At 35.3% G+C, this 115,343-nt stretch carries 104 protein-coding genes and 1 pseudogene (2 of these 105 running past the window's edge); 63 read left to right on the forward strand and 42 right to left on the reverse strand.

The features are described 5' to 3' along the window. The 6 genes from MTQ00_RS13550 to MTQ00_RS13575 all read right to left on the reverse strand — a co-directional run. Nucleotides 1-798, reverse strand: the 5' portion of a protein-coding gene (locus tag MTQ00_RS13550; RefSeq protein WP_172280794.1) for an energy transducer TonB. 45 nt of this gene lie to the left of the window's left edge; 798 of the gene's 843 nt are visible here — the first part of the coding sequence; the start codon lies at nt 796-798; the stop codon falls past the left edge of the window. A gap of 23 nt (nt 799-821) precedes the next feature. Further along, nucleotides 822-1,394 carry an ExbD/TolR family protein gene (locus MTQ00_RS13555; RefSeq protein ID WP_172280796.1) on the reverse strand — a complete coding sequence of 191 codons (573 nt, stop codon included), beginning with the start codon at nt 1,392-1,394 and terminating at the stop codon, nt 822-824. A gap of 12 nt (nt 1,395-1,406) precedes the next feature. Next, nucleotides 1,407-2,015, reverse strand: coding sequence for an ExbD/TolR family protein (locus MTQ00_RS13560; protein ID WP_172280798.1), 609 nt, complete (start codon nt 2,013-2,015; stop codon nt 1,407-1,409). 62 nt (nt 2,016-2,077) lie between these two features. Next, on the reverse strand, nt 2,078-2,941 hold the full coding sequence (locus MTQ00_RS13565; protein WP_172280800.1) for a MotA/TolQ/ExbB proton channel family protein: 864 nt from the start codon (nt 2,939-2,941) through the stop codon (nt 2,078-2,080). Nucleotides 2,942-3,182: 241 nt separating this feature from the next. After that, nucleotides 3,183-6,164, reverse strand: a complete 2,982-nt coding sequence (locus MTQ00_RS13570; protein ID WP_273649690.1) for a leucine--tRNA ligase — start codon at nt 6,162-6,164, stop codon at nt 3,183-3,185. A 174-nt stretch (nt 6,165-6,338) separates the two neighbouring features. After that, nucleotides 6,339-6,806, reverse strand: coding sequence for a lipocalin family protein (locus MTQ00_RS13575; RefSeq protein ID WP_273649692.1), 468 nt, complete (start codon nt 6,804-6,806; stop codon nt 6,339-6,341). Between the two features lie 146 nt (nt 6,807-6,952). Between MTQ00_RS13575 and MTQ00_RS13580 the strand changes: the two genes are divergently transcribed. Both MTQ00_RS13580 and MTQ00_RS13585 read left to right on the forward strand, forming a co-directional pair. After that, nucleotides 6,953-7,705, forward strand: a complete 753-nt coding sequence (locus tag MTQ00_RS13580) for a glycosyltransferase family 2 protein (RefSeq protein ID WP_172280806.1) — start codon at nt 6,953-6,955, stop codon at nt 7,703-7,705. Then, nucleotides 7,705-8,331, forward strand: a complete 627-nt coding sequence (locus MTQ00_RS13585; protein ID WP_273649695.1) for a deoxyuridine 5'-triphosphate nucleotidohydrolase — start codon at nt 7,705-7,707, stop codon at nt 8,329-8,331. Before MTQ00_RS13580 ends, MTQ00_RS13585 begins: the two co-directional genes overlap by 1 nt. Here the strand turns inward: MTQ00_RS13585 and MTQ00_RS13590 are convergent. From MTQ00_RS13590 to MTQ00_RS13610, 5 genes are all read right to left on the reverse strand, one after another. Next, nucleotides 8,323-9,558, reverse strand: a complete 1,236-nt coding sequence (locus MTQ00_RS13590) for a 3-deoxy-D-manno-octulosonic acid transferase (protein ID WP_273651064.1) — start codon at nt 9,556-9,558, stop codon at nt 8,323-8,325. The two genes, MTQ00_RS13585 and MTQ00_RS13590, sit on opposite strands and share 9 nt — an antisense overlap. Before the next feature lie 3 nt (nt 9,559-9,561). Further along, nucleotides 9,562-9,906: a cupin domain-containing protein gene (locus tag MTQ00_RS13595; RefSeq protein ID WP_273649696.1), complete on the reverse strand. Its 345-nt coding sequence runs from the start codon at nt 9,904-9,906 to the stop codon at nt 9,562-9,564. Then, complete coding sequence (locus MTQ00_RS13600; protein WP_273649698.1) at nt 9,887-10,354, reverse strand: DUF1648 domain-containing protein; 468 nt, start codon at nt 10,352-10,354, stop codon at nt 9,887-9,889. The genes MTQ00_RS13595 and MTQ00_RS13600 overlap by 20 nt, the downstream gene beginning before the upstream one ends. Nucleotides 10,355-10,364: 10 nt before the next feature. Then, nucleotides 10,365-11,081: a C40 family peptidase gene (locus MTQ00_RS13605; protein ID WP_273649700.1), complete on the reverse strand. Its 717-nt coding sequence runs from the start codon at nt 11,079-11,081 to the stop codon at nt 10,365-10,367. A gap of 61 nt (nt 11,082-11,142) precedes the next feature. Beyond that, nucleotides 11,143-11,790, reverse strand: a complete 648-nt coding sequence (locus MTQ00_RS13610) for an O-methyltransferase (RefSeq protein ID WP_172280817.1) — start codon at nt 11,788-11,790, stop codon at nt 11,143-11,145. A 181-nt stretch (nt 11,791-11,971) separates the two neighbouring features. On the opposite strand from MTQ00_RS13610, the gene MTQ00_RS13615 reads away from it, so the two are divergent. Then, nucleotides 11,972-12,118, forward strand: coding sequence for a hypothetical protein (locus MTQ00_RS13615; protein ID WP_172280819.1), 147 nt, complete (start codon nt 11,972-11,974; stop codon nt 12,116-12,118). A 58-nt stretch (nt 12,119-12,176) separates the two neighbouring features. Here the strand turns inward: MTQ00_RS13615 and MTQ00_RS13620 are convergent, their stop codons facing one another. Further along, nucleotides 12,177-13,010, reverse strand: coding sequence for an OmpA family protein (locus MTQ00_RS13620; RefSeq protein ID WP_172280821.1), 834 nt, complete (start codon nt 13,008-13,010; stop codon nt 12,177-12,179). Between the two features lie 86 nt (nt 13,011-13,096). Here MTQ00_RS13620 and tilS point away from each other — a divergent pair, with 86 nt between their 5' ends. The 7 genes and pseudogenes from tilS to MTQ00_RS13655 all read left to right on the forward strand — a co-directional run bounded on the left by tilS (nt 13,097) and on the right by MTQ00_RS13655 (nt 21,162). Next, on the forward strand, nt 13,097-14,410 hold the full coding sequence (tilS, locus tag MTQ00_RS13625) for a tRNA lysidine(34) synthetase TilS (RefSeq protein WP_273649703.1): 1,314 nt from the start codon (nt 13,097-13,099) through the stop codon (nt 14,408-14,410). Nucleotides 14,411-14,413: 3 nt separating this feature from the next. After that, nucleotides 14,414-16,487: pseudogene (locus MTQ00_RS13630) on the forward strand (cytochrome c biogenesis protein CcdA). A 135-nt stretch (nt 16,488-16,622) separates the two neighbouring features. Further along, nucleotides 16,623-18,149, forward strand: a complete 1,527-nt coding sequence (locus tag MTQ00_RS13635; RefSeq protein ID WP_273649705.1) for a T9SS type A sorting domain-containing protein — start codon at nt 16,623-16,625, stop codon at nt 18,147-18,149. A gap of 197 nt (nt 18,150-18,346) precedes the next feature. After that, entirely contained in the window at nt 18,347-18,862 is a 516-nt protein-coding gene (locus MTQ00_RS13640) for a biopolymer transporter ExbD (RefSeq protein WP_273649708.1), read from the forward strand. 66 nt (nt 18,863-18,928) lie between these two features. After that, nucleotides 18,929-19,438, forward strand: a complete 510-nt coding sequence (locus MTQ00_RS13645; protein ID WP_273649710.1) for a hypothetical protein — start codon at nt 18,929-18,931, stop codon at nt 19,436-19,438. A 10-nt stretch (nt 19,439-19,448) separates the two neighbouring features. Further along, on the forward strand, nt 19,449-20,231 hold the full coding sequence (locus MTQ00_RS13650) for an alpha/beta fold hydrolase (protein ID WP_273649712.1): 783 nt from the start codon (nt 19,449-19,451) through the stop codon (nt 20,229-20,231). A gap of 127 nt (nt 20,232-20,358) precedes the next feature. Continuing rightward, nucleotides 20,359-21,162, forward strand: a complete 804-nt coding sequence (locus MTQ00_RS13655) for a patatin-like phospholipase family protein (protein ID WP_273649714.1) — start codon at nt 20,359-20,361, stop codon at nt 21,160-21,162. A 49-nt stretch (nt 21,163-21,211) separates the two neighbouring features. Here the strand turns inward: MTQ00_RS13655 and MTQ00_RS13660 are convergent, their stop codons facing one another. Continuing rightward, a complete protein-coding gene (locus MTQ00_RS13660; protein WP_273651065.1) occupies nt 21,212-22,216 on the reverse strand; it encodes a DHH family phosphoesterase in 1,005 nt (334 codons plus the stop codon). Between the two features lie 231 nt (nt 22,217-22,447). Between MTQ00_RS13660 and rpmH the strand changes: the two genes are divergently transcribed. Together rpmH and MTQ00_RS13670 are read left to right on the forward strand one after the other, a co-directional pair. Beyond that, nucleotides 22,448-22,606, forward strand: coding sequence for a 50S ribosomal protein L34 (gene rpmH, locus MTQ00_RS13665; RefSeq protein ID WP_172280837.1), 159 nt, complete (start codon nt 22,448-22,450; stop codon nt 22,604-22,606). Between the two features lie 157 nt (nt 22,607-22,763). Next, nucleotides 22,764-23,474 carry a cell division ATP-binding protein FtsE gene (locus tag MTQ00_RS13670; protein ID WP_172280839.1) on the forward strand — a complete coding sequence of 237 codons (711 nt, stop codon included), beginning with the start codon at nt 22,764-22,766 and terminating at the stop codon, nt 23,472-23,474. A 3-nt stretch (nt 23,475-23,477) separates the two neighbouring features. Here MTQ00_RS13670 and MTQ00_RS13675 read toward each other — a convergent pair whose 3' ends face one another. From MTQ00_RS13675 to MTQ00_RS13685, 3 genes are read right to left on the reverse strand one after another with little or no spacing between them, the layout of a single operon-like run. After that, a complete protein-coding gene (locus MTQ00_RS13675) occupies nt 23,478-24,173 on the reverse strand; it encodes a tRNA1(Val) (adenine(37)-N6)-methyltransferase (protein ID WP_273649717.1) in 696 nt (231 codons plus the stop codon). Continuing rightward, the gene (locus MTQ00_RS13680; protein ID WP_172280843.1) at nt 24,173-25,627 is read right to left on the reverse strand and encodes a sensor histidine kinase; all 1,455 of its coding nucleotides are present in this window, start codon (nt 25,625-25,627) and stop codon (nt 24,173-24,175) included. The genes MTQ00_RS13675 and MTQ00_RS13680 overlap by 1 nt, the downstream gene beginning before the upstream one ends. Further along, nucleotides 25,617-26,213: a riboflavin synthase gene (locus MTQ00_RS13685; protein WP_273649719.1), complete on the reverse strand. Its 597-nt coding sequence runs from the start codon at nt 26,211-26,213 to the stop codon at nt 25,617-25,619. The genes MTQ00_RS13680 and MTQ00_RS13685 overlap by 11 nt, the downstream gene beginning before the upstream one ends. A gap of 49 nt (nt 26,214-26,262) precedes the next feature. Here MTQ00_RS13685 and pdxA point away from each other — a divergent pair, with 49 nt between their 5' ends. The 14 genes from pdxA to MTQ00_RS13755 all read left to right on the forward strand — a co-directional run bounded on the left by pdxA (nt 26,263) and on the right by MTQ00_RS13755 (nt 39,405). Next, the gene (gene pdxA, locus MTQ00_RS13690) at nt 26,263-27,354 is read left to right on the forward strand and encodes a 4-hydroxythreonine-4-phosphate dehydrogenase PdxA (RefSeq protein WP_273649721.1); all 1,092 of its coding nucleotides are present in this window, start codon (nt 26,263-26,265) and stop codon (nt 27,352-27,354) included. An 84-nt stretch (nt 27,355-27,438) separates the two neighbouring features. After that, nucleotides 27,439-27,969: a YceD family protein gene (locus tag MTQ00_RS13695; RefSeq protein ID WP_273649722.1), complete on the forward strand. Its 531-nt coding sequence runs from the start codon at nt 27,439-27,441 to the stop codon at nt 27,967-27,969. 69 nt (nt 27,970-28,038) lie between these two features. Next, a complete protein-coding gene (gene rpmF, locus MTQ00_RS13700) occupies nt 28,039-28,242 on the forward strand; it encodes a 50S ribosomal protein L32 (protein WP_172280851.1) in 204 nt (67 codons plus the stop codon). Nucleotides 28,243-28,365: 123 nt separating this feature from the next. Next, nucleotides 28,366-28,845: an acetyl-CoA carboxylase biotin carboxyl carrier protein gene (accB, locus tag MTQ00_RS13705; protein WP_172280853.1), complete on the forward strand. Its 480-nt coding sequence runs from the start codon at nt 28,366-28,368 to the stop codon at nt 28,843-28,845. Nucleotides 28,846-28,943: 98 nt separating this feature from the next. Further along, entirely contained in the window at nt 28,944-30,299 is a 1,356-nt protein-coding gene (accC, locus tag MTQ00_RS13710; RefSeq protein ID WP_172280855.1) for an acetyl-CoA carboxylase biotin carboxylase subunit, read from the forward strand. 161 nt (nt 30,300-30,460) lie between these two features. Further along, nucleotides 30,461-31,483 carry an MAC/perforin domain-containing protein gene (locus MTQ00_RS13715; protein ID WP_273649724.1) on the forward strand — a complete coding sequence of 341 codons (1,023 nt, stop codon included), beginning with the start codon at nt 30,461-30,463 and terminating at the stop codon, nt 31,481-31,483. A 172-nt stretch (nt 31,484-31,655) separates the two neighbouring features. Beyond that, complete coding sequence (gene rocD, locus MTQ00_RS13720; protein WP_273649726.1) at nt 31,656-32,903, forward strand: ornithine--oxo-acid transaminase; 1,248 nt, start codon at nt 31,656-31,658, stop codon at nt 32,901-32,903. Then, nucleotides 32,903-33,694 (forward strand): glycosyltransferase family 2 protein, encoded by a 792-nt coding sequence (locus MTQ00_RS13725; RefSeq protein ID WP_273649728.1) that lies wholly within the window; start codon nt 32,903-32,905, stop codon nt 33,692-33,694. Before rocD ends, MTQ00_RS13725 begins: the two co-directional genes overlap by 1 nt. A gap of 98 nt (nt 33,695-33,792) precedes the next feature. Continuing rightward, entirely contained in the window at nt 33,793-34,455 is a 663-nt protein-coding gene (locus MTQ00_RS13730) for a polysaccharide deacetylase family protein (RefSeq protein ID WP_273649730.1), read from the forward strand. A 39-nt stretch (nt 34,456-34,494) separates the two neighbouring features. Beyond that, nucleotides 34,495-35,244, forward strand: coding sequence for a glycosyltransferase family 2 protein (locus MTQ00_RS13735; protein WP_273649732.1), 750 nt, complete (start codon nt 34,495-34,497; stop codon nt 35,242-35,244). Nucleotides 35,245-35,248: 4 nt separating this feature from the next. Then, entirely contained in the window at nt 35,249-36,229 is a 981-nt protein-coding gene (locus MTQ00_RS13740; RefSeq protein ID WP_273649734.1) for a glycosyltransferase family protein, read from the forward strand. Between the two features lie 23 nt (nt 36,230-36,252). Further along, a complete protein-coding gene (locus MTQ00_RS13745; RefSeq protein WP_273649736.1) occupies nt 36,253-37,242 on the forward strand; it encodes a hypothetical protein in 990 nt (329 codons plus the stop codon). Next, a complete protein-coding gene (locus MTQ00_RS13750) occupies nt 37,239-38,189 on the forward strand; it encodes a hypothetical protein (RefSeq protein WP_273649738.1) in 951 nt (316 codons plus the stop codon). Before MTQ00_RS13745 ends, MTQ00_RS13750 begins: the two co-directional genes overlap by 4 nt. A gap of 4 nt (nt 38,190-38,193) precedes the next feature. Continuing rightward, nucleotides 38,194-39,405 carry a glycosyltransferase gene (locus MTQ00_RS13755; RefSeq protein WP_273649740.1) on the forward strand — a complete coding sequence of 404 codons (1,212 nt, stop codon included), beginning with the start codon at nt 38,194-38,196 and terminating at the stop codon, nt 39,403-39,405. An 88-nt stretch (nt 39,406-39,493) separates the two neighbouring features. Here MTQ00_RS13755 and MTQ00_RS13760 read toward each other — a convergent pair whose 3' ends face one another. The 3 genes from MTQ00_RS13760 to MTQ00_RS13770 are packed head-to-tail and all read right to left on the reverse strand — an operon-like array spanning nt 39,494 to nt 42,184. Continuing rightward, nucleotides 39,494-40,717 (reverse strand): glycosyltransferase family 4 protein, encoded by a 1,224-nt coding sequence (locus MTQ00_RS13760; protein ID WP_273649742.1) that lies wholly within the window; start codon nt 40,715-40,717, stop codon nt 39,494-39,496. A gap of 8 nt (nt 40,718-40,725) precedes the next feature. After that, nucleotides 40,726-41,382 (reverse strand): glycosyltransferase, encoded by a 657-nt coding sequence (locus tag MTQ00_RS13765; RefSeq protein ID WP_273649744.1) that lies wholly within the window; start codon nt 41,380-41,382, stop codon nt 40,726-40,728. Between the two features lie 4 nt (nt 41,383-41,386). Continuing rightward, nucleotides 41,387-42,184 carry a hypothetical protein gene (locus MTQ00_RS13770; protein WP_273649746.1) on the reverse strand — a complete coding sequence of 266 codons (798 nt, stop codon included), beginning with the start codon at nt 42,182-42,184 and terminating at the stop codon, nt 41,387-41,389. A gap of 318 nt (nt 42,185-42,502) precedes the next feature. On the opposite strand from MTQ00_RS13770, the gene MTQ00_RS13775 reads away from it, so the two are divergent. The 3 genes from MTQ00_RS13775 (at nt 42,503) to MTQ00_RS13785 (ending at nt 46,048) form a co-directional block, all read left to right on the forward strand. Beyond that, nucleotides 42,503-43,393, forward strand: coding sequence for a hypothetical protein (locus MTQ00_RS13775; protein ID WP_273649748.1), 891 nt, complete (start codon nt 42,503-42,505; stop codon nt 43,391-43,393). Nucleotides 43,394-43,532: 139 nt separating this feature from the next. Beyond that, nucleotides 43,533-45,044: a glutamate--tRNA ligase gene (gene gltX / locus MTQ00_RS13780; RefSeq protein ID WP_273649750.1), complete on the forward strand. Its 1,512-nt coding sequence runs from the start codon at nt 43,533-43,535 to the stop codon at nt 45,042-45,044. Between the two features lie 47 nt (nt 45,045-45,091). Next, a complete protein-coding gene (locus MTQ00_RS13785) occupies nt 45,092-46,048 on the forward strand; it encodes an acetyl-CoA carboxylase carboxyltransferase subunit alpha (RefSeq protein WP_172280876.1) in 957 nt (318 codons plus the stop codon). A gap of 61 nt (nt 46,049-46,109) precedes the next feature. Here MTQ00_RS13785 and MTQ00_RS13790 read toward each other — a convergent pair whose 3' ends face one another. Next, nucleotides 46,110-46,805, reverse strand: coding sequence for a DUF6759 domain-containing protein (locus tag MTQ00_RS13790; RefSeq protein ID WP_172280878.1), 696 nt, complete (start codon nt 46,803-46,805; stop codon nt 46,110-46,112). A 143-nt stretch (nt 46,806-46,948) separates the two neighbouring features. Here MTQ00_RS13790 and tsf point away from each other — a divergent pair, with 143 nt between their 5' ends. From tsf to MTQ00_RS13845, 11 genes are all read left to right on the forward strand, one after another. Continuing rightward, nucleotides 46,949-47,776 (forward strand): translation elongation factor Ts, encoded by an 828-nt coding sequence (tsf, locus tag MTQ00_RS13795; protein WP_172280880.1) that lies wholly within the window; start codon nt 46,949-46,951, stop codon nt 47,774-47,776. A gap of 241 nt (nt 47,777-48,017) precedes the next feature. Next, nucleotides 48,018-50,825 (forward strand): gliding motility-associated C-terminal domain-containing protein, encoded by a 2,808-nt coding sequence (locus MTQ00_RS13800; protein WP_273649756.1) that lies wholly within the window; start codon nt 48,018-48,020, stop codon nt 50,823-50,825. Nucleotides 50,826-50,952: 127 nt separating this feature from the next. Further along, nucleotides 50,953-52,344, forward strand: coding sequence for an IgGFc-binding protein (locus tag MTQ00_RS13805; protein ID WP_273649758.1), 1,392 nt, complete (start codon nt 50,953-50,955; stop codon nt 52,342-52,344). Nucleotides 52,345-52,363: 19 nt separating this feature from the next. Next, a complete protein-coding gene (locus MTQ00_RS13810) occupies nt 52,364-52,930 on the forward strand; it encodes an Ig-like domain-containing protein (protein WP_273649759.1) in 567 nt (188 codons plus the stop codon). Nucleotides 52,931-52,991: 61 nt separating this feature from the next. After that, on the forward strand, nt 52,992-53,756 hold the full coding sequence (locus MTQ00_RS13815) for a T9SS type B sorting domain-containing protein (protein WP_273649761.1): 765 nt from the start codon (nt 52,992-52,994) through the stop codon (nt 53,754-53,756). Between the two features lie 133 nt (nt 53,757-53,889). After that, nucleotides 53,890-56,715 (forward strand): T9SS type B sorting domain-containing protein, encoded by a 2,826-nt coding sequence (locus MTQ00_RS13820; RefSeq protein ID WP_273649763.1) that lies wholly within the window; start codon nt 53,890-53,892, stop codon nt 56,713-56,715. A 111-nt stretch (nt 56,716-56,826) separates the two neighbouring features. Further along, on the forward strand, nt 56,827-60,225 hold the full coding sequence (locus MTQ00_RS13825; RefSeq protein WP_273649765.1) for a T9SS type B sorting domain-containing protein: 3,399 nt from the start codon (nt 56,827-56,829) through the stop codon (nt 60,223-60,225). 149 nt (nt 60,226-60,374) lie between these two features. After that, the gene (locus MTQ00_RS13830; RefSeq protein ID WP_273649767.1) at nt 60,375-61,163 is read left to right on the forward strand and encodes a hypothetical protein; all 789 of its coding nucleotides are present in this window, start codon (nt 60,375-60,377) and stop codon (nt 61,161-61,163) included. Between the two features lie 172 nt (nt 61,164-61,335). Further along, nucleotides 61,336-62,115, forward strand: a complete 780-nt coding sequence (locus MTQ00_RS13835) for a DUF6759 domain-containing protein (protein ID WP_273649769.1) — start codon at nt 61,336-61,338, stop codon at nt 62,113-62,115. 75 nt (nt 62,116-62,190) lie between these two features. Then, the gene (gene trmB, locus MTQ00_RS13840; protein ID WP_172280894.1) at nt 62,191-62,868 is read left to right on the forward strand and encodes a tRNA (guanosine(46)-N7)-methyltransferase TrmB; all 678 of its coding nucleotides are present in this window, start codon (nt 62,191-62,193) and stop codon (nt 62,866-62,868) included. A gap of 123 nt (nt 62,869-62,991) precedes the next feature. Then, the gene (locus MTQ00_RS13845) at nt 62,992-63,435 is read left to right on the forward strand and encodes a DUF6759 domain-containing protein (protein WP_172280896.1); all 444 of its coding nucleotides are present in this window, start codon (nt 62,992-62,994) and stop codon (nt 63,433-63,435) included. Nucleotides 63,436-63,505: 70 nt separating this feature from the next. On the opposite strand, the gene rpsB is transcribed toward MTQ00_RS13845, so the two are convergent. The 3 genes from rpsB to rplM all read right to left on the reverse strand — a co-directional run bounded on the left by rpsB (nt 63,506) and on the right by rplM (nt 65,300). Then, the gene (rpsB, locus tag MTQ00_RS13850) at nt 63,506-64,267 is read right to left on the reverse strand and encodes a 30S ribosomal protein S2 (protein ID WP_172280898.1); all 762 of its coding nucleotides are present in this window, start codon (nt 64,265-64,267) and stop codon (nt 63,506-63,508) included. A gap of 185 nt (nt 64,268-64,452) precedes the next feature. Beyond that, complete coding sequence (rpsI, locus tag MTQ00_RS13855) at nt 64,453-64,839, reverse strand: 30S ribosomal protein S9 (RefSeq protein ID WP_172280899.1); 387 nt, start codon at nt 64,837-64,839, stop codon at nt 64,453-64,455. A gap of 5 nt (nt 64,840-64,844) precedes the next feature. Then, nucleotides 64,845-65,300 (reverse strand): 50S ribosomal protein L13, encoded by a 456-nt coding sequence (gene rplM / locus MTQ00_RS13860; RefSeq protein WP_089027987.1) that lies wholly within the window; start codon nt 65,298-65,300, stop codon nt 64,845-64,847. Nucleotides 65,301-65,689: 389 nt separating this feature from the next. Here rplM and MTQ00_RS13865 point away from each other — a divergent pair, with 389 nt between their 5' ends. Next, nucleotides 65,690-66,787, forward strand: coding sequence for a DUF3667 domain-containing protein (locus MTQ00_RS13865; RefSeq protein ID WP_273649774.1), 1,098 nt, complete (start codon nt 65,690-65,692; stop codon nt 66,785-66,787). Here MTQ00_RS13865 and MTQ00_RS13870 read toward each other — a convergent pair. Further along, entirely contained in the window at nt 66,784-67,116 is a 333-nt protein-coding gene (locus MTQ00_RS13870; RefSeq protein ID WP_172280903.1) for a hypothetical protein, read from the reverse strand. The genes MTQ00_RS13865 and MTQ00_RS13870 overlap by 4 nt on opposite strands. A gap of 182 nt (nt 67,117-67,298) precedes the next feature. Here MTQ00_RS13870 and MTQ00_RS13875 point away from each other — a divergent pair, with 182 nt between their 5' ends. Next, complete coding sequence (locus tag MTQ00_RS13875; protein WP_273649775.1) at nt 67,299-70,646, forward strand: methylmalonyl-CoA mutase family protein; 3,348 nt, start codon at nt 67,299-67,301, stop codon at nt 70,644-70,646. A gap of 73 nt (nt 70,647-70,719) precedes the next feature. On the opposite strand, the gene MTQ00_RS13880 is transcribed toward MTQ00_RS13875, so the two are convergent. Next, nucleotides 70,720-73,452 (reverse strand): M16 family metallopeptidase, encoded by a 2,733-nt coding sequence (locus tag MTQ00_RS13880; protein ID WP_273649777.1) that lies wholly within the window; start codon nt 73,450-73,452, stop codon nt 70,720-70,722. Nucleotides 73,453-73,592: 140 nt separating this feature from the next. On the opposite strand from MTQ00_RS13880, the gene MTQ00_RS13885 reads away from it, so the two are divergent. Then, entirely contained in the window at nt 73,593-74,630 is a 1,038-nt protein-coding gene (locus tag MTQ00_RS13885; protein WP_273649779.1) for a hypothetical protein, read from the forward strand. Between the two features lie 19 nt (nt 74,631-74,649). Then, entirely contained in the window at nt 74,650-75,369 is a 720-nt protein-coding gene (locus MTQ00_RS13890) for a diphthine--ammonia ligase (protein ID WP_273649781.1), read from the forward strand. Nucleotides 75,370-75,395: 26 nt separating this feature from the next. Here MTQ00_RS13890 and MTQ00_RS13895 read toward each other — a convergent pair whose 3' ends face one another. Further along, complete coding sequence (locus MTQ00_RS13895; protein ID WP_273649783.1) at nt 75,396-76,805, reverse strand: pyridoxal phosphate-dependent decarboxylase family protein; 1,410 nt, start codon at nt 76,803-76,805, stop codon at nt 75,396-75,398. Between the two features lie 275 nt (nt 76,806-77,080). On the opposite strand from MTQ00_RS13895, the gene MTQ00_RS13900 reads away from it, so the two are divergent. Together MTQ00_RS13900 and MTQ00_RS13905 are read left to right on the forward strand one after the other, a co-directional pair. Then, nucleotides 77,081-78,160 (forward strand): serine hydrolase domain-containing protein, encoded by a 1,080-nt coding sequence (locus MTQ00_RS13900; protein ID WP_273649784.1) that lies wholly within the window; start codon nt 77,081-77,083, stop codon nt 78,158-78,160. Then, nucleotides 78,160-78,681 (forward strand): 2'-5' RNA ligase family protein, encoded by a 522-nt coding sequence (locus tag MTQ00_RS13905; protein ID WP_273649786.1) that lies wholly within the window; start codon nt 78,160-78,162, stop codon nt 78,679-78,681. The genes MTQ00_RS13900 and MTQ00_RS13905 overlap by 1 nt, the downstream gene beginning before the upstream one ends. 51 nt (nt 78,682-78,732) lie before the next feature. Here MTQ00_RS13905 and MTQ00_RS13910 read toward each other — a convergent pair whose 3' ends face one another. Further along, entirely contained in the window at nt 78,733-80,097 is a 1,365-nt protein-coding gene (locus tag MTQ00_RS13910; RefSeq protein WP_273649788.1) for a T9SS type A sorting domain-containing protein, read from the reverse strand. Between the two features lie 2 nt (nt 80,098-80,099). Beyond that, the gene (locus MTQ00_RS13915) at nt 80,100-80,591 is read right to left on the reverse strand and encodes a hypothetical protein (protein ID WP_273649789.1); all 492 of its coding nucleotides are present in this window, start codon (nt 80,589-80,591) and stop codon (nt 80,100-80,102) included. Between the two features lie 102 nt (nt 80,592-80,693). Here MTQ00_RS13915 and ruvC point away from each other — a divergent pair, with 102 nt between their 5' ends. Beyond that, nucleotides 80,694-81,248, forward strand: a complete 555-nt coding sequence (ruvC, locus tag MTQ00_RS13920) for a crossover junction endodeoxyribonuclease RuvC (RefSeq protein WP_172280920.1) — start codon at nt 80,694-80,696, stop codon at nt 81,246-81,248. A 3-nt stretch (nt 81,249-81,251) separates the two neighbouring features. Here ruvC and MTQ00_RS13925 read toward each other — a convergent pair whose 3' ends face one another. Further along, complete coding sequence (locus MTQ00_RS13925) at nt 81,252-81,698, reverse strand: lipocalin family protein (RefSeq protein WP_273649790.1); 447 nt, start codon at nt 81,696-81,698, stop codon at nt 81,252-81,254. A 54-nt stretch (nt 81,699-81,752) separates the two neighbouring features. Beyond that, a complete protein-coding gene (locus MTQ00_RS13930; RefSeq protein WP_273649792.1) occupies nt 81,753-83,642 on the reverse strand; it encodes a zinc-dependent metalloprotease in 1,890 nt (629 codons plus the stop codon). Nucleotides 83,643-83,869: 227 nt separating this feature from the next. Here MTQ00_RS13930 and MTQ00_RS13935 point away from each other — a divergent pair, with 227 nt between their 5' ends. The 6 genes from MTQ00_RS13935 to MTQ00_RS13960 all read left to right on the forward strand — a co-directional run bounded on the left by MTQ00_RS13935 (nt 83,870) and on the right by MTQ00_RS13960 (nt 87,907). Further along, on the forward strand, nt 83,870-84,940 hold the full coding sequence (locus tag MTQ00_RS13935; protein WP_273649793.1) for a DUF4407 domain-containing protein: 1,071 nt from the start codon (nt 83,870-83,872) through the stop codon (nt 84,938-84,940). A 362-nt stretch (nt 84,941-85,302) separates the two neighbouring features. Beyond that, entirely contained in the window at nt 85,303-85,587 is a 285-nt protein-coding gene (locus MTQ00_RS13940; RefSeq protein WP_273649794.1) for a hypothetical protein, read from the forward strand. Nucleotides 85,588-86,223: 636 nt separating this feature from the next. Then, entirely contained in the window at nt 86,224-86,421 is a 198-nt protein-coding gene (locus tag MTQ00_RS13945; RefSeq protein WP_172280929.1) for a KTSC domain-containing protein, read from the forward strand. A 110-nt stretch (nt 86,422-86,531) separates the two neighbouring features. Further along, nucleotides 86,532-86,996, forward strand: coding sequence for a redoxin domain-containing protein (locus MTQ00_RS13950; RefSeq protein ID WP_273649797.1), 465 nt, complete (start codon nt 86,532-86,534; stop codon nt 86,994-86,996). 5 nt (nt 86,997-87,001) lie between these two features. Then, the gene (locus tag MTQ00_RS13955) at nt 87,002-87,520 is read left to right on the forward strand and encodes a DsbA family protein (RefSeq protein ID WP_273649799.1); all 519 of its coding nucleotides are present in this window, start codon (nt 87,002-87,004) and stop codon (nt 87,518-87,520) included. Between the two features lie 210 nt (nt 87,521-87,730). Further along, on the forward strand, nt 87,731-87,907 hold the full coding sequence (locus MTQ00_RS13960; protein WP_172280934.1) for a bacteriocin-like protein: 177 nt from the start codon (nt 87,731-87,733) through the stop codon (nt 87,905-87,907). Nucleotides 87,908-88,013: 106 nt separating this feature from the next. Here MTQ00_RS13960 and guaB read toward each other — a convergent pair whose 3' ends face one another. The 8 genes from guaB to MTQ00_RS14000 form a co-directional block, all read right to left on the reverse strand. After that, nucleotides 88,014-89,474 carry an IMP dehydrogenase gene (guaB, locus tag MTQ00_RS13965; protein WP_172280936.1) on the reverse strand — a complete coding sequence of 487 codons (1,461 nt, stop codon included), beginning with the start codon at nt 89,472-89,474 and terminating at the stop codon, nt 88,014-88,016. Between the two features lie 167 nt (nt 89,475-89,641). Beyond that, nucleotides 89,642-90,349: a hypothetical protein gene (locus tag MTQ00_RS13970; protein WP_273649802.1), complete on the reverse strand. Its 708-nt coding sequence runs from the start codon at nt 90,347-90,349 to the stop codon at nt 89,642-89,644. A 26-nt stretch (nt 90,350-90,375) separates the two neighbouring features. Next, nucleotides 90,376-90,876, reverse strand: a complete 501-nt coding sequence (locus MTQ00_RS13975; protein ID WP_273649804.1) for a DUF4252 domain-containing protein — start codon at nt 90,874-90,876, stop codon at nt 90,376-90,378. A gap of 11 nt (nt 90,877-90,887) precedes the next feature. After that, on the reverse strand, nt 90,888-92,171 hold the full coding sequence (locus tag MTQ00_RS13980; protein ID WP_172280940.1) for a DUF4252 domain-containing protein: 1,284 nt from the start codon (nt 92,169-92,171) through the stop codon (nt 90,888-90,890). A 62-nt stretch (nt 92,172-92,233) separates the two neighbouring features. Continuing rightward, entirely contained in the window at nt 92,234-92,902 is a 669-nt protein-coding gene (locus MTQ00_RS13985; protein ID WP_273649806.1) for a hypothetical protein, read from the reverse strand. Next, on the reverse strand, nt 92,877-93,386 hold the full coding sequence (locus tag MTQ00_RS13990; RefSeq protein ID WP_172280942.1) for an RNA polymerase sigma factor: 510 nt from the start codon (nt 93,384-93,386) through the stop codon (nt 92,877-92,879). Before MTQ00_RS13990 ends, MTQ00_RS13985 begins: the two co-directional genes overlap by 26 nt. Before the next feature lie 98 nt (nt 93,387-93,484). After that, nucleotides 93,485-94,645 (reverse strand): GlmU family protein, encoded by a 1,161-nt coding sequence (locus tag MTQ00_RS13995; protein WP_273649809.1) that lies wholly within the window; start codon nt 94,643-94,645, stop codon nt 93,485-93,487. A gap of 589 nt (nt 94,646-95,234) precedes the next feature. Continuing rightward, the gene (locus tag MTQ00_RS14000; protein ID WP_002976190.1) at nt 95,235-95,486 is read right to left on the reverse strand and encodes a type B 50S ribosomal protein L31; all 252 of its coding nucleotides are present in this window, start codon (nt 95,484-95,486) and stop codon (nt 95,235-95,237) included. 185 nt (nt 95,487-95,671) lie between these two features. Between MTQ00_RS14000 and MTQ00_RS14005 the strand changes: the two genes are divergently transcribed. The 4 genes from MTQ00_RS14005 (at nt 95,672) to MTQ00_RS14020 (ending at nt 100,043) form a co-directional block, all read left to right on the forward strand. Next, nucleotides 95,672-97,078 carry a hypothetical protein gene (locus MTQ00_RS14005; RefSeq protein ID WP_273649817.1) on the forward strand — a complete coding sequence of 469 codons (1,407 nt, stop codon included), beginning with the start codon at nt 95,672-95,674 and terminating at the stop codon, nt 97,076-97,078. Beyond that, nucleotides 97,078-97,404: a nucleotide pyrophosphohydrolase gene (locus tag MTQ00_RS14010; RefSeq protein WP_034678907.1), complete on the forward strand. Its 327-nt coding sequence runs from the start codon at nt 97,078-97,080 to the stop codon at nt 97,402-97,404. Before MTQ00_RS14005 ends, MTQ00_RS14010 begins: the two co-directional genes overlap by 1 nt. Nucleotides 97,405-97,562: 158 nt before the next feature. Continuing rightward, nucleotides 97,563-98,780: a 3-phosphoshikimate 1-carboxyvinyltransferase gene (locus MTQ00_RS14015; RefSeq protein ID WP_273649820.1), complete on the forward strand. Its 1,218-nt coding sequence runs from the start codon at nt 97,563-97,565 to the stop codon at nt 98,778-98,780. Nucleotides 98,781-99,041: 261 nt separating this feature from the next. After that, nucleotides 99,042-100,043 (forward strand): phosphatidylinositol-specific phospholipase C, encoded by a 1,002-nt coding sequence (locus MTQ00_RS14020; RefSeq protein ID WP_273649822.1) that lies wholly within the window; start codon nt 99,042-99,044, stop codon nt 100,041-100,043. A 94-nt stretch (nt 100,044-100,137) separates the two neighbouring features. Here MTQ00_RS14020 and MTQ00_RS14025 read toward each other — a convergent pair whose 3' ends face one another. The 4 genes from MTQ00_RS14025 to MTQ00_RS14040 form a co-directional block, all read right to left on the reverse strand. Then, on the reverse strand, nt 100,138-101,409 hold the full coding sequence (locus MTQ00_RS14025) for an alkaline phosphatase (protein ID WP_273649824.1): 1,272 nt from the start codon (nt 101,407-101,409) through the stop codon (nt 100,138-100,140). Then, nucleotides 101,394-101,963, reverse strand: coding sequence for a hypothetical protein (locus MTQ00_RS14030; RefSeq protein WP_273649826.1), 570 nt, complete (start codon nt 101,961-101,963; stop codon nt 101,394-101,396). The genes MTQ00_RS14025 and MTQ00_RS14030 overlap by 16 nt, the downstream gene beginning before the upstream one ends. 223 nt (nt 101,964-102,186) lie before the next feature. Further along, the gene (locus MTQ00_RS14035; RefSeq protein WP_273649828.1) at nt 102,187-103,695 is read right to left on the reverse strand and encodes a RagB/SusD family nutrient uptake outer membrane protein; all 1,509 of its coding nucleotides are present in this window, start codon (nt 103,693-103,695) and stop codon (nt 102,187-102,189) included. A gap of 25 nt (nt 103,696-103,720) precedes the next feature. Beyond that, entirely contained in the window at nt 103,721-106,609 is a 2,889-nt protein-coding gene (locus tag MTQ00_RS14040; RefSeq protein ID WP_273649830.1) for a SusC/RagA family TonB-linked outer membrane protein, read from the reverse strand. 418 nt (nt 106,610-107,027) lie between these two features. Between MTQ00_RS14040 and MTQ00_RS14045 the strand changes: the two genes are divergently transcribed. The 6 genes from MTQ00_RS14045 to MTQ00_RS14070 all read left to right on the forward strand — a co-directional run. After that, a complete protein-coding gene (locus tag MTQ00_RS14045) occupies nt 107,028-107,816 on the forward strand; it encodes an SDR family oxidoreductase (protein WP_273649832.1) in 789 nt (262 codons plus the stop codon). 125 nt (nt 107,817-107,941) lie between these two features. After that, nucleotides 107,942-109,546, forward strand: coding sequence for a hypothetical protein (locus MTQ00_RS14050; protein WP_273649834.1), 1,605 nt, complete (start codon nt 107,942-107,944; stop codon nt 109,544-109,546). A gap of 184 nt (nt 109,547-109,730) precedes the next feature. After that, the gene (locus tag MTQ00_RS14055) at nt 109,731-110,540 is read left to right on the forward strand and encodes a TonB-dependent receptor plug domain-containing protein (RefSeq protein WP_273649836.1); all 810 of its coding nucleotides are present in this window, start codon (nt 109,731-109,733) and stop codon (nt 110,538-110,540) included. An 11-nt stretch (nt 110,541-110,551) separates the two neighbouring features. After that, nucleotides 110,552-112,906: a TonB-dependent receptor gene (locus MTQ00_RS14060; protein ID WP_273649838.1), complete on the forward strand. Its 2,355-nt coding sequence runs from the start codon at nt 110,552-110,554 to the stop codon at nt 112,904-112,906. A 20-nt stretch (nt 112,907-112,926) separates the two neighbouring features. Continuing rightward, nucleotides 112,927-114,402: a SusD/RagB family nutrient-binding outer membrane lipoprotein gene (locus MTQ00_RS14065; protein ID WP_273649840.1), complete on the forward strand. Its 1,476-nt coding sequence runs from the start codon at nt 112,927-112,929 to the stop codon at nt 114,400-114,402. Nucleotides 114,403-114,483: 81 nt separating this feature from the next. Continuing rightward, on the forward strand, nt 114,484-115,343 hold the start of the coding sequence (locus MTQ00_RS14070) for a phosphocholine-specific phospholipase C (RefSeq protein WP_273649842.1). Its footprint extends 1,489 nt past the window's final position; 860 of the gene's 2,349 nt are visible here — the first part of the coding sequence; it begins with the start codon at nt 114,484-114,486; the stop codon falls past the right edge of the window.

Genomic DNA, 115,343 nt, shown 5'->3' on the forward strand with positions numbered 1-115,343 from the left:
TACAGATTGTCCATTAATCTTAGCAGGAGCCCATTTAGTCTTAATAGACTTAATAGTTCTTACTGCTTCAGCATTAAAGTCTGAGCTTTTTCCACTCGCTTTAACGTCTGTAATACTACCGTCTCTTTCAACAACGAAAGTTACTTCAGCTTTTACAGTTCCTTCATCACCATTCATTGCAGATCCGTCAAAGTTACTAGACACTTTATTTCTAAAGGCATTAATACCTCCTGGGAATTCTGCAGTTTGCTCTACCTCTGTATACACCTGAGTGTCACTTACCTGAGGCTTAACTTCAGCAGTTGAAGTTTTAGTCCCCGTTGATGGTGGAGGTGGTGGAGGTGTGTAAGCCGGAGCTTTAACCCCCTCCTGATTTTGCAAACCAGTTGTTGTTTCTAATTGCTTAGAAATCGGTGGTGGTGGAGTTTCAATTTTCGGAGCTTTTACAGGCTCTGGAACCACGTTCTGAATTACCTCGATTTTCTCTTCTTTTGGAGGTGGAGGTGGTGGAGGTGGTTCTTCTTCTTTTGGCTGCTCAATAATTTTATCTTCCTGAAGAATTTCCACCAAATCAGCTTTTACTTCTTTCTTCTCTGGTGCAGTAAGTCTTTTAATCGTAAGATAAATAAAAGGAGACAAAGCCAAAATCAGGAATAGTGCCGTTCCGATAAGAAAAGATCTTGTCAGAAGCTTTGGATACTGATGTCTCAGATCATAGGCACCATATTCTTTGTTTCTATTTTCAAATACAATCTCGTCTAAAGTAAGATTCTGACTGTATACATTTTCATCTGCCATAGATTTACAATTTTATGGTTAAATTACTTTGTAGCTGGTGCAGCCGCAGCTCCATTATTCCCAACTTTCTTGTTATAAATAGCTACCTCCCAAGGTTTCAAATCGGTAACCCCGTATTGTTCACTTTTGGTAATTGCCATTTCATCAAGAATATCAACAAAGTTTTTATATACAGCATCATCTGTCGGCTTGATAATTACAGTAAATTTACTTTTATCTGCCGCATTTGCTTTTGCTTGCTCAATTACCTTTCTAACACCTTCTCTATCAAAAGTAGTTTCATTCAGATTCTGATCAGTTAAAGATGTATTATCTTGCTGATGCCAGAAAATTTTATTGTCTTTACCCAATAACAAAGAAATTGAGTTAGAAAGTTTAATTTCAGTTGGAGGTGGCTTTTTATCTTTTTCTTTCGGTTTTGCCGGAAGACCCAAATCCATTACGTTTGGTTTACTAAACGTGGTTGTGAACATAAAGAAGGTGATCAATAGAAAACCCAAGTCCACCATCGGAGTCATGTCAACTCTGGTACTCTGCTTCTTGGAACGTACCTTGCCGCCCTTGGCGCCCTTTTCCTGTACTTGTACTTCTGCCATTTCTGCTCGATATTATTCGTTAGGTTTACCTTCTTGTGATGTAATCAACCAAAATTTAAGAAAATCAATATCTCTTAAACCTTCAAATAAGCTTTTCACTTTAGGGTATTGAGTAGTAACGTCTCCTTTAATCGCTAATTTGTATTCAGGATTTACGCTCAAACTTTGTTGTACCCAGTCTACTAACTGCTTATTTGTACTATCCATAGGAATCCCTGTAGGACTCTTAAAATTCTTCTGCTCGTCATCTGGCAAATCAAGATAGCTTTTAAGTTGGTTCATTGGAACCCCAATCGCTTGTACTTTTTGAAATGCAGCTTTTTCGTTGTTGTCAAAAGTAATACCATATTTTTGACCCATTTTATCTAAAAGCTGTAATCTCTCTGATGCATTCTCTACCGGTTGGAAATAGAATTTCCCGTCCGGAGTAGCGTTGATAGTCATTAAACTAGCATCAGGAAGTAACTTCTCTGATATTGAAGATGGCGGTTTAATCTGCTCCACGTCAGGTTTTTTAAACTGAGTGGTCAATATAAAGAATGTAAGTAGTAGGAACGCAACGTCACACATCGCGGTCATATCCGTCACTACTCCATGTCTTTTTGGTTTGACTCTCGCCATTATTTTTATTATTTTTAATTAAACTTCTTTTATTGCTAATGCAAATTCCTTGCTGGAAATTCTTAGTTGAATTCCGCGAAAGATTGTTGGATACTCATTGCGATCTCATCGATCTTATAAGTTAATCCATCAATTTTAGATGTAAAGAAGTTATAAAGGATAATAGCGATAGCTGAAGTACCAATACCTAAAGCCGTGTTGATCAATGCTTCAGAGATACCTGTAGAAAGTGCAGCAGCATCTGGAGTACCACCACCTGAACCTAATGCGAAGAATGCTTTGATCATCCCGATTACGGTTCCTAAAAGTGCTACTAACGTTGCAACTGTACCTAAAGTAGAAAGAATCATCATATTCTTTTCCAACATTGGCATTTCAAGAGTTGTAGCCTCTTCGATAGCTTTGTTAAGAGCCACCATTTTTTGCTCTTTGTTTAAAGTCGTATCATGAGATAAAGCTTTGTAAGTCGTAAGACCTTCTTTTACTACATTACCTACAGAACCTTGTTGTCTGTCGCACTCTTCTAAAGCCTCATCAATTTTGTTTTGGTTTAATAAGCTTCTTACCTGAACAACGAAGCTATCCAAGTTTCCTTTTCCAGCTGCTTTACCAAGTACGAAATATCTTTCAAAAGAGAAAACGATTACAGTGATCATGAAAGTAATCAAGATTGGTACGATAACCCCTCCTTTGTAGATAATACCTAAAAACGACTCTGGGTGAATGTCTTTTCCTTCAACACTTGAAAAAGCTACAGATCCACTACCTAGTTTATCTGCATCTTTGAAGTTACCAGGACTCCCTAGCACGAATAAATAAATACAAACTCCTATAACGAATAAAATAGGAATAATAATAGCCGGGTTTAAACCTCCTGCCTTTCTAGCAATTACTTGCTCATCATTTTTTGAAACATTCATTTCCATATTTAACTAAATTATATTGTTTTAAAATTTTATCAAGTTGTAAATTAAAGGCAAAATTAATTAAAATACAATAGTCTCAAATAAACATTTTGCATTTTTTTGATAACGAAATATTATTACGATTTCGATAAATCAATTATTCTCTTTTTTTTTAATGATATTTCTCAGTATTTTTAAATACTTTAAAAATTTCAAAAAATTAAGCCTTCATTTTTTTTAATTTGCCAATGTTAATTTTTTTTTAAATTACAATATTCACAATTCTGTGAGGGACTACAATGATTTTTTTCGGGGTTTTTCCTTCCAAAATCTGTTGCATTTTGGGGTCATTAATCACCAAATCTTCTACTTGCGCGGGTGATAATTGAGCAGATAGGGATAATTTGAACCTCATTTTACCATTTACACTCACCGGATATTCGATTTCATCTTCTACTAAATATGATTCTATTAATTCAGGGAATTTTTCAAATTCAATAGAATCGGTATGTCCTAACAAACTCCAAAGCTCTTCACAAATATGTGGTGCATAAGGAGAAATGATAACGGCTAATGGCTCAAGAATATTGCGTTTGTTGCATTTTATTTTTTGTAATTCATTTACAGCGATCATAAATGAAGATACAGAGGTATTGAAAGAGAAGTTTTCGATATCGTAAACCACCTTCTTTATTAAAGTATGCAGAACTTTATATTCTGCTTTTGTCGGTTCTTCATCAGAAACTTCAAATACATCTCCGTTAAAATAAAGGTTCCAGAATTTTTTAAGGAATCCGTACACTCCACTTAGTCCCTGGGTATTCCATGGTTTCGATTGTTCCAATGGTCCTAAGAACATTTCATATAATCTTAATCCGTCCGCTCCATATTCTGCACAGATATCATCCGGATTTACTACATTATATTTAGACTTGGACATCTTCTCTACCTCGCGATCTGTAATATACTTTCCGTCTTCCAAAATAAATTCAGCATCAGCATAGTCGGGTCTCCATTGTTTGAATGCTTCAGTATCCAATTCATCAGATGTTCCTTTTAATAAGGATACATCTACGTGGATTGGTGTAAACTCTAATCGAGAAAATTTCAAAGTAAACCCTGAGCTTTTATATAAATCATTATACTTAATCTCTTGCTCATGAACATATTCTTTTAAATCTTCATTAAGAACATTTGATTCTTGATACTTTTTAAATACGTTATACGACGCATAAGTATTAGGAATTTCAAAGCAGATATCATTTTGTAAACTATTACTAGTATAATTTCTTTCAAAGAAAATTTCGATTCTATACACAAATGCACTCATTCCCAAAATCATCCCCTGATTGATCAATTTCTGGAAAGGCTCATCCTGACTGATGTATCCTCTGTCCTTTAGGAACATATTCCAAAAACGGGAATACAGCAAGTGACCTGTTGCATGTTCACTTCCTCCTATATATAGGTCTACCTGTCCCCAATAATCAGTGATATCTTTTTTAGCAAAAACTTCTTCATTATGAGGATCCATATATCTTAAGAAGTACCATGAGCTTCCAGCCCAACCAGGCATTGTGGACAACTCTAATGGAAATACATTAACCTCATCGATTAATTCTGTAGCTACAACTTTTTGATTAGTCTCATCCCACGCAAAAAACTTAGCGTTTCCTAATGGAGGATCCCCGTCTTCTGTTGGTAAATATTTTTCAACTTCGGGAAGCTCCAAAGGCAAAGAAGACATTGGTAAAGTATATGGCATTCCATCCTTATAATATATAGGAACCGGTTCACCCCAATAACGCTGTCTTGAGAAAATAGCATCACGCTGTCTGTAATTTGTAGTTCCATGACCGATATTACGCTTCTCAACTTCGGCAATCATTTTTGCTTTAGCCTCATCGTAAGATAATCCATTCAGGAAATCTGAATTAACACAAACGCTGGTCTTAGAGTCAAAAGATTTTTCCTGAACATCTTCATCGGTCTCAACAACCTTTTTAATTTCAAGATTAAACTTTTTTGCAAATCTGTGATCACGTTCATCGTGAGCAGGTACTGCCATAACAGCTCCTGTTCCATATCCCATCAATACATAATCTGAGATATAAATCGGCATCTTCTCATTGCTGAAAGGATTGATTGCATAACTTCCGGTAAATGCACCACTCACGTTTTTTACATCAGACATTCTATCCCTCTCGGTTTTCTTAGAAGTCTCTTCTATATAAGCATCAACTTCAGCCTTCTGAACAGCCGTAGTAATGGTATCAACTAATGGGTTTTCCGGCGCAAGCACCATGAAAGTCGCTCCGAAAATAGTATCAGGTCTTGTGGTGAAAACCTCGATCTTTTCGTCGTGATTCTCAACATTGAATTGAACCTGCGCTCCCTGGGATTTTCCAATCCAGTATTCCTGCGAATCTTTTAAAGGTTGTGGCCAGTCTATTGTATTTAATCCTTGAAGTAATCTCTCAGAGTATGCGGAAATCCTCATACTCCATTGCATCATCTTTTTCTGAAATACTGGAAAACCTCCCCTTTCAGACTTCCCATCTTTTACTTCATCATTGGCTAATACTGTTCCAAGAGCAGGGCACCAGTTAACTGTCGTTTCAGCTCTGTAAGCCAGACGATAATTTAATAAGATATCTTCCTTATCAATATCTGAAGCATTCTTCCACTCTTCTGCCGTGAAATCAAGTTCGTCATTTTGATTTGCATTTAAACCTTGTGTCCCTTTTTCTTCAAAATGCTGAATCAGCGTTTCTATAGGCTCTGCTTTATCGGTATCTTTATTGTACCACGAATGGAACAACTGGATAAATATCCATTGTGTCCACTTATAATAGGAAGCATCTGAAGTTCTCACTTCCCTGCTCCAATCAAATGAAAAACCAATTTTTCTTAATTGTTCTTCATACCTGTTAATGTTTTGTTCAGTAGTAATAGCAGGATGCTGTCCTGTTTGAATAGCATACTGTTCCGCAGGAAGTCCAAAGCTGTCATAACCAACCGGGTGAAGCACATTAAATCCCTGATGTCTTTTATACCTTGCATAAATATCAGATGCAATATATCCAAGAGGATGTCCTACGTGTAATCCTGCTCCTGATGGATAAGGAAACATATCGAGAACATAAAATTTGGGTTTATCTGTTGTATCGGAAGTTTTGTATGTCTGCTTTTCTTCCCAGTATTTCTGCCACTTTTTTTCTATCTGCTGATGATCGTAAAACACTTTATGTATAGATTTTATTTAAAATTAATCTTCAAAAAATTTGAAGAGGTACAAAAATAAAGATTTTAAAAGAAATAGAACTTTAATTTTTAATTAATTAGCATACTTTGATTTAAACAAAAAAATCTCATCCGAAGATGAGATCTGTATTCTTTATTTTCAACCTTATATATATTACTGAGGAATTCTCTTTAGTGTATATGTGGTAGACTTGTATAGATTAGGATCTGTAGTATCTTCAATGGTAAGATTCAGCGTCGTATCAGTGAGTGTAGTTACTTTTCCTTTGTCCGGAACTACTGTACCCTGATACTTGATTTCAATCCTCTTATCACTTGTACTATAGGTATAGGTAAAATTTCGGTCTGAAACAGTACTACATATTGCAGGGGTTCCTATTTCATCCTTATCGGTTCTTTTTCCGGTATTTCCTTCATTGAACAACCATCTTGATTCTTTCTGGCAAGTGGTAAAAGTAATTTCATCTGAAACCCCAGATCCGTTTGCCGGAATAGTGGTAATCACTTCTTTAACAGGTTGCCAAAGTCCGTTAATTGGAAATACCTGTTGAGTATCGTCGTCCTTACATCCGGTTGCTACTAATAATGATAAACCTGCAAATAGTAATGCTAATTTCTTCATGTATCAAATTTTTCAAGGCCTAAAATTATGATTTTTTTTAAATACTCTGTCATTTTTTTTAGGTTTTGCAATTATAATTTTCATTTTCTTAAAATTCCTTCAATAAAACAGATATTTTAAAACCTTATATTTGCATAAAAACACGTATGCCCGAGGTTTCCATAATCACTCCATGCTATAATTCTTCCAGATTTCTGGAAGAGACCATTCATTCTGTAATGAGCCAAACTTTTACAGACTGGGAGTGGCTAATCACTGATGACAAGTCTTTGGATAATTCTGTGGATATAATCCGTAAGGTAAATGATCCAAGAATAAAGTTATCTGTTGCGGAAAAAAATGGAGGTGCAGGACATGCTCGAAATTTATCCCTTGAAAAAGCAACCGGAAGATTTATTACTTTTCTGGATGCCGATGACTACTGGGAGCCTGATTTTTTAGAAGAGATGATCAGCTTCATGAAGCGCGAAAATGCTGAAATTGCCTATTCCAATTATGCGAGATGCAATGAACAGCTTATTCCTCAGATTGAAGATTTCAAAGCAGACAAGGAAGTAACTTTTGACAATTTACTGAAAACATGCCGATTATCCCTCCTATCATCGATGTATGATTCCCAGAGGGTAGGCAAAGAATACTTTCCGGAAGGCAGCAAACGGGAAGATCATGTTATGTGGCTCAATTTACTAAAGAAAATTCCTGTGGGAAAACCCCTTCCAAAAACTATGGCAAAATACAGGATGCATTCAACGAGTGTTTCCAGAAAAAAACAGCATATCGTAAAAGATCAGTACCTTGTGTACAAAGATTTCATGAAGTTTTCTACGTTAAAGTCTCTATATTATACTGCCAACTGGGCGTTGAACGGGTTTATGAAATATTCTAAAATTTTTAATTAATGGAGTATTCAAAAGAATTCAAAGCAGCACTGAGTAATTTCTCTTCTATAGAAAAAGACCGTTTGATCTTCAGACTTCTTAAAAAAGACAAGCTCCTTTCTAAAAAACTATATTTTGAGTTAATTGATACAGAAACAACGGATCAGAAAAGATCCCAAATGGAAGATATCATTGAAGAAAAAGTTCTTTTCGCATCTAAATATATAACTAATCCAAAATATTTCCTGGTTCTTATTAGAAAAATAAGCGCTGAAATAACTGAACACATAAAAGTGACTACCGATAAATTCGGTGAAGTATCACTTCACCTGTTTCTCATCAACAGAATTTTAGAACAAAATTCTCAGCTCAATCATCAAAGGTTCGATGCTGTATATAAGCTTTACATTTATCTAATCAATAAAGCAATAAAGGCGCTTCTTACTATACAAAAGCTTGATGAAGATTACTGGATTGAGTTCGATGAGCAATTGAATGAACTGGAAGATAAAATTCAAAATAACCGCTACCTACAGAAACTTTGTATCAATAATAGTTTTGATATGAGATGGCTTAAATCTGACCGTATTCCTGAAAATCTGGATTTAATCATTAAAGAGATCAAAAGCCAGGGATTCTTAAAATGATATCATCTTTTCAATAATAAGCTCCGAAGAATCGGGTTTATCATCTACAAATTTTCTGGCACTTTGAGACATATCTTCAATTACCTCTTCATTATGGGTTAAAAAAAGAATAAAATCCGCAGCCAAATATTCGGTTTCAAAAGATTTGCCTCCATCTGCTGAAATCAGTTCATCTGCTTCAGGATTTTTTCTGTAGTGGTTTCCGAAAACAACAGGAACACCAAAAGCCGCCGCTTCAAGAATATTATGAAGACCTGCATCATGAAACCCACCTCCCACTACGGCAATATCAGCATAGGAATATAATTTTGATAGTAGCCCGATGCTATCAATAATCAACAGCTGAGGATTGAAAGCCGAAAATCCGGAATCAGAAATTTCACTATACAATAAGGCATTGGGAAACATCTGCTTTAAGTTCTGGACTCTTTTTAAATCATGAGGAGCAATAATAATTTTCACATCCTGATTCATTACAGAAACCAGCTCTGCAATTTTTTCTTCAGCATGCCACGAACTTCCGAAAACAATGGTTTTTTGATCTCCTGTAAAGTCTTTGATAAATTTCACATGATGATCCCTGCTCCTAAGTTGCTTAACCCTGTCAAATCTTGTATCTCCTGTTATAGAAGATTTTACCAATCCTATACTTTTAGCCAGAGCGTAGGAAAATTCAGTCTGATGAAAAAACCAATCAACGTTTGACTGAAGCTGTTTAACAAACCATTTCCCGTAAGATGTAAAAAATGATTGCCTTTCATAGAACAGTGCAGAAATCACATAAATTCTGGCATTCCTTTTTTTTAGTTCAGCTAAAAGATTATACCAATAATCATATTTAACCGTAAAGAATAGTTCAGGAGTGAACTGTGCAACAAACTCGCTTACAGATTTTTTTGTATCAAAAGGAAGATAGCAAATAACATCAGCGATATGTTTTTTCCTGATAACATTTTCATATCCTGAAGGTGAAAAAAATGTAATCAGAATTTTATGTTGTGGAAAAATTTCTTTCAACCTTTCAAGAACAGGAAGCCCCTGCTCATATTCCCCCAGACTTGCTGCATGCATCCAGATTACCTTATCCGTTTTTGAAAATGAAGATTTTACAAGCGATAAAGAATGTTTTCGTCCCTCAATTCCTTTTTTAGTTTTCTCATTGAACAACGAAAATACTTTCATTCCGAAAATGAGGATATTAATCAGTATGTTATAAATAAAAGACATCATCTATTTTTCAATTTCAACCCGGTCATTATTTGTTGAAGGACAAGAGATCACTAAAAACTCAAGTTCTTCTTCTGTATCATTAAAAATATAATGTTGCGCTTTTGGCTCAATAGAAATACTTTCACCCGCTTTTATAAAAAACTTTTCCTGCTCAATTTCAAATGAAGCCTCTCCCTTAAGAATATAAAAGAATTGGCTAGCTCTATTATGAAAATGAAGTTTTTCAGAGGTTCCCGAAGGCATTTTTTCCTGCTTTACAGAAAGCTCCTGGGTATCCTTCAGTACCCAGCTATCACAATGCTCTCCCCATATATAGTGATCAGAATTATTTTTGGATTTTATCATATTTTCCTTTTTTAAACATTACAAATATGTTTGTCCCTATTACAAGGATCATCAAGCCTAAAAAAACGAAAAACATATTACCCAAAGTATTTGTTCTGTTTTCAGCTATCCAAACGGTTTCTAAAAGAGTATACCCAAACAACAATAGCAGAGGTAGCAGAATACTGTATGCAAAAAGCTCTAAAGATTTTTTATTTCGGAAGTGATCCGGAATAGTAAGCATGGGAGAGTTGGAATCTCTGGTAACCGCAAAAAGAATAAAAGATAAGAAGGTAGCAATAGAAGGTAAAATCCAAATTGTCCTTTTATGATCATAACCGTCAATTCTTCCGTTAACCATAAAATGAGTAGGAATAATTTCCGGTAATTCTGCATATTTCCATCCGGTAAAAATCCAAATTGAAATAAGCAAGAGAATATTTACAATAAGTAATAGTTTACCAGACATGCTTCGGTTATTACAAAACTTTTTTAATCACTCTTAATTTATGGGTATGACTGTTCAATTCCTTATTGAAAATCCCGGAGGAATCAAGGGTGTCAATTCTTACCTTACCAGAGGCATGAATGATCTTCTGATTTTCTAGCATAATTCCAACGTGAATAATTTTCCCTTCGGTATTTTCAAAGAATGCCAAGTCTCCGGGCTGACTTTCCTCAACAAAGGTTAAAGGCTCCCCCATCTCTGCCTGCTGATAGGTATCTCTCGGAAGCTTGATGTCGTGAACTTTATACACCAATTGTGTAAAGCCTGAACAATCTACCGCAAAAAAGCTTTTTCCTCCCCATAAATAAGGAACATTAAGAAATTCTTTTGCCGTTAAAGCAATGCTTTCCCGAATATCATGACTTCTCCTTGAAGCCACAGCCGGAAATTCAACTTCTGATCCCATAGAAAGCAATGTTTTACCATCATTCATCAATACAGAGGAGAAATCTTCCGTAATCAGAGTAACTTTTCTCTTTTCAAGTTCTTCGTCTGATACCGGTTTTATCTGTTTAGTATCCACCCATCCTTCATAGCCATCATAATGCATTTTTATTTTGGTCCAGTTTTTATTCACTTCCAAAATATCAGCACTTTCACCAAACAATATTTCTGTTACAATCTCTGCTTTGTCCGAGTTTTCTGCACGGACAGGAGCTACAGTAACAATACAGATTCCTTTATTCATCAACTTTCTTTATATATTAAATGACTAAGGATTTGAAAATTTAAATTTCAAACCTCTCTATTTACTTCCTTCGAAGGAAATTAACCCCGTCACGCAAAGGTAAAATAAGATTTTCAAAATCTTCATCTTTTGCAATCAAATCATTTAATTCTTTAATGACCTGGGTAGATCTTTGTTTTGGGTTTTCTTCCAATACTTTACCGTACCATAGAACATTATCAAACAATACCACTGATCCGGATTGGGTATGGGGTTTTATTAATCTGAAATATTCTGCATAATTATCCTTATCTGCATCGATAAAAACAAGATCAAAAATCTCATTTGTTTCTTTTAAGAAGTCTTTTGCATCCTGAAGTTTAAAATAGATCTGCTCCGAAAATTCACTTTCAGAAAAATACTTTCTTGGAAGGTAAGCCAGGTCTTCATTAACATCCAATGTTGTAATTTTTCCTTCTTTGGATAAGCCCGTAGCTAAACAAAGGGTGGCATATCCCGTAAAAGTTCCTATTTCAAGAATATTTACTGGCCGCAGCATCTGGGAAATAATCGTTAAAAGCCTTCCCTGCTGATAACCGGATATCATATGCGGCTGTGTTGTTTTCTGGAAAGTTTCTTTTCTTAATCTCTTCAGAATTTCAGGTTCGGAAGAAGCGTGGGTCTCCAGATACCTATCCATTTCCGGGTTCTTTTCTTCAAAAAAACTCATGTTATCGATTTTTGTTATTCAAATTTAATTAAATAAAAGAAAAAATGGTGGTATTGTGGATAAAAGATACAATTTAACCATGGGAAAATCACCCTGCTAAAATACCGTAAAAACACGGGTGTTTTAGCAGACAGGACATTAGTACCTTTGCTAAGCAGCAAACGCAAAAACATCATATAACATGGAAACAGAAGAAAGCCTAACTAAGAAAAAGAGAAAAGCTACAGGATCATTAGAGAATGTATCTTCTGAAAAAACTAAACGCAAATTATCCGATTCATTTATTAAGCGAATTATTTCATTATTGAAACAAGAAGAATTAGTTTGATTAAAATAATAAATCCCGAATTTCTCCGGGATTTATTTATGTTTATGTATTTCAAGTATTATTTCTTAGGAGCAATATCCATCAGTTTCATGAACTCATCAAGCTTAGGCATAATGATAATTTCAGTTCTTCTGTTTTCTGCTCTTCCTGAAACACTCATGTTTGTTGCTTTAGGATTGTATTCTGAACGACCTCCAGCTGTAATTCTTGAAGGATCTACTCCAAACTGAGTTTGCAGCACCTTCGCAACCGCAGTTCCTCTCAATGCAGAAAGATCCCAGTTGTCTCTTGGTAAATTAGCAGAGCTCAAAGGAGCATTATCAGTATTCCCTTCAATAAGTACGGAATATTTATCGTAATCGTTGATCACTTTAGCTACTTTTCCTAGTACTTCCTGAGCTGCCGGCAGAATGTTATAATCTCCTGTTTTGTACAACATTTTATCTGAAAGGGAAATCATTACAACTCCTTTCAATACTTTTACCTGAACATCCTCATCGGTTACATTATCCAAAGATCTTTTCAGTTTATTTGACAATGCTAAATTCAGACTGTCATTTTTAGCATTATTAGAAATCAATTGTTTGATGTATGAGTTTGAAGCATTAATCTCACCTACCAGTTTATCAATATTTGCAGAGCTTTTTCCTGTATTGGATAAGCATGCATCTAAAGATGACTTCAGAGCATCATGCTGGCTTTTTAGTAAACTATTTTCACCGGATAATGCGGAGTTTTGAGATTTCAGATCCTGAATCTCTCTTTGTCTTTCGCCAATATTTTCAATGCACTGTTTGTAGTTCGAACTTAGTGCATCATACTGTTTTTTGCTGACACAAGATGTCATTCCCAACGCCATCGCAGAAACTGCTAAAATTTTTAATATCTTCATAAATAATCTTTTTTAGACGGATCAAAGTTAGAAAATTCAATTGAATTATATGAATTATCTTTGCACAAATGAAATTCTCAACAGTTATGTTGAAAAAATTAAGTATTAAAGAACAGCTTCAAAATCTGGTTAACTCACCCGAAAAACACAATTATCTTTTAGCGGTAAGCGGAGGTGCAGATTCCATCGTTTTAGCTTTTTTATTCAGTAATCTGGGTCTTAATTTTCAGATTGCACATATCAATTACAAACTTCGGGGTAAGGACTCTGATTCGGATCAGAAAATTGTTCAGGATTTTTGTCAGGCCAATGACATCAAATTTCATTTATATGAGGTTTCGGAAGAAGATCAACAACCTGAAAATTCCATTCAGCTTTGGGCCAGGGAACTCCGGTATCAATTTTTTAAAAAGGTACAAGAGGCAGAAAAACTGGAATATCTGGTAACCGCACATCACCTGAATGATCAACTAGAAACATTCATCATTAATCTGTCAAAAGCAGCAGGCATTAACGGATTGAGCGGCATTCCTGCTAATGAGAACAAAATCCTGCGCCCTCTTTTAGATTATTCCAAAGAAGAGATTTATAGTTTTGCAAAAGAAAACAATATCGAATACAGAGAAGATGCATCTAATAAAAAAAACGATTACTTAAGAAACAAAATCAGAAATGAAATTGTCCCGAAACTTCTTGAAACTAATGATCATTTTTTAGAAAATTTTAAAAAAAGCTCTTCTTACCTGAATCAGGCAAAAGATTTTATACAAAAACAAATAGAAGAAGTAGAAAATAGTATTTCTACATTTAACCTGGAAAAGAGAATCCTATCAAAGCAAAAGCTGGCTAAAGAAAGTGATTTTATAAAGTTCGAGATTTTAAAAAAATACGGATTCAACAAAGAAGAAGAAATCAGGAAAATTTTCACTGCCTCTACAGGAAGTTCTTTTTTTTCTAATGATTATCAACTGATGGTTAATCGGGATGAACTTATCATAATCAATAAGGTTGATAAAAAAGAGGAAGAACAGATAATTTTAATTGAGAAGTTTGATTTCAATAAAGTTTCAGTTGATATCAATCTTGCCACATTCATTACAGACAGTAGTGAGCACAGCAAGAGTTTCAAATGGTCTTTTGATGCAGAACAGCTTCAATTCCCATTAATTTTAAGGAAAAAAGAGGAAGGTGATTTATTTTATCCATTACTCTTTTCGGGAAAAAAGAAAGTTTCCAAGTTTTTTAAGGATGAAAAATTATCTATTTTAGCGAAGCAAAAAATTTGGGTATTGGCGGACGGCAATAAAAACGTCTTAGGCATTATTCCTTACAGACAAGACAGAAGATTTGTGTGTACAGAAAAAACAAAGCATACCCTAAACCTTTTTAATGAAAAGTAAAAAATGAAAAGTAAATTTAAAGCATGGCTGTTATTAGCTTTGGTATTCTTATTTTCAGGACTCAATGCACAGATCAAAAATCCTGTAAAATTCAAGTTCACGATCAATGATCTGGGAAATAATCAATACGAGGCAGTTCTTAATGCAACGATGGAAAGTGGTTGGCATATTTACTCGAGAGATATTCCTGAAGATACAGGGATTCCCACAGAATATAAAGTTTCGGGAAAAAACATTGAACTGATTGGAAAATTTCAGGAGGTTGGAAAGAAGCATGAAGAATTCTCTGAGGCTTTTGGCGGAACGATTGTTTTCTATTCAAACTCGGCAGGCTTTAAACAAAAATTCAAACTTAAAGATCCTACAAAACCCGCAGATGTCACCTCGGAGATCACTTATCAAACGTGTGATGACAGGGTATGTCTGGCTCCCAATACATTAGAATTCAATCAAAAGGTCACTCCAAAAGGAGCAACTGAAGAAGCAACCCCTGAAGCTGTTTCAGAAACAGTTAAAGATTCTGCAAAAACGACTATAACCGCTGTAGAAAATCCGTCTAAAGACGAAATTGTCGTATCACAGGTTTCGCATCTGGATCCTAAAAAATTGAAAATAGAAACAATAGATTTTAAAAAGCCTTTAACGGATTGTGGTACTAAGTCTTCAAAAGTTGATGAAAACTACTGGACCTATTTATTTTTAGGATTTATCGGTGGATTAATAGCCTTATTAACTCCTTGTGTTTTTCCAATGATCCCTCTAACGGTATCATTCTTTACAAAAGGAAATAAAAATAAAGCCAAAGGAAAAAGAGATGCTCTTATCTATGGTTTTTTCATCCTGCTTATATTTGTATTATTAAGTGTTCCTTTTCATTTAATTAATGGAATTGCAGGAAATATCTTTAATGAAATTTCAACAAGTGTTTGGCTTAATATAGCGTTCTTTATCATATTTATTTTCTTTGCCGGAAGCTTCTTCGGATACTATGATATTACACTACCAAGCGCTATTGCCAATAAATCATCCAAGGCTGAAGAAGCAGGAGGTATCATTGGAATCTTCTTTATGGCTCTTACACTGGTGATTGTTTCATTCTCATGTACCGGACCAATATTAGGAAGTTTATTAGGGAGTGCTGTTACCGGATCTACCAATGTACCGATGTTGCTAACTTTTGCATTGGCTGGTTTTGGTTTGGCCTGGGCAATTATTTTTGGACTTTTAGCCTTATTCCCTCAAGCTTTGCAGAGCCTTCCTAAATCAGGAGGATGGATGAATACAGTAAAAGTAGTGCTAGGTTTCGTGGAACTCGCATTGGCTTTAAAATTCCTGTCAAAAGCAGATCTTGTTTCTAAAACATTTTTATTAAAAAGAGAATTATTTATTGTTATCTGGATCATCATTACAATTGGTCTTGCTTTATATTTATTTGGACTGATCAGATTCCCTCATGATGATAAAAAACCCAAAATATCTATCACCAGAAAAATATTGGGAGTATTAGGAATTGGATTTGTAATCTATCTGATCCAGGGATTGATCCCTTCTGAGCGTCCAAAACTTCAGTTACTGAGTGGTATCCTTCCTCCGCTTAACGTTAGCTATTTCCACAATGAAAAGACGGAATTCTGGGAATGCATCCGGAACATGACTTTTTCAGCGCTATAGAATTAGCCAAAAAGAAAACAAACCCATTTTGATTGACTTCACCGGATATGGTTGTGAAAACTGTAGAAAAATGGAAGAGTTTGTCTGGAGCGAACCCGACATTTTACCCATCCTTCAAAACGATGTCATTCTTGCTTCTCTGTATGTTGACGACAAAGAAGAACTTCCGGAAGATCAGAAAACCAAAATTGATCTGGGAGACGGTCAAATTAAAAAAGTAAAAACAATCGGAGACAGATGGAGTTTATTTCAGCAGGTTAATTTCAATAACAATTCGCAACCCCATTACGTTTTGGTAACTCCGGACGGAAAGGTAATCAACACTCCTGTATCAGGTTATATGCCGAAAGAGGAGTTTAAAAAATTCCTGGAATGCGGAGTAAATTACTACAAACAGAATAAATAGTTTACCAATTAAAATATTACAGCCCTGTCAATTAAATTGACAGGGCTTTTTACACTTATTAGAAAAATGTCTACACTTACTTATTGAAATAAATAAACCCAATAATTTTTATTTATTTTTAGAATAAAAGTATACATGAAAAATCTATTTTATCTTTTATTTTTCACTTTAAATTTTCTTTCTTTAAGCGCCCAGGCACCTTCCATAGTATGGCAGAAGACTTTTGGAGGTACAGGTACAGAAGAGTTTTTTGATATCCAGGCAACCAATGACGGCGGATACATCACTATTGGGGATACTACCTCTTCAAATGGCGACGTAACTACAAACCATGGAAGCACAGACCTTTGGATTGTAAAAGTAAACAGTTCCGGTACCATCCAATGGCAAAAAACGTATGGCGGAAGCAATATAGACAGAGGATTTAAGATTCAGCAGACCACTGACGGCGGATATATCGCCATTGGATCCACAAGTTCCACGGATGGGGATATTATGGGAAATCATGGAGGATATGATTTATGGATACTTAAACTTGATGACTCCGGCAATATTGTATGGCAAAAAACACTGGGTGGTAGTGCTGATGAAGATGGAGTTGATATCCAGCAGACAAATGAAGGAGGATATATTGCTATAGGATCTACCTACTCTACAGATGGTGATATTACAAGTAATCACGGACAAAGGGATATGTGGATCATCAAATTAGACAGTTCCGGAAATATACAATGGCAAAATACGTATGGTTTTCTTTATCAAGACGATGGAAATCAGATCAGGCAAACTCCGGATGGAAGTTATGTCGTTATCGGAAGTTACAACTTTTCTTCAACCGACACTTCGGATTTCTGGATTCTGAAATTAGACCCATCAGGAGTTGTTATCTGGGAGAAAACATATGGCGGAACATCAAGGGAAAACCCGTACGATATACAAAACACCAGTGATAACGGATATATACTTGTAGGCTACACTCAATCCAGTGATGGAGATATAACAGGAAATCATGGTCAGGGTGAAGTATGGATGCTGAAACTCAACTCGTCAGGTGACCTGCAATGGCAGAAAACATTTGGAGGAACGTCTTCTGATTATGGAGAAGCCATCCAACGGACCTTGGATGGTGGATATATCATTGCCGGAAACGCCCAATCAACCAATGGAGATGTGACGGGTAATCATGGAAGCAGTGACTTCTGGATTATTAAGACTGACTCTTCCGGAAATATCATGTGGCAAAAATCGTTGGGAGGCACCGGTAATGAAATGGGCAGAAGTATTATAGAGATTGCTGACGGAACCTATATTGTAGTGGGCGGAACCTATTCTACCGACGGGGATATTACCATTAATAAAGGGCTTAATGATGGCTGGATGGTAAAAGTCCAAACTGAACAGCTAAGTACCACAGAAAATAATATTAAAAACAATATTTCCTTGTATCCTAATCCTGCAAAAGATCTTATTTATCTGGATAACCTGCCTGCCGGAACTACCGTACAGATAACAGATATGTCGGGAAGAAAATTGCAAAGTCAAAAATATAATAATAAAAAAAGCTCTATTAATACCTCTCAATTAACCAATGGCATTTATATTATCCACGGTGAGCATCAGGGAAAAAATATTTTATCTGAGAAATTGATCATAGAGAAATAATACACAACCTCTTAATTAATCATAAAATATTAATAAAATCAAAAACGCTAAGGTTTCTTTATGCTAAACATTTAATAAATTTTAAAAAATTGTAAGATTTTGAAAAATTAGGTACAAGCTTTGTATGGATTCCTTCAGATAAAGAACAATAATTCAATCTTTATCAAATAACCGTTTAACATTTAAAAATTGTACTTATGGCTGAAGTTATCGCACAAGAAAAATCAGGAGGAAAACAACGGAAAAAATTAATCCGCGTGGACATGACTCCAATGGTAGACTTAGGTTTTTTATTAATAACCTTTTTCATGTTTACAACCAATTTTACAAAACCCAATGTAATGGATCTGGGATTGCCGGCAAAAAGCCCAACTCCACCAACAAATGTAGTTGACAACAAAAACCAGGTTACATTTATTATCGGAAAGGATAATAGGATATTTTATCATCAGGAGGCAAAAGGAGATTTAAACACCAGCAATCTCAAAGAAACCGATTATAATGGGGTTAATATTTCAAAAATCATTTCGAAGGCTTACAATGACGCACCTATAAAAGATAATTTCACAATTATCATTGAACCTACAGATGATTCTAATTATAAAAATTTTGTAGATATGCTGGACAACATTGCCATCTCTAAAAAGGAACGTTATGGAATCACCGACATGAAACCTTGGGAAAAGAAAGTTTATGAAGAATTAATAAAATAAAACAGAAAGAGCATTATAATAATGCTCTTTTTTATTTACTTTTGAGAATACAATTTTTATCCTTCGATGAAAAATATACTAATGATCGCGGCAATTACAGCCCTACTTTTTTCTTGTTCAAAAAAAGAAACACAATCAACCCCAAACCAAACAGACAGCGTCAAAATTATCGATTCTATTAATGCTGCCCGTACAAAAATAAATGACAGCATTAGAAGTAAAAACCATTTCAAAGACTTTAGCGGAGATCATAAATTCACGCATAATCTCATCAAAAAAGCAGGCTCTGTCAATTTCAAAAAAACAGAGGGTGAAAAGGATCATTATAAAGTTCTTGGAGATATAAAATCAGGGAAAGATCATGTACATATTGAAGGCTATATGAAAGTTGTTTCCGACAAGCATATGAATTTCACAGGAAGTATTTCGCAAAGCATCTCTGAAAACGAAAACGGGAAAATAGATATAAGAAAGGGTACAAAAACTTTCTTATCTAAAGACGGCGGAAAAACCTGGAGGCTTCAGGATATGGTAAACGGCTCAGGATTTGTAGACTATATCGATATTCACTTTTAATTCTGAACACATGCTGAATTTTGAAAAAACAGGAAACGGAAAGGAAATTTTAGTACTACTCCATGGCTTCATGGAAAATCTTTCTATCTGGAGTGATATGGAGCCGCACTTATCTAAAAATTTCACCCTTTTAAAAATAGATCTCCCTGGTCACGGAAAATCAGAAATTTTGGCTGACGTTCATACGATGGAGCTTATGGCTGATGAAGTAAAAAAGGTTCTAAACGATCAAAAGCTTGAAAAAGTTCACCTGTTAGGACATTCTATGGGAGGTTATACTTCATTGGCATTTGCTGAAAAATATCCCGAATCAATAAAAAGTCTTACCTTATTTTTTTCCACCTACTTTCCGGATGATGATGAAAAGAAAAAACAACGCATAAAAAGCTACAGAATTATTCAGGAAGCATTCCCTAATTATGCAAAGGCCGGAGTTCCTAATTTATTCAACCCTAACGAAAGAGATATTCTTGAAGGCAAAATAGAAACAGCTCTGGAAGTTGCATTGTCTACCAATAATATGGGAGCATTAGCCTGCGTAAAAGGAATGGTAGAACGAACGGATAAAAAACATGTTCTGGAAAATCTTGAGGCTAAAATATTAGTCCTCTCAGGAAAGCATGATAATGCAGTAAAAACAGAAACAACCATCAATAACCTTCCGGACAGGACGAATATAAAATCATACATTCTGGATTGCGGACATAACGGACATTGGGAAAAACCAGGAATTTGTGCAGAGATCATTAATACTGAACTTCTTCATAATATGCCGAAAAACTTAGTTTTATAAACATTTAGGCTTTTTGTTTTCCAACACGAGCCATATTATTACTAAATACAGTCAAGCTATTTTATCCTCAATAAGCCCAATTAAGGTTCTGAAATTTCTTGTATATTAGTGAAGATTAATTTTCTCAATGAGCTTATTCTCCTTCAACAAAAAGAAACCCGTAATCGGCTTGACACTTTCCGGTGGAGGCATGCGTGGAATTGCCCATATTGCTGTTTTAAAAGCGTTGGAAGAATTCAATCTTAAACCCGATATTATTTCAGGTACCAGCGCCGGTTCTATTGTTGGCGCTTTTTATTCTTTCGGAAAAACTCCCGATGAGATGATGGACATTGTAAAAAGCACCACTTTTTTTTCCAGGTCTTATTTAAAACTTTCCAAAAATGGCATTTTCAGCTCAAATTTTATTTTAAAACTATTTACAGATCACTTTCCTGAGGATGATTTTAAAATCCTGAAAATCCCCGTTTATGTGGCTGCAACAGAAATGACCCACGGCATTGTAAGCTTCTTTTCAGAAGGACCACTTTTTCAACCCCTTTTAGCATCTTCAAGCGTTCCTTTTATACTTCCACCCGTAAGGATTGGAGAAAAAATATATGTAGATGGTGGCGTTTTAGACAACTTACCCATAGAACCAATCATTGATAAATGCGATTTCCTGATTGCATCACATGTGAATTCGATCAGTTATGATGAACTTAAAAAAATGAGTCTGCTAAAGGAATTTGATAGAATTCTCCATTTAGCCATTGCAAAATCGGTTTATTCTAAAGTGAATTCATGTAAGATCTTTCTTGATCCTCCTAAAATGACAAAGTTCAGCTTATTTAACAAAAAATATATGGATGAAATGTTTCAGCAGGTGTATGAATATACATGTGCAGAACTGGAAGACAAGGGATACAGAAAATTAAAAATTGACAATTGAAGCCAGGTTTAATGCTATTTGATTCGTATCTTCCTTCTTCTGTTTCATTTTACAAATTCTCTTCAGCCACTCTGTTTTTAAATATTTCAAGAGTATCCGGTAAAGAATCATTTGATTTACCTCCTGCTGCGTTGATATGCCCTCCTCCATTGAAATACTTCCTTGAAAACTTATTAACATCAACATCATCTTTACTTCTGAAAGAAATTTTGATAAAATCTTCATACAGGTCTTCCATGAAAAATGCAGACATCTTCACTCCGATAATACTCAATCCATAATTAACAAAACCTTCAGTATCTCCTTTTTGGAAGCCATATTCCTGAAGTTCTTTTCTTGTTAAGTATAAAACAGCTACTGTACCGTCATTTACCACTTCTATTCTTCCTAATATCAGAGCTAAAAGATGCAGACGGGAAACGGTATTGGTATCCCACGTATTAGATGTAATAACGGAAGGATCAGCTCCTTTTTCAATGAGGTTAGCAATAATACGGTGTGTTGTAGCACTTGTTGAGCGGAAACGAAACCCTCCTGTATCAGTCATGATCCCGGTATAAAGACACTCTGCAATATCTTTATTAACCAAATCCTCATCCTCCATTGCTTCAATAAAATGATAGATCATCTGGGAAGTTGCAGGGATAATGGTATCTGAATATACATAGTCAAACTCTTCAGGCTGCTGATGGTGATCAATGAGAATTTTTTTTGCGGTAGCTTTTACCAGCCAGTCTCCAAGAATGCCAATTCGTGAAGGTGAATTGAAGTCTAAGCAAAAAATAACATCTGCATCACTAATAAGATCAAATGCAACCTTTCTTTTATATTCAGCAACGATATTCTTTCTGGCTTCAGGCATCCATTTCAAAAATTTAGGAAAATCATTAGGCACAACCACTTCTGCCATTATGCCTTTTGCGTGCAAATAATGTTTTAATCCTAAACTGGAACCAATAGCATCTCCATCCGGATTATAATGGGTAAGGATAACTATTTTATTTTCAGGCGTAAGAAGATTCTTTATTTCTAAAAGTTCAGTAGGTGTAAACATCATTATGTTCTTTAAATTTGAGTCTCCAAAGATAGAGCTTTTAAATAAATGAGACATACATTAATTTAAATAAGCTGAGGGACTCTATTTATAGTGAACTTTTCTAATATCACCTTCAGAAACGCTTAAATTAATTTCAAAAAAAAACAATATAAATTTGTAACTTCTAAAAAAATATTTATCTTTGCAACCTGAAAAATAAATAGATAATTACGATTTAAATATATAGTAATGAGTAAAAGAACATTCCAGCCATCAGAAAGAAAAAGAAGAAACAAACACGGTTTCAGAGAAAGAATGTCAACGCCAAACGGTAGAAGAGTTTTGGCTGCAAGAAGAGCTAAAGGCAGAAAGAGTTTAACGATAAGTGCATCTCGCGCTAAGAGATAATCTCGAAATTATCATATACAAATCATGCTTGAAAAGAAGTTTTTCAGGCATTTTTTGTTGTTAAAATTTACTAAAATTTAGGTTCTTTAAGTTTCTTTTTTCTATTTTTAAAATCTGAAAAGATTTTTTTTAGAAATCGCCCTCTTAAAATTAAATTATGCCACATACAAATATCTCAGGAGATAGCATTATAAGTTTACAACATGCAAAGATTGCTCAAAAAAACTTTACTGTTCTTTCTGACGTTAATCTCAATATTAAAAAAGGAAGATTTTGCTATCTTATCGGAAAAACAGGATCAGGAAAAAGCTCACTTTTAAAGACATTGTACGGGCATATTCCATTGGCTTCAGGACACGGTGATGTAGTAGGTTTTGATCTTGCTAAAATGAGAACGTCTGACATCCCTAACCTGAGAAGAAAATTAGGAATTGTTTTCCAGGACTTTCAGTTACTTTCAGACAGAACAGTGGAAAAGAATTTAAAATTTGTCCTTGAGGCTACAGGATGGAGTGATAAAATCAAAATGGAAGACCGTATCAACGAAGTTCTTGGAAGCGTGAACATGAAGAGCAAAAAGCATAAAATGCCACACGAACTTTCAGGAGGAGAGCAACAGCGTATAGCTATTGCAAGAGCTTTATTAAATCATCCGGATCTTATTCTTGCAGATGAGCCTACCGGAAATCTTGATCCGGAAACTTCTAATGAAATCATGACTTTACTTAAGCAGGTTGCTTTGGAAAACGGAGCTGCTGTAGTGATGGCTACTCACGATTATCATATGATCCAAAACTTCCCTGGTGAAGCGATCAGATGTGAAGATGGAAAGGTATCCGTACTTGATACCACGGAATTATTCGAATAATTTTCATTTACTAAAAACATGAAACTCTTTAGTGAGTTCTAAATATTGGTCCGAGTATTTTCTCGGACTTTTTTCTATCACCAATTCAGAGTCTTCGGCCTCACCTTCCCTTATTGAAAATTCCAATATCAGTCTTTTAACTTTTGAATGTTCAATTCCTTTGATCTGAATTCTTCTGAACAAAAACAAATGATATTCTTTTGCAAGACCAATGAAATCCACTCCCACCTCAACAGGAATGATCACCGAAAAAACACCCTTTTCAGACAACAACGACGGAATTCTGGAGATTAGTTCTCTGAAATTCAACTCAATTGTCTGCCTGGCAATTTTATCCTTACCGGAATCAGACTCTTCAAAATACGGAGGATTGGAAATAATAAGATCAAATGTATCTTTTGATTCAAAAGTTTTAAAATCCTGATGAATATTTTTCAATCTTTCACTGAAAACCGAATTCCGGAAATTCTTCCGGGTTAATTCAACAGCACCAATCTGAATATCCAACCCTAAAAACACAGCATTAAGATTCCTTTGAGCAAGCATTAAAGATATCAAGCCTGTACCGGTTCCTACCTCAAGAACTTTGGCTGCCCGATCGACACTAGCTAAAGCACCTAACAAAACACCATCAGTCCCTACACGAAAAACATCCGGGGATTGCTGAATATCAAACTGCTTAAACTTAAAAGGTTTCACTATAGATTGGTCGGTAGTGTTATAGTAAATGTAGAACCTTTATCAACTTCTGATTTTACAGAAATTTCACCTTTATAATCTTCCACCATTTTTCTTACCATGGAGAGGCCTAATCCCATCCCACTGTTTTTTGACGTAAAATTAGGTTCAAAAATCCTTTCATACATATTATCCGGAATACCTACTCCGTTATCCTGCACAGAGATCATTACTCTTCTTTGGTGCTGCTCTATATCAACATTGATAATTAATTTTCTATCTTCGCTCTGAGCCTGCTTTGCATTGGTAACAAGGTTGGTAATAATCCTGGAAAGATAGATCCTGTCCATATTGATCATGATATTTGCCTTGTTGGTATGGACGAAAACACTGTCATCACTGAAAACACGTAGAATATCAGCAACCTCTGCATTCAGGTTGATGGTCTCATTATTTTTTTCGGGAAGCTTCGCAAATTCGGAAAAAGCAGAGGCTACGGTAGCAATCAAATCGATCTGATCAACCATCGTTTTACTCATCATTTTTACCCTTTCCGTCACATTAGGATCCTGAGGATCAAACTTCCTTTCAAAATTCTGGATGGTAAGCTTCATCGGAGTCAAAGGATTCTTTACTTCATGGGCTACTTGTTTCGCCATTTCTCTCCACGCTTCCTCTGATGCTTTGAACCTAAGCCTTTCTTTTTGATCCTGAATCTGAAGTATCATTCTGTTATAAGCTCTTGCCAAAGCATTTAGCTCATCATTTTTATAATATCTGATAGGACGCATTTCATTCTCAAAAAGAGTAATACGCGTAATCATATCAGAGAATTTCGTAATATTTTTAGCCAAACTGTTTGAGGTTACCCAACTAATCCAGATACTGAATATAATAAGAAAGAAATCAACCAAAAGGATATATTTAACATATTGGTGAAGCACTTCCAGATAAGCGGATTCATTATGATACAAAGGAATATATACAATTCCTATAGGCTCCAGAACATTATTTTTTAGGATCATATAAGAGGATGTGAATACCGCATCCTTTGCCTGATCATATCCTTTAATATCCACTCTGGCATCAGTCGCCAGGATTCGATTAACAATATCTACGGGAATTGATTTTTGAGATACTAACCCCTGATCTCTGTTGGAAAGAAGATAATGTCCTTTCAAATCATAAATCACAATATCATGCTGATTGATATCTGCAATTTCAAAAATTTTATTTCCTAAAACCTGAGGGAGATCTTTAGTTTCGAGTACCGTACTGCTTACTTCATAATCCAGAAAGCGCATTACAGCACTGGTTTTCTCCTGCATGTCAATTTTGCTTTGTTGCAAAGAATGGTTTCTCAAAACAAAGTAAGGAACGAGGGATGAAGCAACAACACTTAAAAGACATACCAGCAAGAAACCGAAAAACACTCGATTCCTCAAGCTATATCCTTTGTACTTATTAATTGCCATTCTGTTTTTTAATTAACCTAGCAATATACTTACCAATTATGTCAAATTCAAGATTAACTTTATCACCTATTTTTAAATATTGCATATTCGTAAACTCCCAGGTATATGGAATAATCGCGACAGAAAATTGGAAATCCTCACTTTTAGCAACGGTAAGACTTATTCCATTCATAGTAATTGATCCCTGAGGTACTGTTACAAAATCACCGTCATTATCATATTTTACTGTAATGAAATAGCTCCCGTCTTTATTTTCGATTCCTACAACCTCACCTGTCTTATCCACATGTCCCTGTACAATATGCCCATCCAGTCTGCCATCCATCTTCATACAACGTTCAAGATTTACTACTGTTCCCACTTCCCATTTTCCAAGATTAGTCTTTTCCAGAGTCTCATTAATTGCTGTTACAACATATTGGTCATTCTTAATCTCCACAACCGTCAAACAACATCCGTTATGTGCAAGACTTTGATCTATTTTTAACTCATTGGTAAAAGGGCAGGTTAATGTAAAGTCGATATTACTTCCTTTTTCTTCAATTTTCTCAATAACTCCAACTGCTTCAATAATTCCTGTGAACATATTATTTTTTGCTAAATTTGTAAAATTATAATCTTCAAAGATAATCAAAATGAGTCCAAAAAACTATAGAGTACGAGTAGGAATTTCAATAGGTGATTTCAATGGCATCGGCCCTGAGATCATTATGAAGTCTTTGAAAGACAAAACGATCACAGATTTTTTCACTCCTGTAATCTTCGGATCCGGGAAATTATTTACCTATCAGAAGAATATTTTCAAACTGAATCTTAATTTCAATTATATCAATGAAGCCTCTCAGGCTCAGACGGGAAAACTGAATATGGTCAATCTTGCCAAGGAAAATTCTAATGTAGAGTTGGGAACTCCTACCGAAGAATCCACCCAAATGGCAATATCCTCTCTGGAGGCTGCTACAGAAGCTTTAATCAAAGGAGACATTGACGTACTTGTTACCGCGCCTATCAATAAGGATGAAATGATGAAACTAGGCTTTAAACATGCTGGACATACTGGATATTTTGAAGAAAAATTCAATAAAAAAGGCTTAATGTTTTTAGTAACGGATGATTTAAAAGTAGCCGTTTCTACGCATCATATTCCTTTAGCTAAGGTAGCCGAAAGTATTTCGAAAGAAAAAATCAAAAAACAGATCAAAGCCTTAAACCAAACTTTAATTGAAGATTTCTGTATTCAAAAACCAAAAATTGCCGTATTAGGACTGAATCCCCATTCCGGAGACGGAGGAGTAATTGGCAGCGAGGAAATAGAGATCATCGGACCAGCCATCAAAGAACTTTCAGACAATGGAGTTTTAGCTTTCGGACCATTTCCTGCGGACAGTTTTTTCCAACCCAATAAATATAAAAACTTCGATGCTGTTTTAGCAATGTACCATGATCAGGGCCTTGCTCCTTTCAAAACACTGGCTTATGAAGAAGGTGTAAATTATACTGCAGGACTACCTTTTATCAGAACTTCTCCCGACCATGGAGTCGCTTATGATATTGCAGGAAAAAATATCGCCGATGAACAGAGTTTTACAGAAGCTATTTTTACAGCTATTAAAATTTTTAAGAACAGAAGCGAATATAACGATCTCATGAGCAATAGGATGCAGCCAAGAAAAATGGCTGTAGATAATGGAATAGATGAAGATCTTCCTGATGAAAATGAAGCATAACTCTTCCAAACACATTTAAAATTAATTTGTTTGATATTTTATTTGTAATTATAAAAAAAATGCATATTTTTGCACACTCATTTTATGGACAAGTTAAGAAACTATGACGTAAGCTTTTCCGGATTAAAAAACGGCAAGCATCAGTTCAAATTTGAGATAGACCAATCGTTCTTTCAATTATTTGACACTGAACAGGAATTTACAAATCCTAGAATAACAGTAGATGTTCTTTTGGAAAAGCATACTACTTTTTTAGAGTTTGAAATAAAAATTGATGGAACCGTAGAATTGGTTTGCGATATTACAAGCGCCGATTTTGACCATCAGATTGAAAATGAAATTAAAGTCCTGGTCAAGTTTGGAGAAGAATATGATGATAGTGACGAAAACGTTATTACTATTCCAAGCTCGGACCACGCTTTCAATGTAGCACAGTTGATTTACGAAAATGTAGTACTTTCCATACCTATGAAAAAAGTATCTCCTGACGTAAGTGATGAAGATTTAAGAATTTTGGACCAGTTCAGTCCTAAAGATATTGAAGAAAAGGAAGAGGAAGAACATGAGAGTGACCCAAGATGGGAAGCTTTAAAAAAATTAAAAGATAAAAATTAAAATAATTTAAATATGATGAGATGATGAAAAAAATCTCATCGCTCATCAAATTAAAAAAGTTATTACACAATGGCACATCCAAAGAGAAGACAATCGTCCACAAGAAGAGATAAGAGAAGAACTCACTACAAAGCAGTAGTTCCTCAATTAGCGAAAGATGCAACTACAGGTGAACACCACCTTTACCACAGAGCTCACTGGCATGAAGGAAAACTTTACTATAGAGGTAAAGTAGTACTAGAGAAAACAGTGGAAACTACTGAAGAAAACTAAAAGGTAAATTTAAAAAAACCTCATTTTAATACAAAAATCGCCCAATTTCATCAAAATTGGGCGATTTTTTGTTGTTTTTTATGTTTTTTTGGTATCTTTGGCTCAAAATCAAATATCAAATTTATGGACATTAAAGACATACAAAATCTTATCAAGTTTGTATCTAAAGCCGAAGTTTCAGAGGTTAAATACAAGACTAAAGATTTCGAAATCACTATTAAAACTCCATTAGCAGGAAGCGAAGTAAACTATGCACAACCAGCAGTTTACCACACTGCTCCTCAGCAAGTAGCAGCTCCTGTACAAACTCCAGCTGCCACTACTCCAACTGAAAAAGTAGAAGCAGCTTCTGATGACAGCAAGTATTTAACTATTAAGTCTCCAATGATTGGTACCTTCTACAGAAAGCCATCTCCAGATAAAGACGTTTTTGTAAATGTAGGTGATGAAGTTTCCAACGGAAAAATCGTTTGTGTAATTGAAGCAATGAAATTATTCAATCAGATAGAATCTGAGATCAGCGGTAAAATCGTTAAGATATTGGTAGACGATGCTACTCCTGTAGAGTACGACCAACCTTTATTCCTAGTAGATCCATCTTAATTTAGAAGTTAGATGTTAGACATTGGATGTTAGATTAAATTCTACATTAAAATAACATTATCTAATTTTCAAATTATCTAATTTTCAAATTGAAGAAGATGTTCAAAAAAATATTAATAGCCAACCGTGGCGAGATTGCAATGCGTATTCTTCGTACTTGCAAAGAAATGGGGATCAAAACCGTTGCAGTTTACTCTACTGCAGATAAAGACAGTCTTCACGTAAGATTTGCCGATGAAGCAGTTTGTATTGGTCCTGCAATGAGCAAAGACTCATACCTTAAAATTCCAAATATCATTGCTGCTGCAGAAATTACTAATGCAGATGCTATTCACCCTGGTTATGGATTCCTATCTGAAAATGCGAATTTTTCAAGAATCTGTCAGAAAAATGGGATAAAGTTTATTGGTGCTTCCCCAGAACAAATTGAGAAAATGGGTGACAAAGCGAACGCCAAAGCAACCATGAAGGCTGCAGGTGTGCCATGTGTTCCAGGTTCTGACGGTCTTATTGAATCATACGAGCATGCAGTGAAAGTTGCTGAAGAGACAGGATATCCTGTAATGATCAAAGCAACTGCCGGTGGAGGTGGAAAAGGAATGAGAGCTGTCTGGAAAGCAGAAGATCTTAAGGAGCATTGGGATTCTGCCATTCAGGAGGCTGTAGCCGCTTTTGGAAACGGAGGTATGTACATGGAAAAATTAATTGAAGAGCCTAGACATATCGAAATTCAGGTTGCCGGAGATCAATATGGTAAAGCCTGTCACCTTTCTGAAAGAGACTGTTCCGTACAAAGAAGAAATCAAAAACTGACAGAAGAAACTCCTTCTCCGTTTATGACCGATGAACTTCGTGAGAAAATGGGGGCAGCAGCAGTAAAAGCAGCTGAATTCATTGGTTACGAAGGTGTGGGAACAATCGAATTCCTGGTAGACAAACACAGAAATTTCTATTTCATGGAAATGAACACAAGGATTCAGGTAGAACACCCTATTACCGAGCAGGTAATTGATTATGATTTGATCAGGGAGCAAATCCTGTTAGCTGCAGGAACTCCAATATCAGGAATCAATTATTACCCGAAATTACATTCAATTGAATGTAGAATTAATGCTGAAGATCCATATGCTGACTTCAGACCTTCTCCAGGAAAAATAACAGGATTAAATATCCCTGGGGGACATGGAATCAGAGTAGACACTCATGTTTACTCAGGATATACGATCCCTTCTAATTACGACTCTATGATTGCAAAGCTAATTACTACGGCTCAAACCCGTGAAGAAGCAATTGCTAAAATGAGACGTGCATTGGAAGAGTTTTATATTGAAGGAGTAAAAACAACGATTCCTTTCCACAGACAATTAATGGATGACGAAAATTATCTTGCAGGAAACTACACTACAAAGTTCATGGAAGACTTTGTAATGGATAGAAAATATGATAATCATTAAGATTATTTAATATAAAAAACAGAAACTGCCTCAAATCGGGGCAGTTTTTTGTTTGAATTACTTTCGTTTTTACATTACAAAATGATCTGTCATGACTTTTATCAGACCCCATTATTTCCCATTTTTTTGATTTAATGCTATTTTTGTCGCGATAAAAAATTATGATGAAACAAATCTTATTCTGCATAAGCACCTCGCTTATTCTTTTTATGTCATCCTGCTCCAGTGATGAAGTTATTGAAACAACCCCCGAAACATCAAATGAAAATCCGATATCACTTGAAGATAGTAAGGAATTTGGTTACTACAACGCTTTAGGATATGGTTATAACGTTACCGGCGAATATGCAAATTCTAACTCTACGGGTTTTAAAGTTCTTGATATTGATAAATTTAAAACAGAGCAAAGCGCAAGATTAGTTGATGAAAATACATTGACGCAGGAATATTCTGATGAATATGGTGAAGATGCTGCAGCTTTTTCAAAAGTGATTTCAAGAAAAGTGAGCGCAACTGATCAAATGCTATTATATGGAAAGACGATATCAAGTCCTTTCAAATCTGCTTTAATTAATAATCACAGTTATTTCGATCCGAAATTTATTTATGGAAGCTATAATATTTTAATTAAGCAAAAAAGATTCAGAATCAACGCAACAACAGATTTACTTACGAATTATGTAACCCAAAATTTCCTGAAGGATCTACAAATAAAAACACCGGAACAAATAGTACACGATTACGGCACACACGTTACAGTGGATATTTATACAGGAGCTAAATTAGATATCTTTTTCCAGGCGCAAACAACAAATCTTGATCGTAGCAAAGCGGCCAGAGCAGGTATAGCAATTGCGGTAAATGGCTTAAAATCAATCACATCCAATGATATTGACGTACAGGAAGCCTCTAAAAATTATTCTAAAAAACTATACTATAAAACAAGGGGAGGTGAACTTTCAAAACGTTTTGCTAATATCTTAAACATAGATCAAAGCATCCCAAAAATCAATATATCAGATTGGCAAAGTACTTCTACGAAAGATAATTCTGTACTAGTTGATTTTGGACCTCATGGTTTGGTAATACTATACGATTTAATAAAAGATCCAATAAAGAAATCTCAAATGAAATCATACATTGATCAATATCTTGCTAACAATCAAGTGCTTTTAGTCAAGTAATATACCATCACTTACATTTTATAATATTCCGCTTTACAAAAGGCGGATTTTTATTTATGAATATGGGAAGAGTTAAGAAACTACGACCTTCCCCAAATTCAAAATTAAAAATAAACATATCACTGATCAATCCAACATTATAATTATTAACTTTGTACAAAACCAAAAGAATATGTCAACAGTAGAAACAGAAAAAAATTCACAGTATTTTATTGACCTTGAAGACAAACATGGAGCACACAATTACCATCCTCTTCCCGTAGTTTTAGACCGAGGAGAAGGTGTCTTTGTATGGGATGTAGAAGGCAGGAAATATTATGATTTTCTTTCAGCTTATTCTGCCGTAAACCAGGGCCACTCCCATCCAAAAATCGTAGATGCCTTAGTAAATCAGGCTAAAAAGCTTGCTCTTACTTCAAGAGCTTTTTACAATTCAAAATTAGGAGAGTACGAAAAGAAGATTACTACTTTATTTGGTTTTGATAAAGTGTTACCCATGAATTCTGGTGCTGAAGCAGTAGAAACAGCAGTGAAACTTGCCAGAAAATGGAGTTATGAAGTTAAAGGTATTTCAGAAAATGCAGCGAAAATAATTGTTTGCGAAAATAATTTCCATGGTAGAACAACTACTATTGTTTCATTTTCTAACGATCCGGATGCGAATCAAAATTATGGGCCTTTTACTCCGGGTTTTATTAAAATCGCATATAATGATCTTTCAGCTCTGGAAGAAGTATTAAACAATGAAGCAGAAAATATTGCCGCATTTTTAGTTGAACCCATTCAGGGTGAAGCCGGAGTGTATGTTCCGGATGAGGGCTTTCTTAAAGGAGCTTCTGAGCTATGTAAAAAACATAATGTTCTTTTTATTGCGGACGAAGTACAGACGGGTATTGCAAGAACCGGGAAACTGATTGCCTGTTACCATGAAAATGTGCAGCCAGATATCCTGATTTTAGGGAAAGCACTTTCCGGAGGAATGTATCCTGTATCTGCTGTTCTTGCTAACAATGAAATCATGAACGTTATTAAACCCGGACAGCACGGTTCAACATTTGGTGGAAATCCAATAGCCTGTGCAGTAGCCGTAGCAGCTTTAGATGTTGTAGCAGATGAGCACCTATCTGAAAGAGCCGAACAATTAGGACAGCTTTTCAGAAATGAGATTCAAAAATTAATTGAAAAATCTGACCTTATTACTAAAGTACGAGGTAAAGGATTGCTAAATGCTATTCTAATCAATGATACTCCTGACAGCTCTACAGCGTGGAACCTGTGTCTGAAATTAAAAGAAAACGGACTGCTTGCCAAGCCTACTCACGGAAATATCATCAGATTAGCACCACCTTTGGTCATTACAGAGGAGCAGTTACTTGATTGTATAGAAATCATTAAAAAAACGATTCTCGAGTTTAAATAATGTCTCTTACTCTGGCTGTCATTACTTATAATGAAGAGCATAACATTGCAAGGCTTTTAGATTCCCTTTATAATATCGTCGATGAAATTATAATTGTCGATAGCTATTCAACTGATCGCACAAAAGAAATTGTTCTTCAACAATATCCCGAGGTCAAGTTTTTTGAAAAGAAATTTAACGGGTATGGTGAACAGAAAAACCATGCCCTTTCATTATGTTCTGGTGAATGGATTTTATTTCTGGACGCTGATGAAGTCCCTGATAAGGAACTAAGAAATTCTATCAGGCATGTAACGTCGTTAAATAATCCTGAATATCATATTTATAAGACGAAATTTAATAACCACCTAGGGACTCATTTGATAAGGTATGGAGGCTGGGGAACTGTATCCCGAGAAAGATTGTTCAGGAAGGATTCGGCAAAATATTCAGATGATAAAGTACATGAATATCTGATCTCTGATAAAAAAGCAGGAAATCTCGATGGCAAGCTAGATCACTATACCTACAGAAGTATACATTGCCATGTATCAAAAATCAATAAATATTCTGATATGATGGCCGAGAAAATGTTTGAAAAAGGAAAAAGAATCAAGCGTTTTAAGGTTATCGTAAGCCCTGTTTTCGAATTTATAAAAGTTTTTATCTTTAAATTGGGCTTCCTGGATGGGTTTGCCGGATATTATATCGCTAAAACTATGTCTTATTATACATTTCTCAAGTACATTAAACTTCGTGAAAAAATAAAATTAGAGGAACTTGAAAAAAAATACCACAAGAAAGCCGTATGATGTTATCCCTAATTATTATATCTGTTATATTGGTATTCTTAGTGATACATTTCAGACTCTATCTCATTTTCTTCACTGAAAACAGATTGATTATCCTCATGTACCACCAGATAGGAGAAAAAAGTACAGATGACCTCATGGTAAGCCTTGATAATCTTGAGCGTCAGTTTAAATATCTGAAAGACAAAAATTACACTTCTAAATTCTTTTCGGAAATCAACATTCCGACTAAGAATAGCATTATATTAACCTTCGATGATGGTTATAAAAATAATTTCGACTATCTCCCTTCCCTATTGGAAAAATACAACTTAAAAGCTGTTATATTTATTCCTACAAAATTTATTCAGGAGGGATACAAAGATTATCCCATGATGACTTTTGAAGATATCAGAAATCTTGATCCGAATTATTTTGAGATTGCCTTGCATACTCATGCTCATGAAAATCTGAGAACATTAACGCCAGAAGAAACCGAAAAGGATCTTGAAACAAACATGCAAATTCTCAATGACCATCATATTAGGTATAAAAAAGTCCTTGCTTATCCTTATGGGAAATACCCCAAGAAAGGTGAGGATAAGAAAAAGCTTTTTTTTACCTTAAAAAAGTTGGGAATTGATTTTGCCGTAAGAATTGGAAACAGAGTAAATTACTATCCATCTAAGAAATATGAGCTATGTAGAATAGATATAAAAGGGGATGACTCCATAGAAAAATTCAAATTAAAACTTATCTTTGGAAAATTAAAACTGTTTTAGAAGACCTAACTTTAATGGTTTTCAAACATCTAAATGGTTATGATAAATATAAGCGGCTTAATCATAACATATAACGAGGAAAAAAATATACAGGAAGTCCTTGAATGTTTTGATTTTTGTGATGAAATTATAATTGTAGATTCTTTTAGCACCGATAAAACCTTAGATATTGCTAAAGTTAATCCTAATGTAAAAATCATCCAAAACAAATTTGAAGATTTTACTAAACAAAGAAACATAGCTCTGGATCAGGCTAAAAATGATTGGGTCCTATTTCTGGATGGTGATGAAAGAATTACCCCGGATCTTAAAGCTGAAATAATTAATGAACTCGAAAAACCGGACAAAAAAGATGCTTATTATTTTTACAGAAAATTCTTCTTTGCAGGGAAACCTATTCATTATTCAGGAACCCAGACTGACAAGAACTTCAGATTGTTCAGAAAGTCAAAGGCAAGATATATTTCAGAAAAAAAAGTACATGAAACATTAGAAGTTTCCGGAACAATTGGAGAATTGAAGAATAAACTACTTCATTTTTCCGTTTCAGATTATGAGTCTTATAAAAATAAAATGATTCATTATGGAATTCTGAAAGGACAGGAACTATCAAATAAAGGAAAAAAATTTAATCTAATAACACAATATTCCAAAACAGCGTTCAAATTTTTCAAGGCATACATTTTGCGGTTAGGAATATTAGATGGAAAAGAAGGTTATCAGCTTTCATATTTGCAGGCGTTAAGCACGTATGAAACGTATGAATCATTAAAAAAGGAACAAAAATAGTTGAATGAAGATTTGTGTAATTAGTTATGATTTTTGGGGCTACGACAAACATATTGTAGATACACTATGTAAAAAGGGTATTGATGCACATCATATTAAAATCGGAAACGTTACGCATTCAAACTTTCAGGAGAGAGCAACTAATGCCATCAGTAAGGTTTTTTTAAATAAAAACCTGAAAACGGAGAAAAGACAACAATTTGTTATCGATTCGCTTGCAGCATTAGGTCCGCAGGATCAAATTTTGGTTCTAAATCCTGACACATTTGACATATCTACTCTTCAGGAAATTAAGGCATACAGCAAAAGACTTATTACTTATCTATACGATAGCCTTGAAAGGCTCCCCGTTGAAATTGAAAAACTTAAGCTTTTTGATAAAATTTTTTCATTTGATATTATTGATGTTAAAAAACATGCTTTTGAAAAGCTGACCAATTATATTTATCTGGATCACCATTCTTCAGAGGAGCAGAATCCGGATATGGATCTTTTCTATATTACTTCCTATGACAATAAAAGAGTCTCTTTTATTAAGTTACTTACGAAGAAGTTAATCGCTTTGAATTTAAAATTTCAAATTATGATTATCGGTAAGAAAAGCTGGAAAAATCAACTAAAGAATTTATTTATTACAGTGCCGGAAAGCTTATCCATTATCTTTAGTATCAAGAAAATTTCCCATCAGGACCTTCCTGGATATTATAAAAACTCGAAAGCCCTACTCGATCTTACACGGGAAAACCAACACGGATTAAGTTTCAGGGTTTTTGAAGCAATGGCACTCGAAAAGAAAATCATTACCGACAACATAGCTATTAAAGACTACGATTTTTATAATCCCAACAACATCCTAGTTCTAGATGAAACCTGCAGTAATCTGAATACCCAATTTTTTGAACAGCCGTACGAGAAGATTCCAGACAATATTTATTACTTTTACACAATTGATAGCTGGGTTGATCGTGTTTTTAAACTGGCTTAAAAAATTATTTCAACTATAAACCAATGATTACACTTACTGATCAGTCTAAAATCATCATATTTTGTCCACCCAACAGTGTTACAGGAGGTCCTGAGGCATTACATCAGCTTGCAGATAAACTCTATCAACTACAGGTTAAAAATGTTTTTATGCATTATATTCCAAAAAGGAAAAATGCAAAACCTTCTAATTACTCTATTTATCAGACTACTGAGATAGAACAGATTGAAGATCATCCGGAAAATATTCTTATCGTTCCAGAATCGATGACCTTTTTGATAAAAGAATATCCGCTAAGTCAGAAGATAATCTGGTGGTTGAGCGTAGATTTTTATAAAATATTAATGGACTATAGAATAAGAAAGCAAAGTATATTTACAAGGCTTTTCTATAGACAAGCTGACAAAGAATATCATTTTGAGAAGCTACCTAATGTTTTCCAGTGGGCTCAATCTTACCGTTCATCGGTTTATATTAAAGAACATGGAATTCCCGATAATGAGATTGATTTTGTATGTGACTATATCAATCCCAGCTTCTTAAAAAACAAGAAGCCTATTATAAAAGATCTCAACAATAAAAAAATACTATACAACCCACGTAAAGGAAAAAAAGAAATCGCACAATTAATTAAAAGTTCACCAGATCTGAGTTGGGTTCCAGTTCAAAATATGAATGCAAGCCAGATTAAAGATCTTATGGAAAAATTTTTACTGTATGTTGATTTTGGGGAAAATCCGGGAAGAGACAAGATGTTAAGAGAATCTGTTTCGCAGGATTGCTGTATTATTTCAGGAAAGAATGGTTCATCTGCTTATTATGAAGATCTTATGATTCCGGATGAATATAAATTCACTTTCAATGAAAACAAAATTCCAGATATTATTGCAAAAATAAAAGATGTTCTGGAAAACTATCCTAAACATATTCCTCATTTCGAATCCTACAAAAAAATGGTTCTTAATGAAGAAATTTCGTTTGAAGAGAAGCTAAAAGAAATATTTACGAAATGACTTCAAAGAAAAAAATTACTTTAATCTATCCCTTTGCATATGGTTATATTGATTTTGTTGTTGAAGAGCTTCAGTCGGATGCATCCATAATAGTTACAGATATTAAAACCGATACGATAAAGTATTCTTATCCTAATTTTTTTGTGAAAATATGGAATGGTATTACAAAATTGTTTGGGACTAATATCAAAAAAAAATACTTTAACCGACAAGTAATAAATCAAATCACCGAAGTTCAGGATATTATTTTTGTGATCCGACCTGACATGCTGGAAGATTCTCTATTAAAAGAATTAAAAAAGAAGACAAAAAGCTTCATTGCTTATTATTATGATAGTTGTAAAAAATACCCCCGACAATTACAAATATCACACTTTTTCGACGAGATTTATTCCTATGACAGAGAAGACATTGATCGACACCAATTTATAGAAACCTCAAATTTCATTTACGACGAAGCAATTGAAAATCAACCAACTAAATACGATATTTTTAATATATCGTCTTATGATTCAAGAATAGAAGAAATTGACAAAGTATCAAAAACATTATTTGATGCAGGGTTTTCTATTAATTTTGTTTTATTTTGGTATGAAAAATTAACGTATCCGCATTTAAACTCTATAACAGAATACTTGACACTTAGTGAAACTAAGAAACTTATCTCCCAATCCAAGGCAATGATAGATATACAAAGACATGACCAGAAGGGACTTTCTTTCAGAACCTTTGAAAGTTTAGGATACCGTAAAAAACTGATTACGACAAATTCAGAAGTAAAAAAATACGATTTTTATCATCCTAATAATATGTTAATAATCGATAATAGTAATTTAGATACAGAAGTAATCAAGGATTTTCTAAAGCTTGATTATGTGGAAATTTCACAGGATATTCTCAATAAATATACCGTTAAGAGTTTTACACAAAAGATATTCAAATTATAAAGCAATGGGCATTAAAAGAAAAATAAAAAATTATATCTATCTCAAGAACCATTATCCTTTATCCGAAAAGAACATTATTCCTGATGAGAATAAAAAAAATGTCCTTATTGTAGATAGTCAGATTCCTACTTTTGATAAAGATTCCGCTTCGAATCGAATCACCGAGATTGCCAAATTTTTAGCCAAACATTATAATGTCTATTTAATGGATTGGAGAAAAGCAATTCCAAAGGTAGAATCAAAAAAATACATTAAAAACCTGAATGATCATAATGTAATTGTCTATACTCCGTTTATAGGAAAATACGGAATCATGAAAGGAAAAAAGCATTTCATCAACAATCTTCTTCCTAAGCTTGATTTTGTGTGGTGTCATAGACCTGAACTTTTTGAATATTATCTGGAATTTTTCAGAAAGGAAGCGCCAAAAGCCAAAATAATTTATGATATGGTAGACATTCATTATCTAAGAATGGAAAGAGGCCTTGAAATTAAATATGATAAAAACAGAGCTAAGGAACTTGTTCACTATAAATATATTGAAACTGAACTGTGTAAAAAAGCAGACAAGATTGCGGTAATAAGTGATAAGGAAAAGGAGTTTATGACTGCTTTTGTAGATGAATTCAAATTATTTACTGTAAGTAATGTTCATAATCTCAAAGTTAAACCGGAAGATATGCCACCTTTTGAAAAACGAAATGGTATATTCTTCATCGGTACATTTTTACACGATCCAAATGTAGATGCCGTAGAGATTCTCTATCACAAGATCATGCCATTGGTTTGGAAAGCTTTACCTGATCTGAAAATTACGATAATCGGATCTGAGGCACCACAATCCATTATAGATATGAATTCTGATAAATTTGAAGTAGCCGGTTTTGTAGAAAACATCATCCCATACTATGAAAATTGTTTTGCATCGGTATCTCCTTTAAGATTCGGAGCTGGTGTAAAAGGAAAAATAGGACAGGCCCTCGAATATACTTTACCTGTACTCACGACAGAAATAGGTGCTGAGGGAATGTTTTTGAAAGATGGAGTAACGGCAATGATTGCAGGAAATGAGGATTATCAGAAGTTTGCGGATAATATCATTAAAATATGCAGTGATAAAAACACCTGGGATACTTTACATAATAATTCAGAAAAAGCAATCTATCCATTTTCGATCGAGGCTCAGAAAGATGAAATTTTTGAGCTTCTTAAATAAACCACTTGACAAATGTTTCCTCAAAAAGGAAACATTTGTTTTGATTTCCTTTTCAGATTAAAGCTGGTATTCTACCATGAAGTCACAATCAAAGGTTAATGATCTGTTGATAAATAGCAACAAGTTCATCTGAACTTTTTTTCCATGAAAACAATTTAGAACGCTCCAGTCCCTTTTTAGCATATTCTTTTCTTACATTTTCATTTACATATAAATCCAGCATAGTTTGATATAGTAATTCATCATCGTCTGGGCTCAGCATAATTCCAGCATCTCCCACAACCTCCGGTAAAGATGAAGTATTAGAAGTCACCGTTGCTACACCACATTGCATAGCTTCTAAAGGAGGCAAACCAAAACCTTCATAAAAAGACATATAATAAAAAGAATGTGCATGGCTGTATAAGCTGGCCAGATCTTCGTCAGGAACTCTTCCTGTTATTATAATTTTATCTTTTAGTTCCTTTGCATTATTGTACTCATCGAAAATTTTATCATAATCCCATCCTTTTGCACCTACCAGTACTAATCCTAAATCGTCAATATCATTTTCTTTAATAACCCTGATAAAATTACGGATTACAAAATCAACATTTTTACGAGGTTCCAATGTTCCTACACTTAAAAAATATTTTTCAGGAAGATTATACTTTTCCTTTATTGAATTAAATTTATCAACATCTTTACACACATAAAAAAGAGATTCAGAGGCTGCTAATAAATTAACAAAGACATGGTCAGGATTGATATGAGGAGCATAGTTGAGTAAATCTTTTTTCGTATTTTCCGAGACACAAATAGCATATCCATCTTCTCCTATACTTTCTATAATTTTTTCTATAAGAGTTGCATTAAAGTGCAGTTCCGGAAATAAAACAGGTATTAAATCATGAACGGTAACAATCTTTTTTAAATTTCCATACTTCCTTATTTCATTATTGATCGGGTAATAGAAAGAGTGAAAAATTTCAGCTTTTCTAAAAATCTCTTCAAGATGCACATTCTTATAATTGTAAATACCTCTCCTATTATAAAAATGACGGAAAAGCTTTTCTTTCCTGAATGGTAAAAATACCCTCCTATATCTTTGATTGGCTTCTTTTATTGATATGGAATGGTCAGAAAAAAAATCATTTATTTCTTTTGTACTTGTTTCATTGTTCAACACACTTAGATGAGAGTAAAACGTTTCTATTGTACTATTCTTACTTAATTCCCGAAAAAAGGCCAAAGTGACCCTAAAGATTCCGGTCCTGTTATCTTTATAAAAATCTGCTATAACATCAGCATCTAAAATTACTTTTATACTCATAAGAATATCTATACAATGGTATCGTAAAAAGAGTTTTGCTGCTCCTGTCGTTTAATCTCTTTAATATGCAGCAAACACATTGAATAATCGGAAGCTGGAAGACCTGCTAGTTTTTTATAATTGCATAGTTTTTCGTGCACCTTATTTTCCCATTTGATTCCTCTGTTAAGTTTAAAAATACGATGCTGATAATCCGGAAAATTAATATACCCCTTGTCATTGACCAGCCAATTCCAGCGTTCTATGTGCTCATCGGTAATTCCATGAACAATATTTATTCTAGGGACCATGAAAACGTCTTTTTTCCTCTTTTTAAAAAGATATGGCTTTATTTTTATCATAAGAGAAGGTTCAGGAATCTCATCCGCATCTATTTGAAATAAATAGTCTTTCCTGGCAACTTTTATCAGATTATTTTTAAAGGTTGCAAAATCACCGTCAAGACGTGCTTCGATCCGGATAATTTTATTCCCATACGTATCAAGAATGTCACTAACTTTTTGATTTTTATTGGTTATATCCTGCAATACAATAACTTCATCATTTTTATTTATTGCTGGGAGTAAAGCATTTAAAAGTCTGACAATTTCATCAGCTTCATTGTTCACTGTTATCCCGTAAGAAATACTTACGATTTTTTTTAGAATTTGGTTAATAACTCTCATATCATTAATTATAAATTATCGGATAATTACCCGCAAAGTGAACAAAATAATTTTCAGCAATAACTTTTCTTACAAATTTTTTATATTTTTTTGTAGGGAAGACACAGTATCCATTTTTTTTACAAAAGTACTTTTTTATGAACTTTGGAACATTTTTTTCAAAGGCTTCAATTTGATTTCCTTCACTAGTTCCTTTTATCTTGTATAAGACCTGAACATTAAATTCAGCTGGTAATGCTTCAAACCACCCATTGACCTGGGATATATATGCGAAGGGAGTTTCCTCAAAACTATTTAATTCTCCCTGATTATGCTCTGAAAAGTAATAGTCTTTAAATATATCTGCCACTTTTTTTGGACGGAAAATAAATACTCCTCCGTTAATACTTCCCTTTAATAAAGGATGAGTATCAAAATGCCTATCTGTAAAATACATTTCAGTGGTTTCCTCCAATATTCTTGGAATATGTCCCCAGGTTTTATTAAATTCCTCTGTTCCGCGTGGATCAAGTACTGCTCCAAAATATTTATTCTCAGGAAGATATTCAAATACAGATGGAGCTTTTTCTGATATCGCAATATCAAGATCCAGAAACAAAACGATATCATAATGCATTGTTTTGGAAGGTATAAGTAATTTTTGTGATAATAATGGGCGATAAAAGTCTTCATCCAGAGGTTTGTCAAGAATAATTAAATCTGCACCGCATTTTTGTGCGTACTTCTCAAACTGAGTTTTACTTTTATTAAATATTTTCTGATATTTTTCTCCTACTATAAAAAGACAGATCGCTTTTTTCATTGTATAACTTTCAATGTTTTTGGACTACAAAAATACATTTAAAAAAATAACACATAGAGAACTTGTAATTATCATCAGGATCTAAATTTCTTTATTTTTTAGCGTTATTATCTATTTCTAGCTTAATTATTATTTGCAGCACCTTAAATTACTTTAAAATATTAAATCACTACCTCTTCTTACATTAAACATAATTTTAAATTTATTTGATTTAAATAAATATTTACATTCAAGAATGGCTATTTATTTATTTTATCCCAAATTAGTGATATGTAGATTATTCTATTATCTTTGCGCCTTTAAAATTAAATTAAGCATATGAAAAAGAAATTACTGAAACTGAGCACTCTTGCTTTTACATTTTCTATACTCTTAAGTATCTCCTCATGTAGAGATGCTTCTGAAAACATAGATTCGGTAACCACATCCGAGGTAAATGGAAATTTAGCAAACAAAATTCAATCATTCAGAAATGTTGAAGAAAAAAAAGTCTTAGTAGAATTTAAAAACTTTATCAATAGCCAGGCATCTCAGAACATTGAGAAAAATGCTATTTTTTTTCATGAACAAAAATTAAAGTCCATCTATAAAGAACGACAAGAATTTCATTTTACAAGTATCCAAAACCTGGCTGATGAGATCAACTCGTTAGTATTAATTGACAAAGAAAAATCAGAAAAATTATTTACTTCTTACTCAAAATTTCTAAGAAAGTCGATATACACAGTTGAACCAACTGTTAATTACGAAGACGCAATTACCTTAGACATAAGTAAGCTAACAAAAACCAATGATCCTACAGGAAAATATATTGGAGTTGTGTCAGTAAAAGAGGGTATACTTCTTACTAATGGAGCATATTCTATCACATGGCACGTTGGAATTGAAAAGCATAAAGATGATTTAGGAACTACTTTTTATCGTAATTTTACACAAATTGGATCTAATGTACAAATCAATGGACAATGGACAACATATCCAAGCTCTATGAGACCCAGTCTAGATTCAAGAGCCGATTTTTTTGGAGCATCAATTTATCATCATGAAATGTTAGGTTTCTTATCTGATTATGGAAGTGTAATACGAAATACAGGTCAAAAAACAGATTATGGATGGGCTCCAAAAAGTGCACGTATAGGAGGAACATTTACAACTACAGTAAATGGTGCTGAATATAGTCTGGAAGGAGCAAGTAATTTTACCTGGTAAATTAAAAAGAGCAAATCATTTTCTGATTTGCTCTTTTTAATTATAGAACAAGACAAAATTAGTTATTATAAATAAACCATCATTGTTAGCTTCTAAAAAATATATTTTTAAGTAAATTTGCACAAAATTAAAATTGATAATGGAGAAAGTAAGAGTACGTTTTGCTCCAAGTCCTACAGGACCTTTGCATTTGGGAGGTGTAAGAACCGCATTATATGATTATCTTTTCGCTAAAAATCAAGGTGGCGAGTTTGTATTGAGAATTGAAGATACAGATACAGCAAGATATGTAGAAGGTGCTGAAGAATATATTGAAGAAGCTTTAGAATGGTGTGGAATCATTCCAGATGAAAGTCCTAAAAAAGGAGGAAAATACGCTCCTTATCGTCAATCTGAAAGAAGAGAAATTTACGACAGGTATACCGAGCAGATCTTAAAAACGGATTATGCATATATGGCTTTTGACACTCCTGAAGAACTGGATGCTATCCGTGCAGAATACGAAACTAAAGGAGATGTTTTTTCTTATGATAACAAAACAAGAAATCGCCTGAGAAACAGCCTTGCATTATCCGAAGAAGAAGTACAAAAACTTTTGGATGAAAAAACACCTTACGTGGTGAGATTTAAAATGCCTGTCGACAGAATTTTAAATCTTGAGGATATTATCCGTGGTAAATCATCTGTAAATACCAATACTTTAGATGATAAAGTTTTGGTTAAAAATGATGGAATGCCCACTTATCACTTTGCCAATGTAATCGACGACCATGAGATGAAAATAACTCATGTTATTCGTGGAGAAGAATGGTTACCTTCTTTGGGCTTACATACTTTATTATATGAAGCAATGCAATGGGAAGCTCCACAATTTGCTCATCTTTCACTTATTTTAAAACCAGAAGGAAAAGGCAAACTTAGCAAAAGAGATGGTGATAAATTCGGATTTCCTGTATTTCCGTTAGATTTCAAAGATCCCGAAACCGGAAATATCTCCAAAGGTTACAGAGAAAACGGATATCTTCCGGATGCATTTATTAATATCGTCGCTCTCTTAGGATGGTCCCCTGCTGCTGATAAGGAAATTCTTTCATTGAAAGAAATGATAAAAGAATTTGATCTTCATAAAGTTCATAAAGCAGGTGCGAGATTCAGTAAAGAGAAAGCGGAGTGGTTCAACCATCAATATATTCAGTTAAAGTCTGATAAAGAACTTCTTGACATTTTAAAAAGTACAGATCTTGATTTATCCCACATTTCTGATGATAAACTAATCAGAATTATCCATCTTATGAAGGAAAGGGCAACATTTCCAAAAGACATTTATGAAAATGGAAAATTCTTCTTTGAAGCTCCTACTTCCTATGATGAAAAAGCATCAAAGAAAGCGTGGAATGAAGACACTACAACCATTTTAAGTGAACTCTCTTTTGTTTTAGAAAAAACAGAAACATTCAATGCAGAAACATTGAAGCAGGTGGTACATGATTTTGCAGATAACAAGGGACTTGGAATGGGCAAAGTAATGATGCCTTTACGTCTCGCTCTTGTAGGAGAATTGAAAGGGCCGGATGTCCCGGATATCATGGAACTACTTGGAAAAGAAGAAACTATAGTAAGAATAGACAATGCTATTAATAATTTTAAATAGAGTTTCATAATTTTTCATAAATTTGAACGATATAATTTACTTCAAGAATGGAATATTTAAGTTTCGAACTTCCTATAAAAGAATTAATGGACCAATACCAAACATGTTCTTTAGTAGGAGAAGAAAGTGGTGTTGATGTAAAATTAGCATGTAGTCAAATTGAGGATAAGATCATAGAGAAGAAAAAAGAGATCTATGGAAACCTTACTCCTTGGCAAAGAGTACAACTATCCCGTCACCCTGATCGTCCTTATGCATTGGATCATATCAATGGTATTGCAGACAAGGGTAGTTTTCTGGAGCTTCACGGAGACAGAAATTTTGCAGATGATCCGGCATTGGTTGGAGGCTTAGCTACTCTGGATGGTCACAAAGTAATGATCATCGGAACCCAAAAAGGGAGAACAACCAAAGAAAGACAGCACAGAAGATTTGGGATGCCAAATCCTGAAGGTTATAGAAAAGCTCTTAGACTAATGAAATTAGCTGAAAAATTCCGTATCCCGGTTGTAACTTTAGTGGACACACCTGGAGCATATCCTGGATTAGAAGCAGAAGAACGTGGACAAGGTGAAGCTATTGCCCGAAACATTTTTGAAATGGTTCAGCTTAAAACTCCGATATTCACTTACATTATTGGTGAAGGAGCTAGCGGTGGAGCATTAGGAATAGGTGTTGGAAATAAAGTATATATGCTGGAAAACACATGGTATACTGTAATTGCACCCGAAAGTTGTTCTTCTATATTGTGGAGAAACTGGGATCACAAGGAAGATGCAGCGAATGCATTAAATCTTACCCCGCAAGATGCATTAAGAGAAAAATTCATTGATGGGATTATCGAAGAACCTCTGGGAGGAGCACACTACGATCCTGAAACAGCATATTTGAATTTGAAAAGTTCAATTTTGCAAAACATAAAAGCTTTCTCTAAGTTTACAGGACAGGAACTTGAAACTCAACGTCAAGAAAAATTCATTGCCATGGGGCAATTTAAAGGATAAAAATAAAAACGGTTAAGAAATTCTTAACCGTTTTTTTATTCTATATTGATCATTCAATTTTTTATTCAGAAACATTCAGCTCAATCTCAATATCTTTGCTGATCTTTTTTATGGAAGAATATTTTGCATCACAAACCATTGTTGTCAAAACATATTCTCCCTTATCTATTAAAATAAAATTCTGCCCTTTTGCAGGAACACTTAGATTGTAATATTTTTTCCCACTGATCTTTACAATCAAATTACAGTTCGATCTATTTTTAATATTGATGTATGCCTCTTTTAAATTAGTATCATTGCTAAAAAGATGAGTAAGCATAGCAGCTGTCCTTTTATTCTCTTCACTTGGTTCTGATTTTTTGCTTCCGCTTACGCTGGCATAATTTACTTTTGTTTCAGAAGGTGCAGATGCTGAATTTACGGCTAGTGTTTTGCCACTGTTCAATTCATTATTTTTAACAATTTTTTCTATTTTTTCTTTACTAATAGGCTTAATAGTTGGTTTTGCCTCCGGAGAATTATCAGCCATAATTATTTCTATCAGCTTCCTTTTAAAGTAATCTGTTTTTGCATGATTCGGGTTTTGTTTTAAAAATCCGGCTATTACTCTTGCCTCCTTTGAACTTTCAGCATCCTGTTCAGTATATATTATCAAAGTCTCTTTTTCCACAACAGCTTTAGATTTGGCCCTTTTCTTCTTCTGAGAAAAGCCAAGTGTAAAAATGCATAAAAATATAAGGAGAAATATTTTTTTCATTAACTAAGCATTTTAAAATTATTAACAAATAAATAACGTGAAAAGTCAATTTTTAGTTTGTCATTAAAATCATTATCTTTGCACTGCTCAAAAATAAACTAAAAAATCAAAACTAATTCTTAATAAAAAAAATAATAGATATTATGTCTTATACACCAGCTGCTGCAGACGTAGCAAAATTGAGAAACCAAACAGGTGCAGGTATGATGGACTGCAAAAAAGCTTTAGTTGAAGCTGAAGGAGATTTCGAAAAAGCAGTAGATATCCTTAGAAAAAAAGGACAAAAAGTTGCGGCTAACAGAGCTGACAGAGAATCTACTGAAGGAGTTGTTATTGCAAGAGTAAATGAAGATAACACTTTAGGTGCTGTTATTTCTTTAAATTGTGAGACTGACTTTGTTGCTAAAAACGAAGCGTTCATCGAGTTAGCTTATGAGTTAGCTGAAATGGCAATTTTTGCTGCAACTAAAGAAGAACTTCTAGCTACAGACTTCCACGGAATTACTGTTGCTGAAAAACTTATCGAGCAAACAGGAGTTATTGGTGAAAAAATTGAGATCGGTGCTTTTGAAAGACTAGAAGGTCCTTTCTTAGGAGCTTATATCCACGCTGGAAACAAAATCGCTGCAATTACATCTCTTTCTTCTAAAGTAGAAGGAGCTGATGAAGCTGCTAAAGCTGTTTCTATGCAGGTTGCTGCAATGAACCCTATCGCTCTTGACGAAACAAGAGTTTCTCAAGAAACTATTGACAAGGAATTAGAAATCGAAAGAGAACTTCTTACTAAAGAAGGTAAGCCTGAAAACATTATCGACAATATCCTTAAAGGTAAAATGCAGAAATTCTACAAAGAAAACACTTTGGTTCACCAAGCATTTATTAAAGATGGAAGCCAATCTGTTGCAGACTATGTAAAATCTGTTAATGGAGATTTAAAAGTTACAGGATTTGTAAGAGTAAGTCTTAACTAATCTTGTCTTCTTAAGATAAATAAAATCCCGATGAAAATTCATCGGGATTTTTTTATGCTCTTACTATTATTTTTGAACTTAAAATCGCCATGGTAAAAATTATTCTTTTTACGATTATAATTTTCATACACTCAAAAGATTTTGACATATAATTATGAATTATTTTTTATTTTAGCCCGTAATTTATTAATGATATATCAAATATTATTTTAAATTTGTAGAAATCCTAATTCCCAAGTTTATGAAAAGATTTCTACTCAGTTTATTACTGTTCTTTTTTACAATTAACCTATTTTTCGCACAAAGAGATACTGAGCACTGGATAGCCCCTTATTATGATACCGTTGGAGGATATACCAATGCATTATATTTATCTACGGATTCGGTCACTCCCTTTGATGTACAAATTTATAATAATAATGCCGTGGTTACCACTGTTACAATCAGCAAAGGGAGCCCACAGGTCTATACCATCACGGACAATGCCCTCATAATGGCCAACACTACGGCAAATGCTTTTACTGCAACAAGTAAAGGACTATACCTTAAAGGGGACAAGCCTTTTTATTGTAGTTTAAGATTAGCACAAAGCGTACATGGTGAAATCATCACCAGTAAAGGAAAAGCGGGTATTGGTAAAGAATTTTTCGTAGCATCCAGCCCTAACACTTCAACAAGTTCACTATACAATTTTACCGCAGGAATTCTTGCTACAGAAGATAACACAACCGTAACTGTCTCATGGAATGGCACAGGCGTTACTTTTTATGGAGGAACACCTACAGGAAATTCACATACTTTCACATTAAACAAAGGACAATCATTTATATTTGCAGGTTCCGGGAATTCCAACCCAAATCTTACCGGATTTATCGGTGCTAAAGTTGTCTCCGACAAACCCGTTACATTAACCAATGGTAGCTGCAATGGAAATTTCGGGATATTAGGATCCGGAGGTTCTGACCCTGTTCTCGACCAGTCTGTCCCAGTAGAAAGGCTGGGTAATACTTTTGCCATGGTCAAAACTAGGTCCACAGCCCCTTCTCAAAATATGGAAGGCGGAATCATCATAGCCACAGAAGATAATACAGATATATTTTTAAATGGCTCTCCTACTGCTGTAGCAACAATCAATGCAGGACAATGGTATAGAATCAACGAAACAAGTTATGTAACACAAACCGGAGCGGGAACACATTCCAATATGTTTATTTCCACATCCAAAAAAGTATATTTATATCAATTTGTAGCTGTAGGAGATAGTAATGCTACCTGTGGATTTAATTACATCCCACCTCTAAACTGTTTCCTGCCCAGAAAGATTGATGAAATTGGAAACATCAATCAGATGCCGGGTATTTCAAGTGGGATTACATTAAAGCTAAACATTTTAACAGAGACAGGAGCAGCTGTTTTAGTGAACGGAGTCGCTCCAACGGCCGCACAAGGACCTTATCCATTGACAGGAAATACCCAATGGCAAACCTATGCCATTGAAGGGATTACAGGAAATGTATCCATCACATCTACAAAAGCTGTAACTGCAGGAATTAATGGCGGATATAGCTCCGCAGGATATGGAGGTTACTTTGCAGGATTTTCATCAGTCCCAGTAATCAGTAAAAAGACAGGGGAGTGTGTCCCTGGTATTGTTTTGGAAGTTGACGATGGATATGAAACCTATCAATGGTATTTAAATGGGGTTGCCATTCCTGGCGCTACTACCAATACTTACACGCCTACCCAGGCAGGAAATTATACCGTGAAAGTTGGTATGGGAACATGCCCTCCTGTAACAACGCCTATTTATAAGGTTTTCAATTGTATGAAAAATACAACAACCAGTATAAATGCTTGTGCTACTAAAATTATAACCCCAACCTTTTCAAGCTCTACACAGACACCTGTACCGAGTACTGTATCCATTTTAACAGCACCTACTCACGGAACAGCAGTCCTAAACCCTTCGACAGGAATAATAACTTATAATCCTGCACCGGGATATTTAGGACCAGATGTAATCGTTTATACTTTCTGTGGAAATGCTCCGGAATTCATCGACTGCGAAACAGTAACTGTAAATCTGACAGTTGTCCCTTTTATCGTAAAGGATGCCACCCTGGAAGCATGTCAATATGAAGACAAAGCTTATTTTGATTTAACAACAGCCAATGTTATTGACTTCAATTTAGTAACAAAAAAATACTACCCCACTTTAGCTGACCTGAACGCTAATACCAATCAGATCACAGAGCCTCAACACTATGGTTCTGCGGGAGGAGTTGTTTATGTTAAAATTACAAGTAATGAAGGATGTACAGGAATTGCAAAAATTACACTAATTGCAAAACCTATTAAGAAATCTCCTACTCTGCTTGATAAATATATTTGTATTGATTCTAGAACCAATCTTGATGCAGGCCCTGGTTACGATTCATATCAATGGAGCACGGGTGCCACTACACAATCCATAGAGGGAGTAGGAGTTGGTGAATACACCGTTATTCTTGGAAAAGACGGATGCTTTGTTACACAGATTGTAAAGGTTATCAAAACTCAGGATCCTGTAATTACTCAGATTGAAATCTCTAACAATACGGCAACTGTTATTGTAACTGGTGGTACACCACCTTACAAATATTCCGTAGACGGAACATCAAACTGGCAGGATTCAAATGTATTTACTAACCTTTCCAGAGGGCAACATACATTCTATGTAAAAGATGCCAATAATTGCACCCCTATTTCTGTTGAAATTACGGTTCCTAACTTAATCAACGCAATAACTCCAAACGGCGACAATATCAACGATTATATTGATTACAGTGAACTGGGTTATAAAGAGAATCTTAGCTTTGTCATCTATGACAGGTACGGAAATAAAATATTCACCGGCGACAAATTCAACAATTACAAATGGGATGGAAGACATTTCGATAAAAAGATAGTGACAGGAACTTACTGGTATCACATTAACTGGAATGAATCCAACAAAGAAAAAACACCTATAAAATATACGGGTTGGATTTTAGTAAAAAATAGAAATTAACATTAAATAATTATTAAATAATTAGACCACGATTAATTAATCGTGGTTTTTTATTGTTGTAATAGATTATTATTAAAACATATCAAATAATCTACTATTTTTGTATAAAATTATAATTCCCAATACCATGAAAAAATATTTCTTTAGTCTAGTTCTGGTTCTTTTTATAATTAATACACTCTTTGCCCAGAGGGATACAGACCACTGGATAGCGCCTTATTACAGTACTATTGAAGGATATACTAATGCCTTATACCTATCAACAGATTCAGTAATCCCATTTGAAGTTAAAATCTATAACAACAATTCTATAATTGGAACAGCTATAATCAGCAAAGGAAATCCACAAATATTCACTCTAAATAACAATGTAATACTTGCAACTAATATAGCTGATGGATTTAAAGTAATTAATAAAGGATTATATCTTAAAGGTGATAAACGCTTTTACTGCAGCTTAAGAATGGCACAAAGCGCACATGGTGAAATTATCACCAGTAAAGGGAAAGCAGGTATTGGCAAAGAATTTTTCATAGCATCCAGTCCAAATAGCGCAATAAGTGCAATTTATAATTTTACAGCAGGAATTCTTGCTACAGAAGATAACACAACCGTAACTGTCTCATGGAATAGCACAGGCGTTACTTTTTATGGAGGAACACCTACAGGAAATTCACATACTTTCACATTAAACAAAGGACAATCATTTATATTTGCAGGTTCCGGGAATTCCAGCGCCAACCTTACAGGTTTTATAGGTGCTAAGGTTGTAGCTGATAAGCCTGTAGCTCTTACTAACGGAAGCTGTAATGGTAATTTCGGAATACTCAGCTCGGGGGGCTCTGATCCTGTTCTTGATCAATCTGTTCCTATTGAAAGACTTGGCAATACTTTTGCCATGGTCAAAACTAGGTCCACAGCCCCATCTCAAAATATGGAAGGCGGGATTATTATTGCAACAGAAGATAATACTGATATATTTTTAAATGGTTCTCCAAATCCAATATCTACCATAAATGCGGGACAGTGGTATAGAATTAATGAATCCAATTATGTCACACAAACCGGAGCAGGAACACATTCCAATATGTTTATCTCCACATCTAAAAAAGTATATTTATATCAATTTGTAGCTGTAGGAGACAGCAACGCGACCTGTGGATTTAATTACATTCCACCACTCAACTGTTTCCTGCCCAGGAAGATAGATGAAATTGGAAATATTAACCAAATGCCTAATATAAACAGTCCAATAACACTGAAATTGAATATTCTCACTGAGACAGGTGCAGCCGTCCTTGTCAATGGAGTCGCCCCAACTCCTTCACAAGGACCTTACCCTTTGACGGGCAATACCCAATGGCAAACCTATGCCATTGAAGGGATTACAGGAAATGTGTCCATCACATCTACAAAAGCGGTAACTGCAGGAATTAATGGAGGATATAGCACTGCAGGTTATGGAGGATACTTCGCAGGATTTTCATCTGTCCCGGTAATTACGAAAAAAAAGCGGTGAGTGTGTCCCTGGTATTGTTTTGGAAGTTGACGATGGATATGAAACTTATCAATGGTATTTAAATGGAGTCGCCATTCCCGGAGCTGTAAATAGCACCTATACTCCAGTACAATCAGGAAACTACACTGTAAAAGTAACAATGGGAAGCTGTCCGGTAACAACTCCAATTTATAAGGTTTTTACCTGTATGAAAAATACAACAACCAGTATAAATATATGTGCCACTAAAATTATAACCCCAACCTTTTCAAGCTCTACACAGACACCTGTTCCGAGTACTGTATCAATTTTAACAGCACCTATTCACGGAACAGCAATCCTAAATCCTTCTACAGGAATAATTACTTACAATCCTGCGCCGGGATATTTTGGACCAGATGTAATCGTTTATACTTTCTGTGGAAATGCTCCGGAATTCATCGACTGCGAAACAGTAACTATAAATCTGACAGTTGTCCCTTTTATCGTAAAAGATGCCACCCTTGAAGCTTGTCAATATGAAGACAAAGCTTATTTTGATTTAACAACAGCAAACGTTATTGACTTCAATTTAGTAACAAAAAAAATACTACCCCACTTTAGCTGACCTGAACGCTAATACCAATCAGATCACAAATCCACAAAATTACGAATCCACAGGAGGAGTTGTGTATGTTAAAATTACAAGTAATGAAGGATGTACAGGAATTGCAAAAATTACACTAATTGCAAAACCTATTAAGAAATCTTCTACTCTGCTTGATAAATATATTTGTATTGATTCTAGAACCAATCTTGATGCAGGCCCTGGTTACGATTCATATCAATGGAGCACGGGTGCCACTACACAATCCATAGAGGGAGTAGGAGTTGGTGAATATACCGTTATTCTTGGAAAAGACGGATGCTTTGTTACACAGATTGTAAAGGTTATCAAAACTCAGGATCCTGTAATTACTCAGATTGAAATCTCTAACAATACGGCAACTGTTATTGTAACTGGTGGTACACCACCTTACAAATATTCCGTAGATGGAACATCAAACTGGCAGGATTCAAATGTATTTACCAACCTTTCCAGAGGTCAACATACATTCTATGTAAAAGATGCCAATAATTGTAAACCGATTTCTGTAGAGATTACAGTTGTCAATCTTATTAATGCCATAACTCCTAATGATGATGGACATAATGATTATATTGACTATAGTGCCTTGTCATATAAAGAGAATCTTATTCTAGTTATCTATGACAGGTACGGAAATAAAATATTCACCGGCGATAAATTCAATAATTACAAATGGGATGGAAAACATTTAGGCAAAAAAATTTCCACAGGAACTTACTGGTATCACATTAACTGGAATGAATCCAACAAAGAAAAAACACCTGTAAAATATACGGGTTGGATTTTGGTAAAAAACAGAAATTAAATTTGACAATATTTCCAAACCACGATCTTAGAATTGTGGTTTCTTTTTATTATTTTATTGCATTTTTTTTAAATTACTTGATGATATATCAAATAATCTCCTATTTTTGCAACAATCCTAAATTCCCATATCTATGAAAAGATTTTTACTTAGTTTATTCCTATGTTTATTATCCTATAATTGCCTTTTTGCACAAAGAGATACAGACCACTGGTTTGCTCCTTATTTTGATAGCTCATCTTCGTCAGCTACAAACTACGCACACGGGCTTTACTTTTCTACTGACTCTGTCACTCCTTTTGATGTCAAAATTTATAGTAATAATGCATTAATCGGGACCGTTACTATCAGTAAAAACAGCCCACAATCCTTTACTTTGGGTGCTCAATACATCAGAACAACAAGCTCTTCAAGTGCTGCCGTTCCCACAAATCTTGGAGTTCATACCAAAGGAGACAAGCCTTATTTCGCTTCTTTAAGAATATATAATATTTCTCACGGAGAAATTGTTACTTCTAAGGGGAAAGCTGGAATTGGAACTCAATTTTATGCCGCAGCGACTCCTATGACTGTTAGTTCCACATCTAATAACTTCACAACGGGAATAATGGCAACAGAAGATAATACTACCGTTACCATTTCAGGATATGATCCCAATATACAATTCATTAATAATACCACTCCTCCACTATCACTTACGACGACATTAAACAAGGGACAATCCTATATTCTTGCCGGACTTGGAAATACCGTTGCTAACCAGACGGGATTTATTGGAGCAAAAATTGTTGCTGATAAGCCTATATCCGTTACCAATGGTAATTCAAATGGGTTTTATGCAACAACAACATCTGCTGATGGTTCGGATTTAATTATGGACCAGTCCGTACCAACGAACAGACTTGGGAATGAGTTTGCCATGGTAAAAAGTATTTCCACAAGCCAGAACAATATGGAAGGAGGAATTATAATTGCCACAGAAAACAATACTGAAATTTATCTTAATGCGGGAACAACTCCAGTTGCTACCATCAACGAGGGAGACTATTACAGAATTATGGCCAATGACTATGCTACTCAAGCGGGCGGTCACTCTAATATCTATATCCGTACTACAAAAAATGTTTATTTGTACCAATTAATTGGTGCCGGCTCTGCCAATAATACGGGAGGTTACAATTACATCCCCCCTTTAAATTGTTTCCTTCCCCGAAAAATAGATGAAATCGGGAAAATTCAGGAAATGCCAACCTATACAGGTACCGTTAACTTAAAACTTAATATTTTAACTGAAGCCGGTGCAGCAGTTACTGTAAATGGTGCTACTCCAACCGCAGCACAGGGACCATTTCCTCTTACAGGAAATACACAATGGGTAACATATGGTATACAAGGAATTACAGGAAATGTTACCATTACATCAACAAAAGCCGTAACTGCCGGAATCAACGGTGGATATAGCACGGCGGGTTATGGCGGATACTTCGCAGGATTCTCATCAATCCCTGTAATCGCGAAGCAAACAGGAGACTGTATTCCAGGAATAGTTTTAGAGGTAGACGACAGTTTTGAAACCTACCAATGGTCTCTAAACGGAAATCCAATTCCGGGTGCAACTTCCAACTCTTACACTCCAACTCAGGCGGGAAATTATACCGTAAGAATTACCGTAGGAAGCTGCCCTCCTGCTACAACACCTGTATACAAAGTATTCTCTTGCCTTGAACAATCTACAAAATCTCTAATCATGTGTGAGGGATACCAGGCGATTGTCCCTGAATTTACAAATTCAACCCAAACTTATGTTCCGGGAACGGTAACCATTGTAACTCCACCAGCGAATGGAACAGCAACAATTGATCCTGTAACCGGTGTTATCACTTATGTTCCGAATTTCGGATACTTTGGTCCGGATACTATTGTATATAAATTCTGTGGAAATGCCCCGGAATTTATTGATTGCGAACAGGTAACGTTAAACTTAACAGTTTCTTCAACGCCAACTGTTACCAATGCAGCATTGAGAGCCTGCTTCCTGGAGCAAAATCCGTCAACCGGACTATTTAATCTTACTTTGGCTGCAGTAACCACACAGGCTGGAACTACAAAAAAATATTACCCATCACCTACTGATGCAGTAAATGGGACAAATGAAATTACAAATCCTACTACCTACATTGCACCAACCGGAGTTGTGTATATTAAAGTAAGCAATGCCAATGGATGTTACAGAGTTGCGGAAGTTACCCTGACTGTTCTGGCACCTGTAAAATCTACAGTACTGGTTGATAAAATCATCTGTATGGAAGATAAAACCACACTTGATGCAGGCCCCGGATTTGCTTCTTATCTATGGAGTACAGGAGCTACTACACAGTCTATTACTAACGTGGGAGTCGGTACTTATTCTGTCCAATTAAAAACGGGTGAATGTACAACAACACAAACGGTTAATGTATATCCCGCAGAGCAACCTGTTATTTCTAATGTTGACATAACGAGCAATGCCATAACAGTATATGCTATAGGAGGCACTCCTCCTTATAAATATTCTATTGATAACATAAACTGGCAGGACTCTAATGTATTTAATAATATTCCACGTGGAGATGCTGTTGTATATGTTAAAGACGCCTATGACTGTGATCCTATTTTTGTTTCCGTTACTATTCCAAACCTGGTTAATGTAATTACACCAAATGATGATGGTGTAAATGATGTAATTGATTATTCGTCATTATCATACAAACCAAATTTAACATTCAATATCTATGACAGGTATGGTGCTAAAATCCATCAGGGAGATAAAACCAATGGCTATAAATGGAATGGAACAACCAATGGAAGTAAAAGAGTATCTACAGGAAACTATTGGTTTGATATTAGCTGGAATGAGCCTAATAAAAAGCAAACACCAATAAAATATTCCGGCTGGATCCTTGTAAAAAACAGAGAATAAGATTTTCTTGAATAATAATAAAAACCACGATTTCGAATCGTGGTTTTTTTATTATTTTTTCAACATATTACTACTTATTATTATTAAATTTGCGTTAAAAGCTAGTACTAAATGAATAAAATTCTATCTTTTTTATTTATATTTTATATTTTCTCGTCTGTATCTGCCCAATTGGACAGAGAACATTGGTTTGCCCCGATGGTAGACAGAACCGGAAATCCGAATCCCTATCAGAAACTGTATCTTTCTACCAACCGGACAACATCATTCCCTGTAAGTATTTATAATAATAATGTATTAATCGGTACCGTAAACATCAGTAAGAATAATCCTCAAAAATTTGATGTATTAAGGGATTATATCATCACAACACAGCAAACGGACCTATTTACTCCCACATCTAAAGGCCTTTATTTAAAAGCAGAATTTCCTTTTTACGCAAATTTGAGATTTTCCGTATTCAACCATGCTGAAATTATCACTTCAAAAGGTATTCCCTCAACTGGAAAAGTTTTTTACGCAGCCAATGCTCCGATCAGTGTTACTAATATTATTTTAAACTTTATGACCAGTATCCTGGCCACTGAGGACAATACAACGGTTACTATATCTGGATATAAGCCTACTGTCCAGTTTTCAAATGGAACAACAGGAGCTACTAACCCTGTGATTACATTTACACTTAATAAGGGGAAATCTTACATTATAGATGGTATCGGAGATATTGCCGGAAACTTTGACGGATTTATTGGAGCGAAAATAACCGCTAATAAACCTGTAAATATCACCAATGGAAATTTTAATGGCCAGTATGCAGGGAATTACCCCACCAGTTCAGATATTCTAATGGATCAGGCTGTCCCCGTTGACAGGCTTGGAAATGAATTTGCGCTCGTCAAAGGAAACGGAAATATCGGCGCCAATATGGAGGAGGCATTAGTAATTGCAACAGAAGATAATACCCAAATCCGTGTAAATAACGAAGTCGTTCCTATTGCTACATTAAATACAGGACAATACTTTATTATTCCAGATACCAAGTACCAGCTGCAAGGAAACGGTCACTATAATTTATATATTAAAACGACAAAAAATACTTACGTATATCAGATGTTAGCCGGGGATGCAACCGCAGGAAATGAGGTGGCTACAGGGGGCTTTAATTTTATTCCTGCCCTCAACTGTTATCTTCCCAAGCAAATTAATGAACTGGGATTTATAGATGAAAATTTTGTCCACTCCAATAATAATCCAAATGGAATCCTCAGCATTCCAACAAAACTTAATCTTATCACCGAAAAAGGAGCCAATGTAACAGTGAACGGCATTACACCACCTGCTACAACGGGACCGTTTAATATGACAGGAACAAATAACTGGGTAACTTATGGAATTCCCAATGTTACGGGAACCATTACCGTTGTTTCCGATAAAGCAATTACGGCCGGAATCAATGCCGGAAGTGACGCTGTTGGTTATGGAGGATTTTTTGCAGGCTTCCCGACCCAACCTGTTATTTTAAAATCAGGGGGCGATTGTGTTCCGGGAATTGTTCTTACTGTAGACCCTGTTATTTATAACGCCTATCAATGGTATCGCAATGGAATTCTTATTCCGGGAGCAACGAATGTTTCATATACCCCAACCCAGTCCGGAAATTATAATTGCGCCGTTACAATGGGTAGCTGTGCTCCATTAATTACCGAGCCTTATAAAGTCTTAAATTGTACTAAACTCAGCACCGCCTCATATGATGTTTGTACAAGCCATACAATTAATCCTGTATTTAGTTCTTCTACCCAGACACCTGTAATCTCAACAATAGCCATCTTAACGCCCCCTACATTAGGAACAGCAACGATAAATCCTACTACAGGGGCCATCACATATAATGTAACTAATCCGGGAACTGCCGGAACAGATACCTTTACTTACACATTTTGTGGAAACGATCCGGATTTTCCTGATTGCGAAACTGTGACTGTTACGATACACATTCAGGTTTTAACGGTAACTAATGCTACTTTATCTGCCTGCGATATCAACGGTCAGGGCACCTTCAATCTCACTTCAGCGAATGTTACTACCAGTACACCTGTAACCATTACCTATTACCCTACCTTGACTGATGCGCAAACAGAAAATGCCACTGCTCTGATTACAAATCCCAATAATTATACAGCTCCGAATGGAACTATCATTTATGCTGTGGTAAAAAACCCTTCCGGATGTAAAAGCATTGCCCAGATCACACTCAATCTGTACCCGGTAGCAATTGTTCTGCAGAATTATAATGGTACTTTCTGTGATGATAATTTTGATGGTATAGTAACGGTTATACTATCAAATATTACTCCCTTGGTGCTTTCAAACAGTACTTATTTTACAAACGTAAGATATTATGCAAATCTAGCTGATGCTGATGCCGGAAATGCAAATAATTTACCCAACACCTGGAGCTACAGTGCTACCACAACCATTTACATAAGGGTAGATTCTCCCGACGGATGTGCAAAGGTAATCCAACCCCTTACATTTACACTAGGTGCAAGAGTTCCTTTACTTAAAAATACAGTAACGGAAAGTTTTTGTGATGATGATCTGGACGGAATAAAACAAGTAAATTTAAGTCAGTATATCACACAATTTACAACAGACCCTTCAGTAAACGCTACTTTTTTTGCAACTCTTACAGATGCTCAGAATAACATCAATCCAATCAATAACCCCGTAATCCTTACGGGCACACAAACTACTTTCGTAAGATTTCAAAAGCAGGGAGCTTGTGCAGAAATAGGAAAGATAATCATAACCATAAAAACGCCTAAACGATCAGACTTACTTACTGATCAGATTATATGCCCTAATACCAAAACAACTTTAGATGCAGGTCCCGGCTTTGAAAGCTACCTTTGGAGCACGGGGGCAACAACATCTTCTATTTCCAATGTACCTGCAGGAAGTTATTGGGTAGACCTGCAATACAATGGTTGTATTTACAGACAGTTTGTAAATGTTACCGAATCTCAATCTCCAGCCATTGTTTCCATAGAGATTAACGGGAATACAGTAACTATAGGGGCAAGTGGAGGAACTCCTCCTTATGAATACTCACTCGATGGAACGACCTGGCAGATTTCAAACGTTTTTCAAAACCTGCCACGAGGGAGCTATATTATTTATGTAAGGGATTCCAAAAGATGTAATGAAGTTCAGAGGCCTTTTACCATCATCAATCTGATCAACACCATCACTCCAAATGATGATGGTCATAATGATGGAATAGATTATTCCGCATTGATGACAAAAGATAATATTGAGTTTAGAATTTATGACCGGTACGGCGCGGAAATCTTCAGAGGCACTGCTAGTAATCGTTATACCTGGGATGGGAAGTTGGGAGGAAGACCTGTGAATACAGCAACATACTGGTATACCATCAGCTGGACTGAGTACGGGGCAAGTACTGTCGTAAAATATTCTAGCTGGCTTTTGGTAAAAAACAGATAGCAAAACATCAACAGAAGAAAATGATCTAAAAAATCAACGTTATAACATTCATTAACACTTATGAACTAAAGTTTAATATAACTTTAACCTGTTTTCACTATCTATCTAGGTATAAATTGATGTAATTCTATGTAATTTTGCCACATTATATGAAGAAACTTATAACGCTCTTGCTATTGGTTTTTCTTGCAAAGATCAATGCTCAAATATATTCCGGGGAAGTATTCCTTAGAGACAATTCCATATTATATTTAAATCAGGTTTATGTAACAAACCTGAATACTCAGCGAACCGTTCTTACTGATTATAATGGTGATTTTAACATTCAGGCTAACCCTGGAGATGTTATACGTTTTACTTCAATCGTTACAGAAAGAAAAGATATCCGCCTTACCCCTCAGATGTTCGGCATTAAAAGCCTGATCGAGCTGAAAATTGCCTATCATGATATCCAGGAGGTTGTCATCAGCAGATTTAAACCTACAGGAAATTTACGATATGATGTTAATGCCTTAGCTAAGAAAGATAAAGCCCTTGAGCTGAAAAAAGTAATTGGGCTTCCGGAGCCTAAGGGAGATGGCAATCCGCCACAGCTTCCGGTAGCGGGACTTCGTGACGGTGGCTTAACATTTAGTCTTGAAAGCATTTACGATATTTTATCTGGAGAAAGAAAAAAGAAACAACGTTATGTTGCTTACGAGAACATGAATAATTCGGTGACTCAAATAAAGAACTATTTGGGTAAAGATTATTTCCTGAAATTTAAAATTCCTGAAAATTTAATTGATAACTTTTTACAATTTGTTTATTCTTCAGAGAATATACAACCTTATGTACAGGCAGGTAACTTTGAAGCTGTAAAAATTCCAATTGAAAAATATTTACCCATCTATCAAAGAAGGCTAAAGAACTCCCATCTGCAAGATATTGTAAAATAACATACAGTTATTGAGATATTTACAAAAAAATTGTATTTATATACAATATATTCTTAAATTTATCTCACGTACTAGTGTAAAATAAAAATTATATTGGTACGTTATCTTTTTAAAGACTAACTGACCTGAATACAAATTAAGGAGAGATACCATTTAACCTAATATTTGTCAGATGAAAAAGTTACTTCTATTCTTTAGTACACTATTATTTATTAGCCTTTCTGCTCAGAAAAGAGGAAAGGACTACACGAATATTCTAAAAAGTAAAAACATTTATGAGATCAATGCTTTTCTTAGAGATGCCCATCCGGATGATCCCCGTAGATCAGTTTTAAAACCTAAAGTAATGGATATGATGAGGGAGTACATCAAGAATGCTCACCCGGCAGATCAAAAAGTAAAAGAAATGCAGGAAATGCTTGCTTTGCTTAAAAGGAGGCCATCTACCAAGATCACTTTTGATGAAATGAATGCTATCATTAAACAAAAGCAGATCGCAAAATACAAAGCAGAATTAGCTGCCAAACAATCTTCAATCGTTTATACGCCCAGTAATGCACAAAATGCAATTGTAGTCAACACATCTTCAACAACGGTAGCAATTCCAGATGCTGAAGCAGAAGAATTCAATATGCTGATGGCAGTTTCTCCCACGGAACATAAGAACAGGACAGTACAGATCCTAAATTCATTGTTTGATAATGATCCTATGAGCAAAGAATGTATCGTGCTTATAGAAAACAAATCAGACTGTAACATGATCGTGAGAATGGAAGGTGTTGGTACTACAAAATACAGACTCGCTGTTCCGGCACATAATGAAAACTCCATAGTTGTACAAAAAGGAGATTATCTTTTTACAAGCATTGTTTGCGGAGCACAATATGCCTCTCAAAAAACGATTCAAAAACCGATTATGGTTGCACTGGGATCCTCGGAACCTAAAAATTAACCTTTTCTTTTTAAGAGCAAAAGGAGCCAGTTATGCATAAAAATCACTATTTTTGCCAGATTTTCATTTATAGTCATGGGTAAAAATAAAATAGCAAGATTCGAAGAAAACAAAATATTACCTAACGTCATTCAACCGACAAGGGAAGAAGTTTTAAGTGGTTTCGAACTTAAAGGAAATTGGAGAACTGATTTCTTTAAAAACAATAATCCTATTGTTCTTGAGTTAGGGTGTGGAAAGGGAGAATATTCTGTTGGTCTTGCAAAAGCATTCCCAGAAAAGAACTTTATAGGGATAGACATTAAAGGAGCAAGGTTCTGGTTCGGAGCTAAAGAGGCTGTTGAAAACAATATGCCTAATGTTGCTTTTTTAAGATCTCAGATTGAACTTGTAGATCACTTCTTTGCAGAAAATGAAGTGGATGAAATATGGATCACTTTCCCGGATCCTCAAATAAAATACAGACGTACAAAACACAGGCTGACTCATCCTGACTTTCTGGATCGGTATAAAAAATTCTTAAAACCAGGCGGAATCATTCATTTGAAAACAGATTCCGAATTTTTACATGGCTATACGTTAGGTTTTCTACAGGGAGCCGGCTATGAAATAATCACTGCCCATCACGACATTTACGGAGCTCCGGAGTATGATCCCGACACAAAATATTTAAGGGATATAAAAACATATTATGAAGCACTTTTTTCCGCAAAAGGAAAGACTATTACTTATATAAAGTTTAGAATAAGTTAAGTTTTATATGTACACACATTTGATGAAAACAACTATTCTGACTTTAATAGGATGCGAATAGATAGGGAAATAGAATTTTATAGATAAAAAGTAAAATCATACATTTACTGTTCAAAAATATATATGAAAAAGAAATTACTCTTACCTGGCATCATTCTCTCATTAATAATGATCAGCTGTAGTGTAAATTATAATAATTATCCAATCAGGAGAAATCCTTTTCCATCCACTTCTGCAACATCATCACGCGTAAGTACGGAACGTGAGTATAATGAATTAATGAAGACTTATAAGCCTGAAACAACTGAAGTATTAAATGACCTGTTAAATGACTCATCAGGGAGTACACAAACCTCTTTTTCTGTAGAGAATAAATCTCCTTGTAATATGGTCCTTACAATAAGCGGAAACAATTACTACAGAAAAATACCGATTGGAGCAAACAAAATAGGATACGTAATGCTTCCCAAAAATCAAAGTTATAAGCTTTCCGGGATGGTCTGCAACTCTGTATATCAATCGACAAAATTTATTACAAACTCCTACTCTATCACTTTATCCAACTAAAGTTTTTATATCATAAAAAAAGGCCACTAATTGTATTAGTGGCCTTTTATATAATAAAGAAAATCTTTAATTATTCTGCATCGAAATCAGCATCTGTATCAGCAGATACTTTTTCTCCTTCTTCTTTAGATTTTTCTTTGTCAGCTTTTCTCTGAGATTGACCTTCTCTGATAGAATCAGAAACAACATTTAAGATCATATCGATAGACTTAGAAGCATCATCATTTCCAGGAATAACGAAATCTACTTTTCTAGGATCAGAGTTGGTATCTACGATACCGAAAACTGGAATACCTAATTTTTTAGCTTCAGTTACAGCGATGTGCTCTCTTAAGATATCAACAACAAATATTGCAGAAGGAAGACGAACCATGTCAGAGATAGAACCTAAGTTCTTCTCAAGGTTAGCTCTTTGTCTGTCTACCTGAAGTCTCTCTTTTTTAGATAAAGTTTCGAACGTTCCATCTTTTTTCATTTTATCGATAGAGTTCATTTTCTTAACAGCCTTTCTGATTGTAACAAAGTTTGTTAACATTCCTCCTGGCCATCTTTCTGTAATATAAGGCATATTAAGTTCTGAAGCGTGCTTAGCAACAACTTCTTTTGCTTGCTTCTTAGTAGCTACAAAAAGAACTTTTTTACCTGCAGAAGTAAGTTTTTCTAAAGCGCTACAAGCTTCATCCAACTTTACTGCTGTTTTATGTAAGTCTACAATGTGAATACCATTTTTCTCCATAAAAATGTATGGAGCCATATTTGGATTCCACTTTCTAGTCATGTGACCGAAGTGTACACCAGCCTCTAAAAGGTCTTTTACATTTGCTTTTGCCATGTTTTCTGTTTTTGTTAGTTTACTTTCCGTCTTTTAAACAATCAACAACTTCTTTAGATGGGAGAAGCGTTTGGATGCTAAACGTAACGGGCAATTTAAAATTTAGATTAATAGATTTCAGATATAAGATACCAGATAAGAAAAAGTCTGAAATCTGATGTCTCCAATCTGATGTCTGAAAAAAATTAACGTTTTGAGAATTGGAATCTCTTTCTTGCTTTTTTCTGACCTGGCTTCTTTCTTTCCACCATTCTTGCGTCTCTTGTAAGTAAACCAGCTGGCTTTAATGCTAATCTGAACTCAGCGTTGATTTCGCATAAAGCTCTTGAAATACCTAATCTGATAGCTTCTGCTTGTCCTGTATTTCCACCACCGAAAACATTTACGGTAACGTCGTACTGACCAACAGTTTCAGAAAGGATAAATGGTTGATTTAACTTGTAAACCATTACGTCTGTAGAGAAATAATCTTTAGCATCTTTACCGTTTACTGTAATGTTACCAGTACCTGGCTTTACGTAAACTCTTGCCACAGAAGTCTTTCTTCTACCAATTTTATGAACTGTAGACATATTAATTATTTAAATTCGTTAATATTAATTGTTTTAGGCTGTTGAGCTTCATGCTTGTGCTCAGTTCCTTCATATAAGTAAAGGTTTTTGAACAAAGCAGAACCTAATCTGTTTTTAGGTAACATACCTTTTACAGACTTTTCTAATACTTTCAAAGAATCTTTCTTTTGAAGTTCAGCCGCAGTCATAGATTTTTGACCTCCTGGATATCCTGTATGCCAGATGTAAGTCTTATCTTCCCACTTGTTTCCGGAAAGCGTAATTTTCCCAGCATTCAAAACAATAACGTTATCACCACAATCTACGTGAGGTGTAAAGTTTGTTTTGTGCTTACCTCTCAAAATCTTTGCAACCTGAGAAGCTAGTCTTCCCAACGGTTGTCCTTCAGCGTCTACCACAACCCATTCTTTATTAGCAGTAGCTTTGTTCGCTGAAACAGTTTTGTAACTTAATGTATTCACACGTTTTAGTTAAAGATTAAACATAATTTTCCCTCTAAGGGTGTGCAAAGATACAAATTAAATTTGTAATGGAAAAACATATTTGATTTAATATGCAGGTTATGGGTTTAGCTTAAACGATTCGACAGATTTCATCTATGGAAAATATTCTTGGCACAGATATTGCAAAATCATATTCGATGAAAAAAAAGTTTTAGAAGATTCTAAAAACACAGGTGATAAAGTAAAGAGTTTAGTCACTAAACTCTTACTTTATTAACTTTTATTCAAAGATACCCCATTATTATTATCAATTAACTATCCGTGAAATTATATTTTACATTAATTTGATGTAAAAAATTATTTTTCACTCTCGAAATAATTATATTTGCCGCAAAGCCTTAATAGTCATGAGTCACGGAAAAATAAGAGAAGAAAAAAACTGCCTCAACTGCGGACACCTTGTAGAAGAGAGATTCTGCCCACACTGTGGACAGGAAAATACAGAACCGAGACAACCCTTCTATTTTCTTTTCACCCATTTCATTGAAGATTTTACTCATTATGATGGACAATTTTGGAAAACGATAAAGTACCTGCTATTCCAGCCGGGAAAATTAACCAAAGAATATCTATCCGGAAAAAGACAAATTTACGTGGCCCCTGTAAAGCTTTACATATTTGTGAGTTTTATAACTTTTTTCGTCCCTACCCTTTTCCCCCAGCCAGAAAATACAGATGATGAAGCAACTGAAAAACATTCCATACAAAAAGAAAAAGAGCAGAAAAAAGAACTGACTGCAAAAATAATTGATAGTGTAAAATCCGGAATGCTTGCAGAAGGGTATAATAAAAATGACAGCATTGTACATAAAAGCATATCCAAAATAAAAAAAATTGAGGATCTTATTGACAAAAAAGAAGTGCTAAGTTCTGAAAAAGACCAATTTGCAATATTAGGAGCGACATCAATGAAACAATATGATTCGCTAAGCAAAAAAGGAGGAGGGAATTATAAATCTTTAAGACCTTTTGCTAAAAAAATATTCCATTTACAGGACAGAGGTTTGAAAAGAAAAGAAATAATAGGCCGTTTTGTAGATACATTCATCCACTCTTTCCCAAAAGCCCTTTTTCTTTACTTACCTATATTCGCATTCTTTCTATGGGTATTTCACAATAAGAAAAAATGGTGGTATTTTGATCATGGAATATTTACCCTTCATTACTTTTCTTTTCTCTTATTAACTACCCTGATCTTCATTCTCACCAACCATCTTACAGCAATACTGCCCAACTATACCCCTATCAAAATTATTTTTGGATTATTCTATTGTGCTTTATTCTTTTATACCTCAGCCTATTTCTTTATTGCCCACCACAGGCTTTATGAAAACAGCAAGAGGAAAAGCATATTAAAAGGTTCATTGCTATTTATCATCAACTGTATCGGATTACTCTTTATGCTAATGATATTAAGCTACATCAGTTTTATAACGATGCATTAATTACGTAAAGACTTACTGCCTCTAAAACTCGCAATTAAATAATAAGCAACAAATACAGTAGAAAATTTAAGAATAGAAGGAATCGCAAGTTTCAAATCAAAAAGAACAGATCCCACCAACACCAAAACAGCCATTGCCGCGAAAGACAATCCCAACTTTTGAGGCAGTGAAAAATTAGGCGTATCTAAATAATAAGCCAATCCCCACGCAAAACCAAAAGCAACAGCATAATATAGGTCTAGCCCGATATTCTGACTGCTTAAGAAGAAATAGTTAATAAGAAAACTGATCACAGTTCCTATCGCAAAATAAATCGAAGCTTTCTGCATATAATAATATATGATGCAAAAGTAATTAATTTACCTATTATTTCCGTGCAGAATGCAAAGGAAATGGAGAACCTCAATTTCGGCAAAAACACCTAAACACTTGAATTAAAGGAATATAAAGTTCAATATTATGTTCTGTATTATTGTTATATTTGGAAATTCAGAAATTTTCTAGATTTTTTATGGAAACCCAAAAATATACCCCTAAAAACAAAGTTAGAATTGTAACAGCAGCGTCATTATTTGACGGACATGATGCGGCAATTAATATTATGCGTCGTGTTATTCAGGGAACCGGCTGCGAAGTCATTCACCTTGGACATGACAAATCAGCTGAAGAAGTTGTAAATACTGCCATCCAAGAAGATGCAAATGCTATAGCTTTAACCTCTTATCAGGGAGGACACAATGAATATTTTAAATATATTTATGACCTTCTGAGAGAAAAAAATTCGCCACAAATCAAAATCTTCGGAGGAGGAGGAGGAGTAATCCTGCCGGAAGAAATCCAAGATCTTATGTCTTACGGAATCGACAGAATTTATTCCCCGGATGATGGAAGAGAGCTTGGCCTTCAGGGAATGATTGATGATCTGGTTAACAGATCAGATTTTGCCACAGGAAAAGATGTAACAGCACAGGATCTGGACTCTATCAATTTCGAAAATTCAACCAGCATTGCTAAAATTATCTCTGCTGTTGAAAACTTCTCTGATGAAAAACCGGAGCTTGTTAAAGCTATCGATGAAAAAGCAAAAGATCTAAATATTCCCATTATTGGTATTACAGGTACCGGTGGTGCCGGTAAGTCCTCATTGACTGACGAATTGGTAAGACGTTTTCTGCGTTCCAATACAGATAAGAAAATAGCGATTATATCTATTGACCCATCTAAAAAGAAAACAGGAGGAGCATTACTTGGAGACAGAATCCGTATGAATGCGATCAATGATCCCAGAGTTTATATGCGGTCCATGGCAACCAGAGAAAACAATGTATCCGTTTCTCCATTTATTCATTCCGCTTTGAATGTTTTAAAACTTGCCCACCCGGATGTTATTATCCTTGAAACTTCCGGTATCGGACAATCAGGCTCTGAAGTTTCAGACTTTGCAGATGTTTCCATGTATGTAATGACTCCTGAATACGGAGCATCTACACAGCTGGAAAAGATAGACATGCTTGATTATGCAGATCTTGTAGCTCTAAACAAATCGGATAAACGTGGCGCATTGGATGCTTTACAGGCCGTGAGAAAACAGTTCCAGAGAAACCATCTTTTATGGGAGAGCCCATTGGATGACATGCCGGTATATGCTACAAAGGCTTCACAGTTTAACGATCACGGTACTACAGAACTATACAACAGATTAATTTCTAAAGTTAACGACAAATTTTCGGGGCTAAACCTCAATACTTTCGTTGAGCAGGAAATCACAGATGAAGTGACCATAATTCCACCTAAAAGAGTTCGTTATTTATCAGAGATCGTGGAAAACAATAAGCAGTATGATGTAAACATTGAAAAGCAGGCTGAGCTTGCCAGAAAAATGTATCATATTGATGGTGTGAAAAAAATTATCTCTAACGAAACTTTAGATGCCGAATACCAAAAGGCAGAAAAGGACCTCCAGCAGGAGAATATTGATTTCCTTAAAAACTGGGATGATACCAAAAAAGCATTTCATCAGGAATTCTATTCTTATTTTGTTCGTGGAAAAGAAATTAAGGTAGAAACCTCAACAGAATCCCTGTCTCATCTGAAGATCCCTAAAATTGCATTACCAAAATATAATGACTGGGGAGATCTTATTTTATGGAAAGGTAAAGAGAATCTTCCGGGAAGCTTCCCTTTCACTGCCGGAATTTATCCCTTCAAAAGAACCGGAGAGGATCCTACAAGGATGTTTGCGGGAGAAGGTGGCCCGGAAAGAACGAACAGAAGATTCCATTACGTTTCTGCGGAAATGCCTGCTAAGCGTTTATCTACAGCTTTTGATTCAGTAACATTATATGGCCAGGATCCTGCCTTACCCCCAGATATCTATGGTAAAATCGGAAACGCAGGAGTTTCTATTGCGACACTGGATGATGCTAAAAAATTGTATTCCGGCTTCGACCTTATTAATGCAATGACTTCGGTTTCTATGACCATCAACGGACCTGCTCCTATGTTGCTTGCCTTTTTTATGAATGCAGCGATAGACCAGAATGTTGAAAAATATATTGCGGAGCATAAACTTGAAGATAAAGTAGAAGCTGTCCTTAAAGCCAAGTTCGATGACAAAGGATTGCAAAGGCCCCATTATAATGGAGAGCTTCCTCCTTCCAACAATGGATTAGGACTAAAATTACTGGGAATTACCGGAGATGAAATTATTCCTAAAGAAGAATATGAAAAAATTAAAGCTCATACGATTGCCACTGTAAGAGGTACTGTACAGGCCGATATATTAAAAGAAGATCAGGCACAAAATACCTGTATCTTCTCTACGGAATTTGCTTTGAGATTAATGGGCGACGTTCAGGAGTACTTTATAAAAGAAAAAGTAAGAAACTTCTATTCTGTTTCCATTTCCGGGTATCATATTGCTGAAGCCGGGGCGAATCCAGTTTCCCAGTTAGCATTTACATTAGCTAATGGTTTCACATATGTAGAATATTATTTAAGCCGAGGAATGGACATCAATGATTTTGCTCCTAACCTTTCATTCTTCTTTTCAAATGGTATTGATCCCGAATATTCAGTGATCGGGCGTGTTGCAAGGAGAATCTGGGCAAAAGCCATGAAAATAAAATATGGAGCAGATGAAAGAAGTCAGATGCTGAAGTATCACATTCAGACTTCCGGACGTTCACTGCATGCGCAGGAAATTGATTTCAATGACATCAGAACAACTCTTCAGGCTTTATATGCCATTTATGACAACTGTAATTCACTTCATACGAATGCTTACGATGAGGCCATTACAACTCCTACAGAGCAATCCGTTAGAAGAGCAATGGCTATCCAGCTGATCATTAATAAAGAGCTTGGTCTGGCGAAAAATGAAAATCCGCTTCAGGGTTCATTCATCATTGAAGAATTAACGGATCTGGTTGAAGAAGCCGTGTATGCAGAATTCGACCGGATTACAGAAAGAGGAGGTGTACTTGGGGCGATGGAAACCATGTATCAACGTTCAAAAATCCAGGAAGAATCCATGCATTACGAATGGCTGAAGCATACCGGAGAATATCCTATAATCGGAGTAAATACATTCCTGGGTAAAGATGGCTCACCAACTGTTCGTCCGGGAGAAGTTATTCGATCTACTGAAGAAGAAAAGCAGGTTCAGATTGAAACACTTCACAATTTCCAACAAGCCAATCTTGATAAATCTGAGGCAGCTTTAAAAGAATTACAATATGCAGCTATTAATCAGCAAAACCTCTTTGCTGTTATGATGGATGCTGTAAAATATTGCTCTCTTGGACAAATTACTAATGCTTTATTTGAAGTAGGAGGTAAATACAGACGTAATATGTAATCAATATTATATTATGAATAAAAAACCGCAGGATTTCTGCGGTTTTTTATTTGAATTGTATCTGATAAGACTTCTATTTTTTATTGAAATCTCCGGCGAAAACAGAGATAATATTATTCTCAGAAAGATATTTTTTCAAAGCAGCATTCACTTCGGATAATTTCAGGTTCTGAATTTTTGTATTTTGTTCATCAAATTTATCCAATGAAACTCCAAAAAGAAGCTGAGTATTTACAAGGTTAACCAATGTTCCATCAGAGCCTAAACTGGTTTTCCTTTCATTAGCATAACTTTTTTTATTGGAATCAAGTTCTTCCTGCGTAAAACCTGAAGCTAATGCTTTGTTAATTTCCTCTTTAATAGCAGCTTCTACAGCATTTCTTTTTGTAGGATTTAAAAAAGCATAATAATTCCATGAAGCAACATCATTTGAAACAGGAACATCCAGATATGAACCAACTCCATATGAAATCCCTTCTTTTTCACGCAACCTCATTGGTAATCTTGCAGAAAGGAATCCTCCACTTCCTAAAATTTCATTTGCCATCACTAAAGCCGGGTAATCAGGATGATCCTGCGACATCTTGAAGCTTGAAGTTCCAAGGGCAACTGCATTTTCTTTATCTGGAGTTATGATATTTTTATCTTGTTTTTTAGTTTCAAAGAATGTTGGTTTTACCTCTACAAATTTTGATTTAGCAGTAAATTTTCCAAATGTTTTCTCTAATTCAGAAGAAGCAATTTTTGGATCAATATTCCCGATTACAGTACCTACGCCATTGGATGCTCCCATAATATTCTGATAGAAATCAACAATCTGGGCTTTAGTTACTTTTTTATTTTCATCAATTTGCTCCTGTAGGGAAGCTACATAGAAGATACTCGTTTTAGGGTATGGGGATGCCAGTCTCTGTAACTCATTACCTGCAATAGCTTGAGGATCCTTTAATTGTCCTTCCAACTGAGTATTTACTTCAGTAATAGTTTTAGCAATTTCGTTTTCCGGGAAAGTAGAATTTGTCAGTATATCCTGTACGATGGCCATTACTTTTGAATAATACTGTTTGTAAGTATTCACTCCAATGATTAAATTCTGGTCATATACGTAAGCATACACAGAAGATTTCATTTGATCTAATTCATCTTTTATTTGCTCTTTTGTTCTGGTTTTGGTTCCCGATTTCAATAAAGAAGCAGTAATATTTCCAATAGCTTCTTTGCCTTGTAGGTCTTTTTCATTTCCGATTCTTAAACGGAAATTCGCTTGAATTTTTTCTCCTTTAAGCTCTTTATTGATAAGCCCATACTTCATCCCATTAGACAACTTTCCTTCAGTAAGGTTTTTCTTAATATTTGCAATCGAAGCTTCGAAAGGGGCTGGTTCTTTCTCCAAAGCTCTTCCTTTGTAATCTTTTACCAGATCTGCAATCTGGTTATCCCTGAATTCTGTAGGGAATACCCTTTCTTCATTAGGAGAAGGCCGGAAAACACCCATCGTACGGTTGTTGTTTTTAAAATATTTTTGAGCAACCTTGCTGATATCTTCCAGTTTTAGATTTTCTACATGATCACGGTACAGAAAATTTAATTTATAGTTTCCTGCTCCGATAATTTCGGTAAGATTAATTGCAAAATTAATGGTATTATTTTTCTGGTTTTCGATGTCTTTAATCAGTTTCGCTTTCGCTCTTTTAAGATCATCCTGAGTAAATTGAATGGAAGAGATTTTATCAAGTTCTGCCCTTACGAGTTTGGTGGTTTCGTCTAAGTTCTTATCTTTTGGAACATCAAAATTAAAATACACCATCCCCGGATCTCTTAAAACAGGGCTGAATGTCCAGACTCCGGAAACCTTCTGAGTTTCTACCAGAGTTTTATACAAATATCCGGAAGGATTTGAGGTAAGGATCTCATAAAGTGCAGATAAGGCAGCATAATCTTTATCTGCATAGGCAGAAGTATGATAACCTGCAGCTATAATCTGCTGATCATTATTTCTCTTGATTTCAAAATACTTTTCTCCGTTCTGAGCTGGCTCTACGGTATAAGTTCCTCCTAATTCACGTGAAGGTTTTTTAATTACTGAAAAATAATCAGAAATATATTTCAATGCGCTTTTCTCATCAAATTTTCCTGCAACAATAAGAGTTGCATTATCCGGTTGGTAATATTTCTCATAGAATTTTCTTAAGGTCGGAGCTTTTACACGCTCAATATCTTCCTTACTGCCAATTGTACTGTTCCCGTAATTGTGCCAAACGTATCCATTAGAAAATACATTTTGCATCATCACTCTTGTAGGATTATTCTCTCCAATTTCGAATTCGTTTCTAACCACTGAAAACTCTTTATCCAGATCACTCTGTAAAATCGTAGCATTGATCATTCTGTCCGCTTCCATCTGTAAAGACCATTTCAGGTTTTCTTCATTGGATGGGAAAATTTCATAATAATTTGTTCTATCATACCAGGTTGTCCCATTAGCCTGCCCACCTTTATCAGAAAGCTGCTTTTTAATATCTCCAAGGTTTTTGGTACTCTTGAACAACATATGCTCAAGCAAATGTGCCATTCCTTTTTCACCATATCCTTCATCTTTTGATCCTACATTATACACAATATTCACAACCATATTGCTTTGGGAAGGATCAGGAATCAAAAGAACTTTCATCCCATTATTAAGAGTATACTCTTTAATACCTTCCGTATTGCCAATAAATTTAGGAGTCTCGGTACTCTGTGAAAAGACAGGATTAATAGTTCCTGTAAAAAATAGGACAGCTGTCCCCAGTAGTAAGTTTTTCATAGTATTTAATAAATTTCGTTCTTAAATTTAATAAGTTTTTCTCATCATTGATTGAAATATTTATACGAATAAAAAATCTATTAAATCTCAGGCAGATTCTTTATTTTCGCAAATAAAACATCATCATTATATTCATTGTCATGAAAATATACATCAACAAAATCAGCATTCTTTCAATGCTATTGTTCTCTATCTTTCTATTTTCTCAAAAACGCACAGAAGATTTCTCAATCAGTTTTCCTGATCAAAAACTGGAGAAAAGCTATTATAAAACCATTAAGCTTATTGACATAAGGACAGATACCACTTCACTGGGGATTGTACAGAAAGGAGCATTCAACGCAAAGGCTAAGGTTGTTCCCGTAGTAAGCCTTGCCAATCAGTTTCAAAATCTTTTGAACCATATTAATGGAAGCAATGTAGAAGATGGCACCATCGTTATGTATCTTAAACAATTATACTTTGCAGAAGTAACAGGAGCGTTCAGTGAACATGGATATTGCTATTTTCAGGCATTTTTATTTGCAAAAAATGATGATGGAACCTACTCCTATCTTGACAAAATCGACTCTGTTATTGATCATTCCTCAATGGACGTTACCAAAGCAACGATGAAAAAAGGGAGTGAGATGGTGAGTAATTTTATCAGCAAAAATATTTCAAAAAAAGCAACCGCAACAGATCATTATACTCTGGAAGATGTAAAGAATTTTGATGCGATTGAAAAGCAAAAACTGAGTCTGTACAGCTCTGATCAACTCAGGGAAGGTTTATATAAAGATTATAATTCGTTTAAAAATCAGGAACCTGAAAAACAAATTGCCAATGCCAAATTTTATGGCAAATCTCCAAAGATCATTAAGGTATACGAAACTATTGATACAAAAGAAAAGGAGATCAAAAAAAATGACTATTATGCATTGGTATATCAAGGATCTCCTTATATCTATGTCCCGATGGAAAATGCTTTCTCAAAAGCTGAAAAGAAGGATGGTGATTTCTATTTTACCGGTAAAGTAAAAGGAAGCGCAAAAATGGGAGATGTGGTCACAGCGTCTATATTTTTTGGGATTGTCGGAGGCTTAATTGCTTCCAGTTCATCTTCTGCTTACCCATTTGAACTAAAGATTGACTACCTTAATGGTGCATTTATTCCGATTAAAGAAATCCAAAAATAGGCATCTGAAATAGTAATACATGAAACCCAAAGCCTTATTCAACTGGAGTAGCGGAAAAGATTCTGCCCTTGGATTATATAAAACCTTTAAAGAGGAAAAATTAGATATAATTGGTCTTCTTACCAGTATCAATCAGGAATATCAGCGGATTTCCATGCATGGGGTCCATGTTTCTCTATTGGAAGAACAAGCTTCAAGCATAGGACTTCCTTTAATTAAAATGGAACTTCCTAAAGAACCATCTATGGAACAATACCGCGACATCATGAACAAAACGATGACCGGTATAAAGTCCCGTGGAGTCACCCATTCCATATTTGGAGATATTTTTCTCGAAGATCTGCGAAAATACAGGGAAGACCAATTGAAATCCATCGGGATGGAAGCTGTTTTTCCACTTTGGAAAAAAGATACGAAAAAACTTATTCATGAATTTCTTGATCTGGGTTTTAAAACGATCGTAACCTGCGTCAATGAAACCTATTTAGATAAAAGTTTTGCAGGGAGGATTATTGATGAAAATTTCATCTCGGACTTACCTGAAAATGTAGACCCTTGCGGAGAAAATGGCGAGTTCCATACTTTTACTTTTGATGGTCCCATTTTTAAAACATCAATTCAGTTTGAAATTGGTGATATTGTAAAAAAAACCTATCCAAAACCAAATGCAGAGGATCATGAAAATGGTGATGAATATGTCTTTTGGTTTTGTGATCTGATCAAAAATAAAACGCTGTAGAACGATTGGTTCTACAGCGTTATTTTTTAGTTCAATGTCTTTGATATCTCCTTCATGAGATCAAAAACCATACTTATATCATTTTCATTGGTTCTCCAATTTACAAATGCAGCTCTGATCCCTTTATGCTGATTATAAAAAGTAGGCGTCATAAATACTTTTCCTGTACTATTTAATTTTTCTAAGAATTCATTAACCTTATCCTGATCAGCTTCATTTTTCAAAGTGAAACACACCGTATTCAGACGGACAGGTGCCAGAAGTTTAAAATCCGAACTGCTATCTATAAAATGACCAAGCTGTTTGGCCCATCTTATATTATTCTCAACTATTTCCTGATACCCTTGTTTTCCATAGGCCATTATTGAAAACCAGGCAGGTAAGGCTTTTAACCTTCTTGAGTTTTCAGGAAGGAAATTCAGATAACTGAAGTTTTCCAATGGATCCCCGAGATATGGAGCATTGGAATTCTGGAATGTCTCTACCTGTAATAACCTGTACTGATCTTTTACGAAAAACACTGCACTTTCGTAAGGAACGTTTAACCATTTATGGCAATCCACAGTAATACTGTCAGCCTGCTCCCAGCCTTCCAAAAGATGTTTGGTTTCATCTGAGCAAGCGGCAAATCCTCCAAATGCAGCATCAATATGCCACCAGAAGTTATGCTTTTTTTTAAGTTCAGCTATTGCCTTAAAATCATCAAAATCTACCGTATTCACAGTTCCACCACTGGAGATCAGGATAAATGGCTCCTCTTTTAATTCAATGATACGATTTTCTAGATCATCTATATTCATCGCTTCCCTATTCCCTTCTATTGTTTTAATTTTCACAATATTTCCGCTTCCTATCCCTAAAAGTGATAGTGATTTAAGGCTTGAAGAATGGGGTGTCGCGGTAAGCACTTTTATGGGTATCGAAATGCCGTCTTTTGCAATATCTTTTCCTTTTTCTCTTCCTAACCATTGTCTTGCTACTGCAAGACAGGTAAAATTAGACATTGTTGCTCCGGTTACAAAGCCACCGAGAAAATTTTTCGGCAGCCCCAAAAGATCGAGCATTAATTGTATGGTTTCCAGCTCTATAATCGCAGAAATACCTCCCTGCCCTTTTGTTGATTGGGTATTCTGGTCATAAACAGAAGCCAGCCAGTCTCCGGCAATAGAAGCAGGAGTGGAACCTCCTGTAACAAAGCCCCAATATCTGGGACCTGATGATCCAACCATAACCGGTTCAAATCTTTCATTAAAAACTTCCAACACCTTTTTTGTTCCATATCCGGACTCTGGTACTTTGTCTTCGGAAGCATATTCCTTTGAATCAACGGATGTTTTTCTATCGGGTAAAGCATCCAGATAAGCCAGCCCCTGCTTTTTTATAGTTTCTAATAAGTTGCCGATTTCCGACAAATCATTTTCAAGATGTTTTTCCATTTTTGAATTAATAATCTATTCAAAAATATTACTTTCTGTAATAATTTAGTTTATATAATTTACAGGTCTTTCATAATTTGGCAGAGCTTTTCCCTTGATTACAATAATTTAAAAATCGGTCCCGGAGCTCTCACATCATTTTTTCTATTTATTTGGCATGGTTTGCATCCTTTTTGATGCTGTAGCTTTAAATTAAAAAACAAATGCTGAAATTTTCCCACTTATTGTTCCCATTAATCATTTTTACACTCTCATTAACCGCATGCAAGAATTCGATGGAATCTATAAAAACGGTTGACAGGAATGCAATTGTAGACTCCACCATTTCTGCCTTCGAGAAAAAACTTTTGGAAAAACAGATCGACTCTGTATTTTCACGATTTAATTTTAACGGAAGTATTGCTGTTTTCAAGGATTCTACCCAATTATATAAAAAAGAAAGCGGGCTCTCTAACTTTGAAAATAAAACAAAAATCAACGACAGTACTATTTTTGCCATCGGCTCTGTAAGTAAGCAATTTACGGCAGTTCTTGTTTTACTTGAAATGGAACAAAACAAGCTGAATATCGAAGATAAGGTTTCCAGATACCTCAAGGAATTTCAAACAAAAGAATACGAAAATATTACAATCCGTCAGCTTCTGAACCATACCTCCGGATTAAATACGCTGGGAGGTAAGCTTTTATTCAAAAGTGGATCGGGTTTTTTCTATTCCAATGATGGCTTTAATGCATTGGGAAAAATCGTTGAAAAAGTATCGGGAAACTCTTATGACAAAAACGTCCAGGAATTGTTTAAAAAGGCAGGAATGAAAAATTCTTCAACAGGAGATGTTTTTGAGGGAAAGAATTTCGCAAGTGCTTATATTGGAAATAAGAAGAATGCGGAAAGGGTTCCTAATATGCCGCGCAGATTGGGAGGAAAAGAAATTGGGATCCCTGCAGGTGGAATTCTTTCTACCATAGATGATTTACGCCGCTGGAATAACGCTCTATATGGTGGTAAAGTTTTGAAACCGGAAACCCTTCAGAAATTCATCTCTAAAAGTTCCGAAAGACATCATGATATTTTAGGAAAAATGGGTTACGGATATGGTATAATGCTCAATATAGGCGAACCGACAGCCTATTTCCACAGTGGCTATGTTATGGGTTCTCCTTCCCTAAACATTTATTACCCATACACTAAAACTTCAGTCATTATATTGTCTAATATTGCTGATGAGGCAAAGGGCAAAGCTTCAGTTTTCAGACCGCATATTGAGGTAAAAAAAATCACAGATGCTATTGAAAACACGGTTATCGACTTAAGACAACAAATGATAAGAACAAGTAATAATAAAAATGAATTGTAATGAAAAAATTATATTTCATTGCTATTTATCCTCCTCAACGGATCATTGATGAAATAAAACTCTTCAAAGAAGACTTTGCTTACCATTATCAAAATTCAAAAGCGGTTAAAAATGATGCTCATATCACCTTGTTACCTCCATTTTCAAGAGAGACAGAGCTTGAGAATGATATTATTGAAGCGTTTGAAAGAATAGATACTTCCCTATCTCCATTCGAAATCGTTCTCAATGGCTTTGGAAGTTTTCCGAATCCAAAAAATCCGGTGATCTTTGTACATCCTGAATACAATCCGGGTCTTATAGATATTTACCATCGTGTAAAAAAACAGTTTAGCTTTGGCAAAGGCTCCTTCAACCCTCATATGACCGTTGGATACAGAGATTTGAGCTTTGAAAATTACCTGAAAGCCTGGAAGGTGTATCAAAACAAACCTTACAAAAATAAATTTACCGTTGATAAAATTCTGCTTCTGAGATATGACGGAAAATGGGTACCCATCAGAGAAAAGAAACTACAATAAAAAATCGGCCACTGGGCCGATTCATAATTTTATGTATATTTTCGTTTACTTTTATTCTTTTACAATTTTTTGTGAAATGATCAGACCTTCATCTTCACTTACAGCTAAAGTATAGATTCCAGAAGGAATAGTACTGATATTAACAAAGATTGTAGAAGCATTTTTTATTTCAAATTTGACAGGAATCAATTTACCCGATCCATCATACAATGCTACTTTTACATTTTTTGAAAAGTCCTGGTTACCTTTGATGTAGAATTCATTCTCTGCCGGATTCGGATAGATTCCGAATCTTCTTTCTTCTGCTTTAATTTCAGACATCCTTAACGTTGAGGTCTTATTCAGTTTCCAGGTTACCGTGGCAAAATGAACCGTATTGTGACTGTTAACTTTTATTAAAGGACTGTTGTCGGTAACAGAGAAAATAAGGGTATTAAGACCGCTATTCAGTTGTGACGGAGAAACTGTTAAGGTATTACTCGTTGAAGAAAGAGCCGTTCCATTGAGAGTCCAGGAATTGACCAATGTATTAGGGATTGGCAAAACTTCATTTACAGTAAATGTTACGGCGGCATTACCATTCACATTGCTGCTGTTGGCTGGTGTATAAGAGTCAATCGGTGATACTAATGAATGTATTCTCTCAATAATGGCCTCTTTACAAACGGAACAAAACTGTCTGTCTAGATATCTCATTTCACAATTTTGATGTGGACGGTACCATGAAGGGCTTTCGGTATAAGGATACACTCCCACACTGTTTAATCCTAACCAGTTTTTCCATTTGATGGTTGATGTATTGGAGTTTTGTGTCTTGTTAGGTGATTCCCCTGTTCCTGCAAACCAATATTCATCCGCAAGCTTTCCAAAGGAATGCCCAAGTTCATGTACTACAATCTCATTTGAAGAGCCATTTAGCGACGCAAATGCATAAGCACCTCCGCATCCGCCATACTCTGTAGAGTTACCCAGAACGTACGTAATATCATAATCAGGAACATTAGCTGCGAGAACCTGCGCTACTTTATTTGTACTATTGCTGTAAATACAGCGGTGTACACCAAAGTCAAATGAAGAGCCCAGGTAATTATTGGGATTGGAAACAGGAATAACCGGCTCTGTAACATCCGTTGCTGTTCCAGGATGTTTTACACCTGTTTCTGTTGACACTACTTTTACAGCATACGCATTAAAATAATTTTTATATTCTGTATATGGGCTTTTCGTAAAGAGATAGTTAATCGTAGACTGTGCAGAATTCACAAAATTAGTTTGCTGAGCAGAAGTAAATCCATCACCCAATACTGCGATATTGATCCGGTTAGAGTTTGAACCGTTATTAAGCAGAGATACTGTCTGAAAGGTTTGTGAAAAGCACAATGAACTTACTAATAGGAGAAATAAAGTTTTTTTCATGGCTATAGTTTTTGGTTAAATAATAATTGATTTCCTGCATGGGTAACTTTTTCCACTTTCACGATCTGGATTTCTCCGGAATGAGGATAGCGCACACTGAATTCAGCATTATCCGAGGAAACTTTGTGTCTTCCGATTCCGTCTTTATCAAAACTTTCCAGATTCTGATTCAGAGGATCTTCCACCAGCTGTTTCACAATTTCTTTTCCGCTGGCATCAGTAAGTGATATAATAAAATCACCAAGACCTGCTGAATTTCTGTCAAAAGAAGGGATGGATTTCAACTTTCCTTCAGTAATTTTCTTTGATTCGAGGGTAATTTTTTCAGGACCGGATTTCGTTTTTTCTACCTTAAAAAACAGGTACACAATTTGATTTTTGTCTTGTTGACAATTAACATTCTCAGATGATCCCCCATATCTTAAGTCTTTCACTGTCAGAAAGCTATACAGCACAAAAGTCGGAAGAATTAAAAAGGTTAGTAAATTTTTCATAATCATTTTTTGATGAAGTTAAGAAGATTTCACCAAAATAAGATTTATTTTTACTGTTTTTTTTCTAAGGGAAAAAATTCAGAAAGTCATATCTTTGACGAAATGATTGCAGAAAAGATAATTTTAGGTATTGACCCGGGAACTGCCATAATGGGCTTTGGGATTATTTCCATTAAAAAAGGTCAGATGGAAATGGTTTCCATCCACGAGCTTATTTTGAAAAAATATCCCAACCATGAAACAAAGCTAAAATACATCTTTGATAAAACCTTAGCCTTAATTGATGAGTATCATCCGGACGAGGTTGCCCTGGAAGCTCCATTTTATGGAAAAAATGTTCAGAGTATGCTAAAACTTGGACGTGCACAAGGGGTAGCAATGGCAGCGAGCCTTCATCGAAATATTCCGATTACCGAATACTCACCTAAGAAAATAAAAATGGCTATTACAGGAAATGGGAATGCCAGCAAAGAACAGGTAGCAGGGATGCTTCAAAACCTTCTGAAGCTAAAAGAATTTCCAACAAAATATCTGGATGCTTCTGATGGTCTTGCCGTAGCTGTTTGTCATCATTTTAATTCAGGAACAATTGCTGATACAAAATCTTATTCCGGATGGGAAAGTTTTTTAAAGCAGAATCCTGACCGTTTAAAATAAGCGTTACTGTCTTTCATAAATATCTTCTATAGCAGTAACCTTTCCATAGATGATATCATTATAAAGAATGGAAAATCTGTTTTTCGAAATGATTCTAAATTGTTTATTTTCTTTTAGATCTGCATCCATATATGAGAATGAATTTTTATTAATCGTCACTAAATTTCTTGCTGACGAACTTATTATCTCACAGTTTTTTCCATTTGCATACTTTTTAATAAAAAAAATATTTCCATTTTCTTTTTCGAATAATAAAGTGGTCTTCTTTGTACATTCGTGAAGTGGATACATTTTACTTATCTCTCCATCTTTATAGGTTTCTTCAACTAATTTCCATTTTCCGATAAAGTAATATTGATCACTCTCCGGACTCTTTCTTTTTACTGCGGGAGATTGTGATTGACAACTTAGCATAAAACTACAGCATAATAAGAAAATTAATCTTTTCATTGTTTAGCATCTTTTAGTAAAAAAGGCCCTTTTTTTAAAGGGCCTTCTACTCTATTAGTTATTTATAAATTTCTTTGATTCTTTTTTATCACCGTAAGTGATAATGTATACTCCTTTCGGTAATGTTTGGTTGATTTGAACTTCATTCGTTTTAGAAGTACCTTTCTGCAATACTTTTCCACTCATGTCATAGATCTGGTAATCTCCAAAACTTACATTTTTACTTCCTATCAGTTGAAGTTTATTTTCTGATTTTGTATAAACAATTTTACTTTCCGAACTTCCTTTAACTTCAGATGTTCCTAATGCTTCTAAAATCTTAATTGCATAGTCCTCCATTTGCCCATATTGTAACTGAGAGCAAGGGGTAAGATCAGGAAGATTTACTGAATTATACGTCGCAGCATCCACTGCAATTCTCATCCTCAAATAAGTATTTTTCACAGCATTGGCAGGAGGAGTAATGGTGTTGGTAACGGTCATCCCTGTTCCGGTCAAATTGCCTGATAAATGATTTACGACCAATTCACTATCTTCAAAAGACCCATTGTTATTATAATCGATCCAGACTTTTGTTCTAAACTTTTCTGCCTGACTAAAAGTATATGCATAAGTTACTTTCAGCTCCGTTCCTGTAGTTGACGGTATTTCGGTATAGTATGCAGGCCTGATACAATTTGCAGAAGCAAAATCATCATAATATGAAGGAGTTGCTTCATCTGAATCGTAGCCATTAGTAGTACTGTTTATAGTTCCAAATTTAACGTTGGTAGCACCGATCGCAAAATTATTATTGGTAGGGTGCGCTGTACTTGGCGGATTACATTGGGCTGCAACTACAGAAACTGGCGAAGGAATAACAATCGACGGATCTTTACCCGCTGTAGAGTTAAGCAGATCTTTTCTATACTCCATCATTAACAAAATAGCCCGGTCTCTTTGTCCTTCCGTAAATTTACGGTTAGAATTAGTGTAATTCATAACATTATATTGAGTTCCGTCGTAGTTTTGTCCGGTACATGGATCAATAGCAGTATTGTTAGGAACAGCAACACCATACATGCTTCTAGATGGTGAAGTATCACATACTCTATCTCCTGTTGTTGCACAATCATTACTAGGAGGGCAACTTGATTGATCAGTATATGAAACTCCCTGAAATGTATGATAAAGTCCAAAAGCATGTCCAAGTTCATGAGTTAATGTCGTATCATTTTGATTTTTAATGGTTGCCACCTTCATAAAGCTTTCATAATCATAAGCATAAGAATCCGGGAATTTTGCGTATCCCATTAATCCATAAGATAATTGCTGCTGGCCATCAAAACCGATCACTACATAAATATTAAAGTATGAATTTTCCGGCCAATGGTGCGCTAACTCATTTTTAATCTGGCTATCGCTGGCTCCACTTGAACTTTGCATCTTAACTCCCCTTGTATCATAACCTGGAATAGTACTTCCATTATATCTTACAATACCGGTAGTAGGAGTACAGCTAGGTGATCTTTTAGCTAATACGAGCTTAAAAGGAATTACTGCTCCTCCAGTTGGTCCGGAACCTTCAGGGTAAAATCCATTGCCAAAAGTTGTAGCATACATACTATTAGCTCTGTCGATCCAGTCAATAATCTCCTGATCAGTAACATGTAAATTTGCATTAGCAGTTGCCTGAGATTCAATAACATGTACTACAACAGGGATTTCATAAACTTGTCCGGTATAAAGCCCATTCCACGAAGTGCTGGCACCAACTTTATTAAGATAAGACTGCTTATTCATGGAAGCTAATCTGGCTTCTACAATCTCCCTGTTTTTCTTTAGTTCAGGGTGTTTAGCATCCATTTGCGACATGATTTGATCAAAACCACAAATATTTTGCACATTTTGAGAAAATGCATTAACCCAAAGGATCAACGCAAAACATAGAACTATTCTCTTCATATTCAACTATTTTTTTAATTTATTCGATGCAAAACTATTATTTATTTTAACAAATTGACAAAATATATTGAAAAAACGTAAAGAATTTTATTATGTTAATATGTAAAAATCATAACTTATTGTCTAACAGTAATATAAATAAAACAAGTAAACATACTTGGTAAAACATAATACTATCTTTAGCATTGGTATGATTTTTAGTATTACTTTTGTATAAATTTTCAATAATGAAAAATCAACAACAAACTATAAATCAGGTGAATCATAAAATAAATTGGTTCCAGAAGTTTCTGATGGTATGCTCCGGAGGAAACATCCATATTTTAAGGAAAACACCAAGTGAATGGAATAAATTTTCGGGTATCGGAGGTATCGTTTTATTTACTGCAGTTTTCGCTACACTTTCCGCAGGTTATGCCATGTATACTGTATTTGATAATATATGGACATCTGTTGGTTTTGGAATTTTATGGGGATTAATGATATTTAACCTGGACCGTTACATTGTTTCCTCCATCAAAAAAACGGGAACATGGTGGAATCAGATACTCATGGCTATTCCACGTCTGGTTTTGGCTACTTTTTTAGGAATTATCATTTCAAAACCTTTAGAGCTTAAAATTTTTGAAAAGGAAGTCAATAAACAGCTGAACACGATCATCCAGCGAAATAAAAAGCAGCTTCAGGGTGAAATCACCGGCAGAATTCTTCAGCAAAGCGGCCCTTTTGAAACTGAGAAAAAACAAATATCAGAAAAGATTGCACAATACCAAAAGTCTTATGATTCGGCAGCTGTAGAGCTAGAAAAAGAAATCCTGGGAAAACAATCAGGCTTAACGAGTGGAAAAGTAGGTTTCGGATCTAATGCCAAAAGAAAACAGGAGCTTAAGGAGCAAAGACGTCAGGATCTTGAGAGTTACCAAAAACAAGTAGCTCCAAGGTTGGAATATCTGGATAAAGAAATTTCAAAAGTATACACTAATTTGGAAACCGAAAGAAAATCTACTGAAACCTTTGAGGATAAGTTCAATGGATTTGCCGCCCGTTTGCAGGCGCTGGATGAGTTAGGAAAAAATTCCGCAATCATAGGTTTAGCTGCAGCCTTTATTATGGGGCTTTTCATTTGTCTGGAAATTTCTCCGGTATTGGTTAAGTTAATTTCCCATGTTGGTCCCTATGATCATCTTTTGGAAAAAACAGAAAATGATTTTCGATTGTACTCCAAGGAAAAAATTGAAAAAGGCAATGCCCTTACCGACTATAGAATCGATGATTTTAAAGAGAATCTGAATAAATAATTTTAAATTATATCAAAAAAGACCTTTCATGTTTATGAAAGGTCTTTTTTATTTTAAAACGTTATATTCTGTCGTTACTCAAAAGTATTTTTGCCTTGGAGTTAAAGATGTAATTCTTATTAATTCTTTTCAAAGTGAAATCAAGTACTCTTAAAAAAGGTTAAATTTGCAAAATCTTAAAATACAAAAGAATAAAAAAACTCTACTTGAGTATATTGACTCTATGCACAATAACTATCAAATTATCACAAGAAATGATATAGCAAAAAGATATCAAATCCAATTCTCAGGATTTCCTAACTAGGCATTACAAGAAGCGCTAAATGAAGCAATCAGATTAGAACAGTTTAAATAAATTCAAAATGGAAGAGTATTTAGATAAGCATTTCATAATTAAATTTCTATTTCTCTTAATAGTAGGTATTGGCACTGTCGTAATTTCATATCTATTATCTAAAAGTTTTAAAAAAGAAAGTTTATTATCTACTCCTAATAATAATTTAAAAAGGATGACATACTGGCGTACTTTAGGGGGTATGCTCATCGGAAGTGTTATAGTATTAATATCCCTTTATTTGTTATTTGAAGATTTAACGAAAAATAAAGAGGAAAAAAACAACAAATTTGAACAAGTTCAGATCAAATAATTACATTGCCTTTAATTAAATGGTATTTTTTGCATAAAAAGTAAATTAAAGATACAGCTACTAGAAACTTAATTTCTCGGGGCTGTCATTATTTTTATTTTTATTTGTCTATTATAATGTGACAACAAGTTAAAATACCATTAACTAAAAATAATCCAGAGTGAAAAAAATAATATTATTTACCTTAATATATCATATTTTGTTATTTCTAATACCTCTTGTAATAATTTCTATTCTTGAAGGCTATGGAACCGAGACATATGCTTATATCTTTTATTTTAGTGTGAGGTACTTCTTTGTCGGATTTATTTTTGATGTCATAATACTAGCCCTTCTATATTATTTTAAAATCGGTAAATTAAAATGGGTGTTATTCTTTTTAAGTTCTATATGCATTGTATTAATAACGCTTTACACTTTATTGCAAATTAAATAACTATCATTTACATCAAGTAACACAGTTTATATAAAAATTTACTCAAAAAATAATAGCAGATTATAAACAGATCCAAGAAAATAAATTGTCTCGGATCTCTATTTTAAAATACCTTTCGAATATTTCAGTACACCCTAAAAATCATAATCCAACAGTTTTCTATATCCTTAAATAGGAATATTTTTTGCAGTTCCTATACCATGCCTTCCTCAGTTGTACATAGTTATGAATATTTTCCGGAAACTGAAATACTAAGAATTGTATATCAGTCGGGAGCAGTTTATGATTATTTGAAAGTACCCCAGATCATTGTTGATCAATTCAAAGCTTTTACTTCTAAAGGGACATTTCTTAATAAGGTTATCAAAAAGAAATTTAAGTATACCAGAATAAAATAACATTCTGCGTCTTATTTTAACAATAATTTAAGTCGTTATCGGCTATGAATTAATTTCTTATTCCTAATTTTAGTTTTTCATTCAAAGAATTTACAACCAATCACAAAAATATGATACTACAACAAGGAACCCCGGCACCGGATTTTGAGCTCCATGCCACACCCGACCAGAAACTAAAACGTTCTGATTTTTTAGGAAAGAACCTGATTTTAGTTTTTTATCCTGCAGACTGGAGTCCGGTTTGTGGTGATCAGGTGAGCCTATATAATGAAATGCTTTCCATTTTTCATAAATATAATGCAGATATCCTGGGTATTTCTGTTGACAGCGCCTGGTGCCATGATGCTTTCATGGAAAACAGAAAACTACACTTCCCCCTGTTGGCAGACTTCAACCCCAAGGGAGAAATTTCAAAAGCTTACGGCGTCTATAATGAAGATAACGGAACTTCACAAAGAGCACTATTTGTTATTGATCCTGACGGAATCATCCAGTGGAGCTACTTATCACCCGATGGAATTAATCCGGGAGCTGACGGAATCATTGATGCTTTAGAAAATTTAAAACAAAAATAATATTTATGTCTACTTTAAGAATTCCCATTGGTCCTAACGACCATGTTCAGGGAAATCCAGATACCGCGAAAATAGTTTTAGTAGAATATGGTGACTATCAATGTCCGTATTGTGGACACGCTTTTCCTTTAATAAGAAGATTTGTTCAGGAAAACAGTGATGATGTAGCATTTGTATTCAGGAACTTTCCTTTGACTGATGCCCATGAATATGCCATGGCAGCCGCAACAGTTGCCGAGGCAGCAGGAAAACAAGGAAAATTCTGGGAAATGCACGACCTCATCTATGATAATCAAAATATATTGAACGAAGCACTACTCAAAGAGTGTGTAAAAGTTCTGAAACTGGATGTGAATAAAATCGAAAATGAGATTAACACCGAAGAACTTCAGGCAAAGATTGAGGCTGACTTTGAAGGCGGTGTACGCAGTGGAGTAAACGGCACTCCATCTTTTTTCGTCAATGGACAAAAATGGGAAGATTATGACGGAACGTATGATTCATTCATTGACCTAGTTTCTTAGTTTAACTATACTATTTTCCGAATAGATTTTGGATAAAAGCCATATTGAGGAATATCATATATTTTCTTCACTGAAATGATCGCATAGAACAATTGATTTTTAAATTATTATTTTCCTTAGTAACTCTCTTTTTTTAAGAAATTCATTCAAATTGTGAAAAAAAAATTTACATTTGATACGTTGTACAAAACCTAAAACAATTAACTTATTATGAAAAATTCAAAAAAAATTTCAAGAGAAAGCTTGAAAACAATTAAGGGAGGATTTAAAATGTGTAATGCTGAGTTACCTAATTTCGGCTGTGGTGATGCAGAGTTTTTCTGCTGTGGACCTGGCGGTTGCAGAAGAATAGCAGATCTTCCACCAGGATCTTGTATTGCACAGTAATTTGTCCTTTTATTCAAAAATTATTTTATTTATTAAATTACAAATACGGCTGGCTCAATAATGAGCCAGCCGTATCTTTTTTATATTAATCTTATTATTACTACAATTATAAGGAATAATTAGGAGCTTCCTGTGTGATAATCACATCGTGCGGATGAGATTCTTTCAATCCACTTCCTGTGATCATGACCATTTTTGTATCTTTCTGTAAAGCCTCAATATCTTTTGCTCCACAGTAACCCATTCCTGCTCTAAGTCCACCGGTTAATTGGAAAATCACATCTTCCAGTTTTCCTTTATGGGGAACCCTACCTTCAATTCCTTCAGGAACGAATTTTTTAGCCTCACTCTGGAAATATCTTTCTTTTCCTCCTCTTTTCATTGCCGAAAGACTTCCCATTCCCTGGTAAGACTTGAACTTTCTACCCTGGAAAATAATTTCTTCTCCCGGAGCTTCATCAGTTCCTGCTAAAAGAGATCCAAGCATTACCGCTCCTGCCCCACTCGCAATAGCTTTTACAATATCCCCAGAAAGTTTAATTCCACCGTCAGCAATTACTGCTACATTTTTAGATTTAGCATAATCGTAGACATTATATATCGCAGATAATTGAGGAACCCCAACTCCTGCTACTACTCTGGTTGTACAGATTGAACCCGGGCCAACACCTACTTTAAGAACATTTGCTCCTGCTTTGATCAAATCTTTTGCAGCTTCAGCAGTTACAATATTTCCTCCCACGATATCCAGATCCGGATATGCTTTTCTGATCTCAGAAATCTTATCTAAAACTCCTTTGGAGTGTCCATGAGCCGAATCAATCGCTACAATATCAACACCTGCCTTTACGAGCGCTGCAATCCTGTCCATGGTATCTTCTCCTACTCCTACTCCGGCACCTACAATAAGGCGGCCATTCTGATCTTTATTCGCATTAGGATACTCCAATTGATTGTCGATATCTTTAATCGTAATCAATCCTACCAATTTATTGTCTTTGTCTACAATAGGAAGTTTTTCAACACGGTTCTTAAGAAGGATTTCTTTAGCCTTTTCAAGATTGGTGTTTTTATCGGAAGTGATCAGGTTTTCTTTCGTCATGATCTCCTCAACTTTCATATCAAGATTTTCCTGATACTTAACATCTCTGTTTGTGATGATCCCAATAAGAACATTATTTGGATCTACAACCGGTAAACCAGAAATTTTATATTTGGACATCATTTCTTTAGCCTGAGCTAAAGTATGATCTTTTGAAAGGGTAACTGGATCAGAGATCATTCCATTTTCAGAACGTTTCACACGGTTTACCTGTGCCGCCTGTTCTGCGATCGTCATATTTTTGTGAATGAAACCAAGTCCACCAACTCTTGCTAATGCAATAGCCAGATCACCTTCAGTAACTGTGTCCATCGCAGCAGATACTATCGGAACATTCAGGGTAATTTTATCGGTAAGTCTTGATTTTAATGATACCTGGTTAGGTAAAACTTCTGAATAAGAAGGGACTAGAAGAACGTCATCGAAAGTGATGGCTGTCTCTACAATTTTGTTATGAATAGACATCTTTACTTTCTTTGCAAAATTAGGCTATTTTAGTGAGATATGAAAATCCTTTTTAATAGTTTAAATAAAAATTAATAATCAATAAGTTAAATCAAAAAACCGCCCTTATATAAAAAGCGGTTTGTACAAAATAAAATGAGTTATATGAACTAAATATAATATATTTTTTATTTAGCCGTGAGCTGTCCCTTTTCGTCGACACTCTCTATATGCGTCTGGTTGTTTTTATCTACATAGATCTTAAGACGTATGCGTCCTTTATCATCCCGTATAAAAAGTCCTACATCGCCATTCGCTGTTTTTCCGGCGAAAAAACGCTCACTCCCCAATTTTCCTTCTTCTTTCAATTTGGCAAAAGCTTTCTTCAGCGCTATTGGGTCATTAAGCTTTTGTAAAGAATCATCAAACCTTATTACTTTTTCGAGCGGGAAATCATCCGGTCTGTCCCAAAGTTTGAGTCCGTATGATCTTTTTTTATCCGCCCCAATACCTTCACTATATTGAAGTTGCATGATCTGATCCGTTTTCCTCTGGTCTACAGAGTATACCATTCCTGAACCTTTTTCATCGGCATCATATACCAATCCTCCACATTCATCACCTAAAGAATTAAAGAAAATCAGTCCGGCTTCCCTTTCTCTTGCTTTAAGAGGTTTGTTATTCAGTAATCCTGGATGCTGTCGTTTTTTATTACTGATTACCATTTTGAGTGTTCCGTCTTTTTCGACAATATTAATTCTTTCAACATCAATTTCTTCGAACCTCTGGTGATCATTGCTGCTTTTAAAAGCCAAAAAAAACAAAAGAACAAAAGCTACTGTAAGCGATGCTGCATATATCTTCAGCATGCGCACTTCTCTGATTAATTTTTCCATGTAAATAATTTATTGTTAAAAATAAATTATTTATCTGAAGCTGAATTAATGAATTTTGAAATATCATCCGGAGTAAAATTCCCCTTTACACCCACGAATACCAATTCTCTATCTGAATTTACCGTGATCAGCATATTTTTTATGGTTTCCCCGGATTGCTTTACACGAACATTTACATTATCTCCATTATGTTTTATGGTCGCCCAGTCTTCATAATTGTTATTATTAAGATATCTTGCATAATCTGCTAACATCTCCTGATCTCCGTTTTCTACCGTCAATACTTTTATTTTTGATATTTTCTTTACCAACTGAGCGGTAGCCTCACCATCCTCTTCTTCTTTTAATGCTTTTCTGATAAAAGGTTTTGCCAGGAACATGGGTACATTGACGCTTTCAAACTTTGCTCCTTTAAAATCATAGCCTGAGTCCGAAAAGAATTCCATATTAGGTTTGTGTGACACTACACAAGACTGAAGCAAAAATACCGTGCAAGCTGCAAGCAAAATGGTTCGTAAGTTTTTCATGGTCATCAGGTTTAGTTTATGGATCTCAGACTTCCACCGGAAACCTTACTGATATTGGAATCAATTCTCGGATTTCCTTTATATTTAATGGATCCTCCGGAAGATGCTTTAGCCTTAAGCTTATCCGTTACATTGATGGTAAGACTGGATCCGGATGTAGATTCCACTTCCAATTCACTTAATCTTAAGTTTTCTGCTTTACAAGATGCACCACTGCTTATATCAATAACTCCGGAAGTTGCCTGCCCTTCAAGTATGGTATCTGACCCACTTGAAGCTTTAACAACGACGGACGAAGTATTAAGACTTATTTTTATACTGGCTCCTGAAGTAGAACTCACGTCTGTGGTACCAGAAACATTAAATTTTCCTTTGATTGTAGATCCTGATGAAGCATCAATATCCATACGGTTCTCCTTTACCGGATTTACTGCTGTAAAGTTTGCTCCGGAAGATGCTTTCACACTACTCATTCTTGGAGAAGAAACATTTACACTTAAGTTTTTAAATCTGACATTTCGTTCGCCCTTATTGTCAACATAAACTTTTAAAATACCATTCTCTACTTTGGTGATTACATATTGAAGCTTATCCGCATCTGCAATAACCTTTACACTTGTCGGGCTTTCCTGCTTATAAACGAGATTTACTCCCGTGCTCACCTGAATTCCTGAGAACTCACCCACATTTCTTGCTTCACCATTAAGGTATGAAGTACTACTCTCTGAAGTAAAGCTGCTTCGTGTAGTATTGGTACTCGAGCTTACTTTTGTTTCACTGGATTTTATAATCTTACTGAGATCATCCATTGATAGTTTCCCATCCAGCATTACTAAAACATTCCCGCCATCACCACTGTCAATACTCAACAGGACATCATCCAATATTCCTTCTTTTGCTCCTGAAGATAGAAATTTTATTTTGCTTTCCTTACTATTCACGCTCATCACTTCGCTATAGTTCAGGTTATTTAAATAGGTAGAAATATCTTTATTGATCTGGGAGATATTACTTTGTATTTTTTTACCTCCCGGAGAGTTTACGTTTTCAGGGCTCTCTGTAATCAGAATCTTTAATCCATTAATCTTTGTCAATAATGGTTTGATCTGATCCAGCTGAGAATCATCGATATTCAGGCTGCTAAGCATCCCAAACATGGGTTTTGCAATTTTAATAGAAGTTACACCTTCTACCTGCTGGTATTTTTCAAAAAGTTTATCGAATTTGTCATCCTGCCCATATACTGTAAAGAAGTGGGAGAAGGCAAGTGCGAATATTATCAATATTTTTTTCATGAGTCAATTTTTAATTTTAAGCTGATAATTAATACCTGATCAGGGAGTAATCTCTTTTTTTGTTAATAGTTATCATCCATTACTTTTGGCTGTACTAACTTTTCGCTAACATTATTTGCAAATATTTGAAATGAATATTTAGTCACATTAATAGCCTCTTCAACATTATCGATCCTTTTTCCGTTTACAATAACATAATTGTTATTGTAGCCTGTAGAATCTTTCGAAGCAACATTCAATTTTCTATAAGAAGAATTATCTGTAAATTTTGGTCTTACTTCTTTTTTCAGTCTTCCTCTTTTAGGAAGAATCTCATCCAGAACATCTTTTTCCGCAACTGTGTTTCTCTGAAAGACAGAATCACTTTTTATTGCTGCAATACTGTCTGCACTGTTTACAGCGACCTGCCGTTCTGGTTCATGATTTTCTTCAATGAAATCCTGCTTTTGTTGCTTGATCTGGTTTTCTACCAATTTTGACTGGTCTGCTACCGGAACATTTTGGTAGTAATTGAAGATCAATCCTGCACTTACAAGCAATACTACACTTGCAGCCATCCAGAACCATTTGGGAAAAGAAGGTTTTTTCTTTTCCAGAGGAATGATCTTATGATCATCATTATCTATACCTTCTGCTTTTTGAAGAAAATCTTCAAAATCCCAATCCATCTTTTCTTCCTTCATATCACGGAAGATTTCGTCGTACTTATCTTGAAATTGATCGTTGTTCATAATTCATCAGTTGTGAGATTTGTTCTTTTACTTTTTGTCTTGCACGCATAAGATTTACTCTTACTGCATTTTCCTCCATTTCCAGCATCTCTGAAATTTCAGATACTTCATATTCCTCTACATCTTTCAAATGGATAACCATCTTTTGTTTTTCAGGAAGTTCATTAATAAATCCTATAATATGTTCTTTAAGGTTATTAATATCCATACTGTAAAGTTCCGACCGGTGAATCTGCATATCTGCAAAACCAGCCTTCACATCATGATGCTTCAATCTGTTAAGGCATTCATTCCGAACGGATTTTAATGCATATGATTTTAAATTTCCGAATTGCTCCAGTTCTTCTCTTTTCTGCCAAAACTTTACCATAAGATCCTGCACCACATCTTCTGCTTCATCACTGCTCATGACAAACCTCTTCGCAAAACGATACATCTCGTTTTTGAGAATAAACACCGTATTCTTAAAGGTCTCTTGGGTCATAAGTTTTGTTTCTATGAGTAAGACAATCAAAAATTAAATTCTATTACATCACAAAATAAAAAAACTTCAAAAAAATGAAGTTTTTTTTATAATCAGGGTTAATAGCTGTCAAAAATATATTTTAAAATCCTCTTATCTTCGTCTGTGAGAGCCACTTTTCTTCTGGCCATTGCTCTTTCTGCCACTTCGTAAGCTTTATCCAATTTAAATCGTTCATCTCCCTTAAATCCACCCCAGGAAAAATTCTCTATGAGATTAGGAGGAAAACCTTCTTTAAAAATATTGGAAGCGACACCAATTACAGTTCCTGTATTCAGCTGGGTATTGATTGCTGTCTTGGAATGATCTCCCATGATCAGCCCGGCAAACTGTAATCCTGTATCTTCAAATGCCTTCGTCCTGTAGCTCCAGAATTTTACTGTTCCGTAGTTATTTTTCATATTTGACGAATTGGTATCCGCTCCAAAATTACACCACTCCCCGATTACCGAATTTCCGACAAATCCTTCATGACCTTTACTGGAATACCCGAATACAATAATATTATTAACCTCTCCTCCTATTTTACACTGAGGTCCAATGGTGGTTGCACCATAAATTTTTGCCCCCAGATTAAATTTAGAATCATCACAAAGGACAATAGGACCACGAAGATGGCAGCCTTCCATTATTTCCGTATTCTTTCCGATATAAATCTTTCCGGTTTTTGTATTGAGTGTTGAGAATTCTATCTGTGCCCCTTCTTCAATAAATAAATCTTTTTTATCTCCTAAGAATCCATTGGTGGAAGAAAGTTCCTGAGAGGTTCTTCCTTTGGTAAGGAGATCAAAGTCAAAATCAATCGCCTTATGATTATAGGTAAACAGGTCTTTAGGTTTTTTAAAGAAAACAAGTTCTTCTTTGATATCAGTCATTTTTTCAATCTGATTCAGGGAAAACCCTTTCATATTGATTTTTGCTGCAATCAATTCGTCTTCGTATACTAAAGCTTCACCTTGCTTAAGGTCTTTTATTTGTTGCAGGACCTGCTCAGTAGGTAGAAAATTAGTAACGAGAAAAAGACTTTCTTTTTCTTCCGGGTTTTTAAATTTTTCCTGAAGGTAATTTTCTGTGAAATAGGAAACTTCAGAGTTTTCCAGTAATTTCTGCCATCTCTCTGAAAATGTCAGGATTCCGCAACGCATTTCTGCAATGGGGCGGGTAAAAGTAAGGGGAAGAAAGTCTTCCCAATATTGTGCATCTGAAAATACTAATTGCATTTTTAAGAAGTTAGAGGTTAGAAGTTAGAAATCAAAGGCTTGAAAATGGAAGTAATACCGTACTTGTGGTGGTGTTATTTTCCGGATATGAGCTCCTTATTTCTACTCAGAACAAAAATACAAAAACATATGAGAAATCAGAAAAGGTATTTCGGGGATGCGTGATCCGAGGTATGAAGTGCGAGCGTAAATGCTGATCTTATCTTTTAATAAATGACCGCTGCAATTTCGGTAGAAATCTGTTTTTTAATGATCAAAGTGAGTATTGTTAATTACTTACTTTATATTATATTTTAGACCTCTGATCTTCTCAGATTCATACAGATTTTTGCATTTGTTTCATGAATCCTTGTAGGCTTTTGTAAAAATATGATTGTTAATTTATAATATTGACAACTGTCTATCAATTATCATTTATTATTAATTAATCTAGCCCCGATAGAAACGGATACCCCGCAACAAGTATTGGATTAGCCCTGGCGTGAGGAGTATGAGTGGATAGCGGGAAAAAGCTCCTAAAAAGAATCTCAGCTCAAAAAAAAGTCTTCCAAAATTTTGGAAGACCTTAATATCTTTAAATGTCAAAAAATTACTTAGCGAATTTTTTGTATTTGTTCATAAATTTATCTACTCTACCAGCAGTATCTACTAACTTTACTTTACCAGTGTAGAAAGGGTGAGAAGTAGAAGAGATTTCCATTTTGATCAAAGGGTACTCTTGTCCTTCATACTCGATAGTGTCTTTTGTTTCTGCAGTAGACTTGCAAAGAAACACCTCGTCGTTACTCATATCTTTGAAAACAACAAGTCTATAATTTTCTGGGTGAATTCCGTTTTTCATAATACAATTTTTAAAAAAATTAAAGTTTGCTTTCGAAATAGTAATGGATATTTCTCTGCTAATTTTAGGCTGCAAAAATACAATATTTTTTCTAATATCCAAATAGCTAGTCCAATATTTTTTTCTTGATAAGAAATTTAAAGTATTTTCGTTAAATTTGGAATTTATATTAAACTTTAATTTCGATGAAATTCAAATTATTACTGGCTTTTTCTTTCTGGATGCTTCTGATGGTGGTATCATGTAATAAAGATGATATCAGCTTTGATGCTCCTTCGCAGCAATTAAGATTTTCCAGGGACACTGTGTTTTGTGATACGGTCTATCACCAGGTCCGCTCTGAAACTTATGTTGTAAAAGTATATAATAATGAAGACAAAGATATTTCTATTCCCAGAATTAATCTTGAAAAAGGAGCAGCTTCATTATATAAAATCAATGTAGACGGAAAGGCAGGATATGATTTTAAAGATGTTCCCCTGAGAAAAAAAGACAGTCTTTATATTTTTGTTGAAATTGCCCCACAAGCTACCGGTCCGGAGGCTATTGCTGAAGATCGTGTGATATTTACGAGTCCTGCGGGACAACAGCATGTCACTTTATTTTCTGTGGTTCAGGATGCTGAATTCTTTATCCAGACTCCAACCAACCCTAATGTGATCAGTAATCATACAACCTGGAGTAACACAAAAGCGAAGATTATTTATGGTGACCTTACGATAAATCCGAATGTTACCCTGGATATTCAACCCGGCACCAAAGTATATTTCCATAAAAACAGCGGAATGAAAGTAGGCACAGGTGCTACATTAAATATAAACGGAACCTTGAACAATGAGGTTGTTCTTCGGGGTGACAGGAATGATCCGTACTATGATACTATTCCTAAAAACTGGAATTCAATCCGTATGGAAGCAGGATCTACCCTCAATATGAATTACGGAAGACTTTTCGGAGGAACAAGAGGACTGGAGATGAAGCAGACGAATGCCACAATCAGCAATTCATTTATTCATACATTTCAGGAATATGGTATATATGCTGTAAATTCAACAGTGAATGGAAAAAATCTTGTTATGAATAACTGCGGGGAATCTGCAATAGGTATTTTTAAAGGAGGAAACCATAACTATACACATGCTACCATAGCCAATTATTCGAAAACGCTTTCTTCTTCCAACCGTAACGGAATTTTTGCTACCAATGAGTGGAAAAATGATGCTGGTCAAACAGAACAAGGCGCATTACAGCTTAATGTGAGAAACAGTATTGTGTATTCCGACAGGGATAATTCAATTAATTTTGAACAAACTCCAGGACAGTTATTTAATTTTCAGTTCCAAAACTGCCTGCTAAAGTATTCAAACACTTCGGAAGCCGGCTTTAACTTTGACAGCAATACTAATGTCATTCAGAGTTTAAAAAATGAAGACCCGCAATTTGTCAATTATTTTATTGCTCATCAGAATTTAAGAGTTAAGACTACCTCCCCGGCTAAAAATAAAGGAAATGTTGCAGTAGCAGCAACGGTTCCAACAGATATAGCCAATGTATCGAGAACTACCCAACCAACTCTTGGAGCTTATCAGTAATGGAAATAACGAATTTACAACAGCAGGTTGATGAATGGATAAAAACAATTGGTGTCCGTTATTTTAATGAACTTACCAATATGGCAATGTTGACAGAGGAGGTAGGTGAAGTGGCCAGAATTATCGCGAGGCGATATGGTGAGCAAAGTGAAAAAGAAAGTGACAAAAGCAAAGATTTGGGTGAAGAATTGGCGGATGTTCTTTTTGTAACCTTATGCCTTGCCAATCAAACAGGGGTAAATCTACAGGAAGCTTTCGACAAAAAAATGAAGATAAAAACGGATCGTGATAAAGACCGTCATCAGAATAATGAAAAACTGAAGTAAAGATTCAGATGCAATGGGTAAGGCTTATTTAGCTTATCATCTGGTCTTAAAAGACTGAGTCTTATCAGAATAATAAAATTGAAACAGAGAGTACGTTGATGATAACAGATAATAAACGTCTGGGATCTGATGTCTGAAATCTGAAACCTATAGAAACAATGAAGTTAGAGAAATCAAAATTAGAAGGAGATCAAACCATACAAATCAGCGGTTCGAAAAGTATTTCGAATCGTTTGTTGATTTTGGAAAGCCTGTTTAATAACATACAAATCGGAAATCTTTCCAATTCCCAGGACACAGAAATGCTTACGAAAGCCTTATCAGAAAATTCTGAAATGGTGGACATTCATCATGCCGGAACCGCCATGCGCTTTCTTACTTCATATTTTTCTATCCTCGAGGGCAGGGATACTATCCTTACCGGATCCGGAAGAATGAAAGAAAGGCCTATCAAAAACCTGGTCAACGCTTTGCGTGATCTGGGAGCAGATATTGAATATATGGAGAACGAAGGTTTTCCTCCTTTAAAAATTAAAGGTAAGAGGATCACACAATCTGTGGTGAATGTTCCTGCCAATATTTCCAGCCAGTTTATTACTTCTTTACTTCTTATTGCAGGGAAGCTGGAAAATGGCTTGGAGATCAATCTTGTCGGCGATATCACATCGAGGTCTTATATAGAAATGACGCTTGATATTATTACCAGATTTGGTATCAATGCTACTTTTACGGGGAATGTGATTAAAGTAGAACCTTTTGCAAACCCATCTTCTGTTATCCATTATGAAGTAGAAAGTGACTGGAGCTCTGCTTCATACTTCTACTCTATCTGTGCATTGGGAAGGAAAACTATTCATCTGAAAAGCTTCTATAAACAATCCACTCAGGGAGATTCTGCAATAGCAAACATCTATGAGAAGTTCTTTGGAATTACAACGACTTTTTCGGAAGAAGAACATAAAATTACTCTAAAGGCTGATCCTTACTTTTCTTTTCCGGAAAAAATTGAACTGGACATGAACGACTGCCCCGATATTGCGCAAACTCTTTGTGTAACGGCAGCTGCATTAAAAATTCCTTTCGCCATTTCAGGTCTTGGAACCTTAAGGGTTAAGGAAACAGACAGATTACAGGCTTTATATAACGAACTAAAAAAAATAGGAACTGAAACTGAAATTACAGATTTCACAATCGAATCAGTGAGTTTTGGAGAACCGGAAGAAAATATTTCGATCAAAACTTATCAGGATCATAGGATGGCCATGAGTTTCGCTCCATTCTGCCTGATCAAAGAGCTTACTATAGAGGAAGAAAATGTGGTTGAAAAATCGTATCCTATGTTCTGGAAAGATCTTTCCACAATTCTTATATCGTAATGTAAAGAATATTTCAAACGACAACACAAAACGACGGTCCTTTCATCAGATCGTCGTTTTGTGTTTATTTTATATGGACAATACGCTACTCAAGTTAATTTAGAAAACAGACGATTTTGCAATTTCAGCAATTCTGTAATTTTTGCCTTTTAGGAGAATTTCTACATTTAAACATCATAACTTAATTATCTATTAAAATTCATTTAACTCCCGTATAATAGATATATGCTTATTTTAGGTTTAAATAAAAATACTTAAACTATGTCCAAATTTAATGTGAGACATCTTGCGATTCTCCTTCTCGGTATTACAGCCACCTCAACGATGCTTTCTTCATGTTCAGAAAATCTAACCGCTATGAACTCTGATGATAAGAACTTCAGTATTCAGGCAAAGAATACCGGTAAAGTTTCTCTGGCCACTATTGGTATCAGCAACTGGATGTCCGGATTAGAGGATAATACTTCTCTTTCTAAAATTTCTATCCCCGGCACTCATGATTCAGGAGCAATGAGAGAGGTTCCTTCGAACAGTGGTACCGCAAAGACCCAAAACCTTACCATCAGCGAGCAACTCAATGCAGGAGTCCGTTTTCTGGATGTCCGTTGCAGGCATATTGATAATTCTTTTGCTATCCACCATGGTGCTATTTATCAGAATTTAAATTTTGATGATGTTCTTAATGCATGCTACTCATTTTTAGACAGTCATCCTACAGAGGCCATCATCATGTCTGTAAAAGAAGAATATAATGCTTCGAATACAACAAGAACCTTTGAGAAAACATTCGATTCTTACATCCAGAAAAACCCTTCAAGATGGGATCTTGGAACTCATATTCCTACTTTAGGATCTGTGAGAGGAAAAATAAAATTACTAAGAAGGTTTTCAGCAGAAACAGCTAAAGGAATTGATGCTACATCATGGGCAGATAATACAACCTTTGAAATCAATAATTCCAATGCTTCATTAAAAGTTCAGGATTATTATCAGGTAAGTAATAATGATGATAAATGGAATAAGATTTCTGCTCTTTACAATGAGGCTAAAAATGATACCAGCAGTAAACTTTTTATTAATTTTACAAGTGGTTACAAACCCTTAATATTTGGAATTCCCAGTATTCCTACAGTTTCCAATACTATTAATCCTAAACTTAAAACTTTATTTCAGAACAGCCCACAGGGAACTTACGGAATAATGCCAATAGATTTTGTCAGTGCAGAACTCTCAGAATTGATTATTAAAACTAACTTCAACTAGATTTCTTAAAAAAACTGAAAAATAAAATCGCAGCCTTTATTGATTAAAGGCTGCTACTTTTTTAATGATTATTACATTATTTCCAATAAAAGCTTTATTTCTTTATTCCGTACGCGCTGAGTATTTTACTAAAGATCTCAGTATTTTCAAACAATCCTGTAAATTCTTTAGAATTGGGGCCATAAGCAAATACAGTAGATGGAATGGAAGTATGGTCATTGGTGCTGAAATTTCCGAAAATCCATCCTTCTTTAAGACTTCCGTCAAGAAGTGAGAGTCCTCCGGTTTCATGATCCCCTACAACAATCACCAATGTTTCTTTATTTTCATCCGCAAACTTCATGGCTTTTCCTACCACATGATCGAAGTCTAATAATTCTGTAACAAGCTGCTCAATATTATTACTATGTCCACCGCCATCTGTTTGGGATGCCTCAACCATCATGAAAAATCCATTTTTATTTTCTTTTAGATCATTAAGGGTAAGGTCAAAGGCATCAGCTAACCAATTTCCTCTTCCTTCGGTTATTCTTTTTGAAGCCAGAGGATCAATGATCAATGTTCGGTTATTGATTTTCTTCACAGATTTTAGATCCTGGTAAGTATCTATTTTTGCTTCTTTAATTTTCAAAACATTATCCGGCGTCAATCCACTGGTAGGACCGCCAATCAGAATCTTGGTTTTGGAATTCACAAAGCCTTTCAGGATTGGCTCCGAGCTATTTCTGTTATCTGAATGTGCATAAAAATCTGCGGGTGTAGCATCTGTGACGTCTCCGGTAGAAATTAATCCTGAAACCTTTCCCTGGCCGGCAATGATATCCGGAATTTGTGCAATAGAATTTCCTCTTTCATCAACTCCAACGAAGGTATTCTTCGTCTTCACTCCCGTAGCAAATGCTGTTGACCCCGGAGCAGAATCCGTAATATAAGCATTGGACGAATTGGTCTTAGACAATCCGGTAGCCTTGATATTAAATACATTTAACTTTCCTTTATTCGCTGTAAAGGCAGCATAATACTGGGGCAAAGAGGTACCATCCGGAATTAAAAGAATCACATTTTTAACATTCTTAACCACACCATCCGTTTTGTAGGTAGGTGCATATGTGGTGTATTCTTTGGTATTTTTATAAAAATTCCTAGGAATGGTATTGAGAAATTTTTTCAGATCGGGAATGTGATCGGTATTGATGTAATCCACTCCCAAATCTATAAAATTCACCCATGCATTAGGGAAATCCGGAGCTCCATAAAAACGTACTGGCTTTTGCCGGGCATGAGCAGCCTCCACTGCCTTTTTTATATTTTCGGTTTCTTCATCCCTGGGGATTCCCTTTCCATTCCACTTTACCAGCCCCTGCAAATCTGCACTGAATAGTCCGACTCTTCCAAGCTCGTCAGAAGTATATTTTTTATCAAGATCCCCATCAAAAAAAGATAATCCGGATAATTTTTGAAATCAGAAGGCTGAGGTCTGTTACCGGTTATTACAATTTTGACTCCGGAATTACCCGTAATCTCAGGATATTTTTTCAACGTTGCTGACAAAGCATTGAGACTTATTTTATAATCTTGCTTAATATCAATAAGCAATTGTAGTTTTTTAGAAGAATCCGGATAAATCTTTCCTTTATTGAGTTTGATTTGTTTTGAAATATTGTCCAGGTAGAGGCTTTCCAATGTCCTGTCAGGAGATAATTCTTTTTCTGTATGGGCTACCCACAGCTTGCCATTAACAAGAAAAACATCTGCTTCAACAGAACCGAAGTTTGCATAATATGCCTCCCAGAATGGTACTTTCTGTTCATAATCATTATGTGAGTGTGCATTGCTTACAGTATAGTTCAGATAATTCTGCGCCTGATTTTGTGAAAAAATGGTGGTGGCTAACAAAGCCCATATTTTTATTTGTTTCATAATATTTTAAAAAGACCTGTTTAAAGGGTTTAGAGACTGAAAGCAAAAAGGCAATCTGTTAAATTGTGATTTCTATTTTTGCATTGTTCATCTTTATCAAGATAAAAATTCAATATCCCTTCGTTTCAATCTGAAACCAATGATGACCATAAAAAATAAAAGTTTAAACTATACCACTGCATAGTTTCAGCAATAGTATAGTTTATCATTATTAACTAAAGTTTTACCAGCCCTGGTTTTGTTTGATGATCCCGTGACTGTTCACGATTTCAACCTGTGGCACTGCCCACACATTATGAACCGAAGGATTGAAATTTCTGGCAGCCCATACTATCTGTCCATTAATTCCATGTAAAGGCTGTGCATAAGTACTTTGAGCATCCCCCCAACGCACAAGATCCCGGTGCCTGTCAGCCCATTCACCTGCTAATTCGCAACGTCTTTCGTGCTTCAGGTCAGCCAATGTGCATCCGTTTTTCGAAGCCAATCCTGCACGGTTACGGATCATATTAATTTCCTGGTCCGCATTCTGTCCCATCATAATTTTTGCTTCTGCTTTGATCAGAATAACTTCAGCATAACGCATAATCGGAACAGCAAGGTCGGTACACGGATAATCTCCATTAGCGCTTACATGCCCACTGTTTAATGCGTACTTAAATGCATCCATATATTTATTAAACTGATATCCTGTAAGGGAATTGATAGAAGCATATGTTCTTACACTTCCGTTAAACGTGAATTGATCTCCCAATTTCAGAATTGTTGCACTTCTTCTTAGATCTCCGGCTTCATATTCATCATATAATTCTTTGGTAGGTTGAAAATATCCCCAACCATTATACAATCCCCATCCTTTATTTTCAAGCATAACGCCAGGAAGAATACTGCCTACCGAATTAAATTTAGGGGTACTCGGTATAGACCATATATATTCCGAGCTATAATTATTTTCAGCTTTGAAAACATCAGCGTAATTATTCAGTAGATTTCTGTTTCCTTTTGTCATTACTTCATTCGCCCAAAATGCAGCATTTTGCCAGTCTTTCATAAATAAATACACTTTCGCCAGAAGTGCCCATGCAGCCACCTTGTGTGGTCTTCCGAAGTCTTTTGCCAGCAGTTCTTCCTGTGCAGGCAATAATTCTGCGGCCCTCTTAAGATCGGTTACAATATAATTGTAGTTCTCCATTACATTGGCCGCTCTCGGGATCGGATTAGGATCGGCTTCTTTATTTCTATCGATAATAGGAACTCCAGCTTTGTCATTTCCATAGTTATATGCCAATTCAAAATACATCCGGCTGCTCATAAATAAAGCCTCTCCCAGATATTTATTTTTTACCGCAGCTGTAGTCTGAATATTATCGATGTTCCGAATGACACGGTTTGCAACACCGATTACATTATATCTTTTATTCCACTGAGTTTCTAGATCACCTGCAGCAATATAATTACTGCTGAAATTCTTTGCATTATCGGCTTCACTTTTTGATCGTCCTGTAACCATATCATCGCTGGCATTAATGAACCAGAATAAACCTCTCCCATAAAACTCACTATCGGACAAAGGCTTATACATTGCATTAGCTCCGGTGATCAGGTCATTCTCTGTTTTCCAAAAACTCGCCTCGGTAGGTGTTCCTTCCGGCTGAACATCTAACTCGTTTGTACAGGATGAAAGCACGACTGCAATCCCTGATATCCAAAATATATTTTTTAAAAATTTCATCTTTTCTTTTTTTAGTGTTAAAAAATTACAATCCTATTTCCACCCCGAAAATAAATGAGCGAGCCTGAGGATATCTTCCGGTATCCACTCCATAAGTATCCATTCCCACTTCCGGATCAAAGCCTGTATATTTGGTGATGGTAAACAAATTATTTGTTGTTATATAAATTCTCAGCTTTGTGACATCAAGCTTTCCATACAATTCTTTAGGCAAGGAATAACCGATGGTAAGGTTTTTCAGTCTTAAGTAGGACCCATTTTCTACGTAGAAATCCGATACTTTAGAGTAATTCCCGCTTGGATCTCCCTGAACGAGTCTAGGTATATCGGTATTTGTATTTTGTGGTGTCCATGCGTTAAGAATTTCCCTGTCCATATTGTAGTTCTGTCCTGTTCCTCCAGGATTTAATGAAATAAACTTCAGTCCGTTGAAAATTTTATTCCCGTACACTCCCTGAAAAAATACATTGAGATCAAAATTTTTCCAGGTCATATTATAGGAAAGTCCGTACGAAAACTTGGGATAGGGATTTCCGAGATTTACAAAATCATCATTATTCAGCACTCCTGTATTTCCTTCTTTTTTCAGGAACTTGATGTCTCCCGGCTTAGCATTGGGCTGGATGAGATTTCCGTTCGCATCCTTATAATTATTGATCTCTTCCTGTGTTTGGAAAATGCCTCCGGTTTTGTATCCGTAGTAGGAATACAAAGACTCTCCTACCCTTATACGGGTGGGTTTCAGTACTCCACGCACTCCATTGCTGTTAATAAAAATCTCATTAACATCTGCCAGCTGCTTCACCGTATTTTTTAGTTGACTAAATGTTGCTCCTATTGAATAGGAAAAGTCTCCTGTACTTCTGCTGTTATAGTTAATTCCCAACTCATAGCCTTTATCCTGAAATAAACCAGCATTTACATATTGGTTATTATAGGTAGCGGTACTTGGTAAACTTACATTGAATATCTGGTCTTTGGAATTTTTGATAAAATAATCAAACTGTAAAGAAAGGCTGTTTTTAAGGAAAGAAGCATCCAATCCAAAATTCGTCTGTTCCGATTTTCCCCACTTCAAATTCGGATTGGGTCTGGTAGTAGCATAATATGCAATGTTTTGAGAAGGGTCCTGCCCGAAAATCACATTATTATCCCTGATCATTAAAGGATTAACAGCCTGAGGTGAAATCCCTCCTAGATTTCCCAGTATCCCGTAGCTGCCTCTTAATTTTAAGCTTGAGAGCCAGGAAATGTCTTGTAGAAAATTTTCCCTGGACATTACCCAGGCTCCTGAAAGAGCATAATAATTGGCAAATCGGTTTTGCTTCGCAACTAAGGATGATCCATCCCTTCTTCCCAATACACTGATCACATATTTACCGGCATAGTCATAATTGATCCTGGCAAGATAGGATATCAGGGATTGCTGGTATTTATAACTGGAAACATCTTTATTGGTATCCGCAGCATTCTGAAGGTGTTGAAAAACTTCTACTTCGCTTCGGAAATCATAGGCTTTCGCCAGGAAACCTTCATCAATTGTTTTCTGAAATGTAAAACCACCCAGAAAATCAAAATTATGCTTGTCAAGAGCTATTTTATACGTAAGAAGCTGTTCTGCAAGGGCTGTCGAAGAGTTGTTGGACTGATACTCAAGATTGTTGGTATCGAAAATCTTTCCTACTTCCAAAACTCTGTACGTAAAATTCTTAATGGTCCCTATTTTAAATGTCTGAGAAAAATTCGACCGGAACTTAAGATCTTTAGCTAAAGTAACCTCAGCATAAGGATTGATGAGAATTTCATGGGTAGGATTTCTTATGCTGATTCTTTGCAGATAGGCTACTGGATTGATCATATCTCCGTAACCTCCAGCCACATCAATTGGTAATCCTGAAAAGGCTCCCGTCGGAGTATATACAGGAACATTTGGCGGATAATACATCGCGGCTACCAATGCCCCTGTATATCCACTTTTGGTATCCGCGGTATTTCCATCTGAGTAATTATAATACATATTTTCTCCGATGGTTAACCAATCCTTGATCTTATGCTCAGAATTAACTCTGAAATTATATCGTTTTGCCTGGGTATTCAATAATATTCCTTCCAGATTCCTATGGTTCATCCCAACAAAAAAACGGGATTTTTCACTTCCCCCACTTACGTTAAGATTATATTCCTGGATCGTTCCCGTACGAAAAATTTCTTTCATCCAGTCGGTCCTTGTTACTCTTCCATCCGGATATTTATCCGCATTAAATGCCAAAGGTAAACTGCTTAGTTTACCTGCATTCTCAAAGGCCTGACGCATCACATCCTGAAATTCAGCAGCATTTAATGATTCTTTCAACCTCCACGCTTTATTAACACCATACTTCACATCAAAATCTACGGTCAGCAATCCTTTCTTCCCCCTTTTTGTGGTTATAAGAATTACTCCTCCGGAAGATCTTGCTCCGTAAATAGCTGCAGAAGCATCTTTAAGTACAGATATATCCTGAATGTCATTAGGGTTAATAGCCGGAGTTCCGTTAAACACCACACCATCCACCACATAAAGTGGGGTTTCACCGTTGATTCCTCCTAAACCACGGATATTTACCTTCGGGGAGCCGTTTGGATCTCCACCCTCGTTAACAACGGTTACTCCCGGAGCTTTTCCCTGAAGGACCTCACCGATGCCGGATAGTGATCTTGAAGTGAGCTTATCTAATGAAGCTTCGGAAACAGCACCGGATACTTTACTCTTTTTCTGTGTTCCGTATCCTACGACGACGACCTCATCGATTGATTTTTCTTTTAAGCTGTCTTTTTTCTGAGATAGCAACACCGGAGACATACACAGTGCGCCGATTAGTAGTCCGCGGCCTGTTAAATAGGCCACCGAGACAGGAGTTTTCAGTACAGTCATTTAATGCTTTTGATTTCGGATGCAAAATTAGAACAGCATACTCCTTAGGGTTATTAACATTTTTTTATATTTCTATTAAGAAATAGTTTTTCAATCGGTTAAAATCCGCACATAAAACACTACATATCAAATAAATATTGATAAAATAAACATTAATTACGTATTCCCTACATCATTAAGGTTAAGTTTATTTTAAATTTTATCCCTGTAACAAAAGTGTGTATCAATCTATCCACCTATTGGTATTTATCTTTAGTCTGTATTTTCAGGAAGAATAAGTTACAGAGTTCATTATTCTTTTTTTTACATTTGCTGAAAATATGAGTCCGGTGCTGTCTGATGAGGAATATAAAAAACTTGTCAATAATCAGTAGCCGGAAAATATGAATAACAACAATTCTAAAAGCAATAAAAAGAAATGACCATTATCATCACCGGAACTTCATCAGGAATTGGTTTCGTTTTAGCAGAATATCTGGGAAAGAAAGGACATCATGTATATGGATTGAGCAGAAAACATACTGAAAGTCAATATTTCAAGTCTATTCCTACCGATATTACAGATAACACAGCAGTGGGCAATGCCATAACTGAAATCTTAAAAACAGAAACAAGAATTGATGTGCTGATCAATAATGCCGGGATGGGAATGGTAGGAGCTGTAGAAGATTCTTCGAAAGAAGATATCCTGAAGCTGTTCAACCTTAACCTGGTAGGCTCTGTTCAGATGATGAGTGCAGTAATGCCTGTAATGCGTAAACATAAATTCGGAAAAATCATTAATATATCGAGTATCGGAAGTGAAATGGGACTGCCATTCAGAGGATTTTACTCAGCTTCGAAATCGGCTTTGGATAAGGTTACTGAGGCAATGCGTTATGAGGTATATCCCTGGAACATCGATGTATGCTCTCTCCATTTAGGTGACATCAAAACCAATATTGCAGAAAACAGGGTGAGAACTAAAGTTTCCGAACCTTATAAAAGTGTCTTCGATAAAGTTTACGCATTGATGAATTCTCATGTCGGTGACGGAACAGAACCATCAGAAGTCGCAGAATATATTGAAAACCTTCTGACAAAAAATAAGTGGAAAGCCCATTATTATTTTGGAAAATTCGGTCAGAAAATAGGAGTTCCTTTGAAATGGATTCTTCCACAGGGAACTTATGAAAATTTAATGAAAAAATACAATAAACTGGATTAATTCCGGTTAGTATTGAGTGAGGAAAGGAAAAATAACAAAATCGTTAAATCTATAATTTGCAAAATTGTGATTGAGCGGCAATTTTCACTTCACCGGATTTCTGAATGGTTTAAATAAATGGAGTATTGAAGTTATTTCTGAAAATATTTTTTGTATTGTTTTGCGTTTTTGTTCAAGCGCAAAAAAAAGTCTATTGGCTTACAGATACCCAAACCAAACAAACAAAAAAAGTAAAAGATTCCGCTTCGGCAGTAAAATTCCTTGACTCTCTGGCTCAGAACAACTATTTTTTCACCCAGCTTAAGGAGGTGAAAGTAAAAGGGGATAGTACGGAGATCATTTATGATAAAGGAAAAAACTTCAATGAAACATATGTCAGTATCTCAGATTCAATTGTAGGTAAACTGAAGATCAAAAAAGATTTTTTTACTAAAAATTTAGATTCAACGAAAAAGAGCATTAATAAAAGGTACGTTGATGACGGGTATTCATTCAGCCGGATCAAGTCCAAATACAAAGGCCAGAAGAACGGCTATCCAATGGTTGAACTTGAAATCAACAAGAATGATAAAAGAACGATCGATGGTTTTGTTGTAAAAGGATATGAAAGAGTTCCTAAGCGATTTATCAAAAACCTTGAAAAAGATTTTAAAGGAAAAACCTATGATGATAAAAATCTGATTGCCATTAATAAAAATTTTCAGAGTCATCCGTTTGTTTCACTGGAACGTCCTCCTCAAACGCTCTTTACAAAAGATTCCACCCAGATCTACTTGTTCATGGAAAAGAAAAAGACCAATACGTTTGATGGGGTTATTGGTTTCGGGAATGATAAAACGAACAAGTTCACATTGAACGGAACATTGAATGTGAACTTCAGGAATATGTTCAATGGTTTTGAAACGATCAATTTATATTGGCAGCGAAATCCTGACAAAGGACAAACTTTTGACTTACAAACAGATATTCCGTATCTATTTAAATCGAATGTCGGCCTCAATATGAAGGTCAATATCTTCCGGCAGGATTCAACATTTGCGAATGTAAAATTACTGCCTGCATTATACTATCACATCAACAACAGGTATAAAGTAGGTCTCAGAGGAACTTTTGAAACATCAAGTATTATCGACACTTTATATGTTCAGGGAAAAGATTACAACAAAAAGGGGATCGGAGTATGGCTTGATATGACAGAGCCTACTGACATCGATCTTTTCCTCTACAAAACAAAAATAAACGCCGGTTACGATTTCCTTACGACAACATATACTAAAGATAATATTAAAGCCAACCAAAATCAGTTCTATTTTTTCGGGGAACATAATTATCACATTTCAGGCAATCACTTCCTCAACATAAAGGCAGAGGGCGCCATGATGGATTCAAAAATAGAATTTTCAGCCAACGAATTGTATCGTTTTGGAGGATGGAATTCCATGCGCGGGTTTAATGAAAAATCCCTTGCCGCTGATTTTTACTATTATGCCGGGTTAGAATACCGCTATCTGATCGGAAGCCAGGCTTTTTTTGATTTCTTTGGACAATATGGGCAGCTTAACAACAAATCCTTAAATGTAAAACCCAAGCTATATAGTGTTGGATTAGGATTTAATTTCTTTATTCCGATAGGGCTCATGAGCTTCCAGATTTCAAACGGTAATGAGTTCGGAAATCCATTCAAGTTTAACGACATTAAAATTCACTGGGGGATCTTAAGCAGATTCTAATGAAAAATGCCTTTATTACTTAAAAAAACAACCATTTATAGTAAAGTAAAAAAGTGATATATCTGGCTTTTCTGTTTTATAATTATATTAACTTTTCTTGATACAGATCACCAAATGATATTTTTATCTTAATATATCATTAAGATATAGGTAACAATGCAGCGCTAAATTTGTCCTCAAAAAAATGAAGAAGACTTTAGCTACTTTTGCAATTTTTTTGCTTCCCCTATACCTAACTGCTCAAGAAGTCAACATTTCCGGAAATGTAAAATCCGAAAACGGCAATACAGTCTCCGGTGTTAACATCACCGATAAAAACACTGGGAAAACAGCTATTACAGATGAAAATGGAAATTTCACCATTTCAGCAAATCCAAAAGATATTCTGGAGTTTTTCTCACCTGATTACTCATCCTACACTATAGAAGTTTCTTCGAGAAGACAATATTCCATTGTTCTAAAAAAAGTAAATGAAAAACAAATCGAAGGCGTTGTGATCACTGCCTTAGGGATTGCCAAAAAGAAAGAAAAAATCGGCTATTCCACACAGGAAGTGGGGACAAAACAATTTGAGTCCATCACCACTCCGAGTATCGGAAATTTATTCTCCGGCCAGGTTGCAGGATTGAATGTTTCCAATCCTACGGGAATGCAGCAGGCACCTCAATTTACATTAAGAGGAAATTCCAATCTGGTATTTGTCATAGATGGGGTTATTGTTGAAAAGGAAGTCTTTCAGAATCTGGATCCTAACAACATTGATAATATTAATGTATTAAAAGGGGCAACAGCTTCTGCATTATATGGTTCCAGAGGTAGATACGGAGCCGTTCTTATCACTACCAAAAGCGCTAAAAAGAAAGGATTTACAGTAGAGTTTTCTCAAAACACAATGATTACTTCCGGTTTACCAATCTTCCGAAGACCCAGACTCAATATGGAAATGGTTCTCACGGAAAGTATGAATTCTGGGATGGAGCAGACGGAGGAGTAAATGACGGAGACATGATCTGGGGTCCGAAATTTGTTCCCGGACTAAAAATAGCGCAATGGAACAGTCCGATCAGGGACAAAGTTACAGGGCAGGTCATTCCGTGGTATGGAACCGTTGCAGGAAGTCAGTACAATGATAAATCAAGATATGAAAGGGTTCCTATTGATTGGGAATATCATGATAATTTAAAAACATTTCTAAAGCCAGCTGTCATAAACAACAACAGCTTTTCCGTAAGCTATAAAAATAATAAAGATATTTACAGGCTTTCCGGGAACTTCATGAACTATGACGACAGAATTCCCGAAGCTTATTTACAGCGTTATGGGATCAACTTCTCTTCAGAAAACCACCTGACGGACAAATTAATCTTTGATACAAAATTTAATTTCACCCAGACTTTTACCCCAAACATTCCCAATTACGATTATAACCCAAGTGGCCATATGTACACTATTCTTATCTGGATGGGAGGTGACGTAGACGGAAGGGATCTGAAAAACCACATGTGGGTGCCCGGAAAGGAAGGGACTTTACAAGCCAACTGGAATTACGCATGGTATAATAACCCGTGGTTTGGAGCTAACTATTACAAGAACAGAAACAGGACCAATGTTATTAACGCACAGACAGGTTTAGAGTATAAGGCAACGGAAGATTTCTCAATTAAAGGTAAGATATCTATTGTTGAAAACCACAATAAACAGGAAATATTAAGTCCTTATTCATATTTCAATTACAGTGCTCCACGAAGTGGCGGATACATTCTGAACGACACCAAAACCTGGAACCTTAACTCTGATGTTTTAGCAACTTATAAGAAAAAGATCTCTGAAAATTTCGATTTTGCCATCAATGCCGGGGCATCCACATTCTATTATAAAAATAATGTAGATAATGCCTCAACAGACGGTTTGAAGATTCCTGAACTATACGAATTATCAAATTCCATCGGAGCTATAAAGTATTATGATTACCTCAAAGAAAAATTGATTTACAGTACATATGCAACTGTAGATATTGGATTGTATAATGCTTTTTTCATCAACGTTTCCGGACGTAATGACTGGTCTTCTACATTACCAAAAGCGAACAGGTCTTATTTTTATCCTTCTGCATCATTAAGCGCTGTGATTTCGAATCTTGTAAAAATGCCTGAAGCCATTAACCTTCTGAAATTATCTGCTTCCTGGGCGAAAGTGGCTTACGATTTCCAGCCCTACTCGATCAGAAATTATTATATGAATAACAATGGAATTACTTTTAATGGTAATCCAACCAATTATTATCCTACAACTTTAAATTATGAAAACTCACTAAAGCCTGAACAGACTAAATCTTATGAACTTGGTTTTAGCGCAGGATTATTTAAAAACAGAATAACATTAGACGCTACGTATTTCAGGACTTTGGATTACAATAATATCCTTCAGTTTCCAAGTGCAGAATCCTCAGGTTTTAAATCTCAGTATGTAAATGGAAATGAATATACTACCAAGGGGCTTGAAATCTCTTTAGGGTTGGTTCCTATCAGGACAAAAGATTTCACATGGAAATCTTTGATCAACTGGAGTACTTATGAACAAAAACTGACTTCCATCTATGACAATATGTCTAATTACAGAAATATTCAATTAGGAGAAAGGATGGATAGCTACTATGATTATACATGGCAGAAATCACCGGAAGGAAAAGTGATTTTAAATGCAGAAACAGGAATGCCAACTAAAGCAACCACCCCTACGAATTTAGGACATTTTAATCCGGATTGGACGTTCGGCTTTAATAACACGTTCAAATACAAAAAACTAAGTTTAAATATCGGTATTGACGGAAGTATAGGCGGAGTAATGAGATCTCAGGTGGTTGAGAAAATGTGGTGGGGAGGAAAACATCCGAATTCTGTAGCCTACAGAGACCAGGAATATGCAAATCCGGGAACTTATTATTTTGTTCCTGACGGTGTCAATTATAATGCGGCTACCGGCACTTATACTCCGCACACAAAACCTATCAGTTTTCAGGACTGGGCACAAAACTATCCTTATCAGGCAAGGGTGACACAGGATGAAAGTGAAGAATTCGCCAATGTATTCGATCGAACTTTTGTAAAACTGAGATCTGTAATTTTAGAATATGACTTCTCCTATTTGCTTAACCCCAAAGGATTTGTAAAGAATTTCACTGTCAACATCTCAGGATATAATCTTGCGATGTGGAAAAAATCTAAAAATTTATATTCTGACCCTGATTTCAAAATAGGAGTTGGTAACGACAACAAGGATCAATCAAAAATCGGATCAGGAAATGATATCCAGGATCCATCGAGCAGATGGTTTGGAGTTGGATTCAACCTTAAATTTTAATTAAATAACATTTCGTCAAAATGAAAAATATTATAAAATCATTAATTGTTATAGGAGCATTCGCCCTTACATCATGCGAAAGCAACCTTGATAAAATCAATGAAAATCCAAATGATCAGGCTACTATTGATCCTAAATCTCTTTTAACTTACGTTTCACAGTCTGCTTTCCAGGTAAATGGTGATAATATGTATGCTTCAAGGATGATGATCGGAATAGACGGAGAAAATGTTTATCAATACATGAAATGGAACGACTCATCTTTTGAGGTCTATTCTAATGGTCTTCTTAATACGGTTAAAATGATGCAGGAGGCTGAGAGAATCAATAATAAAAATTATATCGCGATCGGTAAATTTTTCAGGGCTTATTATTTTTTCAACTTAAGTTTAAAGTCCGGAAGCATCCCTTATTCTGAAGCAGTAAAAGGAGAGTCGGGAATTACCCAGCCTAAATATGATAGCCAGGAAGCCGTAATGTCCGGAATATTAACAGAATTAAAAGAGGCCAATGACCTTATTAACAGCAACGATAAGATAGAAGGTGATATTATTTATCAGGGAGATGCAACGAAGTGGAAAAAACTGATTAACTCTTTTCGTCTTAAGATTTTAATTACCCTTTCTAAAAAAACTACTGTAGGGAATTATAATATTGCCACAGAATTTGCCTCTATTGCAGGAAGCCAGCCTTTGATGTCTTCTATTACGGATAATGGAGAGCTTAAATTTGCAGATGCCGCTGACAGCAGATACACAATGTTTAATAACAGTGGTTACGGTTCAAGTTTGTATATGGCCGATTATTTTATTAATTTCTTTAAAAACAGACAGGATCCAAGACTATTCACATTTGCTGCCCAAACTACTGCAGCAAAAGAGGCAGGAAAACCTATTACTGATTTTACGGGATATAATGGAGGAAATCCTGTTTCCCCATATTCTGATAACGCTGCATTAGTGGCTGCAAAAAATATCTCCAAAATCAATGATCGTTTCTACAAAGATCCGACGAATGAACCTTCTTCGGTATTGAGTTATTCCGAGCTGGAATTTATTCTGGCAGAGGCCACTGCAAGAGGGTGGATTTCAGGATCTGCAAAAACACATTATGACAATGGGATTAAAGCAAGTTTCAGTTTTTATCAGACATATGTAAAAAATCCAAATCTTTATTTTTCAGGATTTAATGTGAATAATTATTTAGCTACTCCCTTAGTGGCATATGATAATTCCGCATCGTTATCCAGCCAACTGGAAAGAATTATGACCCAGAAGTACATGACGATGTTCCACCAGTCACAATGGACATCTTATTATGATTATCTGAGAACCGGCTATCCCAATTATCCTTTACAAACTGGGGTTGCTGCACCTTTACGATTCCGATATCCTCAAAGTGAGTATAACTACAACAGTGTAAACCTGAAAGCCGCATTAGCAAATCAATATGGAGGAACAGATAATATCAATTCCAAACCTTGGTGGTTACAATAAAACTCTAACATTTTTAATTTACTTGAAAGAAATCGCGAGAAATACTTTTATCTTGCGGTTTCTTTCTTATTTTATTTCAGCATGAACAGAAAAGAATTTTTACAGAAATCAGGTTTGTTACTGGCAGGTCTAGGAACTTCAAGTGTTTTGCACCCTTCTATTTTAAAAGCGCTCACAATAGAACCCGCTGCCTTGTCTACATTTTATGACGCCGAACATGTGGTTATTCTGATGCAGGAAAACCGCTCATTTGATCACGCCTTTGGATCATTGAAAGGGGTAAGAGGATTCCTTGATAAAAAAGCATTTGTAAAACAAGACGGACATTCTGTTTTTTTCCAGAAAGGAAATGACGGAAAGTACGCTGCTCCGGCACGTTTAGACTTAAGAAATACGAAATCCACATGGATGAGCTCATTACCTCACTCCTGGTCCGACCAGCAGAAAGCTTTTAACAAAGGAAAATATGATCAATGGTTACAGTTTAAGGCTTCTGGAAATAAAGATTACAAGAATATACCCCTGACATTGGGGTATTATAATCGTGAGGATCTTCCCTTCTATTACCAGCTTGCAGATGCATTTACCGTATTCGATCAATATTTCTGCTCATCGCTTACCGGCACAACACCGAACAGGCTTTTTCATTGGTCAGGTACTTTAAGAGAGCAACAAAACGGCAAAGTAAAAGCAAATGTTTATAATGAAAATATTGATTATGACAGCAACCGACAGGCAAGATGGAAAAGCTTTCCGGAAATACTGGAAGAACAAAATGTTTCATGGAAAATATATCAGAATGAAATCAGTCTTCCAAAAGGAATGTCCGGCGAACAGGAAGCCTGGCTGAGCAATTTTACAGACAATCCCATCGAATGGTTTTCGGCATTCAACGTAAAATTCTCTAAAGGATATTATAAGCATATTCCCCATATGATCAG

It is taken from the genome of Chryseobacterium sp. B21-037, assembly GCF_028570785.1.
Classification (GTDB): Bacteria; Bacteroidota; Bacteroidia; order Flavobacteriales; family Weeksellaceae; genus Chryseobacterium; species Chryseobacterium proteolyticum.

Bases quoted from the DNA above. Each gene is read 5' to 3' on its own strand.
- MTQ00_RS13900 (WP_273649784.1), top strand. From the start codon at position 77,081: ATGGAATCTATAAAAACGGTTGACAGGAATGCAATTGTAGACTCCACC.
- MTQ00_RS13555 (WP_172280796.1), bottom strand. From the start codon at position 1,394: ATGGCAGAAGTACAAGTACAGGAAAAGGGCGCCAAGGGCGGCAAGGTA.
- MTQ00_RS13750 (WP_273649738.1), top strand. From the start codon at position 37,239: ATGACTTCAAAGAAAAAAATTACTTTAATCTATCCCTTTGCATATGGT.
- MTQ00_RS14035 (WP_273649828.1), bottom strand. From the start codon at position 103,695: ATGAAATTTTTAAAAAATATATTTTGGATATCAGGGATTGCAGTCGTG.
- ruvC (WP_172280920.1), top strand. From the start codon at position 80,694: ATGATTGCAGAAAAGATAATTTTAGGTATTGACCCGGGAACTGCCATA.
- MTQ00_RS13880 (WP_273649777.1), bottom strand. From the start codon at position 73,452: ATGAAAAACTTACTACTGGGGACAGCTGTCCTATTTTTTACAGGAACT.
- MTQ00_RS13670 (WP_172280839.1), top strand. From the start codon at position 22,764: ATGCCACATACAAATATCTCAGGAGATAGCATTATAAGTTTACAACAT.
- MTQ00_RS13740 (WP_273649734.1), top strand. From the start codon at position 35,249: ATGAAGATTTGTGTAATTAGTTATGATTTTTGGGGCTACGACAAACAT.
- trmB (WP_172280894.1), top strand. From the start codon at position 62,191: ATGGGTAAAAATAAAATAGCAAGATTCGAAGAAAACAAAATATTACCT.
- MTQ00_RS13755 (WP_273649740.1), top strand. From the start codon at position 38,194: ATGGGCATTAAAAGAAAAATAAAAAATTATATCTATCTCAAGAACCAT.
- rpmH (WP_172280837.1), top strand. From the start codon at position 22,448: ATGAGTAAAAGAACATTCCAGCCATCAGAAAGAAAAAGAAGAAACAAA.
- MTQ00_RS14005 (WP_273649817.1), top strand. From the start codon at position 95,672: ATGAAATTCAAATTATTACTGGCTTTTTCTTTCTGGATGCTTCTGATG.
- MTQ00_RS14000 (WP_002976190.1), bottom strand. From the start codon at position 95,486: ATGAAAAACGGAATTCACCCAGAAAATTATAGACTTGTTGTTTTCAAA.
- MTQ00_RS13805 (WP_273649758.1), top strand. From the start codon at position 50,953: ATGAAAAAATATTTCTTTAGTCTAGTTCTGGTTCTTTTTATAATTAAT.
- gltX (WP_273649750.1), top strand. From the start codon at position 43,533: ATGGAGAAAGTAAGAGTACGTTTTGCTCCAAGTCCTACAGGACCTTTG.
- MTQ00_RS14040 (WP_273649830.1), bottom strand. From the start codon at position 106,609: ATGACTGTACTGAAAACTCCTGTCTCGGTGGCCTATTTAACAGGCCGC.
- MTQ00_RS13745 (WP_273649736.1), top strand. From the start codon at position 36,253: ATGATTACACTTACTGATCAGTCTAAAATCATCATATTTTGTCCACCC.
- MTQ00_RS13660 (WP_273651065.1), bottom strand. From the start codon at position 22,216: ATGTTTACACCTACTGAACTTTTAGAAATAAAGAATCTTCTTACGCCT.
- MTQ00_RS13875 (WP_273649775.1), top strand. From the start codon at position 67,299: ATGGAAACCCAAAAATATACCCCTAAAAACAAAGTTAGAATTGTAACA.
- guaB (WP_172280936.1), bottom strand. From the start codon at position 89,474: ATGTCTATTCATAACAAAATTGTAGAGACAGCCATCACTTTCGATGAC.
- MTQ00_RS13640 (WP_273649708.1), top strand. From the start codon at position 18,347: ATGGCTGAAGTTATCGCACAAGAAAAATCAGGAGGAAAACAACGGAAA.
- MTQ00_RS13890 (WP_273649781.1), top strand. From the start codon at position 74,650: ATGAAACCCAAAGCCTTATTCAACTGGAGTAGCGGAAAAGATTCTGCC.
- MTQ00_RS13715 (WP_273649724.1), top strand. From the start codon at position 30,461: ATGATGAAACAAATCTTATTCTGCATAAGCACCTCGCTTATTCTTTTT.
- MTQ00_RS13835 (WP_273649769.1), top strand. From the start codon at position 61,336: ATGAAAAAGTTACTTCTATTCTTTAGTACACTATTATTTATTAGCCTT.
- MTQ00_RS13685 (WP_273649719.1), bottom strand. From the start codon at position 26,213: ATGTTCACAGGAATTATTGAAGCAGTTGGAGTTATTGAGAAAATTGAA.
- MTQ00_RS13585 (WP_273649695.1), top strand. From the start codon at position 7,705: ATGGAGTATTCAAAAGAATTCAAAGCAGCACTGAGTAATTTCTCTTCT.
- MTQ00_RS13910 (WP_273649788.1), bottom strand. From the start codon at position 80,097: ATGAAAAAAACTTTATTTCTCCTATTAGTAAGTTCATTGTGCTTTTCA.
- pdxA (WP_273649721.1), top strand. From the start codon at position 26,263: ATGAGTCCAAAAAACTATAGAGTACGAGTAGGAATTTCAATAGGTGAT.
- MTQ00_RS13995 (WP_273649809.1), bottom strand. From the start codon at position 94,645: ATGCAATTAGTATTTTCAGATGCACAATATTGGGAAGACTTTCTTCCC.
- MTQ00_RS13580 (WP_172280806.1), top strand. From the start codon at position 6,953: ATGCCCGAGGTTTCCATAATCACTCCATGCTATAATTCTTCCAGATTT.
- rpsB (WP_172280898.1), bottom strand. From the start codon at position 64,267: ATGGCAAAAGCAAATGTAAAAGACCTTTTAGAGGCTGGTGTACACTTC.
- MTQ00_RS13635 (WP_273649705.1), top strand. From the start codon at position 16,623: ATGAAAAATCTATTTTATCTTTTATTTTTCACTTTAAATTTTCTTTCT.
- MTQ00_RS13955 (WP_273649799.1), top strand. From the start codon at position 87,002: ATGTCTACTTTAAGAATTCCCATTGGTCCTAACGACCATGTTCAGGGA.
- accB (WP_172280853.1), top strand. From the start codon at position 28,366: ATGGACATTAAAGACATACAAAATCTTATCAAGTTTGTATCTAAAGCC.
- MTQ00_RS13830 (WP_273649767.1), top strand. From the start codon at position 60,375: ATGAAGAAACTTATAACGCTCTTGCTATTGGTTTTTCTTGCAAAGATC.
- MTQ00_RS13885 (WP_273649779.1), top strand. From the start codon at position 73,593: ATGAAAATATACATCAACAAAATCAGCATTCTTTCAATGCTATTGTTC.
- MTQ00_RS13575 (WP_273649692.1), bottom strand. From the start codon at position 6,806: ATGAAGAAATTAGCATTACTATTTGCAGGTTTATCATTATTAGTAGCA.
- MTQ00_RS13565 (WP_172280800.1), bottom strand. From the start codon at position 2,941: ATGGAAATGAATGTTTCAAAAAATGATGAGCAAGTAATTGCTAGAAAG.
- MTQ00_RS13905 (WP_273649786.1), top strand. From the start codon at position 78,160: ATGAAAAAATTATATTTCATTGCTATTTATCCTCCTCAACGGATCATT.
- MTQ00_RS13945 (WP_172280929.1), top strand. From the start codon at position 86,224: ATGCCTTCCTCAGTTGTACATAGTTATGAATATTTTCCGGAAACTGAA.
- MTQ00_RS14015 (WP_273649820.1), top strand. From the start codon at position 97,563: ATGAAGTTAGAGAAATCAAAATTAGAAGGAGATCAAACCATACAAATC.
- MTQ00_RS13725 (WP_273649728.1), top strand. From the start codon at position 32,903: ATGTCTCTTACTCTGGCTGTCATTACTTATAATGAAGAGCATAACATT.
- MTQ00_RS13940 (WP_273649794.1), top strand. From the start codon at position 85,303: ATGGAAGAGTATTTAGATAAGCATTTCATAATTAAATTTCTATTTCTC.
- MTQ00_RS13800 (WP_273649756.1), top strand. From the start codon at position 48,018: ATGAAAAGATTTCTACTCAGTTTATTACTGTTCTTTTTTACAATTAAC.
- MTQ00_RS13785 (WP_172280876.1), top strand. From the start codon at position 45,092: ATGGAATATTTAAGTTTCGAACTTCCTATAAAAGAATTAATGGACCAA.
- MTQ00_RS13655 (WP_273649714.1), top strand. From the start codon at position 20,359: ATGAGCTTATTCTCCTTCAACAAAAAGAAACCCGTAATCGGCTTGACA.
- MTQ00_RS13775 (WP_273649748.1), top strand. From the start codon at position 42,503: ATGAAAAAGAAATTACTGAAACTGAGCACTCTTGCTTTTACATTTTCT.
- MTQ00_RS13990 (WP_172280942.1), bottom strand. From the start codon at position 93,386: ATGACCCAAGAGACCTTTAAGAATACGGTGTTTATTCTCAAAAACGAG.
- MTQ00_RS13730 (WP_273649730.1), top strand. From the start codon at position 33,793: ATGTACCACCAGATAGGAGAAAAAAGTACAGATGACCTCATGGTAAGC.
- MTQ00_RS13760 (WP_273649742.1), bottom strand. From the start codon at position 40,717: ATGAGTATAAAAGTAATTTTAGATGCTGATGTTATAGCAGATTTTTAT.
- MTQ00_RS13975 (WP_273649804.1), bottom strand. From the start codon at position 90,876: ATGAAAAACTTACGAACCATTTTGCTTGCAGCTTGCACGGTATTTTTG.
- MTQ00_RS13600 (WP_273649698.1), bottom strand. From the start codon at position 10,354: ATGTCTGGTAAACTATTACTTATTGTAAATATTCTCTTGCTTATTTCA.
- MTQ00_RS13845 (WP_172280896.1), top strand. From the start codon at position 62,992: ATGAAAAAGAAATTACTCTTACCTGGCATCATTCTCTCATTAATAATG.
- MTQ00_RS13980 (WP_172280940.1), bottom strand. From the start codon at position 92,171: ATGAAAAAAATATTGATAATATTCGCACTTGCCTTCTCCCACTTCTTT.
- MTQ00_RS13865 (WP_273649774.1), top strand. From the start codon at position 65,690: ATGAGTCACGGAAAAATAAGAGAAGAAAAAAACTGCCTCAACTGCGGA.
- MTQ00_RS13610 (WP_172280817.1), bottom strand. From the start codon at position 11,790: ATGAGTTTTTTTGAAGAAAAGAACCCGGAAATGGATAGGTATCTGGAG.
- MTQ00_RS13950 (WP_273649797.1), top strand. From the start codon at position 86,532: ATGATACTACAACAAGGAACCCCGGCACCGGATTTTGAGCTCCATGCC.
- MTQ00_RS13820 (WP_273649763.1), top strand. From the start codon at position 53,890: ATGAAAAGATTTTTACTTAGTTTATTCCTATGTTTATTATCCTATAAT.
- tilS (WP_273649703.1), top strand. From the start codon at position 13,097: ATGTTGAAAAAATTAAGTATTAAAGAACAGCTTCAAAATCTGGTTAAC.
- MTQ00_RS13695 (WP_273649722.1), top strand. From the start codon at position 27,439: ATGGACAAGTTAAGAAACTATGACGTAAGCTTTTCCGGATTAAAAAAC.
- MTQ00_RS13790 (WP_172280878.1), bottom strand. From the start codon at position 46,805: ATGAAAAAAATATTTCTCCTTATATTTTTATGCATTTTTACACTTGGC.
- MTQ00_RS13590 (WP_273651064.1), bottom strand. From the start codon at position 9,558: ATGTCTTTTATTTATAACATACTGATTAATATCCTCATTTTCGGAATG.
- MTQ00_RS13925 (WP_273649790.1), bottom strand. From the start codon at position 81,698: ATGAAAAGATTAATTTTCTTATTATGCTGTAGTTTTATGCTAAGTTGT.
- MTQ00_RS13770 (WP_273649746.1), bottom strand. From the start codon at position 42,184: ATGAAAAAAGCGATCTGTCTTTTTATAGTAGGAGAAAAATATCAGAAA.
- MTQ00_RS13915 (WP_273649789.1), bottom strand. From the start codon at position 80,591: ATGAAAAATTTACTAACCTTTTTAATTCTTCCGACTTTTGTGCTGTAT.
- MTQ00_RS13645 (WP_273649710.1), top strand. From the start codon at position 18,929: ATGAAAAATATACTAATGATCGCGGCAATTACAGCCCTACTTTTTTCT.
- MTQ00_RS13620 (WP_172280821.1), bottom strand. From the start codon at position 13,010: ATGAAGATATTAAAAATTTTAGCAGTTTCTGCGATGGCGTTGGGAATG.
- MTQ00_RS13560 (WP_172280798.1), bottom strand. From the start codon at position 2,015: ATGGCGAGAGTCAAACCAAAAAGACATGGAGTAGTGACGGATATGACC.
- MTQ00_RS13985 (WP_273649806.1), bottom strand. From the start codon at position 92,902: ATGAACAACGATCAATTTCAAGATAAGTACGACGAAATCTTCCGTGAT.
- MTQ00_RS14010 (WP_034678907.1), top strand. From the start codon at position 97,078: ATGGAAATAACGAATTTACAACAGCAGGTTGATGAATGGATAAAAACA.
- MTQ00_RS13765 (WP_273649744.1), bottom strand. From the start codon at position 41,382: ATGAGAGTTATTAACCAAATTCTAAAAAAAATCGTAAGTATTTCTTAC.
- MTQ00_RS14055 (WP_273649836.1), top strand. From the start codon at position 109,731: ATGAAGAAGACTTTAGCTACTTTTGCAATTTTTTTGCTTCCCCTATAC.
- accC (WP_172280855.1), top strand. From the start codon at position 28,944: ATGTTCAAAAAAATATTAATAGCCAACCGTGGCGAGATTGCAATGCGT.
- MTQ00_RS13935 (WP_273649793.1), top strand. From the start codon at position 83,870: ATGAAAAATCAACAACAAACTATAAATCAGGTGAATCATAAAATAAAT.
- MTQ00_RS14065 (WP_273649840.1), top strand. From the start codon at position 112,927: ATGAAAAATATTATAAAATCATTAATTGTTATAGGAGCATTCGCCCTT.
- MTQ00_RS14020 (WP_273649822.1), top strand. From the start codon at position 99,042: ATGTCCAAATTTAATGTGAGACATCTTGCGATTCTCCTTCTCGGTATT.
- MTQ00_RS13735 (WP_273649732.1), top strand. From the start codon at position 34,495: ATGATAAATATAAGCGGCTTAATCATAACATATAACGAGGAAAAAAAT.
- MTQ00_RS13650 (WP_273649712.1), top strand. From the start codon at position 19,449: ATGCTGAATTTTGAAAAAACAGGAAACGGAAAGGAAATTTTAGTACTA.
- MTQ00_RS14060 (WP_273649838.1), top strand. From the start codon at position 110,552: ATGATCTGGGGTCCGAAATTTGTTCCCGGACTAAAAATAGCGCAATGG.
- tsf (WP_172280880.1), top strand. From the start codon at position 46,949: ATGTCTTATACACCAGCTGCTGCAGACGTAGCAAAATTGAGAAACCAA.
- MTQ00_RS13960 (WP_172280934.1), top strand. From the start codon at position 87,731: ATGAAAAATTCAAAAAAAATTTCAAGAGAAAGCTTGAAAACAATTAAG.
- MTQ00_RS13825 (WP_273649765.1), top strand. From the start codon at position 56,827: ATGAATAAAATTCTATCTTTTTTATTTATATTTTATATTTTCTCGTCT.
- rpsI (WP_172280899.1), bottom strand. From the start codon at position 64,839: ATGTCTACAGTTCATAAAATTGGTAGAAGAAAGACTTCTGTGGCAAGA.
- MTQ00_RS13895 (WP_273649783.1), bottom strand. From the start codon at position 76,805: ATGGAAAAACATCTTGAAAATGATTTGTCGGAAATCGGCAACTTATTA.
- MTQ00_RS13870 (WP_172280903.1), bottom strand. From the start codon at position 67,116: ATGCAGAAAGCTTCGATTTATTTTGCGATAGGAACTGTGATCAGTTTT.
- MTQ00_RS13680 (WP_172280843.1), bottom strand. From the start codon at position 25,627: ATGGCAATTAATAAGTACAAAGGATATAGCTTGAGGAATCGAGTGTTT.
- MTQ00_RS13970 (WP_273649802.1), bottom strand. From the start codon at position 90,349: ATGGAAAAATTAATCAGAGAAGTGCGCATGCTGAAGATATATGCAGCA.
- MTQ00_RS14030 (WP_273649826.1), bottom strand. From the start codon at position 101,963: ATGAAACAAATAAAAATATGGGCTTTGTTAGCCACCACCATTTTTTCA.
- MTQ00_RS14045 (WP_273649832.1), top strand. From the start codon at position 107,028: ATGACCATTATCATCACCGGAACTTCATCAGGAATTGGTTTCGTTTTA.
- MTQ00_RS13930 (WP_273649792.1), bottom strand. From the start codon at position 83,642: ATGAAGAGAATAGTTCTATGTTTTGCGTTGATCCTTTGGGTTAATGCA.
- MTQ00_RS13615 (WP_172280819.1), top strand. From the start codon at position 11,972: ATGGAAACAGAAGAAAGCCTAACTAAGAAAAAGAGAAAAGCTACAGGA.
- rpmF (WP_172280851.1), top strand. From the start codon at position 28,039: ATGGCACATCCAAAGAGAAGACAATCGTCCACAAGAAGAGATAAGAGA.
- MTQ00_RS13605 (WP_273649700.1), bottom strand. From the start codon at position 11,081: ATGAATAAAGGAATCTGTATTGTTACTGTAGCTCCTGTCCGTGCAGAA.
- MTQ00_RS13595 (WP_273649696.1), bottom strand. From the start codon at position 9,906: ATGATAAAATCCAAAAATAATTCTGATCACTATATATGGGGAGAGCAT.
- rocD (WP_273649726.1), top strand. From the start codon at position 31,656: ATGTCAACAGTAGAAACAGAAAAAAATTCACAGTATTTTATTGACCTT.